General features: G+C 42.6%; 126 protein-coding genes and 2 pseudogenes (1 of these 128 running past the window's edge). 104 read left to right on the plus strand and 24 right to left on the minus strand.

Annotated features, from left to right (window positions below; translation table 11 throughout):
* Both nrdA and ubiG read right to left on the minus strand, forming a co-directional pair.
* On the minus strand, positions 1 to 825 hold the beginning of the coding sequence (gene nrdA, locus J4N43_RS05945; RefSeq protein ID WP_005376819.1) for a class 1a ribonucleoside-diphosphate reductase subunit alpha. The gene continues 1458 nt to the left of window position 1, outside the view; 825 of the gene's 2283 nt are visible here — the first part of the coding sequence; it begins with the start codon at positions 823 to 825; its stop codon lies beyond the left edge, outside the window.
* 501 nt (positions 826 to 1326) lie between these two features.
* Positions 1327 to 2034 carry a bifunctional 2-polyprenyl-6-hydroxyphenol methylase/3-demethylubiquinol 3-O-methyltransferase UbiG gene (gene ubiG, locus J4N43_RS05950; protein WP_005376820.1) on the minus strand — a complete coding sequence of 236 codons (708 nt, stop codon included), beginning with the start codon at positions 2032 to 2034 and terminating at the stop codon, positions 1327 to 1329.
* 475 nt (positions 2035 to 2509) lie between these two features.
* Here ubiG and gyrA point away from each other — a divergent pair, with 475 nt between their 5' ends.
* From gyrA to J4N43_RS05965, 3 genes are all read left to right on the plus strand, one after another.
* The gene (gyrA, locus tag J4N43_RS05955) at positions 2510 to 5221 is read left to right on the plus strand and encodes a DNA topoisomerase (ATP-hydrolyzing) subunit A (RefSeq protein WP_017636128.1); all 2712 of its coding nucleotides are present in this window, start codon (positions 2510 to 2512) and stop codon (positions 5219 to 5221) included.
* Between the two features lie 125 nt (positions 5222 to 5346).
* Positions 5347 to 5970 carry a TPR domain-containing protein gene (locus J4N43_RS05960; protein ID WP_025767276.1) on the plus strand — a complete coding sequence of 208 codons (624 nt, stop codon included), beginning with the start codon at positions 5347 to 5349 and terminating at the stop codon, positions 5968 to 5970.
* A gap of 42 nt (positions 5971 to 6012) precedes the next feature.
* On the plus strand, positions 6013 to 6567 hold the full coding sequence (locus tag J4N43_RS05965) for a hypothetical protein (RefSeq protein ID WP_042522796.1): 555 nt from the start codon (positions 6013 to 6015) through the stop codon (positions 6565 to 6567).
* Between the two features lie 118 nt (positions 6568 to 6685).
* Here the strand turns inward: J4N43_RS05965 and nrfA are convergent, their stop codons facing one another.
* Positions 6686 to 8113 (minus strand): ammonia-forming nitrite reductase cytochrome c552 subunit, encoded by a 1428-nt coding sequence (gene nrfA / locus J4N43_RS05970; protein ID WP_025767277.1) that lies wholly within the window; start codon positions 8111 to 8113, stop codon positions 6686 to 6688.
* Positions 8114 to 8563: 450 nt separating this feature from the next.
* On the opposite strand from nrfA, the gene nrfB reads away from it, so the two are divergent.
* From nrfB to J4N43_RS06045, 15 genes are all read left to right on the plus strand, one after another.
* A complete protein-coding gene (nrfB, locus tag J4N43_RS05975) occupies positions 8564 to 9166 on the plus strand; it encodes a cytochrome c nitrite reductase pentaheme subunit (protein WP_054701239.1) in 603 nt (200 codons plus the stop codon).
* A 1-nt stretch (position 9167) separates the two neighbouring features.
* On the plus strand, positions 9168 to 9854 hold the full coding sequence (gene nrfC / locus J4N43_RS05980) for a cytochrome c nitrite reductase Fe-S protein (RefSeq protein ID WP_017636123.1): 687 nt from the start codon (positions 9168 to 9170) through the stop codon (positions 9852 to 9854).
* Positions 9851 to 10822 carry a cytochrome c nitrite reductase subunit NrfD gene (nrfD, locus tag J4N43_RS05985; RefSeq protein ID WP_025767279.1) on the plus strand — a complete coding sequence of 324 codons (972 nt, stop codon included), beginning with the start codon at positions 9851 to 9853 and terminating at the stop codon, positions 10820 to 10822. The genes nrfC and nrfD overlap by 4 nt, the downstream gene beginning before the upstream one ends.
* Positions 10823 to 10831: 9 nt before the next feature.
* Positions 10832 to 12739 carry a heme lyase CcmF/NrfE family subunit gene (locus tag J4N43_RS05990; RefSeq protein ID WP_158159702.1) on the plus strand — a complete coding sequence of 636 codons (1908 nt, stop codon included), beginning with the start codon at positions 10832 to 10834 and terminating at the stop codon, positions 12737 to 12739.
* Positions 12717 to 13250, plus strand: a complete 534-nt coding sequence (locus J4N43_RS05995) for a DsbE family thiol:disulfide interchange protein (protein WP_025767281.1) — start codon at positions 12717 to 12719, stop codon at positions 13248 to 13250. Before J4N43_RS05990 ends, J4N43_RS05995 begins: the two co-directional genes overlap by 23 nt.
* Entirely contained in the window at positions 13237 to 13647 is a 411-nt protein-coding gene (gene nrfF, locus J4N43_RS06000) for a heme lyase NrfEFG subunit NrfF (protein ID WP_025767282.1), read from the plus strand. Before J4N43_RS05995 ends, nrfF begins: the two co-directional genes overlap by 14 nt.
* A gap of 146 nt (positions 13648 to 13793) precedes the next feature.
* Positions 13794 to 13970: a hypothetical protein gene (locus J4N43_RS06005; protein ID WP_020480909.1), complete on the plus strand. Its 177-nt coding sequence runs from the start codon at positions 13794 to 13796 to the stop codon at positions 13968 to 13970.
* 271 nt (positions 13971 to 14241) lie between these two features.
* Positions 14242 to 14838: a GTP cyclohydrolase II gene (locus tag J4N43_RS06010; protein WP_025767283.1), complete on the plus strand. Its 597-nt coding sequence runs from the start codon at positions 14242 to 14244 to the stop codon at positions 14836 to 14838.
* A 174-nt stretch (positions 14839 to 15012) separates the two neighbouring features.
* A complete protein-coding gene (locus tag J4N43_RS06015) occupies positions 15013 to 16275 on the plus strand; it encodes an imelysin family protein (RefSeq protein ID WP_199266795.1) in 1263 nt (420 codons plus the stop codon).
* Positions 16276 to 16367: 92 nt separating this feature from the next.
* Positions 16368 to 17750: a di-heme oxidoreductase family protein gene (locus J4N43_RS06020; RefSeq protein WP_025767285.1), complete on the plus strand. Its 1383-nt coding sequence runs from the start codon at positions 16368 to 16370 to the stop codon at positions 17748 to 17750.
* A 10-nt stretch (positions 17751 to 17760) separates the two neighbouring features.
* Positions 17761 to 18798 carry an imelysin family protein gene (locus J4N43_RS06025; protein WP_025767286.1) on the plus strand — a complete coding sequence of 346 codons (1038 nt, stop codon included), beginning with the start codon at positions 17761 to 17763 and terminating at the stop codon, positions 18796 to 18798.
* Entirely contained in the window at positions 18779 to 19861 is a 1083-nt protein-coding gene (locus J4N43_RS06030; RefSeq protein ID WP_025767287.1) for a DUF1513 domain-containing protein, read from the plus strand. The genes J4N43_RS06025 and J4N43_RS06030 overlap by 20 nt, the downstream gene beginning before the upstream one ends.
* 132 nt (positions 19862 to 19993) lie before the next feature.
* Complete coding sequence (locus J4N43_RS06035; protein WP_021033969.1) at positions 19994 to 21556, plus strand: L,D-transpeptidase family protein; 1563 nt, start codon at positions 19994 to 19996, stop codon at positions 21554 to 21556.
* A 166-nt stretch (positions 21557 to 21722) separates the two neighbouring features.
* Complete coding sequence (gene mepK / locus J4N43_RS06040) at positions 21723 to 22271, plus strand: peptidoglycan L,D-endopeptidase MepK (protein ID WP_025767288.1); 549 nt, start codon at positions 21723 to 21725, stop codon at positions 22269 to 22271.
* A gap of 129 nt (positions 22272 to 22400) precedes the next feature.
* Positions 22401 to 23057, plus strand: a complete 657-nt coding sequence (locus J4N43_RS06045) for an MBL fold metallo-hydrolase (RefSeq protein WP_005376855.1) — start codon at positions 22401 to 22403, stop codon at positions 23055 to 23057.
* A gap of 18 nt (positions 23058 to 23075) precedes the next feature.
* Here J4N43_RS06045 and J4N43_RS06050 read toward each other — a convergent pair whose 3' ends face one another.
* Positions 23076 to 23741 (minus strand): DUF2982 domain-containing protein, encoded by a 666-nt coding sequence (locus tag J4N43_RS06050; protein WP_005376857.1) that lies wholly within the window; start codon positions 23739 to 23741, stop codon positions 23076 to 23078.
* Between the two features lie 273 nt (positions 23742 to 24014).
* Here J4N43_RS06050 and J4N43_RS06055 point away from each other — a divergent pair, with 273 nt between their 5' ends.
* The 6 genes from J4N43_RS06055 to J4N43_RS06080 all read left to right on the plus strand — a co-directional run bounded on the left by J4N43_RS06055 (position 24015) and on the right by J4N43_RS06080 (position 30017).
* Complete coding sequence (locus J4N43_RS06055; RefSeq protein ID WP_005376863.1) at positions 24015 to 24419, plus strand: hypothetical protein; 405 nt, start codon at positions 24015 to 24017, stop codon at positions 24417 to 24419.
* A gap of 414 nt (positions 24420 to 24833) precedes the next feature.
* Complete coding sequence (locus J4N43_RS06060) at positions 24834 to 25925, plus strand: TRAP transporter substrate-binding protein (protein WP_017636112.1); 1092 nt, start codon at positions 24834 to 24836, stop codon at positions 25923 to 25925.
* Between the two features lie 115 nt (positions 25926 to 26040).
* Positions 26041 to 26580, plus strand: a complete 540-nt coding sequence (locus tag J4N43_RS06065) for a TRAP transporter small permease subunit (RefSeq protein ID WP_005376869.1) — start codon at positions 26041 to 26043, stop codon at positions 26578 to 26580.
* 12 nt (positions 26581 to 26592) lie between these two features.
* Positions 26593 to 27879 carry a TRAP transporter large permease gene (locus tag J4N43_RS06070; protein WP_005376871.1) on the plus strand — a complete coding sequence of 429 codons (1287 nt, stop codon included), beginning with the start codon at positions 26593 to 26595 and terminating at the stop codon, positions 27877 to 27879.
* Positions 27880 to 28030: 151 nt separating this feature from the next.
* Positions 28031 to 29386, plus strand: coding sequence for a cache domain-containing protein (locus tag J4N43_RS06075; protein WP_005376873.1), 1356 nt, complete (start codon positions 28031 to 28033; stop codon positions 29384 to 29386).
* Positions 29379 to 30017, plus strand: coding sequence for a response regulator (locus tag J4N43_RS06080; protein WP_017636110.1), 639 nt, complete (start codon positions 29379 to 29381; stop codon positions 30015 to 30017). Before J4N43_RS06075 ends, J4N43_RS06080 begins: the two co-directional genes overlap by 8 nt.
* A 40-nt stretch (positions 30018 to 30057) precedes the next feature.
* On the opposite strand, the gene J4N43_RS06085 is transcribed toward J4N43_RS06080, so the two are convergent.
* Positions 30058 to 30534, minus strand: coding sequence for a MarR family winged helix-turn-helix transcriptional regulator (locus J4N43_RS06085; RefSeq protein ID WP_005376877.1), 477 nt, complete (start codon positions 30532 to 30534; stop codon positions 30058 to 30060).
* A 387-nt stretch (positions 30535 to 30921) separates the two neighbouring features.
* Here J4N43_RS06085 and J4N43_RS06090 point away from each other — a divergent pair, with 387 nt between their 5' ends.
* The gene (locus J4N43_RS06090) at positions 30922 to 32493 is read left to right on the plus strand and encodes a BCCT family transporter (RefSeq protein ID WP_005376879.1); all 1572 of its coding nucleotides are present in this window, start codon (positions 30922 to 30924) and stop codon (positions 32491 to 32493) included.
* Positions 32494 to 32724: 231 nt separating this feature from the next.
* A complete protein-coding gene (locus J4N43_RS06095) occupies positions 32725 to 34608 on the plus strand; it encodes a methyl-accepting chemotaxis protein (protein WP_005376880.1) in 1884 nt (627 codons plus the stop codon).
* Between the two features lie 70 nt (positions 34609 to 34678).
* Here the strand turns inward: J4N43_RS06095 and J4N43_RS06100 are convergent, their stop codons facing one another.
* Positions 34679 to 35398, minus strand: a complete 720-nt coding sequence (locus tag J4N43_RS06100) for a 3'-5' exonuclease (protein WP_005376881.1) — start codon at positions 35396 to 35398, stop codon at positions 34679 to 34681.
* 8 nt (positions 35399 to 35406) lie between these two features.
* Positions 35407 to 37296 (minus strand): DUF294 nucleotidyltransferase-like domain-containing protein, encoded by a 1890-nt coding sequence (locus J4N43_RS06105; RefSeq protein ID WP_017636107.1) that lies wholly within the window; start codon positions 37294 to 37296, stop codon positions 35407 to 35409.
* Between the two features lie 314 nt (positions 37297 to 37610).
* Between J4N43_RS06105 and J4N43_RS06110 the strand changes: the two genes are divergently transcribed.
* Positions 37611 to 38252 carry an outer membrane beta-barrel protein gene (locus J4N43_RS06110; RefSeq protein WP_025767291.1) on the plus strand — a complete coding sequence of 214 codons (642 nt, stop codon included), beginning with the start codon at positions 37611 to 37613 and terminating at the stop codon, positions 38250 to 38252.
* An 89-nt stretch (positions 38253 to 38341) separates the two neighbouring features.
* Here J4N43_RS06110 and J4N43_RS06115 read toward each other — a convergent pair whose 3' ends face one another.
* The 3 genes from J4N43_RS06115 to J4N43_RS06125 all read right to left on the minus strand — a co-directional run bounded on the left by J4N43_RS06115 (position 38342) and on the right by J4N43_RS06125 (position 40640).
* Positions 38342 to 39532: an amino acid aminotransferase gene (locus tag J4N43_RS06115; protein WP_017636105.1), complete on the minus strand. Its 1191-nt coding sequence runs from the start codon at positions 39530 to 39532 to the stop codon at positions 38342 to 38344.
* Between the two features lie 332 nt (positions 39533 to 39864).
* Complete coding sequence (locus J4N43_RS06120; protein ID WP_005376885.1) at positions 39865 to 40164, minus strand: hypothetical protein; 300 nt, start codon at positions 40162 to 40164, stop codon at positions 39865 to 39867.
* A gap of 245 nt (positions 40165 to 40409) precedes the next feature.
* The gene (locus J4N43_RS06125; RefSeq protein ID WP_017636104.1) at positions 40410 to 40640 is read right to left on the minus strand and encodes a hypothetical protein; all 231 of its coding nucleotides are present in this window, start codon (positions 40638 to 40640) and stop codon (positions 40410 to 40412) included.
* 259 nt (positions 40641 to 40899) lie between these two features.
* Here J4N43_RS06125 and J4N43_RS06130 point away from each other — a divergent pair, with 259 nt between their 5' ends.
* Positions 40900 to 42291, plus strand: coding sequence for an aminotransferase-like domain-containing protein (locus J4N43_RS06130; RefSeq protein WP_158159701.1), 1392 nt, complete (start codon positions 40900 to 40902; stop codon positions 42289 to 42291).
* A 98-nt stretch (positions 42292 to 42389) separates the two neighbouring features.
* Positions 42390 to 42614: a hypothetical protein gene (locus J4N43_RS06135; protein WP_017636102.1), complete on the plus strand. Its 225-nt coding sequence runs from the start codon at positions 42390 to 42392 to the stop codon at positions 42612 to 42614.
* Between the two features lie 91 nt (positions 42615 to 42705).
* Here J4N43_RS06135 and asnS read toward each other — a convergent pair whose 3' ends face one another.
* On the minus strand, positions 42706 to 44106 hold the full coding sequence (gene asnS, locus J4N43_RS06140; protein WP_017636101.1) for an asparagine--tRNA ligase: 1401 nt from the start codon (positions 44104 to 44106) through the stop codon (positions 42706 to 42708).
* 189 nt (positions 44107 to 44295) lie between these two features.
* On the minus strand, positions 44296 to 45921 hold the full coding sequence (locus tag J4N43_RS06145) for a methyl-accepting chemotaxis protein (RefSeq protein ID WP_054729078.1): 1626 nt from the start codon (positions 45919 to 45921) through the stop codon (positions 44296 to 44298).
* Between the two features lie 293 nt (positions 45922 to 46214).
* Here J4N43_RS06145 and queD point away from each other — a divergent pair, with 293 nt between their 5' ends.
* Positions 46215 to 46577 (plus strand): 6-carboxytetrahydropterin synthase QueD, encoded by a 363-nt coding sequence (queD, locus tag J4N43_RS06150; protein WP_005376896.1) that lies wholly within the window; start codon positions 46215 to 46217, stop codon positions 46575 to 46577.
* 88 nt (positions 46578 to 46665) lie between these two features.
* Here queD and J4N43_RS06155 read toward each other — a convergent pair whose 3' ends face one another.
* The 5 genes from J4N43_RS06155 to J4N43_RS06175 form a co-directional block, all read right to left on the minus strand.
* Positions 46666 to 47133: a GNAT family N-acetyltransferase gene (locus tag J4N43_RS06155; RefSeq protein ID WP_062730528.1), complete on the minus strand. Its 468-nt coding sequence runs from the start codon at positions 47131 to 47133 to the stop codon at positions 46666 to 46668.
* Positions 47134 to 47227: 94 nt separating this feature from the next.
* Positions 47228 to 48943 carry a cyclic di-GMP phosphodiesterase TpdA gene (gene tpdA / locus J4N43_RS06160; RefSeq protein WP_062730529.1) on the minus strand — a complete coding sequence of 572 codons (1716 nt, stop codon included), beginning with the start codon at positions 48941 to 48943 and terminating at the stop codon, positions 47228 to 47230.
* A gap of 211 nt (positions 48944 to 49154) precedes the next feature.
* Positions 49155 to 50516, minus strand: a complete 1362-nt coding sequence (locus J4N43_RS06165; RefSeq protein WP_005376899.1) for an L-serine ammonia-lyase — start codon at positions 50514 to 50516, stop codon at positions 49155 to 49157.
* Positions 50517 to 50613: 97 nt separating this feature from the next.
* Positions 50614 to 51867, minus strand: coding sequence for an aromatic amino acid transport family protein (locus J4N43_RS06170; protein ID WP_005388284.1), 1254 nt, complete (start codon positions 51865 to 51867; stop codon positions 50614 to 50616).
* A gap of 345 nt (positions 51868 to 52212) precedes the next feature.
* Positions 52213 to 52812, minus strand: a complete 600-nt coding sequence (locus J4N43_RS06175; protein WP_005376901.1) for a CoA pyrophosphatase — start codon at positions 52810 to 52812, stop codon at positions 52213 to 52215.
* Between the two features lie 231 nt (positions 52813 to 53043).
* Between J4N43_RS06175 and J4N43_RS06180 the strand changes: the two genes are divergently transcribed.
* Positions 53044 to 53583: a heme NO-binding domain-containing protein gene (locus J4N43_RS06180; RefSeq protein ID WP_005388282.1), complete on the plus strand. Its 540-nt coding sequence runs from the start codon at positions 53044 to 53046 to the stop codon at positions 53581 to 53583.
* A gap of 7 nt (positions 53584 to 53590) precedes the next feature.
* The gene (locus J4N43_RS06185) at positions 53591 to 55291 is read left to right on the plus strand and encodes an ATP-binding protein (RefSeq protein WP_005376903.1); all 1701 of its coding nucleotides are present in this window, start codon (positions 53591 to 53593) and stop codon (positions 55289 to 55291) included.
* Between the two features lie 364 nt (positions 55292 to 55655).
* Here the strand turns inward: J4N43_RS06185 and pabB are convergent, their stop codons facing one another.
* Positions 55656 to 57020 (minus strand): aminodeoxychorismate synthase component I, encoded by a 1365-nt coding sequence (gene pabB, locus J4N43_RS06190; protein WP_053350682.1) that lies wholly within the window; start codon positions 57018 to 57020, stop codon positions 55656 to 55658.
* A 270-nt stretch (positions 57021 to 57290) separates the two neighbouring features.
* On the opposite strand from pabB, the gene J4N43_RS06195 reads away from it, so the two are divergent.
* The 8 genes from J4N43_RS06195 to J4N43_RS06230 all read left to right on the plus strand — a co-directional run bounded on the left by J4N43_RS06195 (position 57291) and on the right by J4N43_RS06230 (position 65180).
* Complete coding sequence (locus J4N43_RS06195; RefSeq protein ID WP_158159700.1) at positions 57291 to 58808, plus strand: fumarate hydratase; 1518 nt, start codon at positions 57291 to 57293, stop codon at positions 58806 to 58808.
* A gap of 174 nt (positions 58809 to 58982) precedes the next feature.
* Positions 58983 to 59168, plus strand: coding sequence for a hypothetical protein (locus J4N43_RS06200; protein ID WP_005376906.1), 186 nt, complete (start codon positions 58983 to 58985; stop codon positions 59166 to 59168).
* Between the two features lie 256 nt (positions 59169 to 59424).
* Positions 59425 to 60801, plus strand: coding sequence for a YcjX family GTP-binding protein (locus tag J4N43_RS06205; RefSeq protein WP_053350683.1), 1377 nt, complete (start codon positions 59425 to 59427; stop codon positions 60799 to 60801).
* A complete protein-coding gene (locus tag J4N43_RS06210) occupies positions 60798 to 61838 on the plus strand; it encodes a YcjF family protein (protein ID WP_053350684.1) in 1041 nt (346 codons plus the stop codon). Before J4N43_RS06205 ends, J4N43_RS06210 begins: the two co-directional genes overlap by 4 nt.
* Before the next feature lie 100 nt (positions 61839 to 61938).
* Entirely contained in the window at positions 61939 to 63483 is a 1545-nt protein-coding gene (tyrR, locus tag J4N43_RS06215) for a transcriptional regulator TyrR (protein WP_053350685.1), read from the plus strand.
* A gap of 36 nt (positions 63484 to 63519) precedes the next feature.
* On the plus strand, positions 63520 to 64104 hold the full coding sequence (rimJ, locus tag J4N43_RS06220) for a ribosomal protein S5-alanine N-acetyltransferase (RefSeq protein WP_005376916.1): 585 nt from the start codon (positions 63520 to 63522) through the stop codon (positions 64102 to 64104).
* Between the two features lies 1 nt (position 64105).
* Positions 64106 to 64693: an HD domain-containing protein gene (locus J4N43_RS06225; protein WP_005376917.1), complete on the plus strand. Its 588-nt coding sequence runs from the start codon at positions 64106 to 64108 to the stop codon at positions 64691 to 64693.
* Between the two features lie 13 nt (positions 64694 to 64706).
* Positions 64707 to 65180 (plus strand): DUF2947 domain-containing protein, encoded by a 474-nt coding sequence (locus J4N43_RS06230; protein WP_031781188.1) that lies wholly within the window; start codon positions 64707 to 64709, stop codon positions 65178 to 65180.
* A gap of 43 nt (positions 65181 to 65223) precedes the next feature.
* On the opposite strand, the gene J4N43_RS06235 is transcribed toward J4N43_RS06230, so the two are convergent.
* Positions 65224 to 66186 (minus strand): integron integrase, encoded by a 963-nt coding sequence (locus J4N43_RS06235; protein ID WP_017636093.1) that lies wholly within the window; start codon positions 66184 to 66186, stop codon positions 65224 to 65226.
* A 368-nt stretch (positions 66187 to 66554) separates the two neighbouring features.
* Between J4N43_RS06235 and J4N43_RS06240 the strand changes: the two genes are divergently transcribed.
* The 14 genes from J4N43_RS06240 (at position 66555) to J4N43_RS06340 (ending at position 77424) form a co-directional block, all read left to right on the plus strand.
* A complete protein-coding gene (locus tag J4N43_RS06240) occupies positions 66555 to 67130 on the plus strand; it encodes a hypothetical protein (RefSeq protein WP_252094162.1) in 576 nt (191 codons plus the stop codon).
* Between the two features lie 136 nt (positions 67131 to 67266).
* Positions 67267 to 67647 (plus strand): DUF4087 domain-containing protein, encoded by a 381-nt coding sequence (locus J4N43_RS06245; RefSeq protein WP_113643704.1) that lies wholly within the window; start codon positions 67267 to 67269, stop codon positions 67645 to 67647.
* Between the two features lie 153 nt (positions 67648 to 67800).
* Complete coding sequence (locus tag J4N43_RS06255) at positions 67801 to 68337, plus strand: GNAT family N-acetyltransferase (RefSeq protein WP_086591379.1); 537 nt, start codon at positions 67801 to 67803, stop codon at positions 68335 to 68337.
* 136 nt (positions 68338 to 68473) lie between these two features.
* The gene (locus J4N43_RS06265) at positions 68474 to 68860 is read left to right on the plus strand and encodes a tautomerase family protein (RefSeq protein WP_158159699.1); all 387 of its coding nucleotides are present in this window, start codon (positions 68474 to 68476) and stop codon (positions 68858 to 68860) included.
* 654 nt (positions 68861 to 69514) lie between these two features.
* Positions 69515 to 70036, plus strand: coding sequence for a GNAT family N-acetyltransferase (locus J4N43_RS06270; protein WP_158159698.1), 522 nt, complete (start codon positions 69515 to 69517; stop codon positions 70034 to 70036).
* Between the two features lie 123 nt (positions 70037 to 70159).
* Complete coding sequence (locus J4N43_RS06275; RefSeq protein ID WP_158159697.1) at positions 70160 to 70735, plus strand: hypothetical protein; 576 nt, start codon at positions 70160 to 70162, stop codon at positions 70733 to 70735.
* Between the two features lie 170 nt (positions 70736 to 70905).
* Entirely contained in the window at positions 70906 to 71913 is a 1008-nt protein-coding gene (locus J4N43_RS06280) for a hypothetical protein (RefSeq protein WP_047104100.1), read from the plus strand.
* Positions 71914 to 72450: 537 nt separating this feature from the next.
* Positions 72451 to 72879 carry a barstar family protein gene (locus tag J4N43_RS06285; protein WP_242013652.1) on the plus strand — a complete coding sequence of 143 codons (429 nt, stop codon included), beginning with the start codon at positions 72451 to 72453 and terminating at the stop codon, positions 72877 to 72879.
* A gap of 145 nt (positions 72880 to 73024) precedes the next feature.
* On the plus strand, positions 73025 to 73618 hold the full coding sequence (locus tag J4N43_RS06295) for a hypothetical protein (protein ID WP_053350689.1): 594 nt from the start codon (positions 73025 to 73027) through the stop codon (positions 73616 to 73618).
* A 151-nt stretch (positions 73619 to 73769) separates the two neighbouring features.
* Complete coding sequence (locus J4N43_RS06305; protein ID WP_158159696.1) at positions 73770 to 74267, plus strand: DNA topology modulation protein; 498 nt, start codon at positions 73770 to 73772, stop codon at positions 74265 to 74267.
* Positions 74268 to 74401: 134 nt separating this feature from the next.
* Positions 74402 to 74815: a DUF7684 family protein gene (locus tag J4N43_RS06315; RefSeq protein WP_053350691.1), complete on the plus strand. Its 414-nt coding sequence runs from the start codon at positions 74402 to 74404 to the stop codon at positions 74813 to 74815.
* Between the two features lie 132 nt (positions 74816 to 74947).
* Positions 74948 to 75514, plus strand: coding sequence for a nucleotidyltransferase family protein (locus J4N43_RS06325; RefSeq protein WP_158159695.1), 567 nt, complete (start codon positions 74948 to 74950; stop codon positions 75512 to 75514).
* Between the two features lie 117 nt (positions 75515 to 75631).
* Positions 75632 to 76093 (plus strand): GIY-YIG nuclease family protein, encoded by a 462-nt coding sequence (locus J4N43_RS06330; protein ID WP_025796455.1) that lies wholly within the window; start codon positions 75632 to 75634, stop codon positions 76091 to 76093.
* Positions 76094 to 76746: 653 nt separating this feature from the next.
* Entirely contained in the window at positions 76747 to 77424 is a 678-nt protein-coding gene (locus J4N43_RS06340) for a response regulator (protein WP_053350849.1), read from the plus strand.
* Between the two features lie 644 nt (positions 77425 to 78068).
* Here J4N43_RS06340 and J4N43_RS06350 read toward each other — a convergent pair.
* Positions 78069 to 78359 (minus strand): type II toxin-antitoxin system RelE family toxin, encoded by a 291-nt coding sequence (locus J4N43_RS06350; RefSeq protein ID WP_005377002.1) that lies wholly within the window; start codon positions 78357 to 78359, stop codon positions 78069 to 78071.
* Positions 78349 to 78597, minus strand: a complete 249-nt coding sequence (locus J4N43_RS06355; protein ID WP_005377003.1) for a type II toxin-antitoxin system Phd/YefM family antitoxin — start codon at positions 78595 to 78597, stop codon at positions 78349 to 78351. The genes J4N43_RS06350 and J4N43_RS06355 overlap by 11 nt, the downstream gene beginning before the upstream one ends.
* 192 nt (positions 78598 to 78789) lie before the next feature.
* Between J4N43_RS06355 and J4N43_RS06365 the strand changes: the two genes are divergently transcribed.
* The 44 genes and pseudogenes from J4N43_RS06365 (at position 78790) to J4N43_RS06690 (ending at position 108560) form a co-directional block, all read left to right on the plus strand.
* On the plus strand, positions 78790 to 79356 hold the full coding sequence (locus J4N43_RS06365) for a nucleotidyltransferase family protein (protein WP_158159695.1): 567 nt from the start codon (positions 78790 to 78792) through the stop codon (positions 79354 to 79356).
* A gap of 110 nt (positions 79357 to 79466) precedes the next feature.
* A complete protein-coding gene (locus tag J4N43_RS06370) occupies positions 79467 to 80093 on the plus strand; it encodes a glycoside hydrolase family protein (protein WP_127891144.1) in 627 nt (208 codons plus the stop codon).
* 148 nt (positions 80094 to 80241) lie between these two features.
* Complete coding sequence (locus J4N43_RS06380) at positions 80242 to 80691, plus strand: GNAT family N-acetyltransferase (protein ID WP_053350856.1); 450 nt, start codon at positions 80242 to 80244, stop codon at positions 80689 to 80691.
* A gap of 148 nt (positions 80692 to 80839) precedes the next feature.
* Positions 80840 to 81073, plus strand: coding sequence for a hypothetical protein (locus J4N43_RS06390; RefSeq protein ID WP_005377029.1), 234 nt, complete (start codon positions 80840 to 80842; stop codon positions 81071 to 81073).
* A 185-nt stretch (positions 81074 to 81258) separates the two neighbouring features.
* Positions 81259 to 81657 carry an SMI1/KNR4 family protein gene (locus J4N43_RS06395; RefSeq protein ID WP_062730552.1) on the plus strand — a complete coding sequence of 133 codons (399 nt, stop codon included), beginning with the start codon at positions 81259 to 81261 and terminating at the stop codon, positions 81655 to 81657.
* Between the two features lie 137 nt (positions 81658 to 81794).
* Positions 81795 to 82193, plus strand: a complete 399-nt coding sequence (locus J4N43_RS06400; protein ID WP_025539256.1) for a DUF6232 family protein — start codon at positions 81795 to 81797, stop codon at positions 82191 to 82193.
* 146 nt (positions 82194 to 82339) lie between these two features.
* Positions 82340 to 82687 (plus strand): hypothetical protein, encoded by a 348-nt coding sequence (locus tag J4N43_RS06410; RefSeq protein ID WP_031781294.1) that lies wholly within the window; start codon positions 82340 to 82342, stop codon positions 82685 to 82687.
* Positions 82688 to 82841: 154 nt separating this feature from the next.
* Positions 82842 to 83606, plus strand: a complete 765-nt coding sequence (locus tag J4N43_RS06420) for an ATP-binding protein (protein WP_053350854.1) — start codon at positions 82842 to 82844, stop codon at positions 83604 to 83606.
* A gap of 615 nt (positions 83607 to 84221) precedes the next feature.
* Complete coding sequence (locus J4N43_RS06425; protein ID WP_053350853.1) at positions 84222 to 84485, plus strand: hypothetical protein; 264 nt, start codon at positions 84222 to 84224, stop codon at positions 84483 to 84485.
* 248 nt (positions 84486 to 84733) lie between these two features.
* The gene (locus tag J4N43_RS06435; RefSeq protein WP_033906602.1) at positions 84734 to 84937 is read left to right on the plus strand and encodes a hypothetical protein; all 204 of its coding nucleotides are present in this window, start codon (positions 84734 to 84736) and stop codon (positions 84935 to 84937) included.
* A 204-nt stretch (positions 84938 to 85141) separates the two neighbouring features.
* The gene (locus tag J4N43_RS06440) at positions 85142 to 85633 is read left to right on the plus strand and encodes a GNAT family N-acetyltransferase (protein WP_053350852.1); all 492 of its coding nucleotides are present in this window, start codon (positions 85142 to 85144) and stop codon (positions 85631 to 85633) included.
* A 138-nt stretch (positions 85634 to 85771) separates the two neighbouring features.
* Positions 85772 to 86170: a DUF6232 family protein gene (locus J4N43_RS06445; protein ID WP_025539256.1), complete on the plus strand. Its 399-nt coding sequence runs from the start codon at positions 85772 to 85774 to the stop codon at positions 86168 to 86170.
* A gap of 146 nt (positions 86171 to 86316) precedes the next feature.
* A complete protein-coding gene (locus J4N43_RS06455) occupies positions 86317 to 86862 on the plus strand; it encodes a GNAT family N-acetyltransferase (protein ID WP_025502561.1) in 546 nt (181 codons plus the stop codon).
* A 660-nt stretch (positions 86863 to 87522) separates the two neighbouring features.
* Complete coding sequence (locus J4N43_RS06460; RefSeq protein ID WP_053350281.1) at positions 87523 to 87969, plus strand: DUF3291 domain-containing protein; 447 nt, start codon at positions 87523 to 87525, stop codon at positions 87967 to 87969.
* A 159-nt stretch (positions 87970 to 88128) separates the two neighbouring features.
* Positions 88129 to 88575 (plus strand): hypothetical protein, encoded by a 447-nt coding sequence (locus tag J4N43_RS06470; protein ID WP_242013345.1) that lies wholly within the window; start codon positions 88129 to 88131, stop codon positions 88573 to 88575.
* Between the two features lie 177 nt (positions 88576 to 88752).
* Positions 88753 to 89115 (plus strand): VOC family protein, encoded by a 363-nt coding sequence (locus tag J4N43_RS06480; protein ID WP_005386966.1) that lies wholly within the window; start codon positions 88753 to 88755, stop codon positions 89113 to 89115.
* A gap of 146 nt (positions 89116 to 89261) precedes the next feature.
* Positions 89262 to 89789: a CbrC family protein gene (locus tag J4N43_RS06490; RefSeq protein ID WP_053350283.1), complete on the plus strand. Its 528-nt coding sequence runs from the start codon at positions 89262 to 89264 to the stop codon at positions 89787 to 89789.
* 629 nt (positions 89790 to 90418) lie between these two features.
* Entirely contained in the window at positions 90419 to 90952 is a 534-nt protein-coding gene (locus tag J4N43_RS06500; RefSeq protein ID WP_053350284.1) for a cysteine hydrolase family protein, read from the plus strand.
* 143 nt (positions 90953 to 91095) lie between these two features.
* The gene (locus J4N43_RS06505) at positions 91096 to 91521 is read left to right on the plus strand and encodes a hypothetical protein (RefSeq protein WP_053350285.1); all 426 of its coding nucleotides are present in this window, start codon (positions 91096 to 91098) and stop codon (positions 91519 to 91521) included.
* 136 nt (positions 91522 to 91657) lie between these two features.
* Positions 91658 to 92110, plus strand: a complete 453-nt coding sequence (locus J4N43_RS06510) for a hypothetical protein (protein WP_053350286.1) — start codon at positions 91658 to 91660, stop codon at positions 92108 to 92110.
* Positions 92111 to 92256: 146 nt separating this feature from the next.
* Positions 92257 to 92703 (plus strand): hypothetical protein, encoded by a 447-nt coding sequence (locus J4N43_RS06520; RefSeq protein ID WP_053350287.1) that lies wholly within the window; start codon positions 92257 to 92259, stop codon positions 92701 to 92703.
* Positions 92704 to 92843: 140 nt separating this feature from the next.
* Positions 92844 to 93251, plus strand: a complete 408-nt coding sequence (locus J4N43_RS06525; protein WP_053350288.1) for a hypothetical protein — start codon at positions 92844 to 92846, stop codon at positions 93249 to 93251.
* A 140-nt stretch (positions 93252 to 93391) separates the two neighbouring features.
* Positions 93392 to 93826, plus strand: coding sequence for a hypothetical protein (locus J4N43_RS06535; RefSeq protein ID WP_053350289.1), 435 nt, complete (start codon positions 93392 to 93394; stop codon positions 93824 to 93826).
* A 141-nt stretch (positions 93827 to 93967) separates the two neighbouring features.
* On the plus strand, positions 93968 to 94444 hold the full coding sequence (locus J4N43_RS06540; RefSeq protein WP_053350290.1) for a GNAT family N-acetyltransferase: 477 nt from the start codon (positions 93968 to 93970) through the stop codon (positions 94442 to 94444).
* A 146-nt stretch (positions 94445 to 94590) separates the two neighbouring features.
* Positions 94591 to 95084: pseudogene (locus J4N43_RS06545) on the plus strand (GNAT family N-acetyltransferase).
* Between the two features lie 168 nt (positions 95085 to 95252).
* Positions 95253 to 95891: a DJ-1/PfpI family protein gene (locus J4N43_RS06550; protein WP_053350291.1), complete on the plus strand. Its 639-nt coding sequence runs from the start codon at positions 95253 to 95255 to the stop codon at positions 95889 to 95891.
* Positions 95892 to 96551: 660 nt separating this feature from the next.
* A complete protein-coding gene (locus J4N43_RS24585; protein ID WP_053350292.1) occupies positions 96552 to 97013 on the plus strand; it encodes a DUF3265 domain-containing protein in 462 nt (153 codons plus the stop codon).
* 16 nt (positions 97014 to 97029) lie between these two features.
* Positions 97030 to 97725 (plus strand): hypothetical protein, encoded by a 696-nt coding sequence (locus J4N43_RS06565; RefSeq protein ID WP_053350293.1) that lies wholly within the window; start codon positions 97030 to 97032, stop codon positions 97723 to 97725.
* Positions 97726 to 97864: 139 nt separating this feature from the next.
* Entirely contained in the window at positions 97865 to 98320 is a 456-nt protein-coding gene (locus tag J4N43_RS06575) for a hypothetical protein (protein WP_053350294.1), read from the plus strand.
* Positions 98321 to 98522: 202 nt separating this feature from the next.
* Positions 98523 to 98900: a VOC family protein gene (locus J4N43_RS06585; RefSeq protein ID WP_053350295.1), complete on the plus strand. Its 378-nt coding sequence runs from the start codon at positions 98523 to 98525 to the stop codon at positions 98898 to 98900.
* 324 nt (positions 98901 to 99224) lie between these two features.
* Positions 99225 to 99743 carry a L,D-transpeptidase family protein gene (locus J4N43_RS06595; RefSeq protein ID WP_010448432.1) on the plus strand — a complete coding sequence of 173 codons (519 nt, stop codon included), beginning with the start codon at positions 99225 to 99227 and terminating at the stop codon, positions 99741 to 99743.
* Positions 99733 to 100101, plus strand: coding sequence for a DUF2195 family protein (locus J4N43_RS06600; RefSeq protein WP_053350296.1), 369 nt, complete (start codon positions 99733 to 99735; stop codon positions 100099 to 100101). Before J4N43_RS06595 ends, J4N43_RS06600 begins: the two co-directional genes overlap by 11 nt.
* 232 nt (positions 100102 to 100333) lie before the next feature.
* On the plus strand, positions 100334 to 100702 hold the full coding sequence (locus tag J4N43_RS06605) for a hypothetical protein (RefSeq protein WP_053350297.1): 369 nt from the start codon (positions 100334 to 100336) through the stop codon (positions 100700 to 100702).
* Positions 100703 to 100705: 3 nt separating this feature from the next.
* Entirely contained in the window at positions 100706 to 101005 is a 300-nt protein-coding gene (locus J4N43_RS06610; RefSeq protein ID WP_158159694.1) for a hypothetical protein, read from the plus strand.
* A gap of 130 nt (positions 101006 to 101135) precedes the next feature.
* A complete protein-coding gene (locus J4N43_RS06615; RefSeq protein WP_053350299.1) occupies positions 101136 to 101645 on the plus strand; it encodes a hypothetical protein in 510 nt (169 codons plus the stop codon).
* Positions 101646 to 101776: 131 nt separating this feature from the next.
* Positions 101777 to 102154, plus strand: coding sequence for a DUF6979 family protein (locus J4N43_RS06625; RefSeq protein ID WP_053350300.1), 378 nt, complete (start codon positions 101777 to 101779; stop codon positions 102152 to 102154).
* Between the two features lie 1367 nt (positions 102155 to 103521).
* Positions 103522 to 103821, plus strand: a complete 300-nt coding sequence (locus tag J4N43_RS06640; protein ID WP_242013660.1) for a DUF5675 family protein — start codon at positions 103522 to 103524, stop codon at positions 103819 to 103821.
* Between the two features lie 59 nt (positions 103822 to 103880).
* Positions 103881 to 104093 (plus strand): hypothetical protein, encoded by a 213-nt coding sequence (locus tag J4N43_RS06645; protein ID WP_053350301.1) that lies wholly within the window; start codon positions 103881 to 103883, stop codon positions 104091 to 104093.
* 9 nt (positions 104094 to 104102) lie between these two features.
* Positions 104103 to 104375: a hypothetical protein gene (locus J4N43_RS06650; protein ID WP_053350302.1), complete on the plus strand. Its 273-nt coding sequence runs from the start codon at positions 104103 to 104105 to the stop codon at positions 104373 to 104375.
* Positions 104376 to 104562: 187 nt separating this feature from the next.
* Positions 104563 to 105012 carry a hypothetical protein gene (locus J4N43_RS06655; RefSeq protein WP_050907605.1) on the plus strand — a complete coding sequence of 150 codons (450 nt, stop codon included), beginning with the start codon at positions 104563 to 104565 and terminating at the stop codon, positions 105010 to 105012.
* 709 nt (positions 105013 to 105721) lie between these two features.
* Complete coding sequence (locus tag J4N43_RS06665) at positions 105722 to 106249, plus strand: hypothetical protein (protein WP_242013651.1); 528 nt, start codon at positions 105722 to 105724, stop codon at positions 106247 to 106249.
* A 370-nt stretch (positions 106250 to 106619) separates the two neighbouring features.
* Positions 106620 to 106958: pseudogene (locus J4N43_RS06670) on the plus strand (T6SS effector amidase Tae4 family protein); the annotation flags it as partial.
* Positions 106959 to 107463: 505 nt separating this feature from the next.
* Positions 107464 to 107997 (plus strand): DUF6817 domain-containing protein, encoded by a 534-nt coding sequence (locus tag J4N43_RS06680; RefSeq protein WP_053350304.1) that lies wholly within the window; start codon positions 107464 to 107466, stop codon positions 107995 to 107997.
* A 197-nt stretch (positions 107998 to 108194) separates the two neighbouring features.
* Positions 108195 to 108560 (plus strand): OsmC family protein, encoded by a 366-nt coding sequence (locus J4N43_RS06690; protein WP_242013650.1) that lies wholly within the window; start codon positions 108195 to 108197, stop codon positions 108558 to 108560.
* 103 nt (positions 108561 to 108663) lie between these two features.
* Here J4N43_RS06690 and J4N43_RS06700 read toward each other — a convergent pair whose 3' ends face one another.
* From J4N43_RS06700 to J4N43_RS06710, 3 genes are all read right to left on the minus strand, one after another.
* Positions 108664 to 109239 (minus strand): immunity protein YezG family protein, encoded by a 576-nt coding sequence (locus tag J4N43_RS06700; protein ID WP_053350305.1) that lies wholly within the window; start codon positions 109237 to 109239, stop codon positions 108664 to 108666.
* Positions 109240 to 109349: 110 nt separating this feature from the next.
* Positions 109350 to 109871 carry a DNA/RNA non-specific endonuclease gene (locus J4N43_RS06705; RefSeq protein WP_242013649.1) on the minus strand — a complete coding sequence of 174 codons (522 nt, stop codon included), beginning with the start codon at positions 109869 to 109871 and terminating at the stop codon, positions 109350 to 109352.
* The gene (locus J4N43_RS06710; RefSeq protein WP_253278507.1) at positions 109822 to 110103 is read right to left on the minus strand and encodes a PAAR domain-containing protein; all 282 of its coding nucleotides are present in this window, start codon (positions 110101 to 110103) and stop codon (positions 109822 to 109824) included. Before J4N43_RS06710 ends, J4N43_RS06705 begins: the two co-directional genes overlap by 50 nt.
* Positions 110104 to 110301: 198 nt before the next feature.
* Between J4N43_RS06710 and J4N43_RS06720 the strand changes: the two genes are divergently transcribed.
* The 6 genes from J4N43_RS06720 to J4N43_RS06745 all read left to right on the plus strand — a co-directional run bounded on the left by J4N43_RS06720 (position 110302) and on the right by J4N43_RS06745 (position 114317).
* Positions 110302 to 110823 carry a GNAT family N-acetyltransferase gene (locus tag J4N43_RS06720; RefSeq protein ID WP_137282083.1) on the plus strand — a complete coding sequence of 174 codons (522 nt, stop codon included), beginning with the start codon at positions 110302 to 110304 and terminating at the stop codon, positions 110821 to 110823.
* Between the two features lie 152 nt (positions 110824 to 110975).
* Positions 110976 to 111341: a T6SS amidase immunity protein Tai4 family protein gene (locus J4N43_RS06725; protein WP_053306977.1), complete on the plus strand. Its 366-nt coding sequence runs from the start codon at positions 110976 to 110978 to the stop codon at positions 111339 to 111341.
* 560 nt (positions 111342 to 111901) lie between these two features.
* Complete coding sequence (locus tag J4N43_RS06730) at positions 111902 to 112303, plus strand: putative signal transducing protein (protein WP_151514849.1); 402 nt, start codon at positions 111902 to 111904, stop codon at positions 112301 to 112303.
* A gap of 143 nt (positions 112304 to 112446) precedes the next feature.
* Positions 112447 to 113055, plus strand: coding sequence for a pyridoxamine 5'-phosphate oxidase family protein (locus J4N43_RS06735; RefSeq protein ID WP_033907477.1), 609 nt, complete (start codon positions 112447 to 112449; stop codon positions 113053 to 113055).
* A gap of 141 nt (positions 113056 to 113196) precedes the next feature.
* Positions 113197 to 113610 (plus strand): RDD family protein, encoded by a 414-nt coding sequence (locus J4N43_RS06740; RefSeq protein WP_031778951.1) that lies wholly within the window; start codon positions 113197 to 113199, stop codon positions 113608 to 113610.
* A 143-nt stretch (positions 113611 to 113753) separates the two neighbouring features.
* The gene (locus J4N43_RS06745; RefSeq protein WP_158159693.1) at positions 113754 to 114317 is read left to right on the plus strand and encodes a sugar O-acetyltransferase; all 564 of its coding nucleotides are present in this window, start codon (positions 113754 to 113756) and stop codon (positions 114315 to 114317) included.
* The last annotated feature ends 191 nt before the right edge of the window (positions 114318 to 114508 follow it).

The raw sequence follows: 114508 nt of genomic DNA on the forward strand, positions 1-114508 counted from the left end.
GTGGAATGCTTCACCACCGCGAATCTCTGAGCCTAATGCACGGATACGACCTGCGTTGATACCAATACCAGCGCGCTGAGATACATAACGAACAATTGAGCTTGCTGTTGCGTTAATAGAATCAAGACTGTCTCCACACTCGATCAGAACACATGAGCTGAACTGGCGAGTAGGGGTACGAACGCCAGACATAATTGGCGTAGGTAGAGAAATCTTAAATGTCGATGTCGCATCGTAGAAACGTTTGATGTAATCAAGACGTGTCGCTTTTGGATATTTCGCAAATAAGCACGCTGCTACAAGGATGTATAAGAACTGAGCACTTTCGTAAATTTGGCCCGTAACACGGTTCTGTACGAAGTACTTACCCTCTAGCTGCTTAACTGCCGCGTATGAGAAGTTTAGGTCGCGTTTATGGTCGAGGTACGCATCAAGTTCGTCGAGTTCTGCTTTTGTGTAGTCTTCTAGAATATGTTGATCGTACTTACCCATATCGACGAGGCGAGACACGTGATCATAAAGCGTTGGTGGCTCGTATTGGCCATACGCTTTTTTACGCAGATGGAATACCGCTAGGCGAGCAGCTAGGTATTGGTAATCCGGAGTCTCTTCAGAGATCAGGTCTGCCGCAGACTTGATGATTGTCTCGTGAATATCTGTCGTTGTGATGCCGTCGTAAAACTGGATGTGAGCGCGAAGTTCTACTTGAGAAACCGAAACATTATCTAGACCTTCTGCAGCCCAAGTGATAACGCGGTGGATTTTATCCAGATCGATACTTTCTTTACGGCCATCACGCTTGGTGACGGTAAGTTGTTGGTTCATTCTGCTTTATTTCCCTAAGAAAACTGATAAAAGCCGTATTTTTGTTTGTTTATGTGCAATATGAGTAAAGCTTGCGGCGGCTTTGTGATCAAAGTCTATCTATATATTGTCGCTTAAACACAACATATAGGGGTTCATTTGTTTGCGGGTTACAAGATAGTGCTATTACACTGATTTATCAAGGTACAGATCTTGGATGACTTGTGGATAACTGACAAAATGAAAAAAATCAGTAAGTGAACACTAACCGATGAGAAAAGGGCTGACTTGAATGGTTAAAAGTACGGTTTCGAGATCGGTTTAGAAATAACCGCATGCAAAAATATTTTCCTTGATCTTTGGCCGTTTTTATCTGCGAAAAATGGCTTGGTCAAAATGGAATCTAGAGCACGAATTTTAGCCATAAAAAGACAAAAAAAGCGGCAACTTTGTGCTACCGCTTCCGATTCATTTTCTTTAAAAAATGTCAATCACAAAACTCATTTTTTAACTTAATAGCGTTCAGTATTTTTTAGTATGAACGATGTAGTTTACATCTACATTACGACCGAGTTTGTAGCTGTCATTTAGAGGGTTGTAATGAAGCCCAGTAATGCCCATTTCCGTCAGGTCAGTTTGGTCTATCATCTTCATCATTTCGGCTGGCTTGATAAACTTATCGTGCTCATGAGTGCCTTCAGGAACAATCTTAAGAAGCTTCTCAGCACCGACAATAGCAAATAAGTACGACTTAATGTTTCGGTTCAAAGTTGAGAAAAACACGTGACCACCGGGTTTGACTAGCGCAGCACAAGAGCGGATAACGGAGAGAGGATCTGGAACGTGTTCAAGCATCTCCATACAAGTCACGACATCGTAAGTTCCTGCGTTTTCTATAGCGTGGTCTTCTATTGTGCTCTGAATGTAGGTCAGTTGAGTGCCTGTTTCTAATGCATGTAGTCGCGCGACTTCTAATGGTTCTTTACCCATATCAAGCCCCGTCACAATAGCGCCTTCTTTTGCCATGCTTTCAGCAAGAATGCCACCACCACAGCCGACATCAAGTGCTCGCTTGCCAAACAAGCCATTTGCTTTTTCAAGTACATAGTTCAAACGAAGTGGGTTAATTTGATGAAGCGGCTTAAACTCGCCTTCTAAATCCCACCATCGAGAAGCCATGTCCTCGAATTTCTTAATTTCACTTGGGTCGACGTTTTGTGCTTTAGTCATAATTGGTTTTATTGCATTCAATCTGAGTCCTTTAGAGGGCGCCAGTATACTCCAACGTTTTACACCCAAACAACCTCGATGTGCTTAGTTAAGGGACAATGACAGAGTTCACTGGCGCGGCAATCGAGACAGGTGCCTGTAATTTGTAAAGCGCTAACTATTGTTTTTGCTTCATCCTTGAACTGGTGCCAGTGACAATAACTCTAAAACCTGTATTTTCGCGTTGTGTGGTTAAAGGAATTTACCTCGCTTTTCCGCGTAAAGGGTCCGATTTTGCTCAATATTGACCGAAATATAACCACTAATCAGAAAGATATGGGATGAGTGTGCAAATTCTCGACATTTGATTCATAACCAAGCTCACAACCTGATAAAAGGAGAGGGAAAGTGATGCCGAAGTGATGAATTGTGTGTTATATTTTTGCACCTTACACGTATCGTAATTACGATCAGATAATAGAGGGATAATGGCTCTATGAGCGATTTAGCTAAAGAGATCACGCCCGTAAACATTGAAGATGAGCTTAGAGGTTCATACCTAGACTATGCGATGTCAGTCATCGTGGGTCGTGCTCTTCCAGATGTGCGTGATGGCCTAAAACCAGTACACCGCCGCGTTTTATTCGCGATGAACGTACTAGGCAACGATTGGAACAAACCATATAAAAAATCAGCCCGTGTTGTCGGCGACGTAATCGGTAAATACCACCCACATGGTGATAGTGCTGTGTACGACACAATCGTACGTATGGCTCAGCCGTTCTCGCTTCGTTACATGCTGGTCGATGGTCAAGGTAACTTTGGCTCGATCGATGGCGACTCTGCTGCGGCAATGCGTTACACCGAAGTTCGAATGGCAAAAATTGCCCATGAATTATTGGCTGACCTAGACAAAGAAACCGTAGACTACGTACCAAACTACGACGGTACTGAGCAGATCCCAGCGGTTCTTCCAACTAAAATTCCAAACCTATTGGTTAACGGTGCTTCTGGTATCGCAGTAGGTATGGCAACCAACATCCCGCCTCATAACCTTGGCGAAGTGATTGATGGCTGTCTTGCATACATCAATAATGAAGAAATCACTATTGATGAACTAATGGATTACATTCCTGGTCCTGATTTCCCAACGGCGGCGCTTATCAGCGGTCGTAAAGGCATTGTAGACGCGTACAAAACAGGTCGTGGCAAAATCTACATGCGTTCGAAAGCGGACATCGAAGTGGAGAAGAATGGTAAAGAGACCATTATCGTCACTGAAATTCCTTACCAGGTGAACAAAGCTCGCTTGATCGAAAAGATCGCTGAGCTAGTTAAAGATAAGAAAGTAGAAGGCATCAGTGCACTGCGCGACGAGTCAGATAAAGACGGTATGCGCATTGTTATTGAGTGTAAGCGCGATGCTGTGGGCGAAGTAGTTCTAAACAACCTTTACGCTCAGACTCAGCTGCAAACCACTTTCGGTATCAACATGGTGGCCCTAAACAATGGCCAGCCACAGCTATTCAACCTAAAAGATATGCTGAAGTGCTTCGTTGATCACCGTCGTGAAGTTGTGACACGTCGTACTATCTTCGAACTGCGTAAAGCGCGTGAACGTGCTCATATCCTTGAAGGTTTAGCTCTAGCGCTTGCTAACATTGATGAAATCATTGAGCTTATCCGTAAGGCACCTACACCGGCTGAAGCAAAAGCGGGTCTTATCGCTCGTGGTTGGGATTTAGGCAACGTTTCAGCAATGCTAGAGCGTGCTGGTACAGATGCTGCGCGCCCTGAATGGCTAGAGCCTGAATATGGTATTCGTGATGGTCAGTACTTCCTGACTGAGCAACAAGCACAAGCTATCCTAGATCTACGTTTACATAAACTAACAGGTCTAGAACACGAGAAGATTCTTGGCGAATACAAAACACTTCTAGAAGAAATCGCTGAACTCATGCATATCCTTGCGAGCACTGAGCGTTTGATGGAAGTGATCCGTGAAGAACTTGAAGCGGTTCGTGACGGCTTTGGTGACGCTCGTCGTACAGAAATCACAGCTGCGAGCCATGATATTGACATGGAAGAGCTGATCGCACGTGAAGACGTTGTGGTTACTCTATCTCACGGTGGTTACGTTAAGTACCAAGTACTGAGCGACTACGAGTCACAGCGCCGTGGTGGTAAAGGTAAGAGTGCGACTAAGATGAAAGATGAAGACCATATCGAGCGTCTTCTAGTGGCGAATACCCACGATAACATCTTGTGTTTCTCTACTCGTGGTAAGACATACCGCCTGAAAGTTTACCAATTGCCTCTAGCGAGCCGTACTGCGCGTGGTAAGCCAATTGTGAACATCCTTCCATTAGAAGAAGGTGAGCGCATTACCGCGATTCTACGTGTTGATGAATTCTCTGAAGACAAATTCATCTTCATGGCAACAGGTGACGGTACGGTTAAGAAAACGCCGTTGAACCAGTTTGCAAACGTACGTTCAAACGGCCTAATCGCTGTGAACCTACGTGAAGACGATTCGTTAATCGGTGTGGATATCACTAACGGCGAAAACGAAATCATGCTGTTCTCTAAAGCGGGTAAAGTGGTTCGCTTTAAAGAAGCAGAAGAGATTCCAGTACTTGATGAAAATGGTAAACCAGTTCTTGATGAGAATGGTCAGCCAGAGATCAAGTTTAAAGGTGTTCGTCCTATGGGTCGTACCGCCTCTGGTGTTCGTGGTATGAAACTGGCTGAAAATGACCAAGTTGTATCACTTATTGTTCCTTCGCACGAAGGCGATATCCTAACGGTTACAGAAAACGGTTATGGTAAACGTACAGCACTTAGCGAGTACCCGACAAAAGGTCGTGGCACTCAAGGTGTAGTTTCTATCAAAGTTTCTGAGCGAAATGGCCCGGTAGTTGGTGCTATCCAGGTTGTTGAAGGTGATGAAATGATGATGATCACCGACGCTGGCACGTTAGTACGCACTCGTGTGGGTGAAGTTAGCCAAGTTGGTCGTAACACACAAGGTGTAACGCTTATCCGTACTGCGGAAGATGAATCAGTTGTTGGTTTGCAACGTATTGAAGAAGTTGATGATGAAGAGCTGCCTGCTGATGAAGATGCAGAAGCGTTAGAGTCAACAGATGAAAATACGCAGCAAGACGCTCCAGCTGCTGATGATGCAGAGGAAGGTAACGAAGAGTAATCTTACATCGTTATCCTGATATGAAAAGCCGAGCCCTTAGTTGCTCGGCTTTTTTTGTATCTGTATCAACGCATTTAAAGTAAGAAATGCGTACACTGACGTTATCTTTGTTTACAGGACGTGTTATGTCTGTTTGGTTTTTCGCTGCCATCACTCTGATGGGGTTGTTTATCGTACTCTTATCACTGAGTGCATCAAAAGCTAAACCTGCTCAATGGTTTGGCTTTTGCCTGTTAGTACTTGTCGTGACGAGTGCCAGTTTCTTATTGCTTCATCAAACACCGCCTAAACCAATACACGCGGAAATGTCACGAATGATGACTGCTCGTGACATCATGAAAGAGATTCAAGACCAGTTGCGTGAAGATCCGAACAACGCTGAATTGTGGTTCCAACTCGGGCAGGGCTACCTGCTAGAGGGTGAATTTGACGGTGCGTTGATTTGTTTTGATTACGCGATCCAACTGACTGAGCCAGTCAGTGCCACGCAACTTGCTGCAAAGGCGACTACCTTGTACTACATTCACCAGCAATCAATGACGCAAGAAGTTAGCTTGCTTTTGGAGCAAGCTTTGCAGATAGAACCGCACAATGAAGCCGCTTTGTCTTTGATCGCAAATGATCATTTTCTGTCATTCCGATTTCAGGAAGCGATTGATGCCTGGGTAATATTATTAGATTCTAATGATCCAAATTTAGATAGGGTGCAAATCATTAACTCTATTAACAAAGCAAAAGAGCTATTGTAAGCGTACAATTTAACAAGCAATAGAGGGAAAGGTGGGCAACGAATGAAAAATAAAGCACTAAGCATATTGGTTTTGCTGTGCGGCTCTGTGCTGGCGGGTTGTAGCTCTTCCGATCATTCTGGCTCTTCCTCTACGGTTTATTATTCATCGGGTTACTACGACCCGTGGTGGTACGATCATGACGACTACTGGATTTATTACTATCCGGGCTGTTGCGATAACGACGATGAATACAAAGAGAAACTGGAAGAGTGGTGGAATGGTTTAGATGAAGACCAACAGCAATCCATCAAAGACAAAGTCGAAGATTGGAAAGACGACGATATGTCCGCCAATATCGATAACATGAAACGCCAGCTTGATGATCATTGGCAATCATTGCCTGACGAGCAAAAGCAAGAGATTCGAACCCAATGGGAGAATCGTCCGGAGCATATTGAACCAGCGACTTTACAAGGCAAGGCGGTGAAAGAAAAGGTTCAACAAAGAAAAGCATTACCGGAAACGAAGATCCAGCGTCCAGTTGCTCGTCCAAATGTGCAGATACCTAAAGCACGTCCAAATATTCAACCTAGACCTAAGCTTCCTCGTCGCTAGTACATTCGATTTTTGTCTCTCGATAGAATCAGGATGAAGAGATAAAGATAATAAAGAAAGAAAAGGGGCGTTCAGTACGCCCCTTGTTGTATCTATAAGTTAACCGTTGCCAGTTAGACTAATACGTGGCTTCGCGTTCAGCTGCTGCTTTATCCCACTCTGGCGCTACTGTTTCTAGGAAGTGTTTCTTGTCTGCGTTCATCTTATCCATATCCATGCCTAGTGCTTGTTGCGCTTTCGCTTTGGTCGAGATATCTGGAATTTGAACAGGGTCAGTAATGCCTTTGGTTGCCAGTAAACGAACCAATTTGGTACGCGCGTCAGCAGCGCGGTCAACTGCAGTACCTAGTACTTCAAGTGCTACCTCAGGAGCATGCATGTGAACACCGTGAGAAGCAATCGCGTAGTCCCAACGCCATTGTGCATGGCGAATATCTTGTAGGATAGGTTCCATCTCTGCTTCTGTTGCACCTGCTTTCCACGCTGCGCCTGCTTCAAAGTGTGCCGCTACGATTTGCTTCTCGGCGGTTAGCTTCATGTTCAGTACTTGCGCTTTGCGAGTCGAGACGATGCCTTGTAGCTGCTCTTTAGTTTGGGTATGGCATTGCGCACAGGTGTCTTCAAAACGATCAAATGGGTTACCCACTTTGTGGTCTGTGTACACCGTACCGTCTTCTTTGGTCACTTTAGGCATGTGGCAGTCCACACACACCACTTTGTTTTTACCATGAATACCCGCTCTCCAAGTTTCGAAACCTGGATGTTGCGCTTTTAGCATCGGCGCTTTAGATACGGCATGCGTCCAATCTTTGAAATTCAACGCGTCGTAGTATTTCTCCATGTCATTAACGGTGGTGCCCATATCCCATGGGAATTTAACCGCTTTAGTTGGGCCGGTGAAGTAGTATTCAACGTGACATTGAGCGCAGACCGATGCTTGCTTATCTAGGCGAGACTGTTCATCAAAGTTTTTACCAATAGTATCAAAAGCACGCTCGACGTATGGGCGAGTTAGTGCTAGCGCAGGTTCGCCTTTCTTGAAGGCTTCAGAGCCTGTGTTGTGGCAATCGGAACAACCGATAGGGTTGACGATTTCTGAGCCTAAGCGTGCCCATTTACCTTCGAAATAACCGTCTTCACCACGTTCATCAATCACGCGAGCAACGTCTGGGCTTTTACAGCTCCAGCACGCCATCGGCATAGGGCCGGATTTTTCATCAGTCGGTGCGCCGGTACGTAAGGTTTGACGAACATCATCAATTGCGTAAAAGTGACCGCGCGCTTTGTTGTAGTCTTTCGCGAAGCCATAACCAGCCCACAGGATAACCATGTTTGGGTCTTCACTTAGAGCATCTTCAATGTGCTCACTTTCGGATGTTGCTTTCCAAGAATGGTATTGATCAGGGTGGTTCTGTTCAAAGACATCGTTACGAGGATCGATGAGGCCTTTTTCTTCTGCCGCCAACGGAGCGCCGACCAAAAATAATTGGCTGGCGAATAAGGTCGCAACCGCAATAGGTGCGCTCATCCAGTGTTTTATGCTCACAGTGTTATCTCCATATTCGTTTTTATTAGCAGCGTTGTGAGGAGCTATTCCAAATAAGAACTGGAGATCTACGATTAATAATATTGCTTAATTGGATAGATGAAATAGTGAGTGAATCTTGTCTTGTTTTAGATCAATTTACACCAGTGATCTCAGTCATGTTTGAATTTATATACCTCTAAAGTGGTAGTTGTTAAGTCGTTGTTCTACAATGCTTTGGGTTCTTAACCTTTTTAAAAATAGGGTGATTTGGTTCGCTTTTTGAGCAGGTGTTTCTACCCCTTATGAATAATAGAGGTATTATAAATATAGGTTTAGCGTTGTGGCTTTCCGAAATAAGAATTGATGTCATTTGAAGATCTAAAAAATATCTTCAGAGGAAATTAATTGTCGCTCAAATAAATAATTGAGAATAGTTATCAATTATTATCGAGCTAAGGAAAGAACAATATGGGCAATATAAAATTGACCATAGAGACAATGCTGAAACTTCTCTTCATCTTTGCCATCTATGGTTTCTCCATCGCCGCCCACGCGACTTCTTCAGAGCCGATTGAAGGTGCTCAAGCTGAGCGTCATCAAGTCGAGTTGATCCGTGACCGAGACTACAAGTGTCTTCAATGTCATAAGGACGCCAAAGAGACTCTGAATCTATCGCATGATTCGCAAGCGTTATTGAGTCAAGGTAAGCAACTCAATTGCACTAACTGCCATAGCAACATCGGCCCTGATCACCGTGAAGGCGCGCCTGATGTGATTAAGTTTTCTGCCGCGCAATCGAAAGAGGTACACGACAAAGTGTTCCTTGATCCAAGCATGATTCTTAAAGCCAACAGCCGATGTGTGGATTGCCATGCACCGACACAACTGAGAGAAAGCCACTGGACGCACGATGTGCACGCCAAAAACCTCACTTGTTCAAATTGCCACGATGTACACGCAGCGAAAACCAAAGCGTTGTCGTACGACAGAAAACAACTGATCAAGCAGTGTGTGGATTGTCACTCTGAATTTGCCGTCGAACCTGAACTTACCAAAGAAGAGGAGAGATAGCATGAAATGTTCGAGAAGAAACTTTTTAGCCGGCAGCGGCGCGTTGATTTTAACTACAGGCGTTGCAGGCACTTCCGTTGTTAGCTCCTCTCTTTATGCCAGCAACAGTGAACAAGCGAAACGCATGGGTATGGTTCATGATGAAAATGCCTGTATTGGCTGTACCGCCTGTACTGATGCTTGTCGCGAAGTAAATAAAGTCCCTGAAGGCGTGACCCGACTTAAAATTCATCGCAGTGAACCGATTGGCGAATTTCCAGATGTGGAATACCAGTTTACTCGCGAATCCTGTCAACACTGTGATAACCCTCCATGTGTATACGTTTGTCCAACAGGCGCTGCATACAAAGATGAAGCGACCGGCATCGTGGATGTACACAAAGAGAAATGTGTCGGATGTGGTTATTGCCTTGCTGCTTGCCCTTACCAAGTGCGCTTCTTTAATCCAGTCGATCACTCTGCGGATAAATGTAACTTCTGCCGTGATACCAACCTAGCGCAAGGTAAGCAGCCAGCTTGCGTGGAATCTTGCCCAACAAAAGCACTCATCTTTGGTGATTTGAATGACCCAACTAGCGAGGTGAGCAAAGCTATCGAAAGCCATGTTGTCTATCGCGATAAATCGCATTTAGGTACGCAACCTAAACTGTACAAAATTCCGCATAGCAAAGGGGAGGTGTCATCATGAACGGCTTCGAAAGTGTATTCCACTTTGACTCGTTAGTCTGGGATTGGATCATCGCGATTTACTTATTCCTTGCTGGGATGTCAGCGGGTGCGGTGATGATTTCAATCTATTTAAAACGCAAAGTGATTGAAGGTGATCCCGCAAAAAACGGCATCATGAAAGCGATGGCTTGGCTCGCACCATTTGGCATCATTGCTGGGTTGGTAATTTTGATTTTCCATTTAACCAAGCCTTTAGAGTTTTGGAAGATCATGATCTACTACAACCCAACGTCTGTGATGTCGATGGGCGTGATCTTGTTCCAAGTGTACATGATCGTGTTGTTTGTTTGGATTGGCGTTATCTTCCGCCATCAAATCATCAGCTTCTGTGAAGGGAAGTTACCAAGCAAACTGCTGGATTTTGCCGATGGCATTTTGATTAAGGCGGGGAAAGCCAACAACGCAATTGAATTGTTCTTGGGCTTCTTAGCCATCGTGCTTGCAGCGTACACTGGCTTTCTATTGTCTGCGTTGAAGACTTACCCAATGCTAAACAATCCAGTACTGCCAATCTTGTTCCTGTTCTCTAGTTTGTCCTCGGGCGCAGCAGCATGCTTGATGTTCGGCATCTTGGTGTTTAAAGAGTCGACCTGCAGCCCAAGTGTGTCTTGGGTGCACGGATTTGAACGCCCAGTAGTGTTGTTTGAGTTGTTTGTCTTAGTGACCTTCTTTACTGGACTGATCTTCAGCGGTGGTCAGAACGAAGTCGCGGCTTGGAATGCTATTTCGAGTGGATTCTGGGCTCAATGGTTCTGGGTTGGCGTAGTGTTCATCGGCATGATAACGCCTTTGACTCTCAATTGGTTAACGCCTTCAGAAGTGCGCCACAAAGGCAGTTACGTTTTTGTGGTCACGACGTTGAGCTTGGTTGGCGTACTTATGCTGCGTACTTTCATTCTCTATGCCGGTCAAATGACCGTAGTGTAAGGGGGATAAATGGAAGCTGAGCTAGGGTTCTTCTTACTGATATTGGTGGCTGTAACATCGACTTGTGCATCGTTGCTGCATTGGCTACGTCGTGCTATGGGTAAGAAGGCGACATTGCCGCATCAAGTCGCGATGTCCCACATCATTAGCTTAGCTTCCATCATTTGTTTAGCACTTCTGATCGTCTGCTTCGTGCAAGACAACTTCGCGTTGGAATATGTTGTTACGCATTCCAACAGTCAACTTCCCGTAGCATTCAAGATTGCTGCCGCTTGGGGCGGGCACCAAGGCTCCATGTTGTTTTGGGTCGTCACCTTGAGTTTATGGGCGTCGTTTATTGCATTTAAGTCACCGCTCAACGCCCAATATACTTGTGACTGTTTAGGAATCATGAACGTTCTTATTGCGACATTTGCTTGGTTCACGTTAATGACCTCTAACCCGTTCGAGTATGCCCAAGTATTGGCGTCGGAAGGACGAGATCTAAACCCAATGTTGCAAGATGTTGGGCTTATCATTCATCCACCATTGCTTTATCTCGGTTATGTCGGTTACGCAGCAATATTAGCTTTTGCATTAGCTGCGCTATTGGGTAAACAACCGATGAGCGATTGGTATGTGGTTGCTCGAAGCGCAGCGTTTTTTGCTTGGGGAACGCTCACGTTGGGTGTCTTGGTGGGATCATGGTGGGCGTACAATGAGCTAGGGTGGGGCGGCTGGTGGTTTTGGGACCCTGTGGAGAACGCTTCTCTACTGCCTTGGCTTACTGGTACTGCTTTGTTGCACAGCGGTGTTGTCGCAACACGTAACAGAGGCGCAATTTGGAGCACCTATGCACTGGCGTTTGCTACGTTCAGCCTAAGCATTTTAGGGACATTCGTGGTGCGCTCTGGCGTGCTGACTTCAGTGCACGCTTTTGCGGTGGACCCAACTAAAGGTTTGGTGCTGATTGGTGTATTGAGCTTGCTTGTCATCATCACTTTTGGCGTATTGATTTTGCGAGGAGAACAACTCCCTCGCTTCAAACTTCAATCTCTAGCGAGCCGAGCTTACACTGCTTACATCGCCAAAGGGCTGCTGGTTATTGCGACTGCTATCGTTTTTCTTGGCACTTTTTATCCGATGGTTTATCAACTGCTCGGTTTAGGAAACATTTCAGTTGGCGCACCTTATTTTAATAGTCTGATCTTCCCATTAAGCATACTGGCTCTGATTGCCCTAGCTTTCATGCCGCTGCTGAAATGGACAAAAGGCACAGTGCCGAGTGTAAGCGCTGATATTGCGATCAGTATTTCGTTATCTCTTGTCTCTGGGAGCGGGTTTATCTTCTTAGTGCACGCACTGCATTTCGAAGTATTGCTAACCATAACGTTGGCTACTTGGATGATTGTGGCGCATCTCGTTATGCTGTTTCGTTGTTCCAATAAGCGCAAACTCATGCCAATCGTGATGGCACATATCGGTTTTGCGCTGGCGGTGAATGGAGCTGTATTCAACAGTCACTACTCATATGAACACAATTTACGTGTCGAACCCGGCAGTTCTCAACAAAGGGCGGGGATCACTATCGATTATCATGGTATCGAATGGCTAGTGGGGCCAAACTACACCGCGGAACAAGGACAGATCACCTTGCACTTGGAAGATGGCCGCATGCTCAATTTCAACCCGCAAAAGCGTCATTACCCTGTGCGAGTGATGAATATGACCGAGCCTGCGATTCGTTCACTATGGCATGGCGATTATTACGTGACATTGGGTGACAAAGTCGATACTCATGCTTATGCGATTAAAGTTCAGTACCGCGCAGGTATTTGGTGGATATGGTCTGGCGGGCTACTAGCTGTGTTTGGTGCGCTATTAACCGGCCTAAAGAAAAGGAGAGAGGCTATCAATGCGATCGAGAAATACGCTTAAACTCGCAGGTCTGTTTGTGGCTGTTGCCGTGTTTGCTGTAGTAACTGCGGTGGCTTTGTCTGAGCGACCACATGTTGAATTGTCCCCACAACGAAATTTAGAGACACCTAATTTTCGCTCTACTTCTCTGATCTCTGATGACATGGTTTCTGAGCAGTTGTTCAAAAGCGACGGATATAAATTATTGAATGTTTGGGCATCTTGGTGCGGAGTATGCAAACGAGAGCATGAAGAATTATTGCAGTTAGCAGAACTCGGTGTGCCTATTATTGGGCTGAATTATAGAGATCAAAAACAAGCCGCTCGTGAATATTTGAGCTCTAAACGAAATCCATATATTGAAGTAATTAGTGACCCTAATGGAAAGCTCGCTGTGGAGCTAGGTGTTATCGGAACGCCGGAAACTTACTTGATTGATCCAAATGGTCGTATATTGATCAAATATCGTGGAGAGCTAACGGCAGATAAATGGAACGATATATTTTCAGGATACTTGAATGTTTCGATTTAATAATCTTCTCCTCACTTTAATCCTATTTATACTATTTTCTCCTTTCACGAGAAGTGCGGATATAGAACAGAATGTTGATCTGTTTGAATTTCATTCTGTTGAAGTGCAACAGCGTGCAACCTCGTTAGCCAAGACATTACGCTGCCCGCAGTGTCAAAACCAAAACCTTGTCGAGTCTAATGCACAAGCGGCTAAAGACCTGAGGTTGAAAGTGTATACGATGGCCAATGAAGGAAGCTCAGATCAAGAAATAAAGGACTATCTAGTTGCTCGTTATGGGAATATTGTTCTGTATCAACCACCATTAAATTATTCCACGGCGCTGTTGTGGATCTTTCCTGTGCTATTTTTGATCTTTTTTGTCTTATATTCGATCCGAATGGTGAAGCGTAATTAATGTGACCGTTATTCCACTATTAAAAATAAATTGTGCACTTAACAAGCAGAATGTTATCATTTTTCCGAATTTATGAAGTTTCCAGTATAAAGAAAATAAAAATTTTGAGCTGGATAAGTAATAAAAGAACGAAATAGGTGCACGCAGTGGATTCAGTTATATTACAACTTAAAAAAGACTTCTATTCGCAGATTCGTGCATTGCAATCACCGAACCTGCCTCAAGTTACTTCAACGCTCGCCGTGTTGACCGACGAGGAAATCCAAGAACTCGAAGCAGTTTGGATTGAACTCGCCGTTTGGAAGCGCAGTCAGACCCATTAAAAGATAGACCAAACGACCTTCTTGAAACCCCAGACAAAATTTGTCTGGGGTTTTTTATTGTAGTTTTTTTAAATTGTTATAATATAACAATTGTTCAGTTGGAGAGTGGTTCTCTTTTGCTGTCTTGAGTGGATAACTGCCCTCAATTGTGATCTCTATATTGCAAAATGCGGTATCAGTCCCCATAGTTGAAGAGCAACGAGTAAATCCCATGAATGCAATAACGAAAACGCATCAAGCGCATCAAGCAATAAATCGAGTGAGTATAGATATGGCGGAAGTACGTGCCAGAGTAGATTTTAAAGTCGGGGCAAAAAGTAACATTGATGCCGAAATTCTGTCTTTCCATGGTCTGAAGACAGACAAAGAGCATGTTGCTATTATCTTTAAACAAGCGGACCAAACTCAGGACATGCCTTTAGTTCGTATGCACTCTGAGTGTTTGACAGGCGATGTGTTCCACTCTTCACGCTGTGACTGTGGTGAGCAACTAGAAGAGACGATCAATCGCATGGGCGAGTCCGGTGGTATCATCTTGTATCTCCGTCAGGAAGGTCGTGGTATTGGCTTGTACAATAAGATCGATGCATACCGCTTACAAAGCCAGGGCATGAACACGTACGAAGCTAACAACCATTTGGGCTTTGATGATGACCTGCGTGATTTCACAGAAGCAGCACAAATGCTAGAAGCTTTAGGCGTGAATAAGATCCGCCTCGTGACGAACAACCCTAAGAAAATTCGTGAGTTATCTGAGTACGGAATTGAAATTGGCGAGGTTGTCAATACCTCTGCACATATCAAAGATGGCAACGAAAATTATCTGAAGGCAAAAGTCTCTCACGGAAAACATGACCTAAAGGTTTAATCCTAAAGATAAAACTGACAATAAAGCCTGTGAAAAACCTCATTTTTATGAGGTTTTTTTGTATCTGGAGTTGCAAATAAATTGTAAATTTGTATTATCTCGAGACTAAAGTGCAAATAAGAATAATTAGCACTACCAATACGATAATTGAAAAGCTCAACAAGGATGCTTCAGATGAATGCAAAAAAAGTTTTAGTCCAATCTATTGCTGCATCACTCCTCATTGCCAGTGGTTCTACCGTTGCTGCCACAGTAACTAAACAACAAGTAGTCGAACATTACGCGGACGTTGCCCATGCTGTGTTTGCTGATTCAGTAACAACAGCGAAGGCGCTTGACGTAAAAATCGACGAATTTCTAAAATCACCATCAGCGAAAAAGCTTGAAGAAGTAAAACAAGCTTGGCTAGATTCTCGCGTGCCTTACCAACAGTCTGAAGTTTTCCGTTTTGGTAACGCGATTGTTGACGATTGGGAAGGTCAGTTAAACGCGTGGCCACTTGATGAAGGTCTGATCGACTACGTAGCAGCGGACTACCAATACGAATTGGGTAACGAAGGTGCGGCTGCAAACATCATCGCAAACACAAGTCTGCAGATTGGTGCTTCTAAACTGGACGTTTCAAAAATTACGCCAGAATTACTAGCAGATTTAAACGAAGTAGGTGGTTCTGAGGCAAACGTTGCATCAGGTTACCACGCGATTGAATTCTTGCTTTGGGGCCAAGACCTAAACGGCACTAACGCAGGCGCAGGTCAACGCGCTTACACTGATTTCGTTGTGGGTTCTGAGTGTACGAATGGCCATTGTGAGCGTCGTGGAGAGTACCTAAAAGCAGCCGCTGATCTACTGGTTCAAGACCTTGAGTGGATGGAAAAGCAGTGGTCTGCTGAAGTAAAAGGTAACTACCGTGAAGAGCTACTGAACGACTCAGCGGACAATGGTCTACGTAAGATGCTATTCGGCATGGGTTCTCTTTCTCTAGGTGAGCTAGCGGGTGAGCGCATGAAAGTGGCACTAGAAGCGAACTCAACTGAAGACGAGCACGATTGTTTCTCAGACAACACGCATAATTCTCACTACTACAACGAGCAAGGCATCTACAACGTTTACACAGGTACATACAAAGGTGTAAACGGCAAAGAGCTATCTGGTCCAAGTATTGCTGATCTTGTTGCTCAAAAAGATAAGAAAGCCGCGACCGACATTCAAAAGCAGTTTGATACAACACTTAGCCAAGTTGGTGAGCTAGTGACTTCTGCAGAGAAGAATAACCAGCATTTTGACCAACTTATTGCGGCGGGTAACGCACAAGGCAACGCGCTGGTAAACGACACCATCATGTCGTTGGTAGCGCAAACTGGTGCGATTGAGCGAGCGGCAAACATTGTCGGCATCGACAGCCTAAGCCCTGATACTGCTGACCACGAGTTTTAATAAGAAAACCATAATAAATAAGGGCTCTTTGTGAGCCCTTTTGCCGTTTGAGCTCGTTGTTATCACCCTTGTTGTCTATGTAGAGCAATGATATGAAGCCATACCTAATTTCTGCGCTAGCCGCGATCCTTTCTTCTTCTGCCATGGCTTACGATGTTAAGTCTGGTGGCAAAACCAGTGTTAAAAAAGATGGCGCGAATGCCTATTCTCTTCCTGCTGCCAACCTGCCGATGAGCAAACGCCTAGATTTTAGTGTGGGTAACAGCTTTTTCCGCAACCCTTGGGTACAAGCGCCAGCGTCAACAGACGCTCGTGATGGCCTAGGTCCGCTTTTTAACACCAATGGTTGTCAGAACTGTCACATCAAAGACGGTCGTGGTCATCCGCCAGAGAAAGATGATTTACATGCCGTGTCTATGTTAGTGCGCTTAAGCATTCCTGCGATGACGCCAGAACAAAAGAAAGCCTACATCAAAGACGGTGGCATACCTGAGCCGACTTATGGTGGTCAGCTTCAAGATTTCGCCCTGCAGGATCAAACGCCAGAAGGCAAAATCGAAATCACTTACACCGATGTCCCAGTGAAATTTAAAGACGGTACGACGGTGACGCTAAGAAAACCTCATTTGAACATTACCGATCTGGGTTACGGCGATATGCACCCTGATACCGAGTTCTCAGCACGCGTGGCACCGCCAATGATCGGCCTTGGTTTGTTAGAGAGTATTCCCGACGAAACGCTACTTGCTTGGGCTGATGAACAAGATGCCGACAAAGACGGTATCTCAGGCAAAGTCAATAAGGTGTGGGATATTGAGAAGGACAATTTCTCGATTGGTCGTTTTGGCTGGAAAGCAGGACAACCGACGTTAATGCAGCAAAATGCAGCAGCATTCAATGGTGATGTGGGTCTTACGAGCCATTTATTCCCAAATGAAAACTGTACCTCGAAACAAAGCATTTGTGACGACATGCCAAATGGCGGCAAACCAGAAGTGAGTGAAAATATTCTCGACTTCGTAGAGTTTTACAGCCAGCACTTAGCTGTACCTATTCGCCGTAATGTCAATGACCCTAACGTGAAACTTGGTCAGCAAATCTTTGCTGCGTCTGGCTGTGAAAGCTGCCACAAGACCAGTGTTAAAACGGCGAAACGACCAGAGTTACCAGCGCTTTCTGAGCAGCTTATCCACCCATACACCGACATGCTTTTGCATGACATGGGTGAAGGCTTAGCCGATAACCGTCCGGAATATCAAGCAAACGGCCGCGAGTGGCGAACAGCACCGCTATGGGGCATTGGTTATACCGAAGAAGTAAACGGACACACTTACTTTCTACATGATGGCCGCGCTCGTAACCTGATGGAAGCGGTGTTGTGGCACGGCGGCGAAGCTGAAACGGCGAAACAAAACGTCTTAGCACTGAACAAAAAAGAACGTGACGCATTGATTGCGTTTCTGAATTCTCTATAAGGAAGCAACCATGAAAAAAACACTATTAGTGAGTGCGATTGCCGCAACGTTAAGTTTGGTTGGTTGCCAATCGACCATCGGTTCGAGCTCTGCCAAGCCTGAGAGTACAAGTCATATTTCTCAAAGCGTGTACGAGGTCGAGTTTCAATCAGCTCAGACGTTTTTAGCGCAAACCACAGAACTTGAACAGCGCTTCGCGGATTACTGCGCATCAGAGTCGAAAGATGATGCACAAGTAAAACAGCAGTGGCATCAAACTATGCTTGCGTGGATGGCATTACAAGGTCAAGAACGTGGCCCTGCTACGGCATTGGAGCAAAGCTGGAATGTTCAGTTTTGGCCAGATAAAAAGAACACTACTGGTCGTAAAATGTCTATATTGACGAAATCTGACCAAGCTTGGAGTGCAGAAGATATCTCCACCCAAAGTGTCACCGTGCAAGGTTTAGGGGCTCTGGAATGGCTGCTTTACGATAAAGCGTCGACCTTATCTAGCAACAGCAATACTTGTGTGACAGGCGTAGCGATTGCAGAAAACCTCGATAACAAAGCGCAGATCATCGCGGATTCTTGGGCAGAGAACCCTTGGACATCGCTAGAGATGACGGAATGGGAGTCTGAGTACATTTCACTGCTCTCGAATCAGCTTGAATACAGCATGAAGAAGTTGAGCCGACCGCTAGCGAAGATTGGTAAGCCTCGCCCGTATTTCTCAGAATCGTGGCGTTCAGAGACCTCGCTTTCAAACTTAAAAGCCAACCTTCAAGGGATGGAAGCGTTGTACTTTGCTAACGGGAATGGTCTAGATGCGCTACTTAGAGAGCAAGGCCATGCAGATCTCGCAGACCGTGTCGTTCATCAGTTTGAAATGGCGTTAGAAACTTGGCCAGAGGATAAGAGCTTGTTTGCTGCACTACAAACAAAAGAAGGCTATCGCATGGTGCTCGCTCAATACAACAAGCTAGAGCAATTGAAGTACCTGATTCACGAAGAAGTGGCGATCGAGCTTGGCGTAGTTATAGGATTTAATGCAACCGATGGTGACTGATCAAACCCGCCGAACTTTGCTGAAAGCCGCTCTATTCGGGGCGGCTACACCTATGATGCCATTTGGTTGTTCTTCAACAAGCTCACGTGAGCCTGCGTTGATCGGCTGCTCTATCATTGGCCGAGATAAATATGCAGCGGTGGTGGCGGATGAGCATGGTATGCCGCTATCTTCATTGCCGATTCCTGAGCGTGGTCACGGTGTGGCAACCAACCAACAAGGCCACGCCGTAGTTTTTGGTCGTCGACCAGGTACTTTCTTCATGGTATTTGATTATCGCTCAGGGCAGATGATCAAACTGCAACTAGCAAAGTCAAATCGTCATTTCTATGGGCATGGCGTTTACTCCCACGATGGCACGTTGCTATTTGCCACAGAAGGGGAGAGGGGGACAAGTCGTGGGATCATTGGTGTTTATGATGTGCAGAAGCAATATCAAAAAATCGATGAGTTAACGGGTTTTGGTCTTGGTCCTCATGAAGTGATCATGATGCCTGATGGCGCATTATCGATTGGCGTCGGTGGCGTACACACCAACGGCCGTGAACCTCTCAATCTTGATAGCATGAGACCGAGTCTGAGTTACCTTTCACAGGAAGGGGAGCTATTGGATCAAGTGTCTTTACCGGATCATAAGTTGAGTATTCGCCATTTAGCTCATGATGGTGCGGAAACCGTGCTTTGTGGTCAGCAATATCGTGGTGAGCCGGACGAGTATCCAGCCTTGATCGCCATGCACACGCGTGGTGGTGAAATGCAAGATCTTCAAGCTGAGCCTGAAGAGTGGGCGCGTTTCAATCACTACGTTGCGAGTATTGCAGCAACCGATGAATGGATCTTAGCCACTTCCCCTCCGGGCAGTTGTTATGGTATATGGTCTAAATCTACGGGCAAATTGGTAGAGCTAAGTGCGTTACCAGACGCCTCTGGTGTTGTGGTCTATGGCGATGAGTTCCGAGTCAGCTCTGGGGCGGGAAAAGTGGTAGAGCAAAGACCAGAGGAGTCAAAAAGTACCTTCGCAAGCGGAGTGCAATGGGACAACCATTGGTCGAGAATTATCTAGAAAGATCATTGAGTAATTACTTATAGAGAGTTTTGTTGTCGTTTTCGGCATCAGATTCTTAATTTTAAACCTGCAAGCTGTGAGATATTTGCCATACTTTTTATTATGGCAAGTAGCGCAAGGATCATTTCAGTGTTTGCTAGGGTTTTAATCATGACGGCACTTCTGGTGCCGTTTTGCAGCTTTTCCACCGTCGTTTCTCTCGAAGCTTCAGCGCAAGTCGAGCAAGAGGGAGCGGTACAAAAGCTGTCTGTAGAAAAAATGATCCATTATCCAGAGGTGATTGATCAACTGTATCAAAGCACCAATTACCGTTTGAACTGGGAAAATGAAAGTGATATTGAGCAGTTTCTTTTTCAAGTAAACCTGGTTGCACTTGCGGATGTCACCGATGAATTCGAAAATCAACTTCACCGGATAAACCAAGTAAGGTGGCAGGGAGATAATCTCGACTTCGATTTAGTGATGACAGATTCACTCTTGATGTACCTTAGTTATCTTGAGCAACTCCCCGAAGAAGGGATTAATTGGCTATTTACAGACAAAGCCCATGTTACGTTACCCGCTCCTAGCATCGATACTTTATCGGTTCTGAGTAATGAGATTACGGTTGGCAAACTTGGTCAGTTTTTGGCAAGTCTCCGGTCTCCATTACAAACAGATGATGCTTTCTACTCCGCCTATTCTTCGCTATCGGAACATTCTCAGTACCAATATCCTGCCTATCAACAAACTGGGCTAGCACGTGTTGGCGATATATTAGAAAACAGACCCCTATTGATTGAGCGAATGGAGATCGTAGGCGTAGATGTTTCTTACTTGGATTTAGTCACTGAAGAATATGACGAACAATTAGAGCTTGCGATAAAAGAGTTCCAGCGTATTCATGGTTTGAAAGAAGATGGCGTTATCGGCCCGAATACCATTCGATGGATCAACTTTTCTCCTCAAGAGCGATTGCATCTGTTGGCGTTGAATTCTGAGCGTTCAAGAATTTGGTCGAAAGAAAGGGATAATGTTGTCTTTGTTAACGTGCCTGGATACGAAGTCACGTATTGGCATGACGGTCAACCCTTGTTTGAGTCTAAAGTCGTGGTAGGGAGAGCATCAAGAAAAACGCCCATCATGTCGGTAGCACTGGATTCAGTTATTCTCAACCCAACTTGGAACGTGCCTTGGACTATCATGGTTAAAGACATTATTCCTAAAGTAAAACGTAATCCGATGTATTTGATTAACCATAACATTCAAATCATTCGGTCTTGGACTTCGAACGAAATTATTGACCCTACAACCATCAATTGGGCAACGGTGAATCCGAGAACATTTCCTTATCGTATGCGACAGGCGTCGGGCTTACAAAATGCACTGGGATTGTACAAGTTCAATATGCCTAACCCACAAGCTATTTATTTGCATGACACGCCAAGTAAGAACTTGTTTGAACAGGACAGACGCGCATTCAGCTCAGGATGTGTTCGTGTAGAACATGCAGACCAGTTAGCAGAACTTCTGTTCAAAACTCAGGGGTTGGAAGAACGTTTAGCGAAAAAGCGAGAAAGTTCTCGTCGGTCTAACACGTCAGTTCCTTTGGGAGAGCGCATTCAAGTACACATCATTTATCAAACAGCATGGTTGGAAGAGGGAACGCTTTACTACCGTGATGATATCTATAAGTACGATCACCGCAGTTGAAATTTTTAAGGAAAATTTACAAAACGAAGAATTCTCTTTTCGTTCAATAATTAATCAATAATTACTGCATTTGAAAATCAAGATGGAGCATTTTATGCATTTGACGTGACAAATGTGTTTGGTTAATGTCCACGACTTGTCTAGTTGTTGAGCACTGTATTTTGAAATGGTAAGTCGTAACTTTTCCCGCCGAGATTTCCTTAAAATGACCGCTGGTGGTGTGGTGTTGGCGTCTGCCCTGCCATCATTTTCTTGGGCTTCACTCCCTGACGAGCCACGTGCGCTGGCGATGAACAATCTTAATACTGGAGAGATCCTCGAAACATGCTATTTCGATGGAAAACGATACATTAATGATGAACTGCAAAGGCTGAATGAGTTTTGTCGAGACCATCGACTGAACGAGGTTCATCCGATGGATCGACGCTTGTTCGATCAAATAAGCCAAATTCAAAAGTTAATTGGTACAGAAGCAGAGGTGATCGTCATTTCAGGTTACCGTTCTCCTGCCACTAACGCCTCGCTGCGCAACGGGTCTTCTCGTGTAGCGAAAAAGAGCATGCACATGGAAGGAAAGGCCATTGATTTCCGTTTAGACGGCGTGAAGCTTTCAACGGTTCGTGATGCGGCATTAAGCCTAAAAGCCGGTGGCGTGGGTTATTATCCAAGTAGTAACTTTATTCATATCGATACGGGTGCTGTTCGTTCCTGGTAGTGCTAGTTGAGACAAGGTTTCTAGTCTCAGAACGTCGTCGATTACCCACAGTTCAAAGCTTGAAGTCGCTAGGCCTTAGTGTCATAGTTGCGGCAGTTTTCACGCAAATTTATTCGGTATAGGTTATCTATGGCTCTGAAATACCAAGTTGTTCCAGTAACATCTTTCTCTCAAAACTGTTCTATTGTCTGGTGTGACGAAACCATGAAAGGTATTGTGGTTGACCCAGGCGGCGATGAAAAGCAGCTCGCTATGCTTATCAAAGAGCTGGGTGTTGACGTGGTAAACCTAGTGCTAACACACGGTCACTTGGACCACGTAGGTGGCACGGAGCCGCTGTCTGCACTGCTTGGCGGTACAGAGATTGTTGGCCCTCACAAGGCAGACAACTTCTGGTTGCAAGGTTTGGAAGGTCAGAGCCAAATGTTTGGTTTCCCGCTGACAGAAGCGTTTGAACCGCACCAATGGCTAAATGAGGGTGACACTGTCACTTTCGGTAATCAAGTGCTGAATGTATTCCACACACCTGGTCATACACCTGGTCACGTTGTGCTTTACAGTGAAGAAGCGCGTTTAGCGTTTGTGGGTGACGTTTTGTTTAACGGTAGCATTGGTCGAACTGACTTCCCACAAGGTGATTTCAATACGTTGATTAGTTCTATCAAAGAGAAATTGTGGCCTTTAGGCAATGATGTCACGTTTGTCCCTGGTCACGGCCCTCAATCGACTTTTGGTCATGAGCGTAAAACTAACCCGTTTGTTGCTGACGAGATGCCGCTTTACTAAAAGTGCGTGTACTAAGCATTATTCTGGCTCGGCGGCAGCTAAGTATCGCCGAGTCAGTCCCACAAAATCCTCAGCCTCACGATCTAGATCACTTGCTGATATAAATAGATCGTAGCCATAAAAGCCTCTCTGATACTTCATCCGGTTGGCGAGCATCGCTAACAAACCTTTGTACTCAATCCCATCTCTGTTTATATACGGTTTAGGGTCAAGCACCATATCCTCAAACTTATCTTCACACTGATTTTGTTTTGCGCCTAAGTAAAGCAGTGCTCGCTGGCTGAGGAGAATTTCTGTCGCTATACGAGGGCAGATTGAATTTAAGTAGGGTGAGTAATGTTTTAGACGAATACCGATCCAAGGTAGCGGTTGGTGCCACCCTTCCTGTTGGTAGCTACAAATACCGATTGACTCAATATTTCGCCATCTGACGACCCAACCTCCTTTAAAAAGGTGTTGCTGAAAGTGAGAAGCTGTCAGCGTAAAAGTGACTTGGCTTTTCTTAATCATCAAGATGGCGAAACCAACGATTGCAGACATCAAGATGACCGACAACATGGCTTGCTTCCATCCCGGAGAAATGGCCACCAAAAACAAAGTGATGAGTGCAACAAGTAACAAAAGTATTCTGTTGATAGGGGAGTCGGGTTTGAAATGTGAATTTGTTAGGTGCAGCGTTTCCATGCTTATAACCTCATCGAATACTTGTCCAAAAATAAGTGGGTAGCTTTATGTGCATTGATTTGCATTTAAAATAAAACAAACCTCTGTTTTTATACCCAGTATTCAATAAATCCGTTCATAAAATATCTGATTAAATAGTAGACGTTCTATGCTTTGAGCGCATTTTTCATCGCGTTTCGCCGCTAAAACCTACAAATTGCTTGTGAATTTTGGTATAAAACGCGCTTCAAATTTTCATCCCTGCTGAGATGCAGTGAACTGGAGAAATATTCAATGAGACTTGCTCATAAGCGTAAAGTGCAGATGAAACTGCAAAAACGCATTAAAGCGACAGTAGCAAACTTAGCTGCAGCACCTAAAGCAGTGAAGCCTGTTGCGGAAAAAGCAGTAGCACCCTCTGTTGCTGAAAAAGCTGTTGCGGAGAAAGTAGTAGCTGATAAAAAAGTAGCTGCAGTGAAAACAGTTGATGTTGCCCTTACTCCTAAGCAACAACAAGTATTAGACATCGTTATGGCGAATGCTGAAGGTATTAACCCTAAAGGCATCGGTCTAGCTGCAGGTCAAGAAGATACTAAAGCGGCATCATGGGCTACTGGCGCACTAAAGAAGCTTCTTGAAGAAAACCTAGTTCAAAAAGAGCAGTTAGCAGGTAACAAAGTTATCTACAAAGCAGTTTAATTACCGCTACCGTTCTGGATTGAATACCTCGGCCGATGCCGAGGTATTTTTTTATCTTGGTATTGGAAATAATGCATTAAGTACTGACTTTAACACTACCAATAAGTGGTTTGTCACATTTTCTTAAATACTATGTAAATTTTTTGGCAGAAAAATACGTACGTATTGTCTTTTATTTTTATTCATAGATAAAAATATAATTTATTGATTTTGCTATTAACAGTCTTTTGTCATGACGATTGTCCTACGTACTTGTACGTAATACCTTAGGCTAATGCCTTATTGATGAATTACTCGCTTCCGTGTTCATGCCCATTTCGCATTAGACAACATTGTTACATCTTTTATACCGAATACAGCCAATCCTAATGAAATGGATGACAACAATAACCTTGGTGATAAAGGACGTGAACGATGAGTCTAATCCAAAAATCTTTAAAACGAGTGCTCAAAACAACCGCTGTCGCTGCCGCGATGGCACTCGCAGCGACTTCTGTAAACGCTGCTGAAAAAGTCTATCGTTTAAAGCTTGCTGAAACTTGGGGGCCTAATTTCCCAATTTTTGGTGATACCACAAAAAACATGGCCAAAATGGCGGAAGAGATGTCCAACGGACGTTTGCAAATCCGCATTGATTCCGCAAACAAGCATAAAGCGCCTTTTGGGGTGTTTGATATGGTTAAGTCGGGTCAGTATGACATGGGTCACTCAGCGTCTTATTACTGGAAGGGTAAGGTTCCAAACACACTTTACTTCACTTCTATGCCCTTCGGTATGTTGCCAACTGAGCAGTATGCATGGTTTTACTACGGCGGTGGTATGGAGCTGATGGAAAAAGTGTACTCTCCACATAACTTGATGTCTTTCCCTGGCGGTAATACCGATACTCAGATGGGCGGGTGGTTCCAAAAAGAGATCAAGTCCGTCGAGGACTTACAGGGTTTGAAAATGCGTATCCCAGGGTTTGCTGGTGAGATTTTGGCCGAGTTAGGTGCCAAGCCAACGAATATCGCCCCTGGTGAGCTATATACTTCTCTAGAGCGTCGCACAATTGATGCCTTGGAATGGGTTGGTCCATCGCTGGATCTACGTATGGGCTTCCACAAAATCGCGCCTTACTACTACACAGGTTGGCATGAGCCAGCGACTGAGCTTCAGTTCCTCGTTAACAAGCGTACCTGGAACCGTCTACCTGATGATCTAAAAGCGATTTTGCAAGTAGCCATGAAAACGGCCGCTTACGATATGTACACGCAATCGAAACACGAAAGCGGCAAAAACTGGGCATCTATTAAGTCTGAATACCCAAATGTTGAAGTAAAAGATTTCCCACCTGAAGTAGTAGCTGCGTTGCGAGAAGCAAACGATCGTTTGTTGAAAGAACATGCAGAAAAAGATGCTTTGGCGAAAGAGATTCAAGAGTCGCAAGCGAACTATATGAATCAAGTTCGACCATGGTCAGATATTTCGCACCGAGCGTACTTAAACAGTCAAGCTCAACAATAACGTTATGAAGCAGGCGATGCCGAGAGGTTTAGCCTGCTATCGAAGCCCAAGAAAACTTCATAATGAATGCTCCGCACCATAGCGGAGCGCATCTAAACGTTCCACGGAGTTCGGAATGAGAAGTCTTATTTATATTGAGCGATTATTTAACCGCTTTAGCGATTTTCTCGGATGGTTATCCAGCATCCTGTTTATTTTGTTGTTAGCAAACGTTGTGTACGACGTTGTCATGCGTTACGTGTTTAATGATGTGTCTATCGCATTCCAAGAAATGGAATGGCATCTATTCTCTGCCGTGTTCTTGCTTGGTGTGCCTTACGCAATTAAGTCCGGTGGCCATGTTCGCGTCGACATTTTTTATGAACGCTTATCTTACAAAGCACAATCCATCATCGACATCATAGGCACACTATTTTTCTTATTCCCTTTTTGCCTACTGGTCGCTTGGTTTGGTATTGATTTCGCCAAGGAAAGTTACGCGTTAGGCGAGACGTCTGGTGACCCAGGTGGCTTACCATATCGTTGGATTATCAAAGCGATGATTCCGCTGTCATTTTTCTTTATGGCGGTGAGTGGTATTGGATTGTTACTTCATTCAATCAACAAAATTGTCAACCCTCATCTCATCTATGCCGGTAATAACGGTAAGTCGTAAAAGGAAGTCATTATGATCGGTATAGTGATGTTTTTTGTTGCGCTCTTTGCGCTTCTATTGGGATTTCCCGTTGCCTTTACTTTTGGTGGTATCGCGCTGATTTTTGGTGTTTGGGCTGAAGGCATCGAGATGTTTGCTTTTATGCCATATCGAATTCAATCCATTATGGAAAATACGGTGCTAATGGCCGTACCGCTGTTCGTTTTTATGGGGCTAGTGCTACAGAAAACGAAGCTTGCTGAACAGCTACTAGAATCAATGGGGCGTTTGTTCGGTGGCGTTCGCGGTGGTATCGCTATTTCTACCGTGTTAGTTGGCGCATTGCTTGCAGCTTCAACGGGGGTGGTAGGCGCATCAGTTGTTGCGATGGGCTTAATATCTCTTCCTGTGATGCTCAAGTACAATTACGACAAAGGTTTAGCGTGTGGGACTATTTGTGCGTCTGGCACGTTGGGCCAAATTATCCCACCTTCTATCGTGTTGATCTTGTTGGGTGATGTACTTGGCGTACCGGTAGGGGACCTATTTCAAGCTGCGATCTGGCCCGGTATTACACTTGTTGGCGCCTATGTGATCTACATTCTCATCTACGCGAAGTTGAACCCTCAAGCCGCACAGGCGATAGAGCGTGATGAGTCGATCAGTCGTAAACAAGAAGTGCTCACCGCACTGAAAGCTGTATTGCCACCTTTAGCATTGATCATTGTGGTATTGGGCTCCATCTTTGCAGGGATTGCAACACCAACAGAGTCAGCGGCACTGGGTGGTGCAGGTGCGATTATTTTATCGCTATTGTATAAGCAGTTTAGTTGGTCGATGATTTATGATGCATCAAAAGAGACAGTTAAAGTAACCGCAATGGTCTTTGCGATCTTACTTGGTGCGACCGCCTTTTCAATGGCATTTACCTACACTGGTGGTGATTATTTAGTTGAAGAGTGGATGTTAGAACTGCCGGGTGAAAAGTGGGGATTCCTTATTATTACCATGGTGGTGATTCTGATTTTAGGTTTCTTTATCGACTTCGTTGAAATCTGTTTTATCATCGTGCCAATTATTGCGCCAGTCGCTGAATTGATGGGCATTAATATGACGTGGTTTGCGATTCTTATTGCGATGAACTTGCAGACGTCGTTCCTCACACCGCCATTTGGCTTTAGTTTGTTCTATCTAAAAGGTGTCGCTCCAGCAGGGGTTACTACGCGTGATATCTACAAAGGTGTGATGCCATTCATCGCGATTCAGATTGTTGTGTTGGCGTCTTTGCTGTTTTTCCCAGGTTTTTACGGTATGAGTTAATCACTCGATAATAAAGAGATTTTGTGAACTGAGAGTTTTTACCTTTTGAGACAAGTTGTTAAGCTGTTAATTATGTCTATGCAGACACAATCGATTCGTTTGTACTGCTAAGATAGTAAGCTGTAAAGGCAGCGTTTCATGGAGGGAAGGGATGCCTCTCAAAGCAAAGTTAATTCTGCTGACACTGATACCCGTGGTATTGGTGTCAGCGAGTATCAGCTGGATCTCTATCTATCAAACCAAGACCCTTGGCAAAAGGGAGGTAGAGATCTTTCATCAAAACCTGATCCAATCAAAAGAAGCGGCGCTGAAAGATACGGTCGACGTCGCTTTTGACTCCATTTCTTACATCTACAACGATCCGACTTTAGAAGAGAGTGTTGCCAAAACGCGTGTGAAAGCGATTTTAAATCGTTTGAGTTATGGGTCGGACGGCTATTTTTTTGCTTATGATAAATATGGTACCAACCTTGTACACCCAGTTCTTCCGGAGCTTGTCGGGGAAAACTTACTCTATCTTGAAGACGAAAATGGCGATCGCTTAATCGAAGCTTTATTGTATCAAGCGCAATCTGGTGGTGGATTTCATCAGTACCTGTGGCAAAAGCCATCTACGGGTGAAGTTGTCCCTAAGCTTAGTTACGCTGCATGGCTCGATAAGTGGGAATGGATGATAGGGACTGGGCTGTATATTGAGGATGTAAGCCGAGAAGTCGCCAATATGCGCGCGGCGGTGAACAAAAATATCGAAACGACATTTTTCTCAGTCGTCGTGATCTTAGCGGTGACCGTTGCTGTAATCATTGTTCTCACTTTGGCGATCAATCTGCACGAGCATCGCCTCGCTGATAAGAACCTGAAAGAACTGGCACATAAAACCGTGATGTTCCAAGAAGATGAGAAAAAGCATTTAGCGCGAGAACTGCACGATGGAATCAATCAGTTGTTAGTCTCCAGTAAATGTCATTTAGACTTAATGAGTCATAGACTGGAAGACGAAAAACTCAAATCCCACTTAGATAAATCACAACGATCGCTCGTTACCGCGATAAACGAGGTGCGGCATATTTCTCATCAGCTCCGTCCAAGCGCCCTCGATGATATCGGTTTAGAAGCAGCACTGACGACCTTGCTACAGGACTTTCATTCCCATTCCGGGATTGATATCGAGAGCAATTTCGATACTCAGCAGCATAAACTGACTTCGGAAGTCGCAACGACACTATATCGCGTCGCTCAGGAGTCTTTGAATAACATTGAAAAACATGCGCGAGCGAAAAAAGTAACGGTTACTTTGCAAAAAATGGGCAATATGCTGCAATTACTCATACGTGACGATGGGGTTGGATTTGTGGTTAACCATGCAGTGCACCAACAAGGGATTGGGTTAAGGAACATGCAAGAGCGTGTAGAGTTCATCGGTGGTGAATTTGAGCTAATGAGTGAGCTTGGCTTGGGAACAGAGATTACTGTGCTGCTTAATTTGGATGAAATAGTTTATGGATAAACCGATTAGTGTAGTGATTGTCGATGATCATCAAGTGGTATTGGATGGCTTCATGGCTCGTTTGGAGTTAGAGTCTGACATCGAAGTGGTGGGTACAGCAAGTAATGGCTTGGAAGCGATAGAGGTCGCAAAACACTTGCAACCGGACGTCATATTGATGGATATCAGCATGCCAATAATGAACGGTATTGAAGCGACTGGTGTAATTAAAGAAGCGCGCCCAGAGAGCAAAATACTTATGTTGACCATGCACGATAATCGCGAATACATCATGAAGGTCATGCAAGCTGGTGCCGTAGGATATATGCTCAAGGAAATCTCGGCCGAGAAAATGGTGCAAGCAATAAAAACGGTGAACCAAGGCTCGACGTATTTCTGTGAATCCGTCACACAAACACTCTTTACCCAAGAAGTGGTGCCTGCCACGCAAAAAACGAATCCTCTCAGCCGCAGGGAAGAAGCGGTACTTAAATTAGTTGCTCAAGGAAACAGCAGCAAGAAAATCGCCACTTTACTCAATATTAGTTATCGAACGGTAGAGACGCATCGCCATAACATTAAGCACAAGTTAGACTTACATTCGACGGCAGAGTTAGCAAAATATGCGTTTGAAACTGGGTTGACTGAGTAGGAGAGTAGTGCCCGCAAAAAGCGAGCACGTGGGAGCGAAACTAATCGGCTTTGGTAATGCTACCAAGCTCTAGCATTGGAGCAACATCGATGTCCTCTGCATTCATCATCGTCGAGATGCGTTGAACGGAAGATAGTAGAAGGGATTGCTCCCATTCTTCCAATTTTTGGAATCGATTAATGAAGTGCTCTTGCAGCGGCGTTGGTGCTTGTTTTAAGGCTTCTTGGCCCTTGCTCGTAAGTACAGCATGCACTTTACGCTTGTCTTGAACACTGCGCTGACGCTCAACAAACTGGCCTCGTTCTAGTCTATCTAGAATGGTCGTTGCGGTCGCTTGGCTCATGTTAGTGTGGCTAGACAACTGTTTAATCGTCACGTTATCTAAGTCATTGATAGCGCGCATCAAAATCAACTGTGGAGCAGTCAATCCAGACTCTTTGCTCAGCTTTTTAGAATGTAAATCAATAGCGCGGATGATCTGACGAATCGAGACCAATACTTCTTCGTACTTTTCCAATTTATTCATCCAGTCTGTAGGGAACATTTATCGAGGCGACACTAACTTAAATGCGCCCTTATTTAAAGGGGGGAAATCAAAAATTACCTCTACAATTTTACGCCGTGTCCTCAATACCATTTTGTCGCGCCTTTTCGACAAAATAAGAAGAGCTAAAATTATTATAGCAATAAATGTTTGTGGTCTAACTATTGTGGTAGTGATTTGTTCTATCAAAGGCCGTAACCACACAGTGAAAAGTAAGTTATTGGATTTTTTAATAGCAAAAAGATAGACAAAAACGTGTCAAATGATAGGATCTTGCGCCTTCACGGAATGCAAAACGTATCGTGTTCGAAAGATTTTTTTGTTTGGTACGTAAAAACACTACAAAAATAGAGAGGAACGATGACAAAGGGTATAGATAAGTACAGTATCGATAGTACCGACTATACGGTAGGTCAGGACAACGTTCAAAAATGGGGTTTTGATGTTCATAACCCAGTTTTTGGTATTAGTGCAGGTTTAATTGCGCTGTTTCTTGTCGCTGCATTAGTTCTAGATGCACATACCGCAAAGACGGCACTTGATGGGCTGAAGTGGAAAATTATTGGTTCATTCGATTGGTTGTTCATTATTGCAGGTAACATTTTCGTTATTTTCTGTTTGGCGCTTATCGTCTCACCAATGGGTAAGATCCGACTAGGTGGTAAAGACGCTGTTGCCGATTACTCGTTTATGTCATGGCTTGCAATGCTATTTGCAGCTGGTATGGGTATCGGTTTAATGTTCTGGAGTGTTGCAGAACCTGTCGCTTACTTCACCGGTTGGTATGAAACGCCACTTGGTGTTGAGGCAAATACACCAGAAGCCGCGAGATTGGCACTGGGTGCAACGATGTTCCACTGGGGCCTTCACCCATGGGCAATTTACGGTGTTGTAGCACTTTCTTTAGCATTCTTTGCCTACAACAAAGGTTTACCGCTATCTATGCGTTCGATCTTCTACCCACTTCTGGGTGATCGTGCATGGGGTTGGGCTGGCCACATTGTGGACATTCTGGCTGTGCTTGCGACTTTATTTGGTCTTGCTACATCCCTAGGTCTAGGTGCGCAGCAAGCAGCAAGTGGTATTCATCACGTATTTGGTGTTGAGCCAGGCCTAGGTCTGCAAATCGTCGTTATTACCGTGGTGACTTTACTTGCTGTTGTTTCAGTCGTACGCGGCATCGATGGTGGTGTTAAAGTCATTAGTAACATCAACATGGTTGTGGCGTTCTTGCTACTTCTCCTTGTTGGTCTTATCGGTTGGGCGGCGAGCCTAGGTTCGATTCCAACCACACTTATGGCATATGTAGAGAATATCATCCCACTAAGTAACCCGTTTGGTCGTACGGACGAAGCTTGGTTCCAAGGCTGGACAGTGTTCTACTGGGCTTGGTGGATTTCATGGTCGCCATTCGTAGGCATGTTCATCGCGCGTGTTTCTCGTGGCCGTACCGTTCGCGAGTTCATCACAGCAGTTCTGCTGGTTCCAACTGCGGTTACCGTTGTTTGGATGTCTGTATTTGGTGGCCTTGCGATCGAGCAAGTTGTTGATAAAGTAGGTGAGCTGGGCACAAATGGCTTGACTGACGTATCACTTGCTATGTTCCAAATGTTTGATGTTCTTCCATTTGGTAGCATGCTTTCTATCATCGCTGTTGTGCTGGTACTTGTGTTCTTCATTACGTCTTCTGACTCTGGTTCACTTGTTATCGACAGTATCACGGCAGGTGGTAAAGTCGATGCACCTGTACTTCAACGTGTCTTCTGGGCATTCATGGAAGGTGCAATTGCGGTTGCTCTGCTATGGATTGGTGGCTCCGAGGCTGTTCAAGCTCTTCAGGCCGGTGCCATTTCTACAGCACTGCCATTTACCTTCATTCTGCTTGCAATGTGTGTGAGCTTATTGATGGGTATGCGAACTGAGCGTCAGTAATTCGGCATTTTATAAAACCGTCTGACTAACAATTAATCAAAAGGCCAGCAATTTGCTGGCTTTTTTTGTGCGGTTTTTATGACGCTTGAGACAAAAAAATGACACATGAAAGTTCATATTTTACAAAGAGTTAATGTGCTATTTTGTTTTTTAAAAATTAGTGAATAGTCGTAAAAAAGTGTGTAATATTCATGCACCTTAACTGTTCTCCCAACTCAAAAAACTATAAATATGAAATTATCATTAAAACAAAAGCTTATAGGCGCAAGCCTTTCTGCTGTTGTTGTGATGGCAACAGCACTTACTTGGTTGTCGGCTGGTCAATTATTTGATCAGACTCGTTCAGGTGTCTATTCACGTGCGCAAAGTCTTAGTACTACTGCGTCAGAGGGAATTTCTGATTGGGTCAATATCCGTAAAGATATTGCCACTGCGTTCAACGACTACTCGACCGAGCAAGACGTTGTTCCTTTCCTACAACAAGCTCGCAAGGCTGGTGGCTTCGATGACATCTTCCTTGGTACACCAAACGGTGATATGTACCGCTCTCATCCGGAGCGTAACCGTGCTGATTATGACCCTCGCACACGTCCTTGGTACAAGGATGCTGATGCCGCGGGTAAGCAAATCATCACAGCCGCATATCAAGACGCAATCACGAATGCACTACTTGTGACCATTGCTGAGCCAGTAATGAAAAATGGTCAGTTTGTTGGTGTTGTTGGTGCGGACGTACTGATCGATCAGCTTATCAGCGATGTGATTAACTTAGATGCAGGTGAAAACGCGCATGCGATGCTAATCGACATGAATGAAGGCACCTTCTTAGCGCATCCAGATAAAAGCTTGACGCTTAAGCCTATCACCAGTGTTCTAAAAGATTTTTCAGAAGAGGCAATTGAGCGTGCCGCCGATGAAGGTCGTATCGAAGATACGGTAATCAAAGGAAAAGAGAAGCTTTACTACTTCAATAAAGTTCCTGGTACGCATTGGATGTTTGCGATTGAAATGGATCGCGCAACAGAAGAAGCAGGTCATGCGGTATTGCTACGAGATCTATTGTTCACTGCTGTGGCGATCACGATTGTGGTTATTCTTGCAGTTTCTTGGCTAGTTGGTTTCTTGTTCCGTGACTTGAACCGCGTATCAAATGCACTGGAAGAAATTGCATCTGGCGAAGGTGACTTAACGCAACGCCTAGAGCCACGCAGTGATGATGAAGTAGGTAAACTGGCGGAAAACTTCAACCGTTTTGTTGGCAACATGCACACAATGGTTACTAAGCTTAGCCACGTATCTTCTGCGCTTTCAGAGCAAGCTCGCACGACAGCACAGCAAGCTGAGGAGCGTAGTCAGCGTATCTCTTACCAGCAAGATGAAATCAACATGGTGGCGACGGCTGTGAACGAAATGGCAGCAGCGACACAAGAAATTGCAGGTAATGCTGATAGCACGGCAAGTAATTCAGAAGAAGCGGTTCAAGCTTGTTCACATGGTTCAAGCCAAGTAACTCAAACGCAAGGCTCTATTCAGAACTTAGCGCAAGAAGTTCAAGTTGCTACTGATGTGATTCAAGAGCTAGAAGCACACGGAAATAGCATCAATACGATTCTATCAACGATTCAAGGCATTGCAGAGCAAACGAACCTACTTGCACTGAACGCGGCGATCGAAGCGGCACGTGCAGGTGAGCAAGGCCGTGGTTTTGCTGTGGTTGCAGATGAAGTCCGCGTATTGAGCCAACGTACTCATGCTTCAACGCAAGAGATTCAAGAAACTATCGAGATGCTACAAGGCACAACAGCCAAGGCGGTCGGTATTATGGGTGACAGTCGTCGTCTAGCTGATACCAGTGTTGATGATGCCAATGCGGCTGCAGCGAGCTTGACGCAAATCCACACTGCTGTTGAGCGTATCAGTGATATGGCAACGCAGATTGCTTCAGCAGCAGAAGAGCAAGCATCGGTAACCACTGAGATCACTCGTAACACTGAAGGTATTCGTGATGTGTCTAACGAGCTGTCAGTCGAAGCTCATCAAGCAGCAGAACAAGCTGCTCACCTGTCTGAGCTATCACACGAACTTGAACAAGAGATTCAACGCTTTAAGCTGTAATCTTGTCTCAACCTAAGTAAAAAAGGAGCCATCTGGCTCCTTTTTTGATCGCTATTAAGCGTGAAGTATATTACAGCCAGAACTCACTGATGGGTTGCTCTTCACTGTAATGATGGGCGATTTGCGCTTGCAGTAGCTCTGCGGTAGCAATTGCATCGGTTAATGCATGGTGAGGCGTATAGTCTGGCAGCCCATAACGGCGTCGAGATTGCGCTAGCCGAACCGATTCTGGTTTTTTCCCTTTTAAACGCTCCCAGAGAGAGCCTGAACGTTTCTGTTGAATCGTTTCTTCAAGGTGCAGCGTATCTAAAACAGGAAACTCAATACCTTCCCCTAAACGGCTTTTGAGCGCTTTATCCAGAAACTCTCTCTCGATACGACGGTAATGAACAACAATGATTTTCCCGCTTAAGCATGGTAGCAGCTCGCTTAAGATATCGCCTAAGTCAGGTGCATCGATCAATTCGCTGTGAGTAATACCGTGTATAATGACTGAATCTTCATCGAGTGCACGCTGTGGACGTACCTTCCAATGACGCGAGTTACGTAGGAAAATTCGCTTCAGGTTAAACGGCACCAAACCAATAGTAATGATGTCATGTTTTTCAGGATTCAAACCCGTCGTTTCGAAATCTAACGCCACGAACTCCACCTCAGATAACGGTGTTTCTGGAGCAGGCGGCTTGTTGCTATAAAACGCAATTAAATTCTCATCCTTCGCCATCTCCAGCTTTTGTTCAAACTTCGTTGGCCACTGAATGGTTGGCTTCTGAAAGAGCTTTTTAATCATGCTAAACCTCACTTAAAGCTCTTGTTCGCTTGGTAGCGGAACTTAAGGAAATTTTGACCATTGCTTAGGATCTGGAATGCATCCTTTAGGTTGCGACGTTCAAACTCAGAGAGGTTTTCTGGTTCGATATTGTTATCAGGATCAATGCCTAGTTCCACATCCGTCGCTTGGTGACGAATACGCACCATGGAAATAAACTCTAACGCGTCTTTTAAGTCTTGTGCTCGACCTTTTGGCAAAATGCCAGCGTCAATGATGTCGTCGAGACGCTCAAACGAGTTCTGTGCACGTGAGCCAACTGCCAGAGAGTGAACACGAATTAAGTCGACCAGAGGAGCAGTACCGCGACGTTTGAGGTTGATGGAGTTGTTGTGTCTGCCATCTTTTTCCATCACGAAGTCTTTAAAGAAGCCTAGAGGTGGTGTTCTGTTTAGTGCGTTACGAGCCAAACACGCTAAGAAGCGGTTGTTCTTTCGAGCGCGACGAACAATAAAGCTAGTTAACTGTTCTGCCCATTTTAAGCGGCCATAGACACCATCCAAGTCGAAAAAGATGGAGGCGTTGAGTAGTGCTTTCGGGTTCGGGTTATCAATCCAGTCAGCAAAACACTCTTCCCACTCTGAACGAGTCATGCGCCATAGTGGGTTGGTTGCCATAATATCACCTGTGCAATATTTGTAGCCACAGGCATCTAACCCATCGCTGACGTATTTTGCTAGGGCTTCGAAGTATTTACCATGTTTCTCTTCTTGATAGGTCTCATCTAGAATGATGGCGTTATCTTGGTCAGTCACCAACAGTTGCTCATCTCGCCCCATTGAGCCAAGTGCAAGGAAACAATAAGGAATTGGCGGTGGGCCAAGCTCTTCTTCTGCCATTTCTAGCAGACGCTGTTTGAAGCTTCGGCCAATGACCGACATCGCGCTACCCACCATGTGAGAGTTGGCATCTTCATTGACCAGACGCACGAAGCTGCTTTTCACTTCTTCGGCAACAACGGCTAAATCTTCGATAGTCTGTTGTTGGAAAATACTACTCACCAACAACAACGAATTCTGAGATTCATAACGAACAATGTCGGTTGTTTCGATAATACCGATTGGTAATTGGTTTTTTACCACTGGTAGGTGATGTACGTTGTAACGCAGCATCGTTAACATTGCTTCATAGATGTAAGCGTTGTGGTCAAGAGACATGACCTCCGTGGTCATCACACTGGACACATCGTCCTGTGGGGACAAACCTTCAGCTAACACACGGGTACACAAGTCACGGTCAGTAATGATACCAAGTACTGGGGACTGTGGATCGTCTTCGTCACGAACGAAATCTGGGTCGACGATAAGTAAAGCCGATACGTTGTCATTCGCCATTTGCTGCGCGGCTTGCTGGATTGTCTGACCACGATCAATCGTATGAGCATCGCCAGTCAGCAAGGTTTTCACTTTCGACGTCGTCAGGTCATTGGCGTCTTTGTTTTCTGAAATGGCTTGGCGTAAACGAGCGCTATTTTCAACTTCAACAAAATCCGCAAAGGAATCAAAGTTATCGTAAATTTCTTGGAAAATGTCACCAGGAATACAGTAGAGCAGGGTATCCTCAATGGCTTTTACCGGAAAGCGGACTTTGTTATTGGTGAGCATGCCCATCTGGCCAAATAGGTCACCTTCGTCAAGGCGATTATACAGCTCACCTTTGCGTCGATAAACTTCAACAACACCGCTTCGCACCACGTATAAATCTTGGATATAGTCTCCAAAATGGATGATGGGGGTATCTTCTCGGTAGTACGAGATTTCGACACTCTCTGTCACCTTGTTTAGTGTTTCTTCAGGGAGTTCATTGAACGGGGGATACTTGGCGAGAAAGTTGTAAATCTCGAGAAGTTCTGCATCCATCGAAGGCGCCTTTTAGTTCGCAAATAATAAAGTAATCTTAACTTAGTTTTAAAACAGAGTCTTATCTGAACCGCGATTTTCGTGCTCAGTCATAAGATTCTGACATATCGCACGATAAGGGAGCTTCATTTTTACTACTATATGGTCACCTCAATTGAAAAAGACGTCGTCGATATGTTTTCTTCGTGATGACTGATTAGATCTTTGGCTGTTTCAGATCGTTATCACGTCTTTAGATTAAGCTATTCTTCTTGAGCCAAGTAGCTCAGGCGATGGAATACAGTGTTTAGATAATTCTCATGAAAGGAAGTCGAATGGTGAGAAATTTATTGCTTGTTTCTTTAGCTGCTTTGCCGGCGATATCAAGCGCAGCGGTCATGGACCAAGCAGAAAAATTTGGGTACGAACACATTCATTTGGATGTTGGTGCCGGAACGACAAACGAAGAATGGTTAGATAACTCTAATGCGACCACAGTTGGACTCGGTGGTAACTATTTGTTTACTGAGAACTGGTTGTTTAATGTTGATTACTCAGCGCAGTTTTTCCATCCGGATGATTTTACTCTTCGCATTGACCGCCTTTTGTTTGGTGGTGGTTACCGTTATGGAGTTACAGAGCAATTCGATATCTACGGGATATATGGAATAGGCGCAATCAAAGCGAAAGCGACGGACGACAAAACGGATAATACGTTGTCTTCCGATAGCGAATTGATTCAAGCTGTAACTGTTGGGGTGAATTACTTGCTCAGTGAAAAGCTTATTGCGACAGCTGAAGTGGAGTTGAACCGTAGTGATATCGTTGATGAGAACAATTTTAAGATCGGTTTTAACTACCAATGGCATAAAGTCATCGGCACTGGTCTTTTTTATCAGTTTAGAGATACTGATTACAGCGGTGAAAGCTCAGATTACGTCAATGAAGTTGGGCTGAGTTTGAAGTTTGTCTACTAGATCGGACGGGTTCGTTTTTGGCGTTAAGTTAAAACAAAAAAGGTCAGCTTATGCTGACCTTTCCTTTTAATAAAGTATGCGACAGTCGATTATAAAACCGCTGCAATGCCTTTACACAGAGGGCCCATATTTGACTTCGTCATACCAGCAACACTGATTCGGCCAGAACCGACAATGTAAATACCGAACTCTTCTTTAAGGCGGTTAACTTGCTCTTTAGAAAGACCAGAGAAAGAGAACATACCATTTTGACGTTCGATGAAACTAAAGTCTGCGTCCACACCCTCTGCTTTTAGTGTCGCTACAAATAGTTCACGCATTTCTTGAATACGGTCACGCATTTCTGCTACTTCAGCTTCCCATTCCGCACGCATTTCGGCGTTGCCAAGAATGTGAGTCACGACAGCGCTGCCGTGTGCAGGTGGGTTAGAGTAGATAGAGCGAATAATGGCTTTAACTTGAGAAAATGCGGTTGTTGCGACTTCTTCTGACTCTGCTACTAACGTGAAGGCACCTACGCGTTCATTGTATAGGCCAAAGTTTTTCGAGAAAGAGCTCGCGACTAGGATTTCTTTGTTGTATTTAGCAAAAGTACGAAGACCTGCAGCATCTTCTTCCACACCTTTAGCAAAGCCTTGATAGGCGAAGTCGAACAGAGGAAGCAACTTCTTCTCTGCGACAAGTTTCGCCAATGTTTCCCATTCTTCAGCTGTAGGATCGATCCCTGTAGGGTTGTGACAGCAGCCGTGTAGAAGCACGATGTCGCCTTCAGATGCAGATTGCAGATCATTTAGCATCGCATCGAAGTCTTTGTCTTTTGTTTCAGCATTGTAGTAGCTGTATTGTGCCGTTTCGATACCAGCAGCAGTAAATACGCCGTTGTGGTTCGCCCATGTAGGGTTGCTGATCCAGATCTTTACATCGCCTAGTTGACGTTTAATGAACTCGCCGGCAACACGTAGTGCACCAGTACCACCCGGAGCTTGAGCTGTTTTAGCACGTTTTTCGTTTACAATTTCTGCATCAGAGCCGAAAAGCAATTTTTGCACTGCAATGCCGTACTCTGCTGTGCCTTCGATGGTTAGGTAAGATTTGGTTTTTTCAGTTTCAACAAGTGCTGCTTCAGCTTTCTTTACTGTCGCAAGAACGGGAGTTTCGCCTTGCTCGTTTTTGTAAATACCTACGCCAAGGTTAATTTTGTCTGCGCGAGCATCTTTTTTAAACTCTTCAGTAAGGCCAAGAATAGGGTCAGCCGGAGCGGCAACTACTTTTTCAAACATAATCTTCATCCATGTTAATCGAAGGGGTGTGCTAACATTTATACCTTTCAGCAATATTGGTTACAACCGTTACTGAAAAGAAAACCTAAAAAAGTTGCGATTTGAAACAGAATTCTAACATAACTAAAGTTTTTGCCATGAAAACGTTTGGTAGGCACAGAGTTTGAAGGGCATTTATGCCATGGTTGGAGAAGTTTTGCACACATCCCAATCGTTTCAATTCAGTGCTTTGCGTTAACGCGTTTATAGTTGTCTAGTGAGGATTTGTTGAGACAAAAACGCCCCACCAAAGGTGGAGCGTTTACTGTTAGAAGTATGGATATCGGTTGGGGTTATTTCTTCAGATTGATTTCCGACTCAACCGCATTGGTTTCGATGTCAGGGTTAGAAGAAAGCTTTTCAGTCGCCCAGTCATTCATATGCTTTAAGATCGCTTTTAACGCGTGCTTTTCGGTTGGTACTTCTGTCTTTTCAACTTCAAGTTTTTGCTTCGGATGCGTACCCGTCGCATCTTCTGCAACGTGTAACCAATCTGGATGCCAGTAATAAGGTTGGCCGGAAGGAGAGCTCCAAGAATGTACGCCGTTGGATTCACCTTTGTATTTAATATCTTCTTCGTTGTATTTCGCCATTATTGTTTTCTCTCATAATCCATGAGTTGAGGTGTGCATCACCATTACTATTTAAATGTAACAGATGTAATGAAAATTAATGTGATAACAATCGACTTATTTTGCCCTTTGAACGCTATAGAAGATGCGTACTTCTCATTCAGAAGAATTTACTATTTGGCAGGTTTTAGCTTTATTTGTGTTTAAAGCATACAACGATGGATTCGCCTACCTAATGCTATTCATGAACGGTGATAGAGCCTAAACTACTCGTCATTCAAGTGTTTGAGAATCGCCGCTTTTGCATGCTCTTCTGTCGCTGTTTCTCCATCAGGGACTTCAAGGTCAGCCTTTTTGTGTTCACCCAAAGCATCTTCAGCGATATGCAGCCAATCAGGATGCCAATAATAAGGGGTGGTACTGCCAGGATGGTCCCAACTATGTACACCTTTATGTTTTCCGCGATACGAGAGATCGTCCATTGTAAAAACTTTCATCGCTTCCTCCTGATTTAAAGACCGTAGCTCGAAGTGAGTTTAACGAACTCAGTCCAACGTAAAACCTTGGCTTTTAGATATTGCAAAGATGTGAGGCAATATGTGTGTAACAGTCAAAGTATGGGATATAAACGCTCACTTCGTGGCTGAAATATCTATTGATAAGCTTGATAAATTACGTTGCTAAATTGAATACTCCCATATCAGAATGCTGGCGCGAAGTATGCTATGGTGCGGCTGTAAGTGAAATGAGGGAAACATGAACCGATACCGTCAACTGGCTGAGCTGTTCAAAACGCAGATTCAGCAAAATACATGGAGAGCAGGGGAAAAGCTGCCATCAGTGCGTGTAACAAGCCGAAACCATTCTGTCAGCGCAGGTACGGTATTACAAGCTTATCAGCTGCTCGAAGCACAAGGTTGGGTCGCAGCGAAACCTCAGTCTGGATACTTTGTGACTGCGGAGTTGGACCGCTTCGAACCGAGTTCTCCAGCCACTTCCGTTTATCGCTCTAGCATCAACGATGAACTTTACGACTACCTCAAAAATCAGGCCTCACCGAATGCGGTGAAGTTTGGCTCCGCGTTTCCAGACCCAGCATTGTTCCCATTAGAAGCGCTAAACCGCAACCTAGCCAGCTCAGGCAGGAAGATGGGGGCAGAGACGTTATTGGATAACTTGCCGCCGGGCTGTGAGTCTCTACGCCGTTTGATTGCTCAACGGTACATCCAACAAGGTATGGTGTTTACCCATGATGATATTGTCGTTACTTCTGGCGCATTAGAAGCGTTGAATTTGAGCCTTCAGGCCGTGACCCAGCCTGGAGATACTGTTGTAGTTGAATCACCGACGTTTTATGGCGCACTTCAAGCGATTGAACGTTTAGGTCTAAAGGCGATAGAAATAACGGTGGATCCGTTAACTGGACATTCAGTGGATCAAATTGAAGCGACTTTTGCCGACAATGATGTTCGCGCATGTTGGTTAATGACTAACTTTCACAATCCAACAGGAACCTTATTAAGTGACGGGCAGAAGCAACGTATCGTCGAACTGGCTGATAAATACGATGTGTACTTGATCGAAGATGATGTGTATTCAGAGCTTTATTTTTCTGAAAAAAAGCCAAGCTCACTTAAAGCTTTTGATACACAAGAGCGCGTGTTGCATTGTGGATCATTTTCAAAAAGCCTTTGCCCTGGCTATAGGCTGGGCTGGGTGGTAAACAAACGCTTCAATGAGCAACTTCAAAAGCTGCAACTTATCTCGACGTTGTCAGGCAGCGCGCCAATCCAGCAGGGTATCGCGCATTACTTGCAAAACGATAGTTATGATAGCCATCTTAGAAAACTGCGAAAGAATCTTGAGCAGCGGCAATTGGCGTTTATTGAACTGGTTGATAAGTACTTTCCCCAATCGATTCGTTACACGCAACCGGAAGGCGGCTATTTTCTTTGGATAGAACTGCCGAAAACAAAGTGCGGAAAAGCGATTTATCAGAAGTTATTGGAAGCGAGCATCACTGTAGCATTTGGTCAGTTGTTTTCTATCGCTCCAAATTATGAGAACTACCTGAGGCTTAATACATCGTTACCTGTAAATGATGAATTAGAACAAGCCGTGAAGACGGTCGGAGAATTACTTCATTAGCCAACTGTTTACCTGTTTTTTGCTCAAACTGTATCAGTGGACGATACCGAAGCTGTGTTTCAATCATGGGCAGACAACCATTTAGGTTAGGAGCCGTAATGAAAAAGCAGTTGGTAAAGCATGAACTTAGGTTGATGGGTGTTGCTATTTTTAGCGCATTTTTGTTGGTGTTTGCACACTTGATATTGGCGAAATCTTTCTCTCATATGGTTTGGACGGAATACACTGCTGCCGTTATCCCATTTGTGATGTTTGGCTTGTGTGTGGTTGGAGTAAAATACGCAGCGCGAGCAGATGAGGATGACGACGAAAATAACAACTAGAGTGTATACATCGGTTGCTAGAAAATCATTCGTACAAAATAAAAGACCTCCACATGGGAGGTCTTTTTAATTCAATATCACTAAAAAGTGATTAGAAGTTCGCAGAGCGAGGAGTACGTGGGAATGGGATCACGTCACGAACGTTGCCCATACCAGTTACGTAAGATACTAGGCGCTCGAAGCCTAGACCGAAGCCTGCGTGTGGCACTGTACCGTATTTACGTAGGTCGCGGTACCAGCTCATATGTTCAGGATCGATACCCACTTCACGCATACGCGCATCTAGAATGTCTAGGCGCTCTTCACGCTGAGAACCACCGATGATTTCGCCGATGCCCGGTGCTAGAACGTCCATCGCTGCAACTGTTTTACCGTCATCGTTAGCACGCATGTAGAATGCTTTAATGTCTTTCGGGTAGTTCTTAACGATTACAGGTGCTTTGAAGTGTTCTTCAGCAAGGAAACGCTCGTGCTCAGAAGACATATCGATACCCCATTCAACTGGGAATTCGAACTCACGACCTGAATCAAGAAGGATCTGGATTGCGTCAGTGTAGTCAACTTGCGCGAAGTCAGAAGAAACGAACTGCTCTAGACGAGTGATTGCTTCTTTGTCGATGCGTTGAGCGAAGAACTCAAGGTCATCGCGACACTCTGCAAGGACTGCTTTAAACACGTACTTGAGCATGTCTTCAGCCAGTTTCGCTACATCATCCAGTTCTGCGAACGCAACTTCAGGCTCAACCATCCAGAATTCTGCTAGGTGGCGGCTTGTGTTTGAGTTTTCAGCTCGGAAAGTAGGGCCGAAAGTGTAAACTTTGCTTAGCGCACAAGCGTAAGCTTCTGCGTTTAGCTGACCAGATACGGTTAGGAACGTCTCTTTACCGAAGAAGTCTTCGTTGTAGTCCACTTTACCAGCGTCAGTGCGAGGAAGGTTTTCCATGTCTAGCGTAGATACGCGGAACATTTCACCAGCGCCTTCAGCATCTGAAGCCGTGATCAACGGCGCAGATACCCAGAAGTAACCTTGCTCGTGGTAGAAGCGGTGGATTGCTTGAGATAGGCAGTTACGTACACGTGCTACTGCACCGATTACGTTTGTGCGCGGACGTAGGTGCGCAACTTCACGTAGGTACTCGATTGAGTGACGAGTTTTTGCCATTGGGTAAGTTTCAGCATCTTCAACCCAACCAACCACTTTAACGTCAGTGGCAGCAAGTTCGAAGTCTTGACCCTTTGCAGGAGATTCAACAATCTTACCAGTTACTTCAACAGAGCAGCCAGTCGTTAGCTTTAATACTTCGTCTTCGTAATTATTAAGATTATTTGGGACCACGGCCTGAATCGGGTCGAAACAAGAGCCGTCATATATGGCAAGGAAAGAGATTCCAGCTTTGGAATCACGACGTGAACGGATCCAGCCACGAACAGTCACTTCGCTGTCTACTGCTAGCTGACCTTTCAATACGTCTGATACAGGCGCGTAAGTCATGTTTTCAATATTCTCCATTGAGGTAAAAATTCAACTCAACGCTTACTTAAAGTACTTGTCTAATAACATTTTTGTTCAAAAAACAAGCTAAGCGCTGAGTTGGGTAGCATTTTACAGATTCAACGAGACATATTACCTGTCAATTCGCTCGCATCAACCTTTATATTCGTTTTGATGGGGAGAATCTCTCTATTTATTCACTCTTTTGTGCTCTGAAAGTGTGAATTGGTTTAGTAATTGCTCTAAACGTTCGGATAGATGCTCTAAATCAACACTAATATCACGCGTGTGCGATGCTGATTGCGATGTGTCGTTAGCATGCAGTGTGATCACATCTATTTTAGATTGAATATGCTGACTTACATCAGATGTGGTTTGCGTCTGGTTTTGGATATCTTCTGCATGTCTGAGCACTTGGCGCATTTCGTCAACAACGTTATGCATTGTGGCTGATAGTGCCTCGACATCGACAGAGCGTTGATGAGCAAACTGGCAGACGGTATCAACAGAAGTTAATGACTCTTCACTTCCTTGCTGGAATTGAGAAATGATATGTTCAATATTACCAGTGGCTTCAGCCGTCCTAGAAGCCAGGTTACGCACTTCTTCCGCGACGACCGCAAAACCGCGTCCTTGCTCTCCGGCACGGGCGGCTTCGATAGCAGCATTCAACGCGAGCAGATTGGTTTGTTCTGCAATACCCTTAATAACCACAAGAATGGACGACACTTCTTCGGTTCTTTGATTTAGAGAGCTGATTTTTTCCCGTACGGTATCAATGTTACTTACTAGTTGTTTGATGTCTTCACTGACGTTGTGTGCTTGGCTTGCACTATGAGTGGCGACATCAACGGTGTGATTGACCAAAACAGTAGCGTTGTTAGTCGAGTCCTCAACCGCAGTTTGTTGCTGCAACATATCGGTGATATTACTTTGTACTTCGTTGGTCTCTAGCTGTTGGTTATTGGCCGCTTTATCTGTGGACTGCGCGACAGCAGTTAGTTTACTCGCGGAGTCGGCAAGTGAGTGAGAGGTGTCTTGCACACGTTCTAAGCTTTCGGAGACCGTATCCATGAATGAATTGATTGCTGTAGAAAGTTGGCCCACTTCATCCTGTTGGTGATGCATAAGTCGTTGAGATAGATCTTTGCTATGGCTCACATTCGACATGAATTTCGACGTTCTTTGAATTGGTCGTACAATGATTTTTTGAATCAAACTCATCGTTATGATGAAGCCCACAAATGCGATTACGGCCATTATTCCCATCGCAAACATTGCCTGTTTACTGATCATTGAATTGACATGATTCATGTTGTATTCCAAGCGAATCGCGCCCAACACTTCTCCTGCTGGTGCAACGTGGCAAGAAACGCAGTTGGTGCCACGGTAATTTTCGCTCGATTTCATTGGTAGCGCGACTACTAACCCTTTGCCCCAATCGGCTGAGATTGGTTCAATCACCAGTTCACCATTCAACGCTCGTTGATCAATATCATCGACAGGCTGCTGGTTTTGTTGCCCAGGTCCGTAAAGTTTGGTCACAGCGTCAGCTCGCAACACGCGAACTGCTTCAATGCCTTCTTGGGCCAGGGCCTTTTGACGTAAGGTTTCTTTTTGCGACATGGTGCCCGTAAGCATCATCATATTTAGGCTGTCGAAATAATTACTAGCCTTATCATGGAGTTGTTCACTAAGAACATCATTGATTAAGGTTTTTTGTTGATGGTATTGGTAAGCTGTAGAGGCAGCTAGAACGCAGCTGAAGACAGCAATTAACGCCAGTAAGAGCTTAAAAGTGATAGTTGAGCGCATAAATTTATAAGTGTAATTGGAACGAACTGCACAATATTAATGTGCACAAATGCGCACTGCGAACAACGAAATGAATGATTGTGACCCCACACATGTTGGGGATATGTAATTGTGATGTGAGTGCTGTGTAATCAAATGTTTGGCGCGTGACAGAAATACGGCGCTTTGGTGTGAGTGATAGCAAAGAGGCCAGGAACCAGCGGAAGTTTTTGCTACGCTTGTATGGGGTAACGCTTGTCTCTTGGCAGCGAATTCCTTAGTATTGCCTGTCTTTTTAAAGCCTGAGAATCAAGATGAAAACAGAATTATACAAAGAGTTTATGTTCGAAGCAGCACACCATTTGCCACACGTACCAGAAGGTCACAAGTGTGGTCGTTTGCACGGACACTCTTTCCTTGTTCGTCTTTATGTAGAAGGTGAAGTTGATCCACATACAGGTTGGGTAGTGGATTTTGCAGAGATCAAAGCTGCATTTAAACCAATTTACAATCGCTTAGACCATTACTACCTAAACGACATTGAAGGGTTAGAGAACCCGACTAGCGAAGTGTTAGCAAAATGGATTTGGCAGCAGCTCAAGCCAAGCTTACCACTGCTAAGTAAAGTAGAAATCAAAGAAACGTGCACAGCGGGTTGTATTTACAAAGGCGAATAAGTCACTTTCTATTGAGCATTAAACAAGGCAAGCGAGAAGCTTGCCTTTGTTGTATCTGAATGGCCCAATTTTGATTATGCTTCACCAGCTAGCTTAATGGGTGTCGTAGAATCCATTCTTTTTCATTATCACCTAATGTTGTTTCCTCTGTATTAATGAATCCGCACGCATCAAAAAAACTGATAGCGTATTGCTGACTTTGTGGAACAGTGGCGCAAAGAGGGGTGCTTTTAGGGTTAATGGTATACGCATAAAGGAAGAGTTTACGCAATGCCTCACTCCCAACCCCTTGACGTTGGAAATGTTGATCAATCATCAAGTATTTAAGCTCCAGTTCGTATCGTTTAGCAAACGGCGCATGTTGGGAGAAACCTTTATCGATAACAAGATAGCCTACTAATAGGTCATCAGAATAAATCGTAAAGAACGCCTCTGACTTACTACGTTTTTGATAAGCCATTTCAAACGGTGTAAAAAATCCTTTTTGCTCTTCTTGCACATCCAATTGCATCAAACTTGAAAAATCTTTCAGTTTGGTGGGTTTAATCGCAATCATCGCTCAATCACAAATTGGCGGCATACCGTTATGCCACCACGAGTTTTTATAGAGTATTAAATCTATTTTAAGTAACTAACCGAGTGAAGAAAAGCTAGCAATGAAGAGAGTAATAATAACCTTGGTGAATATAGGCGCCCAATGTTGTGAGTAAGTGAGCACTGTCTGCCGTTTCTACGCCTTCAACAATGACCGTGCAGCGATACGTATTGCCCATAGCAATTAACTGACGCAAGGTTTCTATCTTTTTATCATCAGATTTTAGGCCAATAACAAATTCTCGGTCGATTTTGAGGTAGTCCGGATTCAGCTTGCTGATAAGCGCCACGTTATTATTGCCGGTGCCAAAGTCATCAATACTGATTTTACAATCCAGAGCTTTTAGTTTTGCGACATTGCCATAAATCTCAGAGGTATAGTACATCGATGCATTTTCTGTGATTTCGATTGTCAGCAAACGGCAATCCCGATTAGATAGCTCTCTATATAGGATTGAAAAGTTACGCCCTCGCAGCAAAGAAGGACAAACGTTAATGCTGATAGGGATGGGCAACGCTTTTTGTTTGGTGTAGATCGAATCAATCACCAGTAAGGTATGAGTTAGCAGCAATCCATTGCGGATCAGTGTTTCAATAAACCGTTGCGTATTTTTTACCTTAAACCGGGAGAGGGCTTCGTAGTGCACAATCTTTTGTGCCGAAGTGTTATAAATCGGTTCCAGTTTTATTTTGAATTGTCGAATTGCGCACAAGTAAGCCATAAAGGCTTGTAGGGAGCGGTGACGCAGTATAATGAGAAAAAGTAAGCTCAGTAGAATGATACTTTGAAACGGTCCAGAGATGTAATACACCTCTTTATAGCCACTATTCTTTACGTGATAATTGAAAAAGCGTTCATTGGTGTTACCAATCTCTAACGACGTTCCGGTATTCGTTGATAGCTTCATACCGGAAAGAAAAAAACGTGAAATATGATTTTCAACATTGTCGGATAAGTTAATGTTTTTAACACGAACCAAAACAGTTGCGTTATTTAAGTCAAATGATTGGGTCGTATAATTGTTATTGTTACTCCACTCTTCAAAGGTTTTTTTGCTGACAGGGACAACGGTTTCTGGAGTGACTAAGCATCGAATATTGAAACGATCTAGCATCATGCTCGATTCCACCAACTTCACATTATCAAATAGTGACTTCAGTTCGCTTTCATTAGCAAAGCAACTCCTGCGGGAAAGGCTCTCTGCAATTTCGAAGGCGTTATCCAGATAATTATGTTTAACGATGCTGTTTATCGCGTAGTAACAGATAGCAAAGAAAATGATCGCAGTGATCAACACAACCCACATCGCTTCTGAATAGATCTTTTTATTACGCAGGCAAATACGAAGTGCTTTTCGAAGACTATTGGTTGTGTATTGATTGATCTTCTGTTGATGTTCGATGCCATTCTGGTGGTTGTTTTGCATAGTAAAAGGGATGAAGTATCCGGTCCGGTGAATGTTTTCGATAATGTTTTTGTTAGTGGTTAAGTGTTCTTCCGTGAGCTTGCGAAATTTCTTTCTTAGAGCGGCCACCGCGTTTTTAAAGCCATTTTCAGGCAGTGTCATTTTGTATTGTTGAGTGATTTTGCTTTCTATTAACCGCTGACTAATCGGCGTATTTAAACTGCCGTATGTGGCGATAGTTGACAGAATGGCGTACTCATTTGGGTTGACAGGAATGGAGTGGTGGAGTGACTGATTGAGCTCTAGAGATATTTCGTTTTCGGACAAGCAAACGCAGATTTGGTTTCCAATTTCAAACCTAATCATGTGTTGATGTGCTCCAAGTTTAATTTTTGGCTACGTTATCAATAAAGCTAGGGAAGAGATGTGATTTTTTACTGAGATATCCATAATATTTGGATATATTCAACGTTTTAGGTTTTTTTTACTTGTCCTGATAACGCATTTTCCTGGGTTTTTTAGGTATAAAAAAACCCGAGCATAAACTCGGGTTTTGATTGGTATTCAGAAAGGCGTGTTAGCAAATCACTTTGATTGCTAGACCACCTTGAGATGTTTCGCGGTATTTCGCGTTCATGTCTTTACCTGTTTCTAGCATGGTTTCGATAACCTTATCTAGAGAAACAGTTGGAGCTGAAGAGCGACGTAGTGCCATGCGAGTAGAGTTGATTGCTTTTACTGCCGCAATACCGTTACGCTCAATACATGGAACCTGAACCTGACCTGCAACTGGGTCACACGTTAGACCTAAGTTGTGCTCCATCGCGATTTCTGCTGCCATACATACTTGCTCTGGGCTACCACCCATAAGCTCAGCAAGGCCTGCTGCTGCCATAGAACATGCCACGCCAACTTCACCCTGACAGCCAACCTCTGCACCAGAGATAGACGCGTTACGCTTGTAAAGACCTCCGATTGCGCCAGAAGCTGCAAAGTAACGGATGTAATCTTTTTCAGTCACAGTTTGGATGAACTTATCGTAGTAAGCCAGTACCGCAGGGATGATGCCACACGCACCGTTAGTTGGTGCTGTAACAACGCGGCCACCTGCTGCGTTCTCTTCGTTTACTGCGAAAGCAAACATGTTTACCCAATCAACAACAGACATTGGGTCGTTTGTTGTCTTTTCTGAAGTAAGTAGCTGCTGGCGAAGTGCTGCTGCACGGCGAGGCACACGCAGTGGACCAGGCAAAATACCTTCTTCATTCATGCCGCGATCCATACACTCGCGCATTGTGCGCCAGATGTTCGCGAAATAAGTACGAGTTTCTTCATCTGAATGAAGCGCATGCTCATTCTTCATGGTTAGTGCGCTGATGGACAATCCACTTTCGTGGCATTGGTTAACCAGTTCCTCTGCCGTTGTAAACGGGTAAGGTACTTTTACTGGGTTCTCAGCTTCTTTACCGAAATTTTCTTCATCAACGATGAAACCACCGCCGATAGAGTAGTAAGTTTTTGAGTACGCTTTTTCGTCATCAATCCAAGCGTGGATCTGCATGCCGTTTTCGTGTAGCTCTAGGTTTGTTTTGTGGAAGTTCATTCCACCTTCACGTGGGAACGATACTGTGTGACAGTGCATGCCAACAGGAAGGCGTTCAGTTTCTTCTACACGAGCGATAAAGCCCGGGATAGAATCGATATCAACTTTCTCAGGAGTGTTGCCTGCAAGACCCATGATGATAGCAATATCTGTGTGGTGACCTTTCCCTGTCAGTGATAGTGATCCATAAACGTCAACGGTGATTTTAGTGATGTCGCGCAGTTTTCCCATTGCACGAAGATCATCAATAAACTCTTTACCCGCTTTCATTGGGCCTACAGTGTGTGAGCTTGAAGGTCCAACACCGATTTTATAGATATCAAAAACACTAATCATATCGATTACCTCAGAAGAAAGCCTCCCAAGGGGAGTTGGGAGGCTTAATTTTATCGTTATATTTTTGGATTAATCATACTGCACTGGGCAGAGATGATTAAAGAGCGCCGTAGATTACAGAACTAATTGCAGCAAGACCACAGATTGCTGTGAAAATTTGCACAGGTGCTGAAGTTTTGTACTTAGCCATCGCAGGAACTTTTTGCATTGCGAAGATTGGCATCAAGAATAGGATTGCCGCAATCATCGGTGCACCCATTGTTTCAATCATACCTAGGATGCTTGGGTTAACGATAGCAACGATCCAAGTTGTGATTACAATGAAGATTAGAGACATCTTCTCGATCTTGCTTACTGGTGATTTTGAACGAGATTTCACTAGACCAACTAGACCTTCGTGCGCACCTAAGAAGTGGCCAAAGTAGCTAGAGGTGATCGCTGCGAAAGCAACCAATGGACCCATGTAAGAGATCAGTGGAGATTCATGCACGTTTGCTAGGTAAGAAAGAACAGAGATGTTTTGCTCTTGCGCTGTTGCTAGTTGCTCTGGAGACAGAGAAAGTACAACAGAGAAAACGAAGAACATAACAAAGCCCATCAGCATCATTGCTGCGCCACCAGTGATAGCGTCAGTTTTCTTAACTGCGTCATCACCATATACACGACGTTGCTCTTTAGAGAACTGAGAAATGATTGGGCTGTGGTTGAAAGAGAACACAATAACAGGGATTGCTAGCCAAACGATAGCTGGCATTGCACCCCAGTCAGGTGACACTTCCATCATTGAAGTGTTCCAACCAGGAATTAGGTATACAGACAGTGCTAGTAGGATGAACACGAGAGGGTAAACCATTGCTGAAGTTGCTTTTAGCATAAGCTCTTTACCGAATACTACGCCAGCTGTCATTGCAGCAATAAGTGCACCAGAAAGTAGCCAGCGAGGAATAGATTCCATGCCCATTTGGTTAACTAGGAAAGAGTCAACTGTGTTTGTGATACCAACACCGTAGATAAGTACGATTGGGTAGATAGCGAAGAAGTAAGCGAACGTAATAAGGTTTGCGCCAGTCTTACCAAAGTGCTCTTCTACTGTGTCGGTGATGTCCGCTTCAGGGTTTTTCGCAGAAAGAACGAAACGAGCTAAAGATTTGTGTGCGAACCAAGTCATTGGTGCTGCGATTAGGGCTAGGATTACTAATGGCCAGAAGCCACCTGCACCTGCTTTAATAGGAAGGAACAGTACACCTGCACCTACTGCCGTACCAAAAAGGGACAGACACCAGGTAAAGTCTTTGTAAGAAAACTTACTAGACGATTGTGCGGTAGAAACCGCAGAAGTAGTTGTATTCATTTTTTAGTTACTCATTTTGGGAACAGGAAATAAGTCGGGAGTAATTTTGCAAGATTTTACACTAGGAAAATTAGATCTAAATCATTTATTGCTTACGCTTATTGAATGATATGTCAAAAACCTGCTTTTTATCACGAAAATGATGTGCTACTCGTGATTTCTGCTAATGAGTAAAATTAGAAAAACTTATCAATAGGGCTGTTTGTATAAATTTATTTCACCGCAAGCGTTTGCGGTGAAAATGGAAAATTAATCTAATGTGAATGAATGTTTATGAAGCAACGTTTTATTAATATTGATGCGCATAATGATCGCGCCTATAAAAGCACCGATATCAACAACTGTTTAATGTGAAATAATATGTTTTTGCATTGATTCGATAATTTGTGCCGTCATGCCCCAGATGAAATGCTGTCTATATGGGATAGCAAATACACGATGACTGCTTCTTTTTAGGTCAAATTTGGTGCTATACAATTTTTTGGGGTTCAGAATATGGTTGGCAGGAACCTCAAAAACTGACTCTACTTCATTTGGGTCAATATGCGTTTTATATTCCGGAGAAACAAAAGCCAAAAAAGGCGTCACATTAAACTGACTAATCGTTGGTAGTGTAGGAAGTTGACCAAACACATGAATATGCTCATCTTCTATCCCAACTTCTTCTTTGGTTTCCCTTAAAGCTGTATTCACGAGCTGAATATCTTCCTGCTCATATTTGCCACCGGGAAAGCTGATTTGACCCGGATGATGGCGTAAGTGGGCTGCACGCTTAGTCAGAATGACTTGTAACCCGTCATCGCGTTCCACAAAACCGATTAAGACTGCCGCATCTCTCAGGGATTTTTCTTTCATCCATTTCAGTCGTGCAAGGGACTCTTTGTGGTAGCCCGTTGGAAGCCGAAATTGAAAGTTCTGTAGTAAATGAGTTTTGTCGATAACCAAACTGAGTCCTTATTTATCGTGCCTAACCATTATTTATTATACTCAAAGACGGCAAAGCGTATGGCGTTATCGTTACTGGTTACCAAATAAAACATTCGCATTAAAGCACTCGCCAGCACTTTCCCTCTTTGTGTTGTGTGTCTCACTCTGCTTGAACATATTAATTTGAAACTTATAAGGTTATACACCATTCTTTATTTTAGGACGTCACTATAGGACAAGTATTGGCCAATGAAAGGGATTATTTTCACCGAGTTCATGGAGTTAGTAGAAGAGAAATTCGGTCTTGATGTGTTAGACCAAGTTCTCGATCTTTCTAACGATGAAGGTGTTTACACCGCTGTTGGTAGTTACGATCACAAAGACTTGGTTAAGTTGATCGTGAATCTCAGTAAAGTATCTGGTGTTCCCCCCGAGCAACTGCAAGAAGTGTTTGGAGAGTGCGTCTTTTTGAATTTACTTCGCTCCATTCCTAGTCACGCCAGTTTGCAACAGTGTGAAACGACGTTTCAATTTGTTCGCCATGTTGAAGACTTTATTCATGTCGAAGTTAAGAAGCTCTATCCTGATGCTAACCCTCCGCAATTTGATTTCATTAGTGAAAACCAATCCCAATTGGTATTTGACTACCACAGCGCAAGATGTATGTCTCACGTATGCTTAGGATTGATAAAAGGTTGTGCTGCACATTTTGGTGAGGTAGTTCATATCAAACATCAAAACCAGTCAGAAGATGGCAGCAAAGTACGTTTTTGGTTAGAGGCTCAATAAGAACGATATGACGGGAAGTTCCTCATTAGAAAGGAAACTCAAACGAGAAGTTGCATCAAGAAAAGCAGCTGAGCAGCTGTTGGAACAGAAAAGCTTAGAGTTATATGAATCCAACCAGCAACTCAGTGTTGCATTGAAAAAGCTAGAGCTGAAATCTAAAAAGGATCTTCGTAAGTTTGAGTTTGAAGAGCAAATTGATGCCACGTTGATTAAGTTCGGTCGTACTTTTTTATCGAGCACGTTCGATGAAGCAATGATAGCGAGCTTTATTGAGCAGCTCACTTCTAACTCGATCATTTCTGCGGCTTACTTGTTTCTTGACGCTACAAAGCTGAGCTCATTGCGTCGTCATCACTTTGGTCACTTACAGCTTCGTCATAACAACGAGATTTTCACCACTCCTAATTGGCAGGGAGAGAATTTGCATTTGCCAGTTATCATTGATGGGGAAACGGTTGGGGAGTTGATTTTCTCTGTGTTGCAAGATCAAATCGATCAGTCTTTTATTTCCAAACAGATGGAGCTCGTGTCTGACTTAGTTCATGGTGTTATTGGTCGACACTTAAGTTTAGAGCGAGAGGTCGAGCTGAGAAAGCGGGCTGAGGAATCAGAAAAAGCGACGAAGGAGTTTGTCGCCATGATTAACCATGAGCTGCGAACTCCTCTCAATGGCGTATTGGGTAGTGCGGAGTTATTGAGTCGAACCCAATTAGAAGAAGAGCAGCGTCAATACTTGAGCAATCTGACTCAATCAGGGGACTTATTGAGAGTTATCATTAATGATCTTCTTGATTTCAGTAAGATGAATGCCGGTATGATGGAAATCATACATAAAGTCTTTGCCTGGGAGGAACTTGAAAAAGCCATCATGGGTGTATTTGCAGCTAAGGCTGCGGAAAAACGTATCCATTTCTCTATCGACAAAAAGCTGGGGATCCCGGAATTTTTAGTCGGTGACTTAGAGCGCATTACACAAATTTTGGTTAACTTGGTGGGAAACGCGATTAAGTTTACTCACTTGGGTGGCGTGGTGTTACGGGTGGAATGGCTTAACGGCACGGCTTATTTTGAGGTTGAAGACACTGGTATTGGCATCCCAATAAAAGCACAGCCGTCACTATTTGATCCATTTGTCCAAGTTGATCGCTCGGCGAAACGCAGCTTTGAAGGCTCAGGTTTAGGTCTCGCGATTTGTAAAAATCTCGTGGATTTGATGCAAGGTCAAATTAGCTTTGAGAGTGAAGAGCGCAAAGGGACAACTTTTAAAGTTGCTATTCCTCTTGAGGAAGGGCAAGCACAAGGCACAGCAGAGGGGGAATTGGTCACCATAGAGCGAAGCGATTTAGCAGGACGCTCAATATTAGTGGTTGATGACATCAGAATGAATCAAGTCATTGTTACTCAAATGCTGAAAAAACTCGACATTACACCTGATTTAAAAGCCAACGGCAAAGAAGCATTAGAAGCGGTGAAAAGTAAAGACTACGAACTGATATTCATGGACTGCCGAATGCCAGAAATGGATGGTTATGAGGCGACGATGTATCTGAGAGAGCGTGGCTTTACTCATCCTATTATTGCATTAACCGCTGGCACTACCATCGAAGAGCGTCAAAAGTGCATTGATTCAGGCATGGACGACATCCTCACTAAGCCGTACACCGCAACCGATATCGAACAGATTATGTGTAAGTGGCTTGAGCAGTAGACGCTGCCTCTTAAAAAGTATGTTTGTTGGCCAACGGCTAAAAGCTAAAGTACATGTAAATAAAGCACACAAAAAACGCACCACGCTGGATAATGCCGATCATTTAACGATGTTTTTTGGGTCGTTCTAGCGAGCCTTGGCGATACTGAGAATCTAGTAGCAGTACGATGAGCGGGTAATGAAACAAATTTGACCACAAAGTGCTTGAATAGAAGAACCTGTATCACGCTCCTTCGTCGCTGTGCAGGGTGATGAGATACAGAAATATGCCACTCGTTGTTAAACGAGCGGCATTATCCGTTCTGGAGGCGTTTTAGATTGTTTTCGTCAATAGCATTAAAGTGGCGTTGTGTGCTGTTGAAACCTACGATTGCAGCGCTGGCAAAATCTTTGAAAGCTTATCCAACGTTTCTTGATACTCAGAGGCGCAATCGCTATCTGCCACGACGCCGCCGCCAGCCCAAGCGTAAAGTTTGTTTTTTTCCGCTACAAGAGTTCGGATAGTAATGCTGGTGTCCATACGACCATGGCGTGAAATGTAGCCAATACTGCCGCAATACGCGCTGCGTCGATGCGGCTCCAGTTCTTCAATGATCTGCATTGCGCGAACTTTAGGTGCGCCCGTAATTGAACCGCCTGGAAAACACGCTCGCAGCAAATCCGCAGGAGCGTATTGTTCATCCAAATTTGCACGAATGGTGCTCACCAAATGATGTACGGCAGGGAAGCTTTCAATATCGAACAACTTTGGCACGTGAACGCTACCCGGTGATGCAACCCGACCAATATCATTACGCAGCAAATCGACAATCATCAGGTTTTCTGCCTGATCTTTTTCCGCTGTCTGCAAGTCATGGGCATTAGCGTTATCTTGCTTTGGATCTTCGCTGCGTGGTCGAGTACCTTTGATTGGTTTCGTTTCAATGACGCGATCTTTGAGCTCTAAAAAGCGCTCTGGAGAGATACTCAAAATCGAAGACTCAGGCATACGGATAAACGCTGAGAATGGCGCTTGGTTGGCGGACTCCAATTTCAGATACGCTTGCCACTCACTGCCTTGATACGGTGCGTTAAAGCGCTGCGCCAAATTGATCTGATAACAGTCACCGCTCAGCAAGTATTCTTGCACCTTGTCAAAGCGAGTGGCGTAGCTTTCTTTCGTCATGTTTGACTGCCAAGCACCAGACAAAGCAAAGTCAACGGTTTGTTCTGCTTTTTGCTCGTTTAACCACTGCCAAGCTTGCTCGATGTTCTGACCGACTAAGCATGCTTTTTTTAGCTGGTGGTCAACAACAACGGCCCATTCATACAGACCTACCGCCATATCCGGCGTGTTGAGGTCCTTTTCTGCCACTTCTGGCATCGTTTCTACGCGGCGACCTAAATCGTAACTGAAGTAACCGAGCGCACCGCCGACAAAAGGCAGATCCAATTCTTTATTTAACTCTACGTGAGGAAGCCACTGTTCTTGCAACTGATGAAGCAGCGCAAATGGGTCATCTTGAGTTGAATAGGCATTCGATGGCGTTTCAACTTGTGTGTTGTCGGCAGTGGTTTCTAACGTTGCAATTGGGTTGGCAACCAATACATCGAAGCGGCTATCGATATGCGTTTCTGATGCAGAACGCAGCAACATCGCCCAAGGCTGGTGTTGAATGCGAGAAAAAAGGTGAAGAGCAAACTCTGGTGCGTATTCCAGCGCTTTAAAATCAATGAATTGATTGTCCATGTTGTTCATTTGTGTAATTTGTGACAAAGAGATCGTTCACTGCATGGCATGTCATGGGCAGCAAGAGTATCATATTCCTCTGTATAGCCAAACTCCCTCTATTCATAGGGTTTTGAGATGGTTTACAAGTAGGCAACTTCAGCATTTCGTGTGTCGATATCAGCCGTTCGACAATTGTTTATAAAAAACGAAGCTCAAAAGAGCAATAAGCTCAACAAACACGATTGAAGCCAAGCCAATAATGGAAGCATAACTATAACGAGGCATGTAATGACGGTAATACGCAAGCAGGATGTGATCAGCAGTGTCGCTGATGCGCTACAGTATATTTCTTACTACCACCCGCTAGACTTTGTTCAAGCTCTTGAAAAAGCCTATCACCGCGAAGAGAGCCAAGCCGCTAAAGACGCGATTGCTCAGATCCTAATTAACTCCCGAATGTCCGCAGAAGGTCACCGTCCAATTTGTCAGGATACTGGTATTGTGACGTGTTTCGTCAACATCGGTATGGGCGTGCAATGGGATTCGACCGACATGACGGTTCAGCAGATGGTAGATGAAGGTGTTCGACAAGCGTACACGAACCCTGATAACCCGTTGCGTGCGTCAGTACTTATGGATCCTGCCGGTAAACGTATTAATACCAAAGACAACACGCCTGCCGTCGTACATATCAACATGGTTCCGGGCGATAAAGTTGAAATTCAGATCGCTGCGAAGGGCGGCGGTAGCGAAAACAAAACTAAGATGGTGATGCTAAACCCATCTGACGATATTGCTGAGTGGGTAGAAAAAACGCTACCAACTATGGGGGCGGGCTGGTGTCCTCCTGGCATGCTTGGCATTGGTATCGGCGGTACGGCTGAAAAAGCAGCGGTATTGGCAAAAGAATCTCTAATGGAACACATCGATATTCAAGAGCTTATCGACCGTGGTCCACAAAACGCAGAAGAAGAGCTTCGTTTGGATATCTTCAATCGCGTGAACAAACTTGGTATCGGTGCGCAAGGTCTTGGCGGTTTGACGACTGTTGTCGACGTTAAAATCAAAACTGCGCCAACGCACGCGGCTTCTAAGCCTGTTTGTTTGATCCCGAACTGTGCGGCGACTCGTCACGTACACTTCACGCTTGATGGTAGCGGCCCAGCAGAGCTAACAACACCTAAACTAGAAGATTGGCCAGATATCACTTGGGAAGCGGGCGAAAATACGCGTCGCGTAAACTTAGACACAATTACTAAAGAAGAAGTACAAGAGTGGAAGACAGGCGAAACGGTTCTTCTATCAGGTAAAATTCTGACTGGTCGTGATGCTGCGCATAAACGTATTCAAGGCATGCTAGATAACGGTGAAGGTCTACCTGAAGGCGTAGATCTAAACGGTAAGTTCATTTACTACGTAGGCCCTGTCGATGCAGTTGGTGATGAAGTCGTTGGTCCTGCTGGCCCAACAACATCTACGCGTATGGATAAATTCACCGACATGATGCTAGAAAAGACCGGCATCATGGGCATGATCGGTAAAGCTGAGCGTGGCCCTGCAACGGTTGAATCTATCAAGAATCACAAAGCGGTTTACCTAATGGCTGTAGGTGGCGCTGCATACTTGGTGGCGAAAGCGATCAAGAAAGCTCGCGTTGTCGCATTTGAAGATTTAGGTATGGAAGCGATTTACGAATTTGAAGTTGAAGATATGCCAGTAACAGTGGCTGTCGACTCAAATGGTGTTAACGCGCACCAAATTGGTCCAGACACTTGGAAAGTGAAAATTCAAGAGATGGAAGCATAAGGCAAAGGGCAATCTTGCTGCGTCTCAGTAGAGAGAATGTGACAAGGTGCTGATTTACCTAGCAAACAATTGACAAAAGTGCAGCGAAACCTGCACTTTTTGTCTATATAATTAAGGATATAAACCTTTAGGCATAGCAATCAAACGTTATGCGAACAATAATTAGGAGACGGCATGCCTCGTTTTATTCAGATTCTACAAATTATTCTTGCTGTAGTGATAGGTGGCTTTGTTGGCTATGACTTGATTCTTCACGGTATCAGCATCTTTGATGAAAAGTACGTGACCATCACATGTGTGTTGTGGCTGATTTTAGAAATCGCTCTATTTGTTATCTATAAGTTGATCGAAGACGACTAGGCTTAAAGAAAGCGGGTTCCTGTTTAACATAGTAATCAGCGCATATAGAGTTACTAATGCTGTAGATTAAGTAAGCCTCTGAAGCACTCAGGGGCTTTTCTTTTTTTAATACAGCATTAAGCCGGATGTTTTGTTCATCTTTTATTAAGGTATATAAAGTTAAACTCGTAGAATTCGGGATAGAACAGTATTCATAGATCGAAATTCGAAGTCGCTGACAACGTTGTTTTAAAGTGGAGTAAGATAAAGAAGCGTAATGAAGAGAATAAAGAAAGAAGTTAATGACTTTATCAACAGAGGTATGGACTCTAATGTTCGAATTGCTGTCACCGGACTTTCTCGTGCCGGTAAGACGGCATTCATCACGTCATTAGTGAATCAGCTTCTTCATACTGCAACCCATGACAATTTGCCTCTTTTGACTGCGGCTAGAGATAAGCGCCTTATTGGAGCGAAACGTGAGCCTCAATCGAATATGATGGTGCCACGCTTTGCTTACGATGAGGCGATGAGCCAAATTCATGCTACTCCACCTCAGTGGCCAGTACCGACACGTGATGTGAGTGAGATTCGCTTAGCGCTCAAGTACAAACCAAATAAAACCACGAAAAAGCTGTTGAGTAAAACCGCAATTTTAAATGTTGATATTATCGACTATCCAGGAGAGTGGTTGCTCGACCTGCCTTTATTGGACATGGACTTTGCAACGTGGTCGCAAACTCAGTTTGATGCACTTAAAGGCCAGCGTGGCGATTTAGCCAAAGCTTGGCTTTCTGAACTAGAGAAAGTGGACCTCTATGCAGAAGTGAATGAGAAACTACTTGAGAAAGTTGCACACACATACACCGAGTACCTTCATGCCTGTAAAGACGCTGGCCTTCATTGGGTTCAGCCTGGCCGCTTTGTATTACCTGGTGAGCTAGCAGGCGCGCCGGTGCTACAGTTTTTTCCGTGTCGTGTTGATTCGGAAAGCAAAGCGTCCAAGGGCAGTAACTTAGCGATGTTAGAAGCCCGTTTTCAGGAATACCAACAGAAAGTCGTGAAAGCGTTTTATAAGCATCATTTTGCGACCTTCGATCGCCAGATTGTACTGGTGGATTGTTTGCAGCCTCTCAATGCCGGTGATGAAGCGTTTTACGACATGCGCCAAGCGCTAGAACAGATCATGCATAGCTTCCGCTATGGTCGTAGTAGCTTTTTGCGTCGTTTGTTCTCACCCAAAATCGACAAAGTGTTGTTTGCTGCTACAAAAGCGGATCATATCACGCCCGATCAGCACCCAAATTTGGTGTCTCTGCTCCAACAAATGGTGCATCCAGCATGGCAAACGGCAGCCTACGAGAATATTGAGATGAGCTGCATGAGTATCGCTTCCATCCAAGCAACCACGACGGGGTTTATTTCCTCTGGAGATAAGACCATCCCGGCGTTACAAGGAACAACATTGGGTGGTGAGCCGATGACTATGTTTCCCGGAGAGGTGCCGAAAAAGCTACCAAATGCAGCGTATTGGCAAAACAACGGGTTTGATTTTACGTCGTTTCGTCCGATGCCCTCACCGAATGATGAGCCAGTGAAGCACATACGCTTAGACAAAGCATTGGATTACCTGATTGGAGATAAATTGAAATGAGTGAGTTGAAGCAAAAACAAGTTTTCTCTGAAAAGGTAATGGAAAAAGAGCAGCAATCGAATCAACCGGAATTGACGGCGCAGCAAACATTCGGCGAAAAAGAAACATTTGTACCTGTTGAAGTTAAAGAAGCGCACCAGGAGACCGAACAGGAATTGCAACTCGAGCATGTCATTCGTCCAAAATCGGGCAGAAAATGGCTCGCGACTGGCGCATTTGCAACTTTTGCTGGTCTGGTTGGCTGGCAAGCGGTGGACTCGGTTATAACCGCAATTCAGGCTTCTGATTGGCTGGCCTTAAGCTGGACGGGGTTTATTGCTGCGATCGCTTCGCTTGGTTTAGGAGCTATGGGTAAAGAGCTTTGGAAACTGCGAAAACTACGAAATCATTTTAGTGTTCAAGAAGAAGCAGAAGCACTTGTTAATAGTGAGAGCGTTGGGAAAGGGAAAGCCTTTTGCGAAACCGTAGCAGAACAAAGTGGTGTGATGGCAGAGAATCCGGGCTTTGATCGTTGGCAGAACAGTATTAACCCTGCTCATAGTGACGCTGAAATTCTTGATATGTATGACTCGATGGTGGTGAGCCAACAAGACAAGTTGGCAACGAAAATCGTATCACAGCACGCAACCGAGTGTGCGGCCCTAGTCGCCGTGAGCCCTCTGGCTGCCGCTGATATGTTGCTGGTGGCGTGGCGAAATTTCAAAATGATCGACAACCTCTCCAAGGTATATGGGGTAGAGCTAGGTTATGCATCTCGCATCAAGTTACTAAAAGCGGTATTTGTCAATATGGCGGCGGCTGGTGCCAGTGAGCTCGCTATTGATGCCAGTATGGATTTGATGTCGATGGATCTTGCTGGCAAAGTTTCTGCTCGTGCGGGGCAGGGGCTAGGTGTTGGTATTCTAACGGCACGTTTGGGCTTGAAAGCGATGACCTTATTGCGTCCACTACCCTGGTATCCTGACCGTCAGGTTAAGTTGGGCACCATACGCAAGGCAGTGGCGGCGAAAGTTGCATCAATTACGATGAAACCGTAACGAATATCAACTTTGATGGATAGGATTGCTTGACGCCATTCCAAGCATGATAGAAACTACTGTCAACTTTTCCTGACAGTTGTGAATTGGGATATTTTAAGTGCGTCTTGAAGTCTTATGTGAAGATCGACTCGGCTTGACCCGAGAACTGCTCGATATTTTAGCGTCTAAAAGCATCGACTTGCGTGGTATCGAAATCGATATTAGCGGTATTATCTATTTGAATTGCCCGGATATTGATTTTGATACGTTTAGTGAGCTGATGGCTGAAATCCGCCGTATTCCGGGGGTGAAAGACGTACGTAAAATCCAGTTTATGCCGATGGAGCGCCACAATACGGAGCTGCTCTCGTTAGTTGATAACTTGCCCGATCCTGTTTTTGCCATTGATCTTAAAGGTGCCGTAGACATGGCAAACATGTCTGCACTTTCATTGCTTGGCCTTCACAAGCAAGAAGTGATTGGTACTCAAATCGGTGCTTTGTTACCAAGTGTTCGTTTCTCTCGTTGGTCTGAGGGTGTGAATGGCCGAACACGGGAAAACCTTGTGATTGAGGGCTTGGACTATGTTCTAGAGTTGATGCCCGTTTATATCCGAGACGAAGCGCAAAACTCGACTCTAGCGAGTACTCTAATGACGATTCGCTCTAGTCAGCAAGTTGCCAGAATTGAAGAAGCGCTACCGCTGCATAACCCTCTGGGTTTTGAGCACTTTGTTGGTATATCGAACCGTCATAAAGCACTAATGAACCAAGCTAAGAAGCTGTCTGTGCTTGACCAACCATTGTTGATTGAGGGCGAAACGGGGACCGGTAAAGAAATGCTTGCTAAAGCTTGCCACAGCCGTTCTAGCCGCGCGAGCAAGCCATTCCTAGTTTTGAGTTGTGCTTCTATGCCTGACGATGTAGCAGAAACCGAACTTTTTGGTCATGCGCCGGGTTCATTCAATCATGAACAAGGCCACAAAGGCATCTTTGAGCAAGCAAATGGCGGCACGGTATTTCTTGATGAAATCGGTGAAATGAGTTCGCACCTTCAAATCAAGCTGTTACGTTTTCTACAGGATGGTAATTTCCGTCGTGTCGGTGCAGAAGATGAGATGCATGTCGATGTTCGTATCATCGCTTCAACAAAACATAACCTTGCCGAGCTTTCTGAAGCAGGAATGTTCCGTGAAGATTTGTATTATCGTCTCAACGTACTTACGCTCAGCATTCCTCCGTTACGTAAGCGCTCAAACGACGTTGCACCATTGCTTGAGTTGTTTGTGGCGAAACATGCTCAACAGCTTGGGATTGATAAGCCAGAGTTTGATGATGGTCTAGTTGATGCCCTTGCAAATTATCAGTGGCCAGGAAACATGCGCCAGCTGGATAACATGGTTCTTCGAGCGCTCACGGAAATGGATGGTGATATACTAAACGCGGATCACTTCAATTTACCTCAGCCTCAGTCAGTCGGCGCTGGTAGTGCAACGCTTAACATCGACGGTTCTTTGGATGAGATCATGCGTGATTATGAATCTCAAGTTCTGGAACGTTTGTATCAGTCATTCCCATCAAGCCGCAAGCTTGCTAAGCGCTTGAATGTATCGCATACCTCAATCGCTAATAAACTGCGTGATTACGGTATACGTAAGAATTAATCGAATTGAACGAAAAGACGGAATTAATCATTTGTAATGGAAGATAACAGCTCATCTATCGCCGTTCATAAGTTGGACGGTGACTTGCTTCTTCGTACCGCTGAAATCGGTGACGCAGATATGATTGCCGAATATTTTCAAGCCAACCGAGAATACCTGAAACCGTTTGAACCGAAACGTGAAGAGGCTTTTTTCTCAGTGAACGGTTGGTTGCAAAAGCTTATCAAGCTCAATGAGCTGCATCGAATGGGATTGGGGTATTATTGCCTTTTAGTCAGAGCCTCTTCGGGTGAAATGCTAGGTACGATATCCTTTAGTAGTTTGAGTCGTTTTCCTTTTTATTCTTGTAACGTCGGATATTCTCTCGCTGAAAAAGCGCAAGGGCATGGTTATATGCGTCGTGGATTAACCATGGCTTGCGACTACATGTTTAACGTTCAGAAACTGCATCGTATTCAAGCTGGCTACATGCCTCACAATAAACGCAGTGAAGCTGTGCTAGAGCATGTAGGTTTCAACCGAGAAGGGTATGCAAAAGATTACCTTTTGATTAATGGTGAGTGGCAAGACCACGTTCTAACTTCGCTTATTAATCCGAATTGGCAGCCAGAAGGGCGATAGTATGGAACGATTGGAAAAGCAGTTAGCACTTGTAATCGAGCTCGATAAACTCAAAAGCATTTTGCGCCGAACTCGAGTTAAAAGTGCTGAAGGGCGCCTCGAAAATAGTGGTGAGCATAGTTGGCATGTCGCACTGATGGCAATATTGATGGAAGAGCATGCGAATGCACCTGTTGATATTTGCCGAGTGATGAAAATGTTATTGATACATGACGTAGTAGAGATCGACGCGGGCGATACCTTTGTTTATGATACTGCTGCGTCTCAAGAGCAAGCAGAAAAAGAAATTAGAGCCGCAGAGCGCTTGTTTGGTATGTTACCCAGCGATCAGGAGCAAGAGCTATTGGCGCTTTGGCATGAATTTGAAGCCGCGCAGACCGATGATGCTAAGTATGCAAAAGCACTCGATCGGTTAATTCCAATGCTCTTGAACTACCATAATAATGGTCAGAGTTGGAAGGAACATGGTGTCTCACGCGAACAAGCACTTACCATTAATAAACGAATTGAATTTGGCTCTGTTACCTTATGGGACAAAGCGAAAGAGTTGATTGAAGAAGCCACAGAGAAAGGTTGGCTGAAATCGTAATAAAGGAGACTGAATGTCTTATTTGCCTTTGGACGAATACCAAAGAAAATGGATTTTTACGCATCAGTCGATGCCTGTGCCAGAAGAAGATTTGGCTTTTATTAAGCCGATGAGCCAAGCCCGTTCAGCACAATTTTGGAAAGAAAATATCAGTGCTCAAAGCCCTGATATGGATAGACTTAGTTCCCAAGACTGGCCAATGAATGAGGCGAATTGGTCTGAAACTGTGGATTGGATGGCTGCGTGGGAGTCGGATGATCCTGACATGCCAGCGGAAGTTGAGGCACATATCGATTGGCAAGACGATGTGACCGTTTACTTTTGCTACGAGAAGTACAATGTCATCGAAACGAAATGGTCTATTTTTAAAAAGCACTGGAAGAACTTTCTCTTTTATGATGATGGTCCGATACTAATAGGACGTCGCCGTTCGCAAGCACTTTGGTTTGATTCAAAAGGCAATGTGAAACTCGGTGTTCGTCAATAAAGAGTTATAAAACAAAGCCACCTTTCGAGGTGGCTTTGTTTTTCTAAAGGCTGGATAATGGACTCAACACACCACCAGCCCCGCGCTCGATAACGTGAGTATAGATCTGCGTGGTTTTTACATCAGTATGCCCTAATTGTTCCTGAACAGTTCTAATGTCTGCGCCAGATTCCAATAAGTGCGTGGCAAAACTGTGTCTTAGTGTGTGGCAAGTTACAGTTTTCTCAATGCTTGCGTCGCTTGCCGCGCGCTTTACTGCTCTTTGTATTGCGCTTTCATTGATATGATGCCTTCTCAATTCACCAGTGTCTCGATCTGCGCTTAACTTTGTTGATGGAAACAAAAAGTGCCAGTTAAAATCTAGCTCCGCTTTTGGGTATTTACGTCGTAAACCTTCAGAGATGTATACGCCCGCATAACCAGGCATGTGCCTATCTTTAAAGTAGTAGTTTCTTGCTAAATTAACTTGAGCTTTGAGTGGTTCATGTAGTTCTTTGGCTAATGTGACTGTACGATTTTTACCTCCTTTTCCTTGCCAAACGCGAACTGCACCATAATCATAATCGATGTCTTGAACTCTTAAGCGTAAACATTCCATAACTCGAAGCCCGGAGCCGTAAAGTAGCTGAATATGGAGTCTATACCTCGGGTCGATATGCTGAACGAATCTTCGGATCTCTTCCCTGGTTAACACAACGGGAAGTTTCTTTTCGGTCAAAGATTTCTGAAATCTCATATCAAGTGATAGTGGGGTTTTGAAATAATCACGATATAAAAATGATATTGAGTTCAGCGCCAAAGCTTGCGTTTTTACCGCAACTTTTTCTTCTACCGCTAAGTAACTCAGAAATTGAATGACATCATCTTCTGCTAGTGTTGATGGGTGTGCAAGCTGGTGAAAAGTGATAAAGCGTTTTATCCAAAATAGATAACTTTCGATAGTTTTATTCGCATAATGACGAGTAAGCATGTGCTCTTTTACACTAAGTAAAAACTGACTTTTCATGATAAATTAACCTGTTTATTTATACAGATCCGTTAATGTATCACCACTTTTGAAATTAGCGTGCTGTGCGCCGCCTAATTGCGCGCGCTACCACACATATTCATACTGTTTTTCTATTTGTTTCATACATATAAGTGCTACGATTGATAGCGCTTTTGATAAGAAAGAAGGCGGTAGCCTGCCAGAAAAACGGCAAGTCGCCGTATAGAAAGCGTTAGCTGCCTAAGCGTTCCACAATAGATTGAGAGGTATTATGTTCAAAAATATGCATTTATTCTTCGTGCCTGAAGAGTTGAATCTACTCCGAGCATTTAATCGAAAGCAACTTGAATTTGTCGACAATTTTGTCGTAAACATAGACCAGCACATTGAAAACTTACAAAGATGAAGTGTTTATTCAACAGTGGGCTGGTGATGAGGGTGAGGTTGTAGAAGTAGAGAAACAGCATATTGCTGGAATCACAGAAGATGAGTACGATTTTAAAGAAATCTTCACCTCAGTTATGCCTATGTATCAAAGACAGTCAATGTTGCTAACCGCTTGGTCTATGTTTGAAAACGAGATTAATACTTTTTATAGTCGTCTTGCAACTAAGTGTGGTGCTGAGCCAAACCTAAGAAAAATCAAGCGTGTTAAACATTCTAGTGACCTTGCTCATGTCATTTCATGTTTGAAAGCATTAGGGGTTGTTACGGAGCCAACTGAACAGTTTGTGGACGCATTTGAACGCCTAAATAATGAAGTTCGTTTAGTACGAATTGATTGGGTTCACAATGGTGGTAAAGCAGTAAAGTCAGACTTTATTGAAAATACAAATGGTTTAACTATGAACCACTCTCAAATCGACATATCGGTTGGCTACATTGAGGAAGTTACAGACTTAATGTGGTTACTTTCTACGGAAATTACAGAGTCTGCTAGAGCTAATTTGGGCGGCAGCTAACAAAGCATTTAAGAGTGATTCTCAACGCTTGGCATTTTTTATTCCATCGTTGAGTTCAGTGTTTACGGCGGTAAGGTTAAGTTTCGTGGTCGCGTTGTTCACACCTTAATGCGGCGTTAGGCGAATGGAGTAAGTAATGAGATTTTTGATTGTTATTTTGGGGATGTTTTCTGCATTAGGAGCGACGGCAGAAGAGACTCGATGTGGATGGCTTGAAAATCCTTCTCCTGCCAATATGTGGTTGATTGATCGCGATGGCTCGTGGGACATATCAGTCCAAGGTACTTCAAATGCATTGGACGATAAATCGATGGAACTGCTTTATCAAGCGACTGCAAATGAAAATGAATTTGTTAGAACAAATCGAAACTATGGTTTTAGTTGTGCTTGTTTAACAGTGGACGTAGACGAAGAGAAAAATTCGATTACAACAATCTATAAATCCAAGCAGTTACCTTTGAAGCAGTGTTTAGAGGACATATCCATAACGAAAGATATTCCACTTCCTTTTAAGTAATTCGCCTAACAAATTGTTCAAGAGGGATTCGCAACGCGTGGCACTTTTACTATGCGTTAGTTTTAGTGACTAAGGTGGTATGCGGCGGCTTCGGTATTGCGTTGCTCACCCCTTAACAAGGCGTTATGCCTCACAAAGAAAAAGGAACTTTCGATGTTTAAAATTGAGACTAAGCGTCTGATTATTAGGGATATGACTCCGAACGATGAAGATGCTTTTGTTGCTATGTCTCAGGATGCTAAATATCAGCGTTTCTATGAAGAAAGCGATTGTGACCCTAATAAATATCGAGAGTTAACAAGTTTGTTTATCGCTCAGGCTTCTGAGAAGCCAAGAAAATCATACCAATTAGCTGTCGAGTGTAAGGTGTCAGGTGAGTTCGTTGGGACTGTTTGTTTACGACTAGAGGACAATCAGCAGGCTTCGATGGGGTGTGCATTTTCCAGAGTCTCTCAAGGTAATAAGTTAAGTCATGAAGCCGCCTTGGCTCTGGCAGATTTTGGTTTCTCGGAGTTGGGAGTTCACCGCATTTATGCGGAGACAATCAGTAAAAACTTGCCAGCAATTAAGCTCTGTAAGTCTCTGGGTATGCGCCAAGAAGCACATTTTAGAGAGCATCGTTTTTTCAAAGAACAGTGGTGGGATACAGTGGTTTTGGCAGTCCTTCGAACCGAGTGGGGCAAGGCATAACAAACTGTTCAAGAGGGATTCGCAACGCGTGGCATTTTCACTATGCGTTGATTTAAGTGATTAAGGTGGTATGCGGCGGCTTTTGTATTGCGTTGCTCACCCCTTAACAGGGCGTTATACGTTCTAAGGAGGAACGGTGGTAGTAATATATGGAATCAAAGAGTATTTAAACCCGATCAAAGCTGAATTATCTGATGTAATTCAAGCCTCTATGACACAAGTGCTGAGTCTGCCCGAAAGCAAACGTGCTCATAGGATTGTGCCTCTCGACAAATCTGACTTTTATTACCCTGAAGGTCGTACGGATGCTTATACAGTCATCGAAATCAATATGATGGAAGGGAGAAAAGCCGAAACTAAAAAAGCTCTCATCAAGGCACTTTTTGCCAATATCGAATCTAGCTTAGGTATTTCTCCCGTAGACATCGAAATTACGATTAAAGAGCAACCACCGCACTGTTGGGGTTTTCGTGGCATGACTGGAGATGACGTTAACGACCTGACATATAAGGTAAATGTCTAGCGTCGAGTTGGGTGGAAACAAACGTATAACAAAGCGTTTAAGACAGATTCGCAACGCTTGGCACTTTCGGTTTGCTTCGGCTTTAGTGTTTACGGCACAATAGGTTAGGTTCAGTGGTAGCGTTGCTCACTACTTAACGCGGCGTTAGTTGCCAACGAGGAAAACTCAGCTAAAACAGAATATCTAAGGCTAATGTCCGTGTGTTGTTAGTTCGTTTTCGTATTTCAACTTTTAGTTATTTGGGTTTGCGAAAATCGAGCTTCGGTTTCTTGTGTGGTCCGGTTTTTCTGTTTTAGAAACCGATTCGCTTGCTGAGAGTCAGCTCTGTGATGTTGTGATTTTCAAATGAGCTTTTTGGTGTTGATAGGCTGTATTCTACGACGCTGTTTGTTCCAAGTGGTTTCAGTGACAGGCGCTTTGAATCTGCGCCTGATTTTAGTTTTTCAACGTACGTAAAAACAGTATTGGCAAAGCGGCAATCAACTTCAAATCAAAGCTTTAGGTTTGGCAACTAACAAAGCATTCAAGAGGGATTCACAACGCTTGAATGCTTTGGTTTGAATTGGCTTAAGTGTTTACGGCACAATGGTTTGGTTAGGGTGGAATGCGTTGTTCACCCCTTAATGCGGCGTTAGCCCTTTTTGAGGAAATGATATGGAAATCGTGCAAGAAATTGACGTTTCAGAATTGCATCATAAGGCAATCGAAGCGTTAAGAAACCAAGCTTTCCCAGATAGCCAAGTAAGTCGCTCTTACTTTAAGCAGTTACCTCATATGCGTGCCCTTCATTTTCAAGGTGAACAGTTGGTTGGCTATCTTGGACTGGATTATCGCGTTGTTAGCGTTGGTGGAGAAATACATAAGGTTCTGGGCGTAATCGACTTCTGTGTTGATGAACGTTATCGAGGGCAAGGTATTGGCTCTTTTATGTTGTCAGAAGTATCGGCATTTGCCGAAACTAAAGACGTTGATTTCATAATCCTCATATCTGAGTTAGATGATTTCTACTCTTCAAATGGCTTTAACAAAGTTCAGTGCATGCAATCTTGGTTAAGGCTTCACGAGCACACCAACTTTGGAGTTGCTGTAGAGAATGTTGATGAACTGTATGTGAAACCACTCAGAGATAAGCAGTGGGGTGTTGGGCATTTTGATTGGCTAGGTTATATGTACTAGTCAACCAAAGGGCTAACAAAGCATTTAAGAGTGATTCGCAACGCTTGGCATTTTCGCTTCGCTCAAGTATAGCCAAGCGCCGCTCACACCTTAATGCGGCGTTAGGCAAACAGGAGGTATCGCATGATAGGTTTAGTAGATAACCTTATTCAGTTGCTGAAAGAGAGAGAAAAAAATAGAGAAAAACTATTTATCAATTTCGTTGAACCAATGTACTGTTCATTCAACCTTGCTCATGAGAACTATCTTGATTCGCTAGTTAGATATCAAAAGTTTTGTGAGGGTGAGATAGATTTTGAACTAGAGGAACTTTTAGCTCTCACTCATACAGTGATGGATGATTCGAGAGAAACGTATCATATTCGACGCTCATGTTTGGAGCAGTCACAATTACTTTCTGAAATGACTAGGTATGATTTTTCCCCACTTATAGAAGCAGTTGATGATTATTTCAATGGCGATGAGACGGAAAGTCAGTTTATAAACAAACAATGCCATCCCATTGCACTACGCATTAATCATAGACGTTCAAAGTTAAGTAGCTATCTCGATTACTTACGGTTGGGTATTTGTGACGAAAGCTATCGGAAAATATTAGCGCACGGTCAAATTAAAGAGCTAATCGACGAGGTGCAAGGCAGTCGTGATGTTGTTGAAAAAGAGTACTTAAAAGTAAAGTATGCTCTATTGGTGAAATAGTTTGCCTAACAAACAATTTAAGAGGGATTCCCAACGCCTGGCACTTTTGCTTCTACTTCAGTTTTAGTGTTTACGATACAATGCCTTAAGTTGGGTGGTAGCGTTGCTCACCCCTTAATTGGGCGTTAGCTTTCAATAACAAATTATCAATAACATGGAGTCATTTGGCAGTGGGTGATGTAATCGAAGTAGTAGAAGGGTGCGTTGAAAATACAGGGGTAACAACCTTTGATGACGCACAGCTAGATCTATATTTTAAAATTCATCAAAAGGTGAATCAAAAAAGCGAAGAAATTTCTAAGTCATATAAGAATAATATACTTGTCGAATTTAGCGATATTGAAGAGCTCCATGAGAAAATAGTTCAATCGATCCGATCAGCTAAACCTCAAAAAGGATCGATTATAATGCGTGTCATGGTCAGTCATCATGAGGGTGAAGCTGAGCGCTTTAAATCATTTGAAGATTTCAAAAACCATAATATTACAAGTCCAAACCCTACATCTGAAATAGCGCTTATGTATCAGTTTTCTATTCATGACCCTGAGTCTGGGGAAATTGAAAGCTACAAGGTAGCAGCAAATGTGAAGTCGAGGGTTGGTGAGCTACATCAAATTGAGCAAGAAGCACCTGCGTTTATATCTTCGGCGATCATTTCTAGCATGGTCACTACCACAGCTAGAATAAAAGTTGAATACAGCGATTATGTAAAGGCACGCCATTTCGTTGCTATGTTTGATGAGTGGATAAAAGGGTGTGATGAATCTAAAGAATTGAAGTTTATTGCTCCTTTAAAGAGAGTCTCTCATTTAATATCCAGATTTGGGCACTTGGTCATCATTGCTCTATTAGGTCTGTTTGTATCTCAATCAATCGATATTGGCAGTATGAAATCTGATGAGTTGGTTCAATTTATTGTTCTGTACGGTTCAGTGTTTTTCGTTATCAGTTCTCTGTCGGAACTTTGTTTTAGAAAACTAGAACATGCAATAGATAGCTATCTTGCCTTGTCTTATCTAAAAATCAATAAGGGTGACGGTAAGCTAATAAAGTCCTTTAAGGATAGAAATAAAAAATCAATCCTGTGGTCTATTTTGGGAGCTGTAGGTGGCTTATGTATGGGGCTAGCTTCAAGTGCAGCGTACGACTTCATTAAGTTAGTCATCGAAAAAAGCTAACAAAGCATTTAAGAGTGATTCGCAACGCTTGGCATTTTCGCTTCGCTCAAGTATAGCCAAGCGTCGCTCACACCTTAATGCGGCGTTATGTTTACTTGAGATTCAAAGACTTAAAGTTATTAGGCTCTAGTTCTTTGTCCCGTTGGCAATTCGTCCCTAGTAGACTCAGCAACTTCACATTGTCGGTCTAAGTTCTTGAATTTCTCATCCCGTAAAACATGCCAATGTTCGTGGGTTGCTTCATTGTCAGGTCGTGGCGGTCGGCTTCTTGTTTAACTGGCTCAAAGTCGCTTTAGGGTTCTTAGCCAATTAGCATTTCAGCTTGGCAGTTGCCTCGGCAATTCAGCATTGTTTTTCGCTTTGGTTGGAAAGAAAGGGCGCTTGTTGTTAGTTGCTCGGGTTGCCTCATTGGGCAGGGAAGTGGAATTACTCGTTTTAGGTTGCTCGCCTTTGGCGGTCAAGTTGGTTCTAGTCTTGTGGTTTACTTCAGAAAACTAATTGTAAATAGCAGTTCTTTCTCAAGTAAATCATGCGTTTGTGGTAAAACATAACAAGCAATTTAAGAGTGATTCAGCACGCTTGGCATTTTTGGTTTGGGTTCAGTTTGGTGTTTACGGCGGTCTAATTGAGTGTCGTGGTTGCGTGCTTCACACCTTAATTGGGCGTTATAGCGCAGCGGTATTTATTAGAAGAGGGACTATGCGCATTGATTTAACAATGATAGAGAACGAAAATCAACTTCATGAAGTGATGGCTAATTTCTTTGGTTTTCCAGATTATTATGGAAAAAACTGGGATGCTTTTTGGGATTGCCTTTGTGATTCGGATTTGCCTAAAGTCATAGAGTTTGTAGGTTCTAGTCATTTTAAGTCAGTTCTCCCAGAGAGTTTCGAATCTTTAAAAAGTTGTTTTGATGATTTGAGCCGAAAGTATCCAAATATAGGTACCAGAGTCGACTGGAACTAATGCGCTATAACAAACAATTTAAGAGTGATTCACCACGCTTGGCATTTTTGGTTTGGGGCTAGTTTAGTGATTAAGGCGCTCCAGTTGAGTTTTGTGGTCGCGTGGTTCACACCTTAATTGGGCGTTATATGCCTAGGAGGATTATGTGGAAAAAATTTTAAATCACTTCGGTTACTTTAAGCGGAAGAAACAACGAAATTATAAAGAAATTAGATATATTCAGTCTGAAGAGCCTATAGATGTAGGTGACAGGTTGCTACAGTTGACAGCCGAGGGAAATGAGTGGGCTCGAAATCGTCAAAAAGAGGATTATGAGTTAGTCGGAATGTTTTTTACTATTGTGCTGTTGATCGAGCATAAAATGGCAAATTTACTGAAAGTCATCGATGACGGTATTGATGACCGTATGCTAGGTGAAAAAATTGACGTTTATAAGGACTTTTTGAGGCTTTATCAACCAACGGAAGATGAAGATATTCAAGATTATAGGTTATTGTTGCAGCCTCTTAATGAAATCAAAAAAATACGCAATATGTTAGCTCATGATATAACTAAACCTAATTTTAGTTATTCCCAAGTTAAGCAAACAGAGTCGTATGTAAAGAAACGTCGTCCAGATATGTATGATAAATTTAAAGACTGCGAAGATGAAAGAGCAAAATCCATAGCGTTGCTAGCTACATTCGGTTTTATTTTCTCTTTTGAGATCGCCAAGCTCAGAGTTGGGATTCACCATTAGTCATATAACAAACTGTTTAAGAGTGATTCGCAACGCGTGGCATTTTTACTATGCGTTGGTTTTAGTGATTAAGGTGTTATGCGGAAGCATCGGTATTGCGTTGCTCACACCTTAACAGGGCGTTAACTGGATTGATTACGAGGTAAGTCCGATGAGAAGAATTGCGGTCATTGGTTCCGGCGGTTCGGGTAAATCCACATTTTCGGCACTATTAGGTAAAGAGTTGAATTTGCCTGTTCATCATCTCGATCAGCTATATTGGAAACCAAATTGGGTTAAAACTCCAAAAGATGACTGGATCAAAATTCAAAAAGGTCTTTGTAAAAGCGAGTGTTGGATTATCGATGGTAATTATCAGAGCACCCTTGATATCAGATTTGAAGCTTGTGACACAGTAATATTCTTAGATGTAAACCGATATACCTGTATCTATCGAGCACTAAAGAGAACATTATTAAGTAGTAAGCGTCCTGATTTAGCTGAAGGTTGCGATGAAAGGTTTGATATCGAGTTCATCAAATTTTTATGGGACTATCCCAAAAAGTCGAAACCCCTAATAATGGACAAAATCAAGACGCTTACAAGAAATAAGCGTGTAATTATCGCAAAATCGGGAGAGCAAGCGCTCCGCCTTTGCAAATCCAGTTAACAAACTGTTCAAGAGTGATTCGCAACGCGTGGCATTTTCACTATGCGTTGGTTTAGGTGATTAAGGTGGTTTGCGGAAGCTTCGGTATTGCATTGCTCACACCTTAACAGGGCGTTATGCGTTTCAGAGGTAATATGGAATATCTTCACTTAAAAAAAGATGCTTCACATATTCCCGTACTCCAGGTTGGGAAGTTTCGCTGCATAATTGTGGCTGAGGAAGCAGTAGCTGAAAGCTGGCAATCGAAATTGAGTTCTTGGCTAGTCGAGGGTGGTTGCTTATATGCTTTAGCTTGGGGTGTTAATGCCAGTTCTTGGGATACATCTATAGATATAGCTAATATCACTTACGTCGGAGGTAGCGATTTGAATGATGCAAATTTGGTTGTAACAACTTGGCACGATGATGAGCCGCTGTCAGAAGTCTTTTGGTTTGCAAAACATTTAGCATTACATCCTTACTATGAACTTAGAGATACTGTAGTTGTTCATATCTCTAGCGGTGAGCCTCGCAAACAAGAGTTCGTCGAACTTTTAAAAAACGCATAACAAATTGTTCAAGAGTGATTCGGCACGCGTGGCATTTTTACTATGCGTTAGTTTTAGTGGTTAAAGTGTTATGCGGAAGCTTAGGTATTGCGTGCCTCACACCTTAACAAGGCGTTATGGCGCAGGGGGAAAATGGACGAAATCGTAGAATTAATAAAACGTGACCCAATACGGACTGAGGCACTAAATCATGTGTCTCTGCTGAACCTACCTCAGTGTTATATAGCAGCGGGTTTCGTGCGAAATTTAGTTTGGGACTCGTTACATGGGTTTGAATCTACGACTGCTTTGAATGACGTTGATGTGATTTACTTCGATCTTAATGACGTTGATGTGATTTACTTCGATCTTAATGAATCGAATCCTAATGCCTATCTGGGTTATGAAGAGCACTTGAAAGGTTGTATGCCTGAGCTTAATTGGCAAGTTCGAAATCAAGCTCAAATGCATGAACGTAATGGTGATGAACCTTATCAAAGTTCAGTGGATGCTATGAGCTACTGGCCTGAAAAAGAAACTGCCGTTGGCGTTCGTCAAACAGGTGTGAATCAATATGAGGTTGTATCAGCATTTGGGTTCGAATCTTTATTTGGCTACTGCATCACGCATAATCCGAAAAGGTCACGAGCAATATTTGAAAATCGTGTAAATTCGAAAGGGTGGTTAGTTAGGTGGCCATCTTTGAGAGTTGCGCCATAACAAAGCATTTAAGAGTGATTCGCAACGCTTGGCAGTTTCGCTTCGCTCAAGTATAGCCAAGCGCCGCTCACACCTTAATGCGGCGTTATGCGTTTTACGTGATTTAGAGGAATAGAAATGAAATTTGAAGGTATTGCTCAACTAAACGAATTCGTTCTATCTATCAATGACTTTATTCACAATGAGGAAAACCATTCAGTTGTCCAATACCCTCGAAATTCTGTTAGTAGCTGGAATGTAAAATCCATAGAAGAAGAGAACGAAGCCCTTCTTAATTCAGTTTCAGGTTCAGCAAACATTTACGCAATTTTTGAGTTAGAAGACAACAATGATAAGCCGACTCTGAAGTACATTGGTAAAACTACTCGAAGACTGGCAAGGCAACGCTTAAGAAATCATTTGATAACTAAGCATGCTAAAACTGGAGCTAAGTTAGAATCTGTAAAAGATCTAGTACGAAGGGGGCATACAATCAAAATAGCATACCTTCCAATTGAACCTGAGTCTTTAAGAAACTACGTTGAAGAAGAACTGATTTTTCTGAACAAAAGCGCAGAATGGAATCGAGAAAACGCATAACAAAGCATTTAAGAGTGATTCGCAACGCTTGGCGCTTTCGCTTCGCTCAAGTATAGCCAAGCGTCGCTCACACCTTAATGCGGCGTTAGCACTGGGTTGGCATTAAAGGTTAAAAGTTTCGGTGTTTATTGGTTTCTTTTCCCAACTTTACACCTGAACAAATGTGTCTTTCACGTTCGCTCCGGTGGCACTAGATGCGCAGTTTTCGTTTTGAGTTCATCGTTTACGGTTTCTAACTTTCGGGCTATTTCTCTGGTGTTGTTTCTTTGGTGGTGCGGAATTTTAGGTAAAAAATCGTTTCTTTGTCGCTGTTGTTCAAGTTCGAAGCTCGTATCCTTTGCTAATTTGAAAGCGGTGAGATAGGGCACTTTGACATATTTTTCTTCTATCCATCTTACGTCTTGAGTTATTTTTAAGCTTGGTAGCTGTCCGTTTGGTTTTAGTGTTTTAAACTATAAATTTCGTGCAATATTTCAGCATCTTGGCGTGTGCCAAAGGCTTTAAGGGCAGCGTGCTAACAAACAATTCAAGAGGGATTCGTAACGCGTGGCATTTTTACTATGCGTTAATTTTGGTGATTAAGGTGGTTTGCGGTAGCATCGGTGTTGCGTTACTCACCCCTTAATTGGGCGTTAGCCATATAGGAGATATAAATGATATTTGGGGAAATAGATTTAGTAAAGCTCATGGAAGCCTTATCTAAAATCCTGTGGCCTTTGATTTTTGTGTACTTATTGTTTTCTTTTAAAAGCACGATTAAATCATTAATTGAGTCAGCGACATCACGGAAATTTACACTAAAAGTTGCTGGTAATGAGCTTACGATGGATGAAGTTACAGAGCAGCAAAGAATTATTATTTCTGATATGCAAAGTGAAATAGGTGACCTAAGAAAAGTAGTAGATGCTCTTTCGTCACGTGACGATACTCCCTTAATTATTGATGAATCACATAGAGCGGAAAGTCAACGAATCAGTAGAGTATTGTGGGTAGATGATCAACCACAAAACAATGCATTTTTGATCGCTAACTTAGAGTCTATGGGAGTTACTGTGAAAACGGCGGAGTCTACTAAATCTGCATTAAATATGTACCGAAATGGCAGATATGACAGTGTTATATCAGATATGGGAAGACCGGAAGGAGACCGTGCTGGAATTGAGTTAGCTCGTGAAATTCGGATGATGGATAATGAAATCCCTATACATATTTATTGTGGTGGCTGGGCTGCCAAAAACTTGAGAGACGAAGCAATAGAGGCTGGAGTTAATAGTATAACTTCCTCTGGCACAGTATTGTTAAGTTCTTTAGACATTGGAGTACATAGCTAACAAAGCATTTAAGAGTGATTCGCAACGCTTGGCGGTTTCGCTTCGCTCAAGTATAGCCAAGCGCCGCTCACACCTTAATGCGGCGTTAGTACGGGTTTGACATCAAAGGTTATAAGTTTTGGTGTTTATCTGTTTTGGCGCTCGTCTTTACACCTTAAAGTTAGTGCCTTTCACGTTCTTTCCGGTGGCACTATATGCGGAGTGTTCGCTTTGATTTCACCGTTTACGGTTTCTAACTCTTAGCCTATTTCTTTGGCGCTTTTTCGCTTCCGCTGTACTTCCGAAGTGAATCCTATCTTTCTTTGAGTGTTGCCATCAAAGTGCGAGGATCGAATCCTTTTCTAATTTGAAGTGAGTGAAAGTAGGGGCGTTCAGTGCGTTTTTCTTCTAGCCAACTTTCGTCTCTCAATACGGTAAAGTTTTGTAGCTGCCCGTCTCACTTCAGTGTTCAAAGCCTTTCATATCATGCCACTTTTCAATATCTTGGAGCGCATAAATAGAAGTAGCGCATGTACTAACAAATTGCTTAAGAGTGATTCGTAACGCGTGGCATTTTTACTATGCGGTGGCTTAGGGTGATTAAGGCGCTGTGCGGTAGCTTTTGTATTGCGTTACTCACACCTTAGCAAGGCGTTATACCGCAATCAATCATCTAACCTTTTCATGGCTTTACGGTAAACATCGCTACGTTCTCGTTTTCCGACTGCTAAGACGGTTACAATGATGACATCGTCTTCAACTTTGTAGACGAGACGGTAGCCCGATTGACGCAACTTAATTTTATACATGTTGTCAGCTCCAGAAAGTTTTGAAGCTGGAACATGTGGGTTATCTAAGCGCTCGATTAGCTTTTTCTTAAATTGTTGTTGCAGAGTAGAGCCAAGCTTTTTCCACTCTTTGAGTGCGCTCTTTTTAAAGTCGAGTTTATAGGTCATCAATATTTACCGAAATGCTCTCTTCAGATTCACGCTCTTTAGCGATAGCTAGTAGTTCAAGATCTTCGAGTCTGTCCATCATCATTTCGTACGCTTCGGCAGGTACGCAATAAAATGCTGGCTCATTTCGGTTTAATACTGCAACAGGTTCGCCATAAGCACTAGTTGCAACTTTCATAGGGTTAGCTTTCAATTCGGTAATGCTTGCAGCAACATCGGCTAAAATTCTAGTGGTCATATAATCGGTCTCTTAAGTGGTCTTTACGTTGGTCATTTTAGCCTCAACAAAGCGGTATAACAAGTTGCTTAAGAGTGATTCGCAACGCGTGGCATTTTTACTATGCGTCGGTTTATGTGTTTAAGGTATTATGCGGAGGCTAAGGTATTGCGTTGCTCACACCTTAGCAAGGCGTTATGGCGCAGGGGGAAAATGGACGAAATCGTAGAATTAATAAAACGTGACCCAATACGGACTGAGGCACTAAATCATGTGTCTCTGCTGAACCTACCTCAGTGTTATATAGCAGCGGGTTTCGTGCGAAATTTAGTTTGGGACTCGTTACATGGGTTTGAATCTACGACTGCTTTGAATGACGTTGATGTGATTTACTTCGATCTTAATGACGTTGATGTGATTTACTTCGATCTTAATGAATCGAATCCTAATGCCTATCTGGGTTATGAAGAGCACTTGAAAGGTTGTATGCCTGAGCTTAATTGGCAAGTTCGAAATCAAGCTCAAATGCATGAACGTAATGGTGATGAACCTTATCAAAGTTCAGTGGATGCTATGAGCTACTGGCCTGAAAAAGAAACTGCCGTTGGCGTTCGTCAAACAGGTGTGAATCAATATGAGGTTGTATCAGCATTTGGGTTCGAATCTTTATTTGGCTACTGCATCACGCATAATCCGAAAAGGTCACGAGCAATATTTGAAAATCGTGTAAATTCGAAAGGGTGGTTAGTTAGGTGGCCATCTTTGAGAGTTGCGCCATAACAAAGCATTTAAGAGTGATTCGCAACGCTTGGCAGTTTCGCTTCGCTCAAGTATAGCCAAGCGCCGCTCACACCTTAATGCGGCGTTATAAAGATAGAGGAACATGTTAAGTGACAGAAACAATAATGGCTTACCTTGATGCAGGAAACTATGGTTATGTTTTTCTGTTTATTGCTATATCAATCGTCATTAACTTTGAAAAGATTCTTTCTACGTATTCAACCCATAGAAAACGCCGCTTAGATTCATTGGAGCGTTCAGTATCAATTGAAAGTTTAGATGAAAGGCTAAAGCGTCATTTGCATTCGGAGATTGAGATAGAAACTTTTTATCTTACTCATGGCGTGAGAGTTAGCGGTGTACTCTTAAACGGGATGTTAGATCTTAACGAAATCATTGGCACTCGGGTTTCGTTTAAGCACATAATTCGTTGTAGCCGATTACTTCCCAACCTCAAAGATGTTCATAAAGAGAACTTTCAAATTGCTATCGATAAATTTGACAAACTATATGCATATTATAATTTGGGGCTAGGTTTGCCGAGTTTTATTGGAGGGATAATATGGTTTGCTTACAGCATATCTCAAATAGTTACGTCGCCAAATTACCCAAGTTTAATCGTCTCTTGTTTCACGGTATTAGTCAGTTTCGCCATGTTGTTCCAAGGTGCTCCGTATATATCAACCAAAATTATTAATAGGGAGCTGCGTGATTTACCCATGCGTGAGAGCGTTTAGTCATCTTTATAACAAACGGTTTAAGAGTGATTCGCAACGCGTGGCATTTTCACTATGCGTTGGTTTTGGTGTTTAAGGTGGTATGCGGTGGCTTTTGTATTGCGTTGCTCACACCTTAACAGGGCGTTATGAGCTAAGAGGTTTATCAATGAATTCGATTGAAAAAGCGAGTAAAAGTGACATTGAAGCACTTCTAGATATTCAGGTCTCAGCATTCTCAACTGATCAAAAGCTCTGCGGTTCAGGTCCACCTGGCTATGATGACCATAAGTATCAACTCAAGGCAATGAAGCGCTACTCATATTATGTGATTAAGCATAAAAGCGATGTTGTTGGTGGGTTTTACTTTTCAGTGGAGCAGGACAGCCTCAAGCTATTAAGGCTTTTTGTAGCACCAACTCATCAAGGTCTGGGGATTGGTACATTTGCCCTCGATTTTCTTTTGGAGATAGCTCGCCCCGGAACCGTTATAGAGCTGGAAACACCAACATTCAGCACTGCCGCACAGCGGTTTTACGAGAAAAATGGCTTCCGAAAAGCAAAGTTGATCGATTATGGTTCTAGTCAGTCATATCAATATAGTAAGAGTGTCACCTGAACACGCTCATAACAAACTGTTCAAGAGGGATTCGCAACGCGTGGCATTTTCACTATGCGTTGGTTTTAGTGTTTAAGGTGGTATGCGGCGGCTTCAGTATTGCGTTGCTCACCCCTTAACAGGGCGTTAGTATTCAGGAGGAAAATTAGTGCTTCATCAGATAGACAAATATCAGTGTTCTGCTTGTAACATTAAATCCAAACATATTACCGTATTGATTAGGAACCCAAGTCCTTTTGCTGGTGTAAAACATCAAAAGCGTAAAGAGTTTATTGCTGGGTTAATCAAAGGTTGGGCAGTTGGTCCATTTTTAGCTTCTATGGATGAGTTTTCTCGGCATACGATCTGTGAAAACTGTGGGATCAAAACGATAGAGAACTGATAAGTAAGACTTCTTTCTAAGTTAGGTGTAACAGGTTGGGTCTGAATACTAACAAACTGTTCAAGAGTGATTCGCAACGCATGGCATTTTCATCATGCGTTAGTTTAAGTGATTAAGGTGGTATGCTGCGGCATCGGTATTATGTTGCTCACACCTTAACAGGGCGTTATGCATCAGAGGGCTTCATGGAATTTATAGATAGACCTGTAGGCGCAAATCAGGAAGAAATACACAAGTTAGAAACTATATTTCAAATAACTCTTCCTGAAAGTATGTTGAATTGGTGGAGTGTTAGCGATGGCCCTATAGTCTATTTTGGGTTCAAAGAGTTACAGTTCTTTTCTTTGTCGGAGATATACGGCGAAGATATTTATGGGGTAAAGCACGATATGTCTGGCGCAATGCCAATTTGCTTAGATGGTAATGGAAATATTTGCGTGGCCAGAATTGCAGGTGGTGTTATATCTGGCTTTTATGTCGTTGATTCTAGTGATTTAGGTTGGGAACAAGCGAAAATTATAAGCTGTGAATTCTTAAAGTTTGTGAACGATAGTTTTTCACCCGAAGAACGACTAAATGCATAACAAAGCATTTAAGAGTGATTCCCAACGCTTGGCATTTTCAGTTCAAGGTTGGGTTTTGTGTTTACGGTGTAAAGGTTTAGGTTAGGTAGCGGCGTTGCTCACACCTTAATGCGGCGTTATACGAATAGAGGGAAATTATGTACAAAAGTAATGATTTTAACTTGGATTCAAAAGAGTTCAGGTTTAAGAAAGACTCATATCCTTTGTCTAAGATAAACAATGTTAGGGTTAAAAAGTTAAGTTTTCTTGATAATTTAGGTCAAGTTTTATTCTGGGTATGTGTTTTTTCAGGGGCAGTTTGGTTAGTTATTCCAAGGTTGGAAGAGGTGCCACAATGGCTACTAGTTTTAGTTCTTAGTCTGACGGTTGTAGGTTTGGTTTTTGCTCTTTTTCGTTGTTCTAAATATGCACTTCAAGTCGAGTTTCGTCACATAGATGAAACGGGCGTTCAATGGGTTAATGTCGCTAAGTCATACTCAAAGTCAGATTGTGAGTTATTTGAACAGCAAGTGTTGGCACTGAAGAAATTCGTATAACAAATTGTTCAAGAGTGATTCGGCACGCGTGGCATTTTTACTATGCGTTGGCTTTAGTGGTTAATGTGGTATGCGGAGACTTAGGTATTGCGTGCCTCACACCTTAACAAGGCGTTATGCGCTCGCAGAAATGGAGATAATCAATCATGGAAGATTTAGCTAATTCGTTAAGAAGTTCTGGCCTAAAAGTCAAAATTAAAAAAGGAAAAATTGCAGTTCGGCTTGACGGGCTTTCAAATCCGGTTTCGATAATAAAAGATATACCTGATGATGAGTATAAAGTGAAAACTAATGATTCGATTCTATCGATAATTGCCTGTCTTTTGCTATTTATTGGTCTGTCAGGTATTTATGAGTTTAGTGGTAATGCTTTGATAAATATTGCACTTATCTCCGTTTCTATATTGTCTTTTGTTACAGTGTTACTTACAGAGTTTAAGCTGACTAAATTACGCGCTACTGTAGTTGCGTTCAATCGTGGAGAACGCGCATAACAAACTGTTCAAGAGGGATTCGCAACGCTTGGCATTTTCACTATGCGTTGGTTTTAGTGTTTAAGGTGGTATGCGGCGGCTTTGGTATTGCGTTGCTCACCCCTTAACAGGGCGTTAGTTGTTTTACCAAACTTCAGAATAATAGGAAGCAATTGTGATCATTAATAAGAACTGGGATTTAGATGTTGCGTTTGAAGTAATCAACGATAGGTATTATCCCGGCGGTTTACAAAGTGGTCCTCAACGAAATAGACAAATTGAAACTTGGGGTCAATTGGTTGGTAAAACTAGAGCGCTTGAGCAACTAGATTCTTTGATCGAAAGTTGTGGATCTATAAATAAAATGTCTCAGTCTGTCCGTATGAGTTCGGGGAGTATTAAAAAACTTAGAATGTTTTTTGAGTCTCTCCCTGATGAGTTGGAAATAGTTGAGGATAATGTTCAACATAGGTTCGTTGAGGGTGAAGTATGCTCTCTAGAAGAAGATTTGACCCATGAGTTCAAAGAAGTAAAAGGCAATAATCCTGCAAAATCCATCCAGAATTTGGTTGACGAATATGTGGTTGCATTCCTTAACGGGTCGGGTGGTAGTATTTTCTGGGGTATTTGCGACGATGGTAAAGTAAAAAGTTTATATCTATCAACGGCACAAAAGGACGAGATAAACAAAGTTGTTAACGCTAAAATTGGTACGATTCAGCCAGCGATAGATCCAACAAAAATTACTGTTAGATTTCACTCAGTAATTAATACCGAGAATGGATATGTTTTTGAAGTAAACGTCCCAAAATCAAACACCGTTGGTTTGTTTTTTAATTCTTCTGGTGACACTTGGGTTCGAGTAAATGGCTGTAAGCAAAAGTTAAAAGGTTTAGCTCTGCAAGACTATATTCTAGAACGTATGCAAAAAAACAACTAACAAAGCATTTAAGAGTGATTCCCAACGCTTGGCATTCTTCATTCCATCGTTGGTTTTTGTGTTTACGGTGGTATGGTTAAGGTTCGTGGTAGCGTTGCTCACACCTTAATGCGGCGTTAGTTGCCAATGAGGAAAACGCAGCTTAAACAGAATGTTTAGAGTTAAAGTTAGTGTGTTTTTGGTGGGGTTTCGTACTTCAATTTTGAATCGTTCGGGTTTGTGAAAATCGTTCTCAGGTTTCTTTTGTGGTTGGATTTTTCTGTTTCAGAAACCGGATCACTGGTCGAGAGTCAGCTCTGTGACACTGTCTTTTCAAATGAGCGTTTTGGTGTTGTTAATCCGTTTTCTACGGCGCTTTGAGTTCCAAGTGGTTTCAGTGACAGGCGCTTTGAAATTACGCCTGATTTGAGTTTTTCAAAGCACGTAAAAGCAGTGTTGACAGAGCGGCAATCAACTTCAAATCAAAGCTTTAGGTTTGGCAACTAACAAAGCATTCAAGAGGGATTCACAACGCTTGGCAGTCTTGGTTTGAATCGGCTTTAGTGTTTACGGCACAATGGGTTAGGTTCGGTGGTGGTGTTGTTCACCCCTTAATGCGGCGTTATAAGGTATTTGATGATAGAGCTTACAGATAAGGTTATTGGTCCCAAATACCGAATTCTTAATCCAATTCTTGAATTGCTCTTGGAAAGTGGGAATGAAGTCCTTACTGACTATACGTGGAGTTCTAATCCTACTGGTTATCTTTGTATTTTAAAAAAGCCAATAGACTTTGATTTAATTGAAAGCCGATTTGTACTGCCAAAAAGCATCCACTTAAACAAGCAATTTGGTGAAGTTGATTATGGGTTAGGCACAGTAATCATTCGTTGTGCGTAACCTTATAACAAATTGTTCAAGAGTGATTCGGCACGCGTGGCATTTTTACTATGCGTTAGGCTTGGTGGTTAAGGTGTTATGCGGAAGCTTAGGTATTGCGTGCCTCACACCTTAACAAGGCGTTAGTTGTCAACGAGACAATAGCAGCTAAAACAGAGTGTTTAGGTCTAATCGTTCGTGTGCTTTGCTCGATTCTGCACTTCGAATGTCGGGGTCTTGGCTCGCGGAAATCGAGCTTCGATCTTTTCATGGTTTGGTTTGCCGTTTCAGAAGCCGATTTACTTGTTGAAAGTCAGCTTTGTGGCATTGTTTCTCCAAAAGGTCTTTTTGATGTTGTCAGTTCGTTTTCTACGGCGCCGTTTGTTCCAAGTGGTTTCTGTGACAGGCGCTTTGAAACTGCGCCTGATTTGAGTTTTCCAAAATACGTAAAGCAAGTGTTGGCAAAGCGGTAATTAACTTCAAATCAAAGCTTTAGGTTTGGCAACTAACAAAGCATTCAAGAGGGATTCACAACGCTTGGCAGTTTTGGTTTGAATTGGCTTAAGTGTTTACGGCACAATGGTTTAGGTAGGGTGGTTTGCGTTGTTCACCCCTTAATGCGGCGTTATGAAACAAGGAGAGTTCAGAAATTGAAGATACAGACAGATAGATTGGAAATGGTTCAAATTACGGCTGATGACTGGGGTTTGTTTCAGTCTTTGAATCAAGACCCTGCAGTAATTAGCCTATGTTTTGATGAACCATCACCTGAGGCTATGAAGGAAAGCTTTGAGTCGAGGCTTTCTACTTGGAATAAAAGATCAGGTCATTGGTTGTGTTTGACTATTACACTGAATGATACGGGTGAAAAAATAGGTGTTACTGGTTTCCGTATAACTGAAGGCAAAGCTGAAGTTGGTTACTTAATTCTGCCTAAACATCATGGTCAAGGATTCGGTACAGAGTCTTTAAAAGCTTTAATTGAGTGGGCTTCGGAGGAACAAGGTATTCAATCGTTCAGCGCAATAGTGACCGAAGGAAATGTTGGTTCAGAGAAAGTGCTTACTAAAAGTGGTTTCTCTTTGACAAAAGTCGTGCCGGAAGCTTATGAATTAGGTGGTAAGTTGTACGCAGACCATATCTACAGCTACGAAAATATTGTTTCATAACAAAGCATTTAAGGGTGACTCTCAACGCTTGGCGATCTCAGTTTACACTTGGCTTTAATGTTTAAGGTGTAATGGTTTGGGTTAGGTGTTTAGCGTTGTTCGCACCTTAATGCGGCGTTATACGAATAGAGGGAAATTATGTACAAAAGTAATGATTTTAACTTGGATTCAAAAGAGTTCAGGTTTAAGAAAGACTCATATCCTTTGTCTAAGATAAACAATGTTAGGGTTAAAAAGTTAAGTTTTCTTGATAATTTAGGTCAAGTTTTATTCTGGGTATGTGTTTTTTCAGGGGCAGTTTGGTTAGTTATTCCAAGGTTGGAAGAGGTGCCACAATGGCTACTAGTTTTAGTTCTTAGTCTGACGGTTGTAGGTTTGGTTTTTGCTCTTTTTCGTTGTTCTAAATATGCACTTCAAGTCGAGTTTCGTCACATAGATGAAACGGGCGTTCAATGGGTTAATGTCGCCAAGTCATACTCAAAGTCAGATTGTGAGTTATTTGAACAGCAAGTGTTGGCACTGAAGAAATTCGTATAACAAATTGTTCAAGAGTGATTCGGCACGCGTGGCATTTTTACTATGCGTTAGCTTTAGTGGTTAAGGTGTTATACGGAACCTTCGGTATTGCGTGCCTCACACCTTAACAAGGCGTTATGCGTAATCGATCGACTACGGGGTATTAAATGGAAGTAGTAGAAGCGGAAAAATCGGATTTAGATTCATTCTTTGCGTATCTTGAAAATCAGCTGTCTGAAAATGGTAATGGAGAAGTTCCTCTTTTCCAGCCAATGTCCAGAGAGCAAAGTGAAATTCCAGAAGCAACAAAAGATAAGTTTATCAAAGGCTTTTCCCATCACTTTGGCGATTTAGGTTGGAGAAAGCTCTGGGTTGTAAAAGACACCTCTGGAAGTATCAAAGGTCACATTGATCTTCGCCACCACGGTGATGAAAGCCGTTCTCATCGCGTTCTACTTGGTATGGGCGTAGATGTTTCCTGCCGGAAGCAAGGTATTGGTCAACGACTCATTGATGCGGTTATAAATTTCTGCCAAGAAAAAGCCGAAATTGACTGGCTTGATCTTTGTGTATTATCAGAGAATTTCCCAGCGAAGAACCTCTACCTAAAAGTAGGGTTCGACGTTGTTGGAGAATTCAAAGATCAATATAGAATCGACGGTTTGTCAGTCTCGGAAACAGCAATGACAAAGTACGTCAAAAATTACGCATAACAAAGCATTCAAGAGTGATTCGCAACGCTTGGCAGTTTCGCTTCGCTCAAGTATAGCCAAGTGTCGCTCACACCTTAATGCGGCGTTAGGCGACGCGCAGAAAAGTTCTTTGTTCTCATCTTCTTAGTTCTCTTTGAGCATTCGTTTTTCTAAGTCGGCAATTGAGCGTTGTCGGCTCAAATTCTTGAATATCTCCAACCGTAAAACATGCCAAAGTTCGTGGGTTGCCTCATTCATTTTTGGTGCTGGTTGGTAGCGAGTTTTACTGGCTCAAAGTGTGGCAAAGGCAAGTTAATCGAGGCTCTGGTTTTTGCTGTCATTTCGTAGCTTTAGGTTTAAAAGCTACTTTATCGCTGAAAGGTCGCATTTCGTGGTTGTTAAAAGTGAGGCTGTAACATAGTGACTTTTGCGGTTCTTGAATCACAAAAAATCAGTGGGTGTTTGGTTGCTTATTTGGTTTCGGGTAATCTGCTTTCAAAACCACTTAAACATCGGTGGGAAACTTCGCCTAACAAGGCGTTTAAGGCGGATTCACAACGCTTGGCGACTTCAGTTCAAGTTGAATTTAGTGTTTAAGGTATAATGGTTTAGGTTTGGTGGTTGGCGTTGTTCACCACTTAACGCGGAGTTATACGCTTATTGACCAAGGAGGGTCATGAAATGAAATTAGCACAGTTAAATATTGCGCTTGCCAAATATTCTTTGGATGCGCCTGAAATTAAAGAATTTGTAGACAATTTAGACCTGGTTAATGGCATAGCTGAAGAAAGTGAAGGTTTTATCTGGCGTTTAAAAGACGACTCTGGTGATGCTACAAGCATTAAGTTGTTTGATGATCCAAACATGATTGTAAATATGTCAGTTTGGGAAAATATTGACTCACTTAAAAATTTTATGTTTCGCACTGGCCATAGAGATTTCATGCGCCGCAAAAGCGAATGGTTTCATCGATTGGCAGAAGATACTTATGTTTTATGGTGGGTTGAAGACGGCCATATACCAACGCCACAAGAAGCGTTGTCCCGCCTTCAACATTTGCGAGACCATGGAGATACGCCATTTGCTTTCACATTTAAAACGAACTTTACTGAAACAGATCTTGTGTGAACTACGCGTATAACAAACTGTTTAAGAGTGATTCGCAACGCGTGGCATTTTTACGATGCGTTGTGTTTAGTGATTAAGGTGGTATGCGGTAGCTTCAGTATTACGTTGCTCACACCTTAACAGGGCGTTATGAGGCGTCGCTATTTAGCTTAGAGATTTATGATGAAAAAAGGATTTATTTACCTATTGCCTCTGCTTCTCGTTGGCTGCTCAGCGAAAGTTGATAAGCTGAGTTACTTGAAAGTATGGGATGACAAATGGCAAGAGTGCGACAAAATTGGTAAACAAACGATATTAGATTTCCCCAAATCTGAATGGTTTGAAAGCTTGAGCCTTGACGATAAAAGAGAAGTATTCTTATACATTCACTTTCTTAAGGACTATGAGTGCACTCAAGTCGAGGCGAGCAATCTCAAGGCTGTGTTAAATGAAGTAGATATCACTACTTTAAATGAAGTCTTAAAAGGTTTTATCTATTTTGACAAGCCAAGTGATTCAAGAATTCAGCATTTAGACCAGCGACAAGTGGAGGTCTTGTCTGGCGAAATCAGTAGCCCTTTTAATGCCTTATCTACGGCTGAAACAATGGGGCTAGTTGAACACTAGTGAGAGCGCGCCTCATAACAAATTGTTCAAGAGTGATTCGGCACGCGTGGCATTTTTACTATGCGTTGGTTTTAGTGGTTAAGGTGTTATGCGGAAGCTTCGGTATTGCGTGCCTCACACCTTAACAAAGCGTTATGTACTTTAAGGAAAATTGTAACCAACTCTAAAGGATTGAGAGTGATAGATCATTTTGAAATTAAGGTAGTTGCATTCGAAGAATGTCGTGTGTTTTACAAGAATGTGCTAGAGCCATTGGGTATTGAACTCAAGTGGTCAGATGAAAATGCTGCTGGCTTTGGGCTTTCGAGCGAGCCAAATGTAAGGTTTCTAATTGAAAAAGGCGTCAGTAATTCTAAGTGCCATATTGCTTTTTCTGCATCAAACAAATTACAAGTTTCTGCGTTTCATCAAGCGGGGTTATCTTTAGGTGGTAAATGCAACGGTAAGCCTGGTTTACGAAAACACTATGCTCCAAACTACTACGCTGCGTTTTTGATTGACCCTGAGGGCAACAATGTGGAGTCAGTAGTGTACCTTTAGCACGTACATAACAAATTGTTCAAGAGTGATTCGGCACGCGTGGCATTTTTACTATGCGTTGGTTTTAGTGGTTAAGGTGGTATGCGGAAGCTTCGGTATTGCGCGCCTCACACCTTAACAAGGCGTTAGCTTTACTCGGAGGTACAATGGAATTACCAACATTTAAGTATCATCCAGATCCCATTAAAACGGGTGCTTTAGAAGTTACAGATGAAAATTGTGAATGTTGTGGTGTCAGTCGTGGCTACAGGGCAACTTCTACTATTTACTCTGAGCATGACATAGAAACTATTTGTCCCTGGTGTATTTCTGATGGCTCGGCGGCGAAGAAATTCGACGGAGAGTTTGCTGATCCACATCCATTGATGAAAGCTAGACTTGATAAGTCTGTGGTGAAGGAAGTTTGCGAGAGAACTCCAAGCTATATTTCATGGCAGCAAGAAGTGTGGCTATCGCACTGTGGCGATGCTTGTGAATTTCATGGAGATGCAGAGAAGTCTGATCTATTACAGGTAAAAGAAGCTGAATTAGAGGTTTTACTAAACGATCAGCTAATAGGTATTAATGAGTGGCATCAAATAGTCACTTACTATGAAAAAGGTGGAAACCCAGCAATCTACAAGTTCAAGTGTAGATCATGTGGCATATTTACTTATTCGCTGGACTTTGCGTAAAGCTAACAAACTGTTTAAGAGTGATTCGCAACGCGTGGCATTTTTACTATGCGTTGGTTTAAGTGTTTAAGGTGGTATGCGGGAGCATCTGTATTGCGTTGCTCACACCTTAACAGGGCGTTAGTTGCCAACGAGAAAAACGTACCTAAAGCAGAATGTTTAGGGCTAATGTCCATGGGTTTTTGGCTAGGTTTTCGTATTTCAATTTCTAGTTATTTGGGTTTGTGAAAATCGTGCTTTGGTTCCTTGTTCAGTTTGAGTTTTCTGTTTCAGACGCTGATTAGCTTGTTGAAAGTCTGCTCTGTTGCATTGTCGTTCAAAAAGGTTTGTTTGGTGTTCAAGGCCCGTTTTCTACGGCGTTGTAAATTCCAAGTGGTTTCAGTGACAGGCGCTTTTAAACTGCGCCTGATTTAAGTCTCTCAAAATACGAAATATGGGTGTTGGCAAAGCTGCAATCAACTTCAAGTTAAAGCCTTAGTCTTGGCAACTAACAAACTGTTCAAGAGGGATTCACAACGCTTGGCGGTTTTGGTTTGAATTAGCTTAAGTGTTTACAGCACAATGGTTTAGGCTGGGGTGGTAGCGTTGTTCACCCCTTAACAGGGCGTTAGCCCTATCAGAGGAAAACAATGAAATCTGCAGTATTAGTTATTGATGTTCAGTCGATTCTGTTCGACCCGGAACCTCAACCATTTGAGTCACAAATCGTACTCACCAAAATTAATGAAGTTACGAAATTGGCGCGTGCTAAGTCTGTCCCAGTTATCTTTGTTCAGCACGAGCAACCTAAATCTGTTATTGAATACGAAAGCGCTGGTTGGGCATTGCAGTCGAGCTTAATTACACAAACTGGTGACCATTTCGTTCGCAAAACAACACCAGACTCTTTCTTGAATACTAATCTTCAAAGTGTTTTGAATGAACTCGATGTAGATAGCTTAATTGTGTGTGGCTACGCCTCAGAGTTTTGCGTTGATACCACCATTCGCAGAGCTGCAGGTTTAGGCTACCCCGTAACTTTGGTTTCGGATGCTCACACAACTCATGATAAGGAGCACGCCAGTGGGGCTCAAATTCGAGAGCACCACAATGCCACGTTACCTAGCATTTCAAGTTTCGGTGTTAAAGTCGAAGCGGTAGAGGCGTGCAACCTTTGGGCATAGGGCTAACAAGCAATTTAAGAGTGATTCAGCACGCTTGGCATTTTTAGTTTGGTTTAAGTTTGGTGATTACGGTGGTTAAATTGAGTGTCGTGGTTGCGCGCTTCACACCTTAATTGGGCGTTAGCTTTCTTTGGGAGAATGAAATGAGCCAATATTTGATCGAACCAGAAGTTCCAGGAAGCTTGGGTGAAAATACGCTGGTAAATTTCGATTTGCATCCACCGATAATAGAAAAGCTACATTTTCAGTTTGATGGTTGGTTAGGTGATGATTTATTGACTTCATTTCCATGCTTTTTAGTCTCTGAGCGTTTAGTAATGGCCTTACGCTCATCGCAGTTGTCAGGATACAATCTGGAAGTGGCTGAAATATCTACTTCTGACGTATTTGAAGAACTATATCCAGAGTGTACGTTACCTCGTTTTTCGTGGTTCCAAGTCTCTGGAACTATAGATCAAGACGATTTTAGCGTGACAGATACAGGGCTACTCTTAGTTTCTGAAAGGGCAATGGTTTTGTTACAAAGGTATCAACTAAAAAATGCTGAAGTCGTAGAGTACGAAAGCTAACAAAGCATTTAAGAGTGATTCCCAACGCTTGGCATTTTTCATTCCTTCGTGGGTTTTGTGTTTACGGTGGTATGGTTAGGTTTGGTGGTAGCGTTGCTCACACCTTAATGCGGCGTTAGAAGTTTTAGGAATAAATATGGGACGCAGGAGAGAACTAGGTAGTATTGCAAGCGGTATTATTGGCTCGTTTCGGAGTAGAAACAATGATGTCGATGGTTATTGGGGTATCGGTAAGCTTTACCTGTCCGTAGACCACCTTCAAAGCAAGCGTGTTTCAATAGACCTTTGCTCCCAACAGATTGCTCCATATTACCCGCACTTTGACCTCATGACTGAACGTTATTCAAAGATTTTTAAAGGGTTGCTTGTAAAACATTCAATTCCGTTTGAATGGGTTCGCTCAGCATACATTTATGTTGAATTTGAAGCAGAATATGAGGAGCGTCATCACAATTGGCGCAGTGCATTGGGAAATCCGTGCAATCTCGTTTGTGTAGTCATAGATGACAATGGCAAAAGTCATGTCGCTCGTGCGTATACAAACTGTTTCCCACATGACGCGAAAAGGGAAAGTCGGAGCACTAGGTGAGCAAACTTCTAACAAATTGTTCAAGAGGGATTCGCAACGCGTGGCATTTTCACTATGCGTTGGTTTTAGTGTTTAAGGTGGTATGCGGCGGCTTCAGTATTGCGTTGCTCACCCCTTAACAGAGCGTTAGGCTTACAGAGGAAACTATGAAAATACTGTATTCAGGCGGTCTACAGGTTCGCTCTCACGATGCACAAGAACGCTTGTTAAATGTTAATACCTTCTTAGAAGGTGAATTCGCTTTCCACAACTTGTATCGAGAAGTTAAAGCAAGCGATTTTCCTATTGCTCAAGATTGCTTTGGCGACCAATTCCTTATTCGAGATAACTTGGTGGTTAAGTTGAATGCTGAAACTGGTGAGATTGATGAATTTGGTTGTACCTGGGAGCAATTTTTGGCTTGGGTAGACGAGGACCCAATTGAAAGATTGAGCATTCCAAGCGATTTGGAGCTAAAGGTTGGTCAGCTGCTATTCGCTTATCCACCTTTTTGTACTGTTGAAGGCAGCAATGCATCAATAAGAGCAATTGATGGTATTGAGCTAATCAGCTTTCACGCAGATTTTGCAAGGCAGATAAATGGTGAAAGTTAAGCCTAACAAGGCGTTTAAGGCAGATTCCCAACGCTTGGCATTTTCGGTTTGATTCAACTTTAGTGTATACGGCACAGTGGTTTAGGTCGGGTGGCAGCGTTGCTCACTACTTAACGCGGCGTTAGCTATTTGAGGAAAAAATGAGAAAATTCGATAAGCCGCTATTCTGGCTGTATATAAAAACAAGAGACTCATTGTTGTCATCTTTTAAGGGCTTTCTGGGAATGCTTTTAGTGTTGATCGGGGCAGCAGTAGTTTTAGGTAATGAATCCCCTGAGAATGTCTGGACTTCGGTGGGAATCATTTTATTAGTATCTAGTCTTCCAGTCTCAATGGGCTTGATGATGGTAAAGTTCAAATTTAAGAGCTTTGCTGGAACAATACCTACAGCAGAACTAGCGTACTTCTTACAGCACGATGAAGGTGCAAACTTAGATAAAGCTGTGAGAGGTTTATTTTCGTTATACATATCTTTTATGATTTACCTTTGGTTTACGATGGTAGCTATCGCAGCTCTTGGTATGTTGGGAGCAAAGCTCGTGTTGTAAAACACAGCTAACAAACTGCTCAAGAGGGATTCGCAACGCGTGGCATTTTTACTATGCGTTGAATTTAGTGATTAAGGTGGTTTGCGGCGGCTTAGGTATTGCGTTGCTCACCCCTTAGCAGGGCGTGTCTCTAGGAGGAAATGTTGACAGGAAATCAAAAAAATAGACTTGTTGGGATACTTGAAGTCTTGGGTATGATTCTGGTTCTTGTGTCTTTCTACTATCAAGCCTTTTATGAAGGAGACTCGCTGACAGCAAGATATGACAATTTGCGATTTAAATTAGACTTGGTATATAACGAGATTATTCAAAACTCAAATTTAATTGGTGGACAGGATGAATACAACCTAGGTAATTACTGGAAAGGTTTTAATGAAAATCGGTCTGATCTTGCAGAGTTAAGTGAAGAGCACCTGACTCACATAGATGAACTGAACTCGCTTATTTCCTCAATTCGATCTTGGATATTCATACTAGGGTCATTGCTTTTAATTGTATCGAAATTCGTATCCTACTTTGTACGAGAAAGAGATGTTCAAGACGCACAAGCGGATGACGAAAAAGACGAGACATAACAAAGCGTTTAAGGCAGATTCGCAACGCGTGGCATTTTTGGTTTAAATCAAGTTTTGTGTTTACGGCGTAATAGGTTATGTTCAGTGGCAGCGTTGCTCACTACTTAACGCGGCGTGAGGTGCTTGAAGGAAAAGGTAAGTATGGAAATTGCTTTTCGGCAGATAAACATTGATGATTTCGAATTATGCGTTGCTGCGAGAAAAGATGCATACTTTTGTAGTTTTGGGCATTACGATGGTTTCGACGACTTCATCAGCGGTTATCGTGAACGAGTCTTAGACAGGTTAGCAACATCAGAATGGTTCTATATCCATGTATTTGTGGATGGTCAGTTTGCAGGGCAGTTAGAGTTTCGCAGTTTTTCACCTGAGCCGGAGACTGGCTATGTGCATCTCATTTACTTAAAGCCGAGTTTTCGTGGGTTGGGACTCGCTCCAAAAGTGCAGGATTATATTGTAAGCACTTTGAGCAAAGCCGGTTGTTTGCGTGCTGTACTTTCAGTAAGCCGCACTAACCATCGAGCTCTCACATTCTATAAGCGAAATGGCTGGGAGTTCGTGCGTAAGAACCCCAAGCACGATGAAACAGACTTTTACCAACTTTGGCTACGCACCTAACAAGGCGTTTAAGACGGATTCACAACGCTTGGCGACTTCAGTTCAAGTTAGCTTAAGTGTTTAAGGCACAATGGCTTAGGTATGGTGGTTGGCGTTGTTCACCACTTAACGCGGCGTTATAAGGCTCGAAAATAAAAGGAACTTTCGTGGAAATTAGAGTTGGGAAATTAAGTGATATTGCAGCTATCACAGACATCTTCAATTTTTATATTGAGCACACTAACGCGCGTTTTGAAGATCGCGCACTTACGCAGGAAAATCGTCTAAACTGGTTTCTCAGTTCTCATACAATAGTAAGCATCAACTGTTCGTCGCTATAGAAAATGGTAAGTTGTTAGGTTTTGCATGTTCTCAGCCATACAGGGACATTTCAGCATTCGAGGATACAGCGGAAGTTACCGTATACCTTGCAGAAACAGCAAGGGGTAAAGGAGTTGGTTCAAAATTATACTCAAAGCTGTTCTCCTCAATTTCCGATTACGGAGTCCACAGGGTTCTATCAGGTATTGCATTACCAAATGACGCTTCGGTTGCCTTGCATAAGCGTTTTGGTTTTCGAGAAGTTGGCGTATTTAATGAGTATGCAAAGAAAAATGGCAAGTACATTAGCTCTGTTTGGTTAGAAAAGGCGCTTGACTAAAAGTCCGCCTTATAACAAACAATTTAAGAGGGATTCCCCACGCTTGGCATTTTTGGTTTGGGTTTATTACAGTGTTTACGGTGTCCAAATTGAGTGTCGTGGTCGCGTGGCTCACCCCTTAATTGGGCGTTATGCGATTCATTAGGTCAGCGAAAGGAATAGGGATTTATGTACAAAGTTGGCGTTGTTATATTTGATGATTTCACAGATGTAGACTTTTTTCTTATGTATGATTTGCTTGGGAGAACAACCGATAGTTGGACGGTCAGCATACTGGGAACTAAGCCAGAACATCATTCCCACCTTGGCATGAAAGTTAGAACTGACGGACATATTTCAGAGGTGACTAACCAAGATGTCGTTCTTATCACTAGTGGTAAACGTGGTATTCCAGCTGCGATGAGAGATGCTGAATTTATGTCAGCGTTGAGCCTTGACCCAAACAAACAGCTAATTGGCTCGATATGTGCTGGTTCATTCATCCTTCATGAGCTCGGTTTATTAAAAGGTAAGCCATTAACAACCAATCCAGATGCTAAAGATGTTCTACAGAAGATGGGAGGAGACGTTCAGAATCTGCCTCTAGTAGTAGAAGGTAACATAGCCACTGCAGGAGGCTGTCTCTCACTGATGTATCTCATTGGTTGGGTGGCAGAGTGGCTGTTTGACTCAAGTAAACGAAAAACCATTCAGAATCAATTAATTCCAGCTGGGCAGTTAGAACTTTTTGAAGAGCTCATTACCACAACTATTCAGTCAGCAGAGTTGAAAAATTCGCATAACAAAGCGTTTAAGAGTGATTCGTAACGCTTGGCATTTTTAATTTGCGTTAGTTTTGGTGTTTAAGGTGCAATGCAGAAACTTCGGCATTGCGTTACTCACACCTTAACGCGGCGTTAGGCGACGGGCAGGAAAGTTCTTTGTTCTCATCTTCTTAGTTCTCTTTGAGCTTTCGTTTTTCTATGTCGGCAATTCAACATTGTCGGCTCAAATTCTCGAATCTCTCTGGCCGTAAAACATACCAAGGTTCGCGGGTTGTCTCATTGGTTTTTACAGTCGGTTGGTTGTGAGTTTCACTGGCTCAAAGTGTGGAAGGGGCAAGTTAATTGAGGCTTTTGTGCTCGCTTTAAGTTTGCAGCTTTACGTCTCGCTTCCTCAAAAGCGACTTGAACGCTGAAAGTCTTTATTTCGTGGTTGTTGAAATTTCGGCTGAAACATAGTGGCTTTTATGGTTCTTGAATCACAAAAAGTCAGTGGGTGTTTGGTTGCTTATTTTGTTTCGGGTAATCTGCTTTCAAAACAACTTAAACACTAGTGGAAAACTTCGCCTAACAAGGCGTTTAAGGCGGATTCACAACGCTTGGCGATCTCAGTTCAAGTTAGGTTAAGTGTTTAAGGTACAATGGTTTATGTTTGGTGGCTGGCGTTGTTCACCACTTAACGCGGCGTTATGTTCTAGGAGGGTTTATGGAGACGAAACATATCAAAACTGGACTTATAGATATTGATAGTGTTCAGAACAATGTCGTTCGGCAATCCGAGTTTCTTAACTCAGTATTAGGTATACTGGCTTTTACATTGGGATTGAGTTGCCTGAGTTTTCAAGATCCACAATCTGCTGCATTTACTTGTTTAGGAATACTTATTCCTATCTATATCAAGGCAATAAATATGACCCATCCAGATATTTTAGCTTTGCGTAAATTAGTAAAAGAAACGCAAGATGCTCACGCTAAGGCAGTGCTAGCTCACTTGGAAGACAATTTTATCGGGTTTAGGGTGTTTTTGACACGGAATGTTGTATTTTGGTATGGAGTTGGGTTCTTTTTAGTTGTTCTCCATAATCCAGATTGGCTATTTCACTATGCGTTGAATTTAGTGATTAAGGTGGTATGCGGCGGCATCGGTATTGCGTTGCTCACACCTTAAATTAAGGAGAGGTTTTGTGGTTAGTGTTTATGTTCCAAGTGGTAAAGTTGTTCTAAGTATTCTATTTAGTACTGTGGGCATAGCTCTTACGACAACTGGCTATGAAAATCTCACATTTTTGATTTTTGTGCTAGGTTTTGGATTTGGAATTAGATTTTTAGCTCAATGGTTTATTCCGCTTTTCAGCAAATATTCTGAGAATGGCTGGATGAAAATATTATTATCCCTGATTAGTGCTATTTTCTTAAGTACACTATATGCTGTGTCTAACCAAGTTATAAATGGATTTTACAAAATCGATCCTGGAACACTTTCTAACACTAGAGTTTTCGTTGGTATAATGCTTTTCCCTGGCATCGCTTTCATTTTCCTCTTTGTTGTACTAATTATTCTGGCAATTTATGAGTTACTATTTTCAAAACGAGATCGGTTTAGAAAGGGCAAATCATTTTCCTTAAATAGTTCAGTTATCTGGTATTGGTTTTTTGCATCAATGGCTATTTCAAGTTGGTATTTTATAAAAACAGTCCCCCCAAACTATCAAAATGCCGTTGAACGCTATATCCCGATTATTACGTACTATCTTGACGCTTTTGAATTTCATGATTGTGCCAAAGTAGATAGTGGTAAATTGCATATGCTAAAGAAAGACAAAGCTCTAGTCCTAACTAAGGATAATGACTATACGTTTAAAGTTGTTGAGTGCATTTAATCATAACAAACTGTTCAAGAGGGATTCGCAACGCGTGGCATTTTCACTATGCGTTGGTTTAAGTGATTAAGGTGGTATGCGGCGGCTTTTGTATTGCGTTGCTCACCCCTTAACTGGGCGTTATGTTGAGAAGGAAGTTATGAAAACTTTATTGAAACAAAGTAAATTGGTCAGTTTTAAATTAATGTATAGCTTTATCACTAGAGTATTAATTTGTGGCATGTTTGCTTACTACTTAGTCGAGATATCTAAGGCTCCATTTTTAACACAATTAGGATACATCGTATTTTTTTGTGCTGTATCTTTAGCTGCTGAGTATTTAGCAGCTAAACCGAAACAGTCGCTAGAAGTTGTGCTTGATGGTAATAGTTTATCTCTTTTAGGGACAAGTATAAATACTGCTGATATTAATGAAATTTTGTATGCGCAAACTAAAAGGTTTGAACATACGGTAAGGTTTCGTTTCAAAAATCAGACATATCAAGACTTTGAACTAGCTTCTCCTGACTTAATTGAAGATCTAAGATTTTACCATTTTCTGGTTGAAAACCAGTTGCCTGTGAAGATGCTAGATAGTCATGAACGCGTTGCTTAACATCTCAACATAACAAATTGTTCAAGAGTGATTCGGCACGCGTGGTATTTTTACTATGCGTTGGGTTTAGTGATTAAGGTGGTATGCGTAGGCTTCGACATTGCGTGCCTCACCCCTTAGCAGGGCGTTATGTTGAATAGGGCTTCAAAGCCCACAGGTATTCAGCTAATCTCTTCTTCCACACAATATCTTAGGTATATACATGATTGTTCACGTTACAATTCCCGTTAGTGATTTAGAAAGAAGCCGGAAGTTTTATGAAGAAGCTTTTAGTCCACTAGGGTACAAAATTGCATTTGGTGAAAAAGGTAAATTTTGGGCTTTCGACCTCGGTAAGGGCTTCTTATTCGAGATCTGTAGTGCTAAGACTGAGGGTGCTTTAACAAGCTTTCATATTGCCTTCCGTGTGGCGAGTCAGCAAAAGGTTCGAGAGTTTTATAACTCAGCTATTTCAGCAGGAGCGCGAGACAACGGAGCTCCAGGACCGCGACCTCACTATACCGAGAACTATTATGCCTGCTTCGTTCATGATCCAGATGGTCATAATATTGAAGCTGTCTTTGACACCTGGAAGTCTTGATGCAGTTGAAAATGCGGTAAAAGTTTAATGTAAAACACGTGCTGAGTTTCAACATAACAAACTGTTCAAGAGTGATTCGCAACGCGTGGCATTTTTACCATGCGTTGGGTTAAGTGATTAAGGTGGTATGCTGCGGCTTATGTATTGCGTTGCTCACACCTTAACAGGGCGTTATAGCGCTAGGCGATAGTGTTGCATTGATCGCAATTTCAATTACCGCCTGTCTCTGGCATAAGATGCGATAAATTAAACTAAAAACATACAGTTTAATTCGTTATTCATTTGAGTGAATATTTGCCTTTTCAAAGTGAAAAGGAGTTACACATGGAGAGTTTGGTTTATACAGGAACAGAGCTGAAGTGGCACGGGCGCGGTACCTTTAAAGCGACTTCTGGAATGAAGGGTTATCAATACCCTGAAGACCAGTGTGTTCCAGATAAAGGTCCTGTCCCAGAGGGAAAATACTATATTCCTCTTATATTGGGAGCTTTGGCTGAAGATGATGGTTCTGGCTTTTGTGTGCTTAAACCATCATGGCAGGTTCAAGAAATACCGCGTGGAGAAAGCGCAGGCGAGTGTGATCCTTACTGGGCTAACTGGGGCTATAATCGGGTGCGCTTTGAACCATACGACGAGGTTACCAAAAAAAGATGCAGACCTTCGAGAAGTGGCTTTTACCTTCATGATTCAACTAAAGGATACAGCCATGGCTGTATCGAAGTGGAAGGACGCTTCTTCAATGAACTTAGAGCGTTTATCAAAAAAACAGATGCTCGGAAGCTTATGTTAAGTATCAAATACCAACCGAATGTAAAAACTAATGGTGGAACTTATGTTGGCTAGAATCTGTATTTTATTATTTTGTTGCCTCCCCTTTTTGTCGTTCGCGCAGCAGACTGCAAGTAGTTTCGTTGACTTCGAGAATACACTTTCAAATTGTGTTTCTATTGATACTAGCGATACTTATGACCGTAACAATCTAACTCTAGTAGATATGAAGCTGACACTAGAAAAAAATATAGGTAGCTGTGGGTGCAAATCTGCCATAGCATCTATTACGCTTGAAAGCATGCCTTCTGGTAGTTCAAGCTTTGACTTTGCTTTGATCAAGTCTCGCATTATATCAGTTCCTTTATTGCTCGATAATACATTGAAAAATGTTAGCAGCATCAAGGGTGCTTTGGCTTGCGGTAATAACTAGCGCAATAACAAAGCATTTAAGAGTGATTCCCAACGCTTGGCATTTTTGGTGTAAAGGTTGGGGTTTGTGTTTACGGTGATATGGTTAAGGTTTGGTAGTAGCGTTGCTCACACCTTAATGAGGCGTTATGCTCCAACATGAATAGGAATACAATTTTTACTCAAAAAACAAGGAAAGTTATGACTCGATTGAACATTAAAGATCTATATACTGTAGTTTCTCCCAAAGAACTTTGGAAGGTTTACAAAATGATGTATGGCGCTGCGGTAGGGGCTCTCATCCAGGATTACAAAAGCTAAGGTTAGGAAAGGATCTTCATTATGCATTAGATCCGTTTGTTCCAGACAACGCATTGATTATCCCTAATAGAAAGTTTGGAATCAGTTTTGCTGACTCCTTAGAAAAATTACGAAAGCAGCTCGTTAGTGGACGGGCTTGGAAGTTAAGTGTTGGTAAAAAGCTGCCAGAAGGATTGTGTTTTAACTATTTAGATAAAGACCATCCTTTACTTAACGTTTCAAAACCAATGCCAGCAAGAGAGTTGCAAATGCGGTTAGAAGAGTTGGCTGAGATAATGATAAATACTAATCAAAAAGTATAAACTATGAAAGAATATTTTTTGCCACCGAAAGTTTTTGATGAGATTCTGGTATACGCAAAAAAAGAAAATTTTTCCGAGTTAGAAAAATTGGTAGGTAAACATGATAATGGGACGATATTTGTCGAACCATGGGAAGTCGAGATGCTCTTGAATGTGGCGAAATTATGGCGACTAGAGGCTTTATTGAAATACCCTTTTTGGGATAGTGACCATCCTAAATACGATCCTTGTCAGGAAGATTTATTCATGGATGAGCAAGAAGAAAAATGGGGTAAAATTGCTATGACATTCCCCGACGATTAATTAAGCATAACAAAGCATTTAAGAGTGATTCCCAACGCTTGGCATTTCTCATTCTATCGTTGGCTTTAGTGTTTACGGCACAATGGTTTAGTTTGGGTGGAATGCGTTGTTCACCCCTTAATGCGGCGTTATGTTCTTGGAGGAAATTGTGGGCTATCAAAGGGATAGGGTAACTTTCAGCGTTTTCCATAAACTTGCTTTAACTATTTACAAATGCTTAAAATTTAAGGTTTTAGGCGAAACAGAAAAGCTAGAGTGGCAGCAAGTTTTAGTAGCCGATTGTTTGCGTGTTATAGGTTTTTGTAGTTTGGCTTATTGGCTAGCTTCCAACGTCCAAATGTCGACATCTAGCGATAAGCACAAGTTTTGGTCTACTCATATTTCGGGTATTGCGTTGCAATACGCAGGTGATATGGGGGGTGCTGAAAGAGCATACTTACAAAGCCAAGATTACGGTTGTGTGCTTTCTTTGAGTTTCAGTTTACAACACTTGGGTAAATTAAACGTGGAGCTTGGTAACTATGAACTCGCTGAAAAGCAGTTTATTGAGGCTTTGGCTATTCGAACGAAACTGAAGCGTACAGACTTAATAGATTCGACCAACCGAGTAATACAAGGGTTACAAAAGCTACGAACATAACAAACAGTTCAAGAGGGATTCAGCACGCGTGGCATTTTGGGTATGCGTTGGTTTCGGTGTTGAAGTGCTATGCGGCAACATCGGTATTGCGTGCTTCACCCCTTAACTGGGCGTTATGTGCAGGAGGTCAAATGAGCAAATATGGTGATGTTGCTGTAGAAGCTACTCACATCGCTCAAACTGGAGTCTGTCCAGTTGAAGCTTGGAATACAGCTGCAGAAAAAGAGTTCAAGGAAAATGCTGCTTCCATCAAAAAAGGGTGTCCAAAAAACGCTTTTCTAGGTTTAGTTGAAAGTGGCTTTGTCGTTGGTGTGCCCAGAGGAAGCTATACAAAATCAGTTCTAAATAAACAATATGCATTAGAGGCAGTTAGGCTGCTAAACGAAAATCCAGACATGCAAAACAATATCAAAAAACTCTGGGTTCAGTCATGTGGCTCCGAGTCTAAAGTGCATAATAGCCAAATGGATGTTGTTGTGTCGTTGTGGTCTCGTGGGTTGCTGGAGTAAGCACATAACAAACTGTTCAAGAGGGATTCGCAATGCGTGGCATTTTCACTATGCGTTGGTTTAAGTGATTAAGGTGGTATGCGGCGGCTTTTGCATTGCGTTGCTCACCCCTTAACAGGGCGTTAGTACGGGGTTGGCACCAAAGGTCATAAGTTTCGGTGTTTATCTGTTTTGGTGTTCGTATTTACACCTTACAGTTTGTACCTTTCACGTTCTTTCCGGTGGCACTATATGCGGTGTGTTCGCTTTGATTTCACCGTTTACGGTTTCCAACTCTTAGCCTATTTCTTTGGTGCTTCTTCTCTTTCGTGGTTTTTACTAAGTCAGAATTGTCTTTCTTTGGTGTTGCCGTCGAAGTGCGAGGAAGGAATCCTTTTCTAATTTGAAGTCAGTAAAAGTAGGGGAGTTCAGTACGTTTTTCTTCTAGCCAACTCACGTTTCTCAATGGCGGTAAAGTTTTGTAGCTGCCCGTCTCACTTCAGTGGTCCAAGCCTTTCATATTATGCCACTTTTCAATATCTTGGAGTGCATAAATAGAAGTGGCGCATGTACTAACAAATTGCTTAAGAGTGATTCGTAACGCGTGGCATTTTTACTTTGCGGTGGTTTATGTGATTAAGGCGCTGTGCGGTAGCTTTTGTATTGCGTTACTCACACCTTAGCAAGGCGTTAACTGGCGCAGAAAATATGAAAGCGCAATGATACAGTTTCTAGGTTCAGAGATTTAGCGTGTTCGGTCGGTTTCCTTAGCTAAGCTAATGTGACTAATTTCAGTTTGATACTTAAGTTTACTGATGTGAAAGGCGGCACAAAGCCTTCTAATAATATAAGGCATTCGCGATTAGTCCGGCATACTTACATCGCCGAAGTATGGTGTTGTGAGACGCATTTCAAACTAAAGATAAACGGTAATTTTTTGGTTAAATACATATTTGGGTTAGCTTTGCTAATCATTAATTAGCAAAATGAGCTTTGGCGAAAGTGGCTGAAAGAACGGCGAAAACTGAAAGGCGCTCAGTTAACAAACTGTTCAAGAGGGATTCGCAACGCGTGGCATTTTCACTATGCGTTGGCTTAAGTGATTAAGGTGGTATGCGGCAGCATCGGTATTGCGTTGCTCACCCCTTAACAGGGCGTTAGCTTTATCAATCCAATCGTTAAATGTAAGAGTTAGAATTGTCAAGTACAATGTTGCTTTGATACTTGCCGAAAAAGGGACTCTTGGAGGCATGTAATTAAGTTATTTCAGCTAGTATTTCCTCAATTTAATGTGAGGATCAAATAAATGACTGGCAAAAAAAGTCAAAGAAATATTAAATCTCAGACGCATAAAACAGTATGGAGAGACAACGTTAGGAAAACTAACTATTGAAGGTGTCGACAAGAGTCGGTTTGTTCTCGAACCAGGAGGTCCTGACTCGATAGTTGAGGGTTCAGACAAAAGAATTTCGGCTGGTACATACAAAGTGGAACCATTTAGTGGTACCAAATATAAAAATGTGTACGAATTAAAAAATGTTCCAGGACGGACTTATGTTTTGATTCACGCAGGCAATTATCACAAAAATACGGAAGGCTTCCTAATGCCAGGTAAAAGTTGGGGAGTGTTAAAAGATTCTCATTATTATGTAAGCAATAGTAAAGTGGCGTTAAAAGAAATTTTTTAGAGATTGGTAAGTATAAAGAAATTGAGATTAGAGTAACAAATCAACTGGAGAAATGATTCATGTTAAAAAATATTTTGATTTTAATTTTTCTAATGTTTTCAAGTTCTGTGATCGCATCCACCCCACGTACAGAGCTCAACCTTCTCTGGATGAAAAATAATTATTTTTTAATTCAAGAACACTTGGAAAGTGATGAATCGAAAATAGTTGTCCCTACAATAAATACTCTGGGTGAAATATGGGTTCACAGGGATGGTGCTGTTTCTGGATAGGTGTCCCTTTTGTTGTTAGTTGCCTTGACTCATCATACCTATATTACGCTAGCAGTGCTTTCATCAGAGCCCGATTCGTTTTCAAAATGGTTAAATGAATTACAAGGAATAGTTTTTACGGATTTCAATGGAGGAGAAGTTGAACGATTATCTCATGCTAAAGAAGATCTTGTTCGTGCTTTGAGTTTATATATGAACTCAAATCCACAAGTAGCGCTAGCTCCATATGGCGAGAGCTTACTTGAACGACTTGAGGGAATTTCAATCCGAAGCGTAGATTAATATGTCTGCTAAAAATTGAGCTGTAGTGTTTCGAACAGAAAGCTAACAAAGCATTTAAGAGTGATTCCCAACGCTTGGTATTTTTCATTATATCGTTGGTTTTTGTGTTTACGGTGGTATGTTTTAGTTTAGTGATAGCGTTGCTCACACCTTAATGCGGCGTTATATGCAATGGATTAGAATATTTATGAAAGGATTTAATAACATCTTAACTGGTTTTTCCTGGGGAATTGGCTTCTCAGTTGCACTCATTCTGAGTGGGTTGGTTTATACAAAGTTCGTTGAACCGTCGCTCGGAAATATTCTTGAAGACAAAGAAATCGATGATAAAGCAATTGAGTATTTGGCCGATTTCAAAACGGCCTATGGTTTAACATTAGAAAATGTCTTCAAAGATGGAGACGATGTGCGTTTGGCTGTCGTACAGGAAAACCTGACGGAAGAAGCGTTATATTCTCGTGAGGTTTTAGCATCTGCGTTCGATGTGAATGGTAATTTTATTGGTAATTGTATCGGTGAAAATGAAATCTTCATTATGCAGCCAAAAGAAACCTCTTATCTTGAAATCAAATGTGGGTTTGTGCCATCGCAAGTCGAGCAAATCGAATCATTTAAGTTAAGGATTAAGCCGATTTAGTAAGCACCAGAAAATTGATATAACAAACTGTTCAAGAGGGATTCGCAACGCGTGGCATTTTTACTATGCGTTGGTTTTGGTGTTTAGGGTGGTATGCGGCGACTTTGGTATTGCGTTGCTCACCACTTAACAGGGCGTTAGGCGACGGGCAGGGAAGTTCTTTGTTCTTATCTTCTTAGTTCTATTTGAGTATTCGTTTTTCTAAGTCGGCAATTCAAGATTGTCGGTTCAAATTCTTGAATCTCTCTGGCCGTAAAACATGCCAAGGTTTGCGGGTTGCCTCATTGGTTTTCATAGTCGGTTGGTTGTGAGTTTCACTGGCTCAAAGTGTGGAAAGGGCAAGTTAATCGAGGTTTTCGTTCTCGCTTTAAGTTCGTAGCTTTTCGTTTCGCCTCCTCAAAAGCAGCTTTGTTGCTGAAAGTCTGTATTTCGTGGTTGTCGAAACTTCGGCTGAAATATAGTGGCTTTTATGGTTCTTGAATCACAAAGAGTCAGTGGGTGTTTGGTTGCTTATTTTGTTTCGGGTAATCTGCTTTCAAACAACCTTAAACATTGGTGGGACACTTCGCCTAACAAGGCGTTTAAGACGGATTCACAACGCTTGGTGATTTTAGTTCAAGTCAGCTTAAGTGTTTAAGGTACAATGGTTTAAGTTTGGTGCTTGGCGTTGTTCACCACTTAACGCGGCGTTAAGCTACAAGGAGCAAAAATGGCACATATTCGAGTTTATCCTCACAATGACTTGATGAACCTAGCGTTTTATCAACTAAGTACAATCCGACATAAAGTTGCTAAAGAAGACGAAGATGCAATTGCTTTGGACTGTCTATCTTGCTTGATTTCTCTCGCTTTTTCAGTTGAAGCTATAGTTAATTTCGTGGGTTCTAAGCGTGTTCAAGGTTGGAAAGAGAGAGATTATTATAAAGTTAAAATCTCAAAAGTTTGTGCAGTAGCGGGTCTGGAGTTTGACAAAAATGCAGGCTTATATAAACAAATATGGGATTTAAAGGTTCTTCGAGACGATGTGGCACATGGTAAGCCTGTTGAAGTTGTAACAGACGTAAAAACACGTGAAGAACTTCAAAAGAAAATGGAGTGTCCTTGGGATAAGTATCTGTCACCTGAGAACGTAGAAAACACTTATAAAGCGGTGAAAGAGTTTGAACGTATGTTATTTGAAAATTGTAAGATTCCAAAAGGGCTGACATTAACTTCATCGATCGCCTCGGGTCAGTAGCTTAACAAAGCATTTAAGAGTGATTCGCAACGCTTGGCGGTTTCGCTTCGCTCAAGTATAGCCAAGCGCCGCTCACACCTTAATGCGGCGTTATGTAACTTCATGATTAGTCAGTTTCAAAACAATATGATTTCAATTATAAAATTTTCTTCTCTTTTTTACATGAGGTCGAATCAGCGGCACATTATATATCTTAAGATACTTACTAAGGATTGAGGTGAAAATGAAATTGCCAACATGGGAAAATCTTCGTGCCAATTACCCTGCTTTACCAGCTAATGTGGTTTTTAAAAAAATTGGTGGTAAAGTAGGTTCGAAGTACGAACTAGGTATATTTTCAAACGCTTGTGCTATTTGAGTTTCCAAAGCTCTTAATGGTAGCGGCGTAGAACACAAAATTCCTCGTTACAACGCGATTAGTCCGGAAGGAAAAATGAGTCTTCAAGTCTCTTCGGGACAAGATAAATTTTGGTATATTTTTCGAGTCAAAATTCTTATCAAATACCTATCAGAAAAATACTTTAGCCCTGAAGAGCTGACTCCCGAAGAGCACCTAGAGAAAATTAAAGAGCGTAAGGGCATAATTATCTATCAAGTTGACGGATGGAGTGATGCGACAGGGCATGCAGACCTATGGGGTGGGAATAAATGCGTATACCAAGGGTATGCATCAGTCACTCACAAAGTTCTGTTCTGGGAGTGCACATGATCAAGGTTATGACTTTCATACTTTTACTGATGTCATTATCTTTAAAAGCTAATACTGGTCCCCAATCTAATATCGATGAACGACTAATACAATTCGCGAGAGCGAATTGTTTATATCAGTACTTTCAACATAAAAACTATGACTTAGGTGATATTAGAAATATCTCTGCAGGTATAGTGCAAATGAATTCTATATCACCAGACACTTTCGTTGAAGTATCTAGGCTAGTAAAAAAATATGAGCCCGCAATTAATTATAAGAATGAGACGTCTCCTTTACTCGCGAAGTGTTTTACTTTGGAATACGATCCTTTTTTTCTAGAAAATCTGAGCTTGTTAACTCAGGTTGAGTAAAGTTACATAACAAACTATTTAAGAGTGATTCGCAACGCATGGCATTTTTGCTATGCGTTGCGTTTAGTGGTTAAGGTGTTGTGCGGAAGCGTCGGTATTGCGTTGCTCACACCTTAACAGGGCGTTATGCGACCTAAAGGGAATTGAGATTTATGGATAAATTTGGAATGCTTCAAGAACTTGGAGCGGGTGACTTTAAGCACCTTAACGGTTCATTGGAAGTACACCTGAAAGGCACTGAAAAAGTTCTAATTAACTGGGGTAGTAGCGAGTTACTTCAAATCGCAGGTCTCTTTCATGCCGCGTATGGAACAGCGGATTTCGATGAAAATATGGTGTCGCTAAGCCAGCACCAAGAAATAGCGCGAATTATTGGTAATGATGAAGAAGCATTGGTTTATTTGTATTGCTCATGCGACCGAAAGTATGTATTCCCTCAATTTGGCAAAGTGCTAGAAATCCAATTTAAAGACAGATTTACTGGTTCAACATTCAAACTCGACAGTGCAATGGTGAAATTGTTTTGCGAGTTAAAGGTCGCTAATGAGTTAGAGCTTGTTTATAGCAGTGCAGAGTTCAAATTCAAATATGGTGCTGAGCTATTTGAACTGTTCCAAGGTATGGATAGCTACTTAAGTACCGAGGCTAGAAAGGCGTACAAATCAGCATTGTCGAATTTCGCATAACAAACTGTTTAAGAGGGATTCGCAACGCGTGGCATTTTTACTATGCGTTGAATTTAGTGATTAAGGTTTTATGCGGTGGACTCGGTATTGCGTTGCTCACGCCTTAATAAGGCGTTAAGTGCAATCAACAATAGTGACATCAAAAAGTAGGGAAGTATGAGTATTAATATAAAGTGGATGGTGATTGTCGTTTTAAAGTGTCAGCTGAAGACGGCTTTACGTTTAATGTTGACGCTACAACTGAGAAAGCCTCTTGCCCAACGGAAATTCTATTGTCGGCTTTAGGTTCATGCAGTGCTACGGATGTCGTCTTGTTACTGCAAGATCAAGGTGTTGAAGTTAAAGGCCTAGAAAATACGGTTACTTTCGCCCTAACAGAATCAGAGACTCGTTTATATAAATCGGCAAACTTACACTTTACAGTAAATGGCAGTGGTTTTAAGGAGTCTGACATTTTGCGATCAGCTCAAGGAGAAGCGGTGGAAAAGCATTGTCATGTTTGTCTGTTGAGCCCTACGATCGATATCACTTGTTCAGCTGAAGTGGGTAAAAATTGCAACTAACAAACTGTTCAAGAGGGATGCGTAACGCGTGGCATTTTTACTATGCGTTGAGTTCAGTGATTAAGGTGGTCTGCTGTGACATAGGTGTTGCGTTACTCACCCCTTAATTGGACATTAGGTGATAAGCTAGTTCTTTTAGATTGAAGCCACAACCACTTACTTCATTACGTAATTGGTCATGGAGTTTTATTAAAAGTTTTCGTTGATCTTTTTTAAACATGGCTGAATCCGGATCAAACCAAGGGCGGTAAGCATTTTCACCAAGGCCATCCCATGTTTCAATTAATTGCATAGTTTCGCTATCAGGATATATATCTTTATCTGGAGCTAATGAACTTAACCATGCCCAATCCTCATCCCATTTAAATTCAATTTTAAAATCACCGTCAGGATGAACAACAAAACGAGCTTTATTCCAAGGCTTGCTCTGTTCTTTACTAGACATTAAATCAAATAAGTCACTAAAGGCATCATCAAGTTCAATGTTGTCAGAACTATAGATGTCGAGATCCTTCACATCATCTGAGTTAGCATCTACTAAGTACCGGTCTTGAAAATATACCGCTCTAGTAGAAAGGTTCATGGCAATGTCAACCCAAGCTACACACCACTGTTCGGGAACCACCTCCGAGATAGCTCCTCCAATATGGTTATAAATTTCTTCCGCTGATGAAAACATAAATTTACCTTAATTCTTAAATACCAAACGATTGGTGGAGCCACCATTTACAGTCCACTTTGAAATAAGTTTGGACTGTGTCTCTCCTTTACCATACTTAATTCGGATATCTACTTCCACGTATTTTCCTTCATCAAGTGCCAGTGACCACCATCATAGTTTGGGTCATCCCCTCCATACTTTGATTGAGTAGATGAATTACGGTGCAGTTTATCACGCATAGCTTGATTTTTAATGGGAGACTTTTGCAGTTTCCCCGTTATTCGTATTGTTCTACCTTGTGCGTCGGTTTCGTAGGTGTACGTTACTGGGCTTCCTTCATGAGTTGAGGTTACCTCATATAGAGTATTCGGTGCAGGAGGTTCTAGTTCGATCGCCCACGATCTCTGTTTCCCTTTTATGCCTGAAGCTTGTCCTGCACTAACCTTAACAATTGGTTTCTGCTCACGGGGAATATTCCCAACTGAATCATTAGTTAGTAAGTTTGTCTGTGTCGCAGAGCCTGTAGCACTTTTAGGTTTTGGCGTAGAAGCTTGACTGCCACTGTCTCCTATGAGCACTGTTGGGTTTCCAATTACTATTTTACTGCCGTAAGCCGTTCCGTGCCCCCATACGAACTGCGAGCTTTCCATTGATAAACACCAAACTAGAACCTTGGCTTATGGAATCTGGTGGACCAACACAAACAAGACGGTCCCCTTTTCGAGCCGCAGGTAACCCACCAATTTTAACATTGGGTGAACCAACGACAACAGGGCCGCCCACATGCGGAATTTTAGCGGTGACTTTGGGGCAGATGTGCATTGATGTTATTGTTGCTGTGGGTTTTCCCATGGCCACCCCATACTGTAGATTGAGTTGCATATATTATTCCTGATAAGGCATCTATATTCTGTGGCTAGTGTAATATTTGGAGTCACATCAACTAACAAACTGTTTAAGAGTGATTCGCAACGCGTGGCATTTTTACTATGCGTTGGTTTTAGTGTTTAAGGCGGTATGCGGCGGCTTTTGTATTGCGTTGCTCACCTCCAAAAGGTCATTAATACTCAAAGGTCAAATATGGATATTTACCCAGAAATCGAGTTATCTAAAGCGCAGCATAATGCAATTGAAGCTCTTAGAAACAAGTCGTTTCCCGAACACCAAGTTACTCGCTCTTACTATAAGCAACTCCCGCATATGAGAGTTCTGAATTACGAAGGTGATCAGTTAGTTGGTTACATGGGATTAGACTACAGAGTTGTTCGCGTTGGTGATGAAATTTATAAAGTATTAGGTGTGAGTGACTTTTGTGTCGAGAGCACAGTTCAAAGACAAGGTATTGGCACAACAATGTTGTCTCAACTCAGCGAGTATGCGTCCACTAAAGATGTCGACTTCATCATTTTAGTCTCCGATTTGGAGCGTTTTTATCTGGCTAATGGTTATCAGCGCCTTAACTCTCTAAGTTCTTGGTTGCGAGTTCACGAACATAAAAATTACGGTGTTGCTGTAGAGCAACTAGATGATTTATATGTTAAACCTATCAGCGGCAAAACTTGGGCTTTTGGTCATATAGATTGGTTAGGGTATATGTATTAGTCTGTAGTGGGCTAATAATTGGTTCACAACAAGAGTGGTTACACATGGCATTTTCACTATGAGTTGATTTAAGTGATGTGGGGCAGTTTTGTATTGTGATACTCACTCCTTAATAATGTGCTGCAACTCTTAGGAAGCAAAAGGTTTAATTTATGAAATGTAGAGTACTAGTAACCAGCATAAGTATTGCTCTTTGTAGTGTAGGAGAGGCCGCGAATCCACTAAGTATTCAAAGCGATGAGCAACTGTTTAAAAACTTCGCTCTCTCATCTTGCATTGCGACTAATTACAAAGGATCAGCTGTTGCGAAAGATGCGATAACGGCGATGCAAGGCTACAGAGAGTTTTCCGAGCTTCCTTTGGAGTCATTCTTTGGGGTTAGCGAGCTATTGGAAAAATATGATATGGCTATTTACAAATCAAAAAATGGTAACGTGATCAAATTGGCCTACTGTATAGACTTTTCTAATTCAGACGATGTTCATAAGCTATATATTAATGCGAAATCAGAGTTATAACAAACTGCTCAAAGTTGATTCGCAACGTGTGGTATTTTTACGGCGCAATACGTTGAGTGATTAAGATGATTTTTAGTGGCTTCTGTATTGAATTACTCATCTCTTAGCGGGGCATTATGCGGTGATGTAAATATGAAGATATTTTTAATAGTAGCAACACTCGTTCAGTTCACTCTCCTGAGTTTCTCGAAATACTATTGCTCAATTGCAAATGAGGTGCTTAGAAAGGCGGTGGAAACTAAAGAGAGTAATTTTCTATCTTTCCTTGATAAGTATGATTATTACAATGACTTAGATAATTATCTAGGCTTAGCGTCCGCTACAGTGTGGGTTATGGTCGTGCTCGTGATAAAGTTGAAAAATGTATCAAGCACCGACATGGCTCATATGGCTGTTTGTTTGCCGTTATTTTTTCATATGATTTTGATGTCGATGTAGCTTCAATAGTTGTGGTTGGGTGATTAGGTACAACAAACTACTCAGGCTAGCGTGCCATACGTGGCATTTCCAATTAGCGTTTCTTATACCTTACGGGAGCGCTTTCCCACAAGGAGCAATATGTGATTGTAGTAGCAAGGTTTTCTTTTCCTCATGAAGCTCATATTGCGAGAGCAAGCCTAGATAGTGTCGGAATAGAAAGTTACATCGCTGACGAGCACACGGTAAATACTCAGTGGCTTTATTCAAATGCAATAGGCGGCGTCCGTCTGATGGTGGCCGAAAGTGATGCAGAAGATGCGAAACAAATACTTAGTAGCGATTTCTCAGAATCATTGGGAAATGAAGTTGACGTTGATGAAGAAAAAGACGTTTGCCCTAAATGTGGTAGTAAAGATCTATTTGCATTTACAAAAGGTAAACGCCCAGCTTTCTTAGTTTTTATTTTACTGGATTTTCCACTGTTTTTTTACAAGCATGGTTATAAGTGTAAGCAGTGTGGGGAGTTTAGTGAAAAACTTTAAATCTTTAGATAACAAGGCATTAAAGAGATAATTTGTACTCGTAATATTTTTACGATGAGTTAGGTCTAGTGCCTATACAAGAAGTCAGAGTTACTGCTTGCTTACAAGCAAAGCATTATACGATAGTGAAGGAATAACATTGAATGAGTGAAATTAAAACAATAGAGCAGTTAAAAGAAATTTACGCAGAGCCAAGTGCGAGAGCTAAAAATAAAGCTCTGCCTGTGCTGGATGTTCATGCGATTACATTAATTAATAATTGCCATTTTGCAGTTCTAAGTACCGCTGATTCACAAGGGTATATCGATCTCTCTCCTAAAGGAGGGGAGCCTGGCTTCGTAAAAGTTTTAGATGAATCAACATTGTTGCTCCCTGATAGCTCGGGGAACAATCGTATCGATAGTCTAAAAAATATCATTAGTAACCCCAAGGTAGGGTTGTTATTGATGGTAAATGGTATTGATGAAGTGCTCCGTATTAAAGGAATCGCAAGTATTCACACCGACTCCAACTTGATATCTGCTTGCCCCGATGGAAGTAAAGATCCTAAGGTTGTTATCAAAATAGTCATAGAGAGTATGTACTTTCATTGTGCGAAAGCGGTGATGAGAGGGAAACTTTGGTCTGATGACTATAAAGTAAATCGCTCAATTCTCCCTTCATTAGCTCAAATCTTTAAAGATCAACAAAAGTTAGAAAGTAAAGCGCTTAATCAAGAAGAGATGTTGAAGTATTACCAATCTAGCCTTTAGAACGAGCTTGGTAATATATTGAAAAGATAGCAAAATCAGGTTCGACCGTGCTCTGCGGAAGTATGGATTAGGTTTAGTGGGGATGTTACTGTCTCAATAGCGTTAGTTCACAAATAAACAATTGTTAGTCCAAATTTTAAAATGAAAAATGCAGAAAAATTTACTCTAGAAAATTACGTTTTGGCTAGTCCGGGAGTTAGGTGTGTTGGACAAATGATTGATCTTTTTGTCAGTTTTAGCATTTTTACTCTCGTTTTATGGGTCGGCTTAGAAATCGGTATTGAAAAAGAGCTTGTGCGCGCTACAGCAGTAACTGCGACTGTATCGTATTACCTTTTTTCTGATTGTTTACCAAATGGTCAAAGTGTGGGTAAAAAACTTTTGGGCATTGCAGTTATAAGTGCAAGAACGGGTAAAAAGTGCAATATTTTTCAGTCGCTCTTTCGAAATGTTATTACTCCATTCTTCGGTTTTATTGACTCAATTTTCATTCTTGGTAAAAAGAGGCAACGGCTCGGTGATAAGTTAGTGAGAACGGTGGTGGTAGTTCACTAACTTGTTGAAAAAATGGATAGCGCTGAGGACTTGGGTTCAAGTCGGGCTTTGTTTTTGTGGTGGAATAACCTCGTTTAGGTGGTAGCGTTACTCACGTACTGAATGTAGCGTTGTAAGAAAATTGGTATTGGAGTCCAAGTTTTATGTCAGAAAAAGAGAAAATGTTAGCAGGTGAGCTTTATGACCCAAGTGATGAAGAGTTATTAAAGTTAAGGTTGAGCGCTAGGTTACTAACTGAAAAATTGAATGCTACCTCTGTTGAGCATAAACAAAAGCGAGTTGAAATAACTAAGCACTTGTTCGGCACAACAGGTGACGATATTCATGTTGAATCTTCTTTCAATTGCGACTACGGATCCAACATTCACGTTGGAGATAATTTTTACGCTAATTTTGGTTGTGTGATTTTGGATGTTGCGGAAGTTAAGTTTGGTGATAACTGTTTACTTGGGCCTCAAGTTGGCATTTATACTGCGACTCATCCCTTAGATCCTATCGAGAGGAACAGTGGTTTAGAGCTAGCAAAGCCCATAAACATTGGTGACAATTGTTGGATAGGTGGCCATGCCGCAATCAACCCTGGTGTAACACTTGGGAACAACGTGGTGGTAGCCTCTGGCGCAGTCGTTACAAAGAGTTTTGGAGACAATGTCGTTGTTGGTGGTAACCCAGCCAGAGTACTGAAGGAAATCGTCACTAAGCGATAATAAAGTATATGGACTATTTTGAGCCTGAGTTTAGGACTTATGATCAACTCACCCCAAGCTTTGATGCGTTCAGCGGTTACTTGTTGACGCACTTGAATGTCTAACATTTGCTTCAATATTGAATCGTTACACGTGGCGCTTTTGCCATGCGTTGAGCTTGTTTAAAAGTCTCATACGAAATCATTTTTATT

This window comes from Vibrio sp. SCSIO 43009 (assembly GCF_023716525.1).
Taxonomy (GTDB): Bacteria; Pseudomonadota; Gammaproteobacteria; order Enterobacterales; family Vibrionaceae; genus Vibrio; species Vibrio alginolyticus.

Excerpts from the sequence above, each read along its gene's own strand:
- ubiG (WP_005376820.1), bottom strand. The coding sequence starts at position 2,034 with ATGACTAAAGCACAAAACGTCGACCCAAGTGAAATTAAGAAATTCGAG.
- gyrA (WP_017636128.1), top strand. The coding sequence starts at position 2,510 with ATGAGCGATTTAGCTAAAGAGATCACGCCCGTAAACATTGAAGATGAG.
- J4N43_RS05960 (WP_025767276.1), top strand. The coding sequence starts at position 5,347 with ATGTCTGTTTGGTTTTTCGCTGCCATCACTCTGATGGGGTTGTTTATC.
- J4N43_RS05965 (WP_042522796.1), top strand. The coding sequence starts at position 6,013 with ATGAAAAATAAAGCACTAAGCATATTGGTTTTGCTGTGCGGCTCTGTG.
- nrfB (WP_054701239.1), top strand. The coding sequence starts at position 8,564 with ATGGGCAATATAAAATTGACCATAGAGACAATGCTGAAACTTCTCTTC.
- nrfC (WP_017636123.1), top strand. The coding sequence starts at position 9,168 with ATGAAATGTTCGAGAAGAAACTTTTTAGCCGGCAGCGGCGCGTTGATT.
- nrfD (WP_025767279.1), top strand. The coding sequence starts at position 9,851 with ATGAACGGCTTCGAAAGTGTATTCCACTTTGACTCGTTAGTCTGGGAT.
- J4N43_RS05990 (WP_158159702.1), top strand. The coding sequence starts at position 10,832 with ATGGAAGCTGAGCTAGGGTTCTTCTTACTGATATTGGTGGCTGTAACA.
- J4N43_RS05995 (WP_025767281.1), top strand. The coding sequence starts at position 12,717 with ATGCGATCGAGAAATACGCTTAAACTCGCAGGTCTGTTTGTGGCTGTT.
- nrfF (WP_025767282.1), top strand. The coding sequence starts at position 13,237 with ATGTTTCGATTTAATAATCTTCTCCTCACTTTAATCCTATTTATACTA.
- J4N43_RS06010 (WP_025767283.1), top strand. The coding sequence starts at position 14,242 with ATGGCGGAAGTACGTGCCAGAGTAGATTTTAAAGTCGGGGCAAAAAGT.
- J4N43_RS06015 (WP_199266795.1), top strand. The coding sequence starts at position 15,013 with ATGAATGCAAAAAAAGTTTTAGTCCAATCTATTGCTGCATCACTCCTC.
- J4N43_RS06020 (WP_025767285.1), top strand. The coding sequence starts at position 16,368 with ATGAAGCCATACCTAATTTCTGCGCTAGCCGCGATCCTTTCTTCTTCT.
- J4N43_RS06025 (WP_025767286.1), top strand. The coding sequence starts at position 17,761 with ATGAAAAAAACACTATTAGTGAGTGCGATTGCCGCAACGTTAAGTTTG.
- J4N43_RS06030 (WP_025767287.1), top strand. The coding sequence starts at position 18,779 with ATGCAACCGATGGTGACTGATCAAACCCGCCGAACTTTGCTGAAAGCC.
- mepK (WP_025767288.1), top strand. The coding sequence starts at position 21,723 with ATGGTAAGTCGTAACTTTTCCCGCCGAGATTTCCTTAAAATGACCGCT.
- J4N43_RS06045 (WP_005376855.1), top strand. The coding sequence starts at position 22,401 with ATGGCTCTGAAATACCAAGTTGTTCCAGTAACATCTTTCTCTCAAAAC.
- J4N43_RS06050 (WP_005376857.1), bottom strand. The coding sequence starts at position 23,741 with ATGGAAACGCTGCACCTAACAAATTCACATTTCAAACCCGACTCCCCT.
- J4N43_RS06055 (WP_005376863.1), top strand. The coding sequence starts at position 24,015 with ATGAGACTTGCTCATAAGCGTAAAGTGCAGATGAAACTGCAAAAACGC.
- J4N43_RS06060 (WP_017636112.1), top strand. The coding sequence starts at position 24,834 with ATGAGTCTAATCCAAAAATCTTTAAAACGAGTGCTCAAAACAACCGCT.
- J4N43_RS06065 (WP_005376869.1), top strand. The coding sequence starts at position 26,041 with ATGAGAAGTCTTATTTATATTGAGCGATTATTTAACCGCTTTAGCGAT.
- J4N43_RS06070 (WP_005376871.1), top strand. The coding sequence starts at position 26,593 with ATGATCGGTATAGTGATGTTTTTTGTTGCGCTCTTTGCGCTTCTATTG.
- J4N43_RS06075 (WP_005376873.1), top strand. The coding sequence starts at position 28,031 with ATGCCTCTCAAAGCAAAGTTAATTCTGCTGACACTGATACCCGTGGTA.
- J4N43_RS06080 (WP_017636110.1), top strand. The coding sequence starts at position 29,379 with ATGGATAAACCGATTAGTGTAGTGATTGTCGATGATCATCAAGTGGTA.
- J4N43_RS06090 (WP_005376879.1), top strand. The coding sequence starts at position 30,922 with ATGACAAAGGGTATAGATAAGTACAGTATCGATAGTACCGACTATACG.
- J4N43_RS06095 (WP_005376880.1), top strand. The coding sequence starts at position 32,725 with ATGAAATTATCATTAAAACAAAAGCTTATAGGCGCAAGCCTTTCTGCT.
- J4N43_RS06100 (WP_005376881.1), bottom strand. The coding sequence starts at position 35,398 with ATGATTAAAAAGCTCTTTCAGAAGCCAACCATTCAGTGGCCAACGAAG.
- J4N43_RS06105 (WP_017636107.1), bottom strand. The coding sequence starts at position 37,296 with ATGGATGCAGAACTTCTCGAGATTTACAACTTTCTCGCCAAGTATCCC.
- J4N43_RS06110 (WP_025767291.1), top strand. The coding sequence starts at position 37,611 with ATGGTGAGAAATTTATTGCTTGTTTCTTTAGCTGCTTTGCCGGCGATA.
- J4N43_RS06115 (WP_017636105.1), bottom strand. The coding sequence starts at position 39,532 with ATGTTTGAAAAAGTAGTTGCCGCTCCGGCTGACCCTATTCTTGGCCTT.
- J4N43_RS06120 (WP_005376885.1), bottom strand. The coding sequence starts at position 40,164 with ATGGCGAAATACAACGAAGAAGATATTAAATACAAAGGTGAATCCAAC.
- J4N43_RS06125 (WP_017636104.1), bottom strand. The coding sequence starts at position 40,640 with ATGAAAGTTTTTACAATGGACGATCTCTCGTATCGCGGAAAACATAAA.
- J4N43_RS06130 (WP_158159701.1), top strand. The coding sequence starts at position 40,900 with ATGAACCGATACCGTCAACTGGCTGAGCTGTTCAAAACGCAGATTCAG.
- J4N43_RS06135 (WP_017636102.1), top strand. The coding sequence starts at position 42,390 with ATGAAAAAGCAGTTGGTAAAGCATGAACTTAGGTTGATGGGTGTTGCT.
- asnS (WP_017636101.1), bottom strand. The coding sequence starts at position 44,106 with ATGACTTACGCGCCTGTATCAGACGTATTGAAAGGTCAGCTAGCAGTA.
- J4N43_RS06145 (WP_054729078.1), bottom strand. The coding sequence starts at position 45,921 with ATGCGCTCAACTATCACTTTTAAGCTCTTACTGGCGTTAATTGCTGTC.
- queD (WP_005376896.1), top strand. The coding sequence starts at position 46,215 with ATGAAAACAGAATTATACAAAGAGTTTATGTTCGAAGCAGCACACCAT.
- J4N43_RS06155 (WP_062730528.1), bottom strand. The coding sequence starts at position 47,133 with ATGATTGCGATTAAACCCACCAAACTGAAAGATTTTTCAAGTTTGATG.
- tpdA (WP_062730529.1), bottom strand. The coding sequence starts at position 48,943 with ATGATTAGGTTTGAAATTGGAAACCAAATCTGCGTTTGCTTGTCCGAA.
- J4N43_RS06165 (WP_005376899.1), bottom strand. The coding sequence starts at position 50,516 with ATGATTAGTGTTTTTGATATCTATAAAATCGGTGTTGGACCTTCAAGC.
- J4N43_RS06170 (WP_005388284.1), bottom strand. The coding sequence starts at position 51,867 with ATGAATACAACTACTTCTGCGGTTTCTACCGCACAATCGTCTAGTAAG.
- J4N43_RS06180 (WP_005388282.1), top strand. The coding sequence starts at position 53,044 with ATGAAAGGGATTATTTTCACCGAGTTCATGGAGTTAGTAGAAGAGAAA.
- J4N43_RS06185 (WP_005376903.1), top strand. The coding sequence starts at position 53,591 with ATGACGGGAAGTTCCTCATTAGAAAGGAAACTCAAACGAGAAGTTGCA.
- pabB (WP_053350682.1), bottom strand. The coding sequence starts at position 57,020 with ATGGACAATCAATTCATTGATTTTAAAGCGCTGGAATACGCACCAGAG.
- J4N43_RS06195 (WP_158159700.1), top strand. The coding sequence starts at position 57,291 with ATGACGGTAATACGCAAGCAGGATGTGATCAGCAGTGTCGCTGATGCG.
- J4N43_RS06200 (WP_005376906.1), top strand. The coding sequence starts at position 58,983 with ATGCCTCGTTTTATTCAGATTCTACAAATTATTCTTGCTGTAGTGATA.
- J4N43_RS06205 (WP_053350683.1), top strand. The coding sequence starts at position 59,425 with ATGAAGAGAATAAAGAAAGAAGTTAATGACTTTATCAACAGAGGTATG.
- J4N43_RS06210 (WP_053350684.1), top strand. The coding sequence starts at position 60,798 with ATGAGTGAGTTGAAGCAAAAACAAGTTTTCTCTGAAAAGGTAATGGAA.
- rimJ (WP_005376916.1), top strand. The coding sequence starts at position 63,520 with ATGGAAGATAACAGCTCATCTATCGCCGTTCATAAGTTGGACGGTGAC.
- J4N43_RS06225 (WP_005376917.1), top strand. The coding sequence starts at position 64,106 with ATGGAACGATTGGAAAAGCAGTTAGCACTTGTAATCGAGCTCGATAAA.
- J4N43_RS06230 (WP_031781188.1), top strand. The coding sequence starts at position 64,707 with ATGTCTTATTTGCCTTTGGACGAATACCAAAGAAAATGGATTTTTACG.
- J4N43_RS06235 (WP_017636093.1), bottom strand. The coding sequence starts at position 66,186 with ATGAAAAGTCAGTTTTTACTTAGTGTAAAAGAGCACATGCTTACTCGT.
- J4N43_RS06245 (WP_113643704.1), top strand. The coding sequence starts at position 67,267 with ATGAGATTTTTGATTGTTATTTTGGGGATGTTTTCTGCATTAGGAGCG.
- J4N43_RS06255 (WP_086591379.1), top strand. The coding sequence starts at position 67,801 with ATGTTTAAAATTGAGACTAAGCGTCTGATTATTAGGGATATGACTCCG.
- J4N43_RS06270 (WP_158159698.1), top strand. The coding sequence starts at position 69,515 with ATGGAAATCGTGCAAGAAATTGACGTTTCAGAATTGCATCATAAGGCA.
- J4N43_RS06275 (WP_158159697.1), top strand. The coding sequence starts at position 70,160 with ATGATAGGTTTAGTAGATAACCTTATTCAGTTGCTGAAAGAGAGAGAA.
- J4N43_RS06305 (WP_158159696.1), top strand. The coding sequence starts at position 73,770 with ATGAGAAGAATTGCGGTCATTGGTTCCGGCGGTTCGGGTAAATCCACA.
- J4N43_RS06315 (WP_053350691.1), top strand. The coding sequence starts at position 74,402 with ATGGAATATCTTCACTTAAAAAAAGATGCTTCACATATTCCCGTACTC.
- J4N43_RS06325 (WP_158159695.1), top strand. The coding sequence starts at position 74,948 with ATGGACGAAATCGTAGAATTAATAAAACGTGACCCAATACGGACTGAG.
- J4N43_RS06330 (WP_025796455.1), top strand. The coding sequence starts at position 75,632 with ATGAAATTTGAAGGTATTGCTCAACTAAACGAATTCGTTCTATCTATC.
- J4N43_RS06340 (WP_053350849.1), top strand. The coding sequence starts at position 76,747 with ATGATATTTGGGGAAATAGATTTAGTAAAGCTCATGGAAGCCTTATCT.
- J4N43_RS06350 (WP_005377002.1), bottom strand. The coding sequence starts at position 78,359 with ATGACCTATAAACTCGACTTTAAAAAGAGCGCACTCAAAGAGTGGAAA.
- J4N43_RS06355 (WP_005377003.1), bottom strand. The coding sequence starts at position 78,597 with ATGACCACTAGAATTTTAGCCGATGTTGCTGCAAGCATTACCGAATTG.
- J4N43_RS06365 (WP_158159695.1), top strand. The coding sequence starts at position 78,790 with ATGGACGAAATCGTAGAATTAATAAAACGTGACCCAATACGGACTGAG.
- J4N43_RS06380 (WP_053350856.1), top strand. The coding sequence starts at position 80,242 with ATGAATTCGATTGAAAAAGCGAGTAAAAGTGACATTGAAGCACTTCTA.
- J4N43_RS06395 (WP_062730552.1), top strand. The coding sequence starts at position 81,259 with ATGGAATTTATAGATAGACCTGTAGGCGCAAATCAGGAAGAAATACAC.
- J4N43_RS06400 (WP_025539256.1), top strand. The coding sequence starts at position 81,795 with ATGTACAAAAGTAATGATTTTAACTTGGATTCAAAAGAGTTCAGGTTT.
- J4N43_RS06410 (WP_031781294.1), top strand. The coding sequence starts at position 82,340 with ATGGAAGATTTAGCTAATTCGTTAAGAAGTTCTGGCCTAAAAGTCAAA.
- J4N43_RS06425 (WP_053350853.1), top strand. The coding sequence starts at position 84,222 with ATGATAGAGCTTACAGATAAGGTTATTGGTCCCAAATACCGAATTCTT.
- J4N43_RS06435 (WP_033906602.1), top strand. The coding sequence starts at position 84,734 with ATGGTTTGGTTTGCCGTTTCAGAAGCCGATTTACTTGTTGAAAGTCAG.
- J4N43_RS06440 (WP_053350852.1), top strand. The coding sequence starts at position 85,142 with ATGGTTCAAATTACGGCTGATGACTGGGGTTTGTTTCAGTCTTTGAAT.
- J4N43_RS06445 (WP_025539256.1), top strand. The coding sequence starts at position 85,772 with ATGTACAAAAGTAATGATTTTAACTTGGATTCAAAAGAGTTCAGGTTT.
- J4N43_RS06455 (WP_025502561.1), top strand. The coding sequence starts at position 86,317 with ATGGAAGTAGTAGAAGCGGAAAAATCGGATTTAGATTCATTCTTTGCG.
- J4N43_RS06460 (WP_053350281.1), top strand. The coding sequence starts at position 87,523 with ATGAAATTAGCACAGTTAAATATTGCGCTTGCCAAATATTCTTTGGAT.
- J4N43_RS06470 (WP_242013345.1), top strand. The coding sequence starts at position 88,129 with ATGATGAAAAAAGGATTTATTTACCTATTGCCTCTGCTTCTCGTTGGC.
- J4N43_RS06490 (WP_053350283.1), top strand. The coding sequence starts at position 89,262 with ATGGAATTACCAACATTTAAGTATCATCCAGATCCCATTAAAACGGGT.
- J4N43_RS06500 (WP_053350284.1), top strand. The coding sequence starts at position 90,419 with ATGAAATCTGCAGTATTAGTTATTGATGTTCAGTCGATTCTGTTCGAC.
- J4N43_RS06505 (WP_053350285.1), top strand. The coding sequence starts at position 91,096 with ATGAGCCAATATTTGATCGAACCAGAAGTTCCAGGAAGCTTGGGTGAA.
- J4N43_RS06510 (WP_053350286.1), top strand. The coding sequence starts at position 91,658 with ATGGGACGCAGGAGAGAACTAGGTAGTATTGCAAGCGGTATTATTGGC.
- J4N43_RS06520 (WP_053350287.1), top strand. The coding sequence starts at position 92,257 with ATGAAAATACTGTATTCAGGCGGTCTACAGGTTCGCTCTCACGATGCA.
- J4N43_RS06525 (WP_053350288.1), top strand. The coding sequence starts at position 92,844 with ATGAGAAAATTCGATAAGCCGCTATTCTGGCTGTATATAAAAACAAGA.
- J4N43_RS06535 (WP_053350289.1), top strand. The coding sequence starts at position 93,392 with ATGTTGACAGGAAATCAAAAAAATAGACTTGTTGGGATACTTGAAGTC.
- J4N43_RS06540 (WP_053350290.1), top strand. The coding sequence starts at position 93,968 with ATGGAAATTGCTTTTCGGCAGATAAACATTGATGATTTCGAATTATGC.
- J4N43_RS06550 (WP_053350291.1), top strand. The coding sequence starts at position 95,253 with ATGTACAAAGTTGGCGTTGTTATATTTGATGATTTCACAGATGTAGAC.
- J4N43_RS24585 (WP_053350292.1), top strand. The coding sequence starts at position 96,552 with ATGGAGACGAAACATATCAAAACTGGACTTATAGATATTGATAGTGTT.
- J4N43_RS06575 (WP_053350294.1), top strand. The coding sequence starts at position 97,865 with ATGAAAACTTTATTGAAACAAAGTAAATTGGTCAGTTTTAAATTAATG.
- J4N43_RS06585 (WP_053350295.1), top strand. The coding sequence starts at position 98,523 with ATGATTGTTCACGTTACAATTCCCGTTAGTGATTTAGAAAGAAGCCGG.
- J4N43_RS06595 (WP_010448432.1), top strand. The coding sequence starts at position 99,225 with ATGGAGAGTTTGGTTTATACAGGAACAGAGCTGAAGTGGCACGGGCGC.
- J4N43_RS06600 (WP_053350296.1), top strand. The coding sequence starts at position 99,733 with ATGTTGGCTAGAATCTGTATTTTATTATTTTGTTGCCTCCCCTTTTTG.
- J4N43_RS06610 (WP_158159694.1), top strand. The coding sequence starts at position 100,706 with ATGAAAGAATATTTTTTGCCACCGAAAGTTTTTGATGAGATTCTGGTA.
- J4N43_RS06615 (WP_053350299.1), top strand. The coding sequence starts at position 101,136 with ATGTTCTTGGAGGAAATTGTGGGCTATCAAAGGGATAGGGTAACTTTC.
- J4N43_RS06625 (WP_053350300.1), top strand. The coding sequence starts at position 101,777 with ATGAGCAAATATGGTGATGTTGCTGTAGAAGCTACTCACATCGCTCAA.
- J4N43_RS06645 (WP_053350301.1), top strand. The coding sequence starts at position 103,881 with ATGTTAAAAAATATTTTGATTTTAATTTTTCTAATGTTTTCAAGTTCT.
- J4N43_RS06655 (WP_050907605.1), top strand. The coding sequence starts at position 104,563 with ATGAAAGGATTTAATAACATCTTAACTGGTTTTTCCTGGGGAATTGGC.
- J4N43_RS06665 (WP_242013651.1), top strand. The coding sequence starts at position 105,722 with ATGGCACATATTCGAGTTTATCCTCACAATGACTTGATGAACCTAGCG.
- J4N43_RS06680 (WP_053350304.1), top strand. The coding sequence starts at position 107,464 with ATGGATAAATTTGGAATGCTTCAAGAACTTGGAGCGGGTGACTTTAAG.
- J4N43_RS06700 (WP_053350305.1), bottom strand. The coding sequence starts at position 109,239 with ATGTTTTCATCAGCGGAAGAAATTTATAACCATATTGGAGGAGCTATC.
- J4N43_RS06705 (WP_242013649.1), bottom strand. The coding sequence starts at position 109,871 with ATGGAAAGCTCGCAGTTCGTATGGGGGCACGGAACGGCTTACGGCAGT.
- J4N43_RS06710 (WP_253278507.1), bottom strand. The coding sequence starts at position 110,103 with ATGCAACTCAATCTACAGTATGGGGTGGCCATGGGAAAACCCACAGCA.
- J4N43_RS06720 (WP_137282083.1), top strand. The coding sequence starts at position 110,302 with ATGGATATTTACCCAGAAATCGAGTTATCTAAAGCGCAGCATAATGCA.
- J4N43_RS06725 (WP_053306977.1), top strand. The coding sequence starts at position 110,976 with ATGAAATGTAGAGTACTAGTAACCAGCATAAGTATTGCTCTTTGTAGT.
- J4N43_RS06735 (WP_033907477.1), top strand. The coding sequence starts at position 112,447 with ATGAGTGAAATTAAAACAATAGAGCAGTTAAAAGAAATTTACGCAGAG.
- J4N43_RS06740 (WP_031778951.1), top strand. The coding sequence starts at position 113,197 with ATGAAAAATGCAGAAAAATTTACTCTAGAAAATTACGTTTTGGCTAGT.
- J4N43_RS06745 (WP_158159693.1), top strand. The coding sequence starts at position 113,754 with ATGTCAGAAAAAGAGAAAATGTTAGCAGGTGAGCTTTATGACCCAAGT.